102 protein-coding genes (2 of these 102 running past the window's edge) are annotated in these 115,343 nt (G+C 47.2%); 78 read left to right on the top strand and 24 right to left on the bottom strand.

The window, feature by feature from the left end; all coding sequences use genetic code 11:
- From MHB84_RS07200 to MHB84_RS07185, 4 genes are all read left to right on the top strand, one after another.
- Window positions 1-309: the final stretch of a methyl-accepting chemotaxis protein gene (locus tag MHB84_RS07200; RefSeq protein ID WP_256716857.1), read on the top strand. The gene continues 1,428 nt to the left of window position 1, outside the view; only the last 309 of its 1,737 coding nucleotides appear in the window; the start codon falls outside the window, past its left edge; it ends in the stop codon at window positions 307-309.
- Window positions 310-639: 330 nt separating this feature from the next.
- The gene (locus MHB84_RS07195) at window positions 640-3,588 is read left to right on the top strand and encodes a glycoside hydrolase family 9 protein (RefSeq protein WP_256716864.1); all 2,949 of its coding nucleotides are present in this window, start codon (window positions 640-642) and stop codon (window positions 3,586-3,588) included.
- Between the two features lie 119 nt (window positions 3,589-3,707).
- Window positions 3,708-6,983, top strand: coding sequence for a glycoside hydrolase family 48 protein (locus MHB84_RS07190; protein ID WP_076290194.1), 3,276 nt, complete (start codon window positions 3,708-3,710; stop codon window positions 6,981-6,983).
- A 425-nt stretch (window positions 6,984-7,408) separates the two neighbouring features.
- Window positions 7,409-8,188 carry a C40 family peptidase gene (locus tag MHB84_RS07185; RefSeq protein WP_076290193.1) on the top strand — a complete coding sequence of 260 codons (780 nt, stop codon included), beginning with the start codon at window positions 7,409-7,411 and terminating at the stop codon, window positions 8,186-8,188.
- Window positions 8,189-8,275: 87 nt separating this feature from the next.
- On the opposite strand, the gene MHB84_RS07180 is transcribed toward MHB84_RS07185, so the two are convergent.
- Window positions 8,276-9,184, bottom strand: a complete 909-nt coding sequence (locus MHB84_RS07180; RefSeq protein WP_083678974.1) for an ArsR family transcriptional regulator — start codon at window positions 9,182-9,184, stop codon at window positions 8,276-8,278.
- A 179-nt stretch (window positions 9,185-9,363) separates the two neighbouring features.
- Between MHB84_RS07180 and arfA the strand changes: the two genes are divergently transcribed.
- On the top strand, window positions 9,364-10,869 hold the full coding sequence (gene arfA, locus MHB84_RS07175; protein ID WP_076290192.1) for an arabinosylfuranosidase ArfA: 1,506 nt from the start codon (window positions 9,364-9,366) through the stop codon (window positions 10,867-10,869).
- A 203-nt stretch (window positions 10,870-11,072) separates the two neighbouring features.
- Here the strand turns inward: arfA and MHB84_RS07170 are convergent, their stop codons facing one another.
- Window positions 11,073-11,846 (bottom strand): MBL fold metallo-hydrolase, encoded by a 774-nt coding sequence (locus MHB84_RS07170; RefSeq protein ID WP_076290191.1) that lies wholly within the window; start codon window positions 11,844-11,846, stop codon window positions 11,073-11,075.
- A gap of 127 nt (window positions 11,847-11,973) precedes the next feature.
- Here MHB84_RS07170 and MHB84_RS07165 point away from each other — a divergent pair, with 127 nt between their 5' ends.
- Complete coding sequence (locus MHB84_RS07165) at window positions 11,974-12,405, top strand: Lrp/AsnC family transcriptional regulator (protein ID WP_076290190.1); 432 nt, start codon at window positions 11,974-11,976, stop codon at window positions 12,403-12,405.
- Between the two features lie 13 nt (window positions 12,406-12,418).
- On the opposite strand, the gene MHB84_RS07160 is transcribed toward MHB84_RS07165, so the two are convergent.
- The 3 genes from MHB84_RS07160 to MHB84_RS07150 form a co-directional block, all read right to left on the bottom strand.
- Window positions 12,419-12,934 (bottom strand): DUF5381 family protein, encoded by a 516-nt coding sequence (locus tag MHB84_RS07160; RefSeq protein ID WP_076290189.1) that lies wholly within the window; start codon window positions 12,932-12,934, stop codon window positions 12,419-12,421.
- A 103-nt stretch (window positions 12,935-13,037) separates the two neighbouring features.
- A complete protein-coding gene (locus MHB84_RS07155; protein ID WP_083679000.1) occupies window positions 13,038-14,783 on the bottom strand; it encodes an ABC transporter ATP-binding protein in 1,746 nt (581 codons plus the stop codon).
- 106 nt (window positions 14,784-14,889) lie between these two features.
- A complete protein-coding gene (locus tag MHB84_RS07150) occupies window positions 14,890-16,632 on the bottom strand; it encodes an ABC transporter ATP-binding protein (RefSeq protein ID WP_076290187.1) in 1,743 nt (580 codons plus the stop codon).
- A gap of 359 nt (window positions 16,633-16,991) precedes the next feature.
- Here MHB84_RS07150 and MHB84_RS07145 point away from each other — a divergent pair, with 359 nt between their 5' ends.
- The 8 genes from MHB84_RS07145 (at window position 16,992) to MHB84_RS07110 (ending at window position 28,706) form a co-directional block, all read left to right on the top strand.
- Window positions 16,992-17,915 carry an S-layer homology domain-containing protein gene (locus MHB84_RS07145; protein WP_076290186.1) on the top strand — a complete coding sequence of 308 codons (924 nt, stop codon included), beginning with the start codon at window positions 16,992-16,994 and terminating at the stop codon, window positions 17,913-17,915.
- Window positions 17,916-19,074: 1,159 nt separating this feature from the next.
- Window positions 19,075-20,046, top strand: coding sequence for an ABC transporter permease (locus tag MHB84_RS07140; RefSeq protein WP_076290185.1), 972 nt, complete (start codon window positions 19,075-19,077; stop codon window positions 20,044-20,046).
- Between the two features lie 16 nt (window positions 20,047-20,062).
- The gene (locus MHB84_RS07135; RefSeq protein WP_076290184.1) at window positions 20,063-20,971 is read left to right on the top strand and encodes a carbohydrate ABC transporter permease; all 909 of its coding nucleotides are present in this window, start codon (window positions 20,063-20,065) and stop codon (window positions 20,969-20,971) included.
- 41 nt (window positions 20,972-21,012) lie between these two features.
- Window positions 21,013-22,608 (top strand): extracellular solute-binding protein, encoded by a 1,596-nt coding sequence (locus MHB84_RS07130; RefSeq protein ID WP_076290183.1) that lies wholly within the window; start codon window positions 21,013-21,015, stop codon window positions 22,606-22,608.
- Between the two features lie 33 nt (window positions 22,609-22,641).
- The gene (locus MHB84_RS07125) at window positions 22,642-23,928 is read left to right on the top strand and encodes an alpha-L-fucosidase (protein WP_076290182.1); all 1,287 of its coding nucleotides are present in this window, start codon (window positions 22,642-22,644) and stop codon (window positions 23,926-23,928) included.
- Between the two features lie 61 nt (window positions 23,929-23,989).
- Window positions 23,990-25,012 (top strand): carbohydrate-binding family 9-like protein, encoded by a 1,023-nt coding sequence (locus tag MHB84_RS07120; protein WP_076290181.1) that lies wholly within the window; start codon window positions 23,990-23,992, stop codon window positions 25,010-25,012.
- A gap of 7 nt (window positions 25,013-25,019) precedes the next feature.
- Complete coding sequence (locus tag MHB84_RS07115; RefSeq protein ID WP_076290180.1) at window positions 25,020-27,653, top strand: transglutaminase domain-containing protein; 2,634 nt, start codon at window positions 25,020-25,022, stop codon at window positions 27,651-27,653.
- Between the two features lie 6 nt (window positions 27,654-27,659).
- Complete coding sequence (locus MHB84_RS07110) at window positions 27,660-28,706, top strand: glycoside hydrolase family 18 protein (RefSeq protein ID WP_076290179.1); 1,047 nt, start codon at window positions 27,660-27,662, stop codon at window positions 28,704-28,706.
- A gap of 113 nt (window positions 28,707-28,819) precedes the next feature.
- On the opposite strand, the gene MHB84_RS07105 is transcribed toward MHB84_RS07110, so the two are convergent.
- From MHB84_RS07105 to MHB84_RS07095, 3 genes are all read right to left on the bottom strand, one after another.
- Window positions 28,820-31,120 (bottom strand): helix-turn-helix domain-containing protein, encoded by a 2,301-nt coding sequence (locus MHB84_RS07105; protein WP_076290178.1) that lies wholly within the window; start codon window positions 31,118-31,120, stop codon window positions 28,820-28,822.
- Between the two features lie 337 nt (window positions 31,121-31,457).
- The gene (locus MHB84_RS07100) at window positions 31,458-32,975 is read right to left on the bottom strand and encodes a glycoside hydrolase family 43 protein (RefSeq protein ID WP_076290177.1); all 1,518 of its coding nucleotides are present in this window, start codon (window positions 32,973-32,975) and stop codon (window positions 31,458-31,460) included.
- Window positions 32,976-32,984: 9 nt separating this feature from the next.
- On the bottom strand, window positions 32,985-34,673 hold the full coding sequence (locus tag MHB84_RS07095) for an ABC transporter substrate-binding protein (RefSeq protein WP_076290176.1): 1,689 nt from the start codon (window positions 34,671-34,673) through the stop codon (window positions 32,985-32,987).
- Between the two features lie 186 nt (window positions 34,674-34,859).
- Between MHB84_RS07095 and MHB84_RS07090 the strand changes: the two genes are divergently transcribed.
- Both MHB84_RS07090 and MHB84_RS07085 read left to right on the top strand, forming a co-directional pair.
- Window positions 34,860-35,723: a helix-turn-helix domain-containing protein gene (locus tag MHB84_RS07090; RefSeq protein ID WP_076290175.1), complete on the top strand. Its 864-nt coding sequence runs from the start codon at window positions 34,860-34,862 to the stop codon at window positions 35,721-35,723.
- Between the two features lie 43 nt (window positions 35,724-35,766).
- Complete coding sequence (locus tag MHB84_RS07085; RefSeq protein WP_076290174.1) at window positions 35,767-36,126, top strand: winged helix-turn-helix transcriptional regulator; 360 nt, start codon at window positions 35,767-35,769, stop codon at window positions 36,124-36,126.
- A gap of 85 nt (window positions 36,127-36,211) precedes the next feature.
- Here the strand turns inward: MHB84_RS07085 and MHB84_RS07080 are convergent, their stop codons facing one another.
- Window positions 36,212-36,739, bottom strand: a complete 528-nt coding sequence (locus MHB84_RS07080; protein ID WP_179087183.1) for an NAD(P)H-dependent oxidoreductase — start codon at window positions 36,737-36,739, stop codon at window positions 36,212-36,214.
- Window positions 36,740-37,045: 306 nt separating this feature from the next.
- Window positions 37,046-37,963, bottom strand: coding sequence for an ArsR/SmtB family transcription factor (locus MHB84_RS07075; RefSeq protein ID WP_076290172.1), 918 nt, complete (start codon window positions 37,961-37,963; stop codon window positions 37,046-37,048).
- Window positions 37,964-38,314: 351 nt separating this feature from the next.
- Between MHB84_RS07075 and MHB84_RS07070 the strand changes: the two genes are divergently transcribed.
- The 9 genes from MHB84_RS07070 to MHB84_RS07030 all read left to right on the top strand — a co-directional run bounded on the left by MHB84_RS07070 (window position 38,315) and on the right by MHB84_RS07030 (window position 47,267).
- Complete coding sequence (locus MHB84_RS07070; RefSeq protein ID WP_179087193.1) at window positions 38,315-39,274, top strand: glycoside hydrolase family 43 protein; 960 nt, start codon at window positions 38,315-38,317, stop codon at window positions 39,272-39,274.
- A gap of 132 nt (window positions 39,275-39,406) precedes the next feature.
- Complete coding sequence (locus tag MHB84_RS07065; RefSeq protein WP_076290171.1) at window positions 39,407-40,747, top strand: ABC transporter substrate-binding protein; 1,341 nt, start codon at window positions 39,407-39,409, stop codon at window positions 40,745-40,747.
- A gap of 247 nt (window positions 40,748-40,994) precedes the next feature.
- Window positions 40,995-41,885 (top strand): carbohydrate ABC transporter permease, encoded by an 891-nt coding sequence (locus MHB84_RS07060; protein ID WP_062324023.1) that lies wholly within the window; start codon window positions 40,995-40,997, stop codon window positions 41,883-41,885.
- A 26-nt stretch (window positions 41,886-41,911) separates the two neighbouring features.
- The gene (locus MHB84_RS07055) at window positions 41,912-42,754 is read left to right on the top strand and encodes a carbohydrate ABC transporter permease (protein WP_076290170.1); all 843 of its coding nucleotides are present in this window, start codon (window positions 41,912-41,914) and stop codon (window positions 42,752-42,754) included.
- A gap of 56 nt (window positions 42,755-42,810) precedes the next feature.
- Complete coding sequence (locus MHB84_RS07050; RefSeq protein WP_076290441.1) at window positions 42,811-44,232, top strand: arabinan endo-1,5-alpha-L-arabinosidase; 1,422 nt, start codon at window positions 42,811-42,813, stop codon at window positions 44,230-44,232.
- Between the two features lie 124 nt (window positions 44,233-44,356).
- Window positions 44,357-44,614 (top strand): hypothetical protein, encoded by a 258-nt coding sequence (locus MHB84_RS07045; RefSeq protein ID WP_341143018.1) that lies wholly within the window; start codon window positions 44,357-44,359, stop codon window positions 44,612-44,614.
- Between the two features lie 37 nt (window positions 44,615-44,651).
- Window positions 44,652-44,894 (top strand): hypothetical protein, encoded by a 243-nt coding sequence (locus MHB84_RS07040; protein WP_341143017.1) that lies wholly within the window; start codon window positions 44,652-44,654, stop codon window positions 44,892-44,894.
- Between the two features lie 345 nt (window positions 44,895-45,239).
- Window positions 45,240-46,220, top strand: a complete 981-nt coding sequence (locus tag MHB84_RS07035) for a glycoside hydrolase family 43 protein (protein ID WP_076291434.1) — start codon at window positions 45,240-45,242, stop codon at window positions 46,218-46,220.
- 198 nt (window positions 46,221-46,418) lie between these two features.
- Window positions 46,419-47,267 (top strand): EcsC family protein, encoded by an 849-nt coding sequence (locus MHB84_RS07030; RefSeq protein WP_076291435.1) that lies wholly within the window; start codon window positions 46,419-46,421, stop codon window positions 47,265-47,267.
- Window positions 47,268-47,497: 230 nt separating this feature from the next.
- Here MHB84_RS07030 and MHB84_RS07025 read toward each other — a convergent pair whose 3' ends face one another.
- Entirely contained in the window at window positions 47,498-48,766 is a 1,269-nt protein-coding gene (locus MHB84_RS07025) for an MFS transporter (protein WP_076291564.1), read from the bottom strand.
- 217 nt (window positions 48,767-48,983) lie between these two features.
- Here MHB84_RS07025 and MHB84_RS07020 point away from each other — a divergent pair, with 217 nt between their 5' ends.
- The gene (locus tag MHB84_RS07020) at window positions 48,984-49,196 is read left to right on the top strand and encodes a hypothetical protein (protein WP_076291436.1); all 213 of its coding nucleotides are present in this window, start codon (window positions 48,984-48,986) and stop codon (window positions 49,194-49,196) included.
- 123 nt (window positions 49,197-49,319) lie between these two features.
- Here the strand turns inward: MHB84_RS07020 and queF are convergent, their stop codons facing one another.
- The 6 genes from queF to MHB84_RS06990 form a co-directional block, all read right to left on the bottom strand.
- Window positions 49,320-49,811, bottom strand: a complete 492-nt coding sequence (gene queF / locus MHB84_RS07015; RefSeq protein ID WP_076291437.1) for a preQ(1) synthase — start codon at window positions 49,809-49,811, stop codon at window positions 49,320-49,322.
- Between the two features lie 122 nt (window positions 49,812-49,933).
- Window positions 49,934-50,686, bottom strand: a complete 753-nt coding sequence (gene queE / locus MHB84_RS07010) for a 7-carboxy-7-deazaguanine synthase QueE (protein ID WP_076291438.1) — start codon at window positions 50,684-50,686, stop codon at window positions 49,934-49,936.
- Window positions 50,679-51,170, bottom strand: coding sequence for a 6-carboxytetrahydropterin synthase QueD (gene queD / locus MHB84_RS07005; protein ID WP_063564568.1), 492 nt, complete (start codon window positions 51,168-51,170; stop codon window positions 50,679-50,681). The genes queE and queD overlap by 8 nt, the downstream gene beginning before the upstream one ends.
- Window positions 51,167-51,856, bottom strand: coding sequence for a 7-cyano-7-deazaguanine synthase QueC (gene queC, locus MHB84_RS07000; protein ID WP_076291565.1), 690 nt, complete (start codon window positions 51,854-51,856; stop codon window positions 51,167-51,169). The genes queD and queC overlap by 4 nt, the downstream gene beginning before the upstream one ends.
- A gap of 361 nt (window positions 51,857-52,217) precedes the next feature.
- Entirely contained in the window at window positions 52,218-52,922 is a 705-nt protein-coding gene (locus MHB84_RS06995; RefSeq protein ID WP_063564567.1) for an AIM24 family protein, read from the bottom strand.
- Window positions 52,923-52,940: 18 nt separating this feature from the next.
- Complete coding sequence (locus MHB84_RS06990; protein ID WP_024632428.1) at window positions 52,941-53,396, bottom strand: hypothetical protein; 456 nt, start codon at window positions 53,394-53,396, stop codon at window positions 52,941-52,943.
- 340 nt (window positions 53,397-53,736) lie between these two features.
- On the opposite strand from MHB84_RS06990, the gene MHB84_RS06985 reads away from it, so the two are divergent.
- The 3 genes from MHB84_RS06985 to MHB84_RS06975 all read left to right on the top strand — a co-directional run bounded on the left by MHB84_RS06985 (window position 53,737) and on the right by MHB84_RS06975 (window position 55,944).
- A complete protein-coding gene (locus MHB84_RS06985; protein WP_175383635.1) occupies window positions 53,737-53,904 on the top strand; it encodes a hypothetical protein in 168 nt (55 codons plus the stop codon).
- A 207-nt stretch (window positions 53,905-54,111) separates the two neighbouring features.
- A complete protein-coding gene (locus tag MHB84_RS06980) occupies window positions 54,112-54,816 on the top strand; it encodes a hypothetical protein (RefSeq protein ID WP_076291439.1) in 705 nt (234 codons plus the stop codon).
- A gap of 162 nt (window positions 54,817-54,978) precedes the next feature.
- On the top strand, window positions 54,979-55,944 hold the full coding sequence (locus MHB84_RS06975) for a helix-turn-helix transcriptional regulator (protein WP_076291440.1): 966 nt from the start codon (window positions 54,979-54,981) through the stop codon (window positions 55,942-55,944).
- 55 nt (window positions 55,945-55,999) lie between these two features.
- Here the strand turns inward: MHB84_RS06975 and MHB84_RS06970 are convergent, their stop codons facing one another.
- Entirely contained in the window at window positions 56,000-56,671 is a 672-nt protein-coding gene (locus tag MHB84_RS06970) for a 3'-5' exonuclease (RefSeq protein ID WP_076291441.1), read from the bottom strand.
- Window positions 56,672-57,112: 441 nt separating this feature from the next.
- Between MHB84_RS06970 and MHB84_RS06965 the strand changes: the two genes are divergently transcribed.
- Together MHB84_RS06965 and MHB84_RS06960 are read left to right on the top strand one after the other, a co-directional pair.
- Window positions 57,113-59,059 carry an FAD-dependent oxidoreductase gene (locus MHB84_RS06965; protein WP_256716913.1) on the top strand — a complete coding sequence of 649 codons (1,947 nt, stop codon included), beginning with the start codon at window positions 57,113-57,115 and terminating at the stop codon, window positions 59,057-59,059.
- A gap of 415 nt (window positions 59,060-59,474) precedes the next feature.
- Window positions 59,475-61,244: a proline--tRNA ligase gene (locus MHB84_RS06960; RefSeq protein WP_076291442.1), complete on the top strand. Its 1,770-nt coding sequence runs from the start codon at window positions 59,475-59,477 to the stop codon at window positions 61,242-61,244.
- Between the two features lie 586 nt (window positions 61,245-61,830).
- On the opposite strand, the gene MHB84_RS06955 is transcribed toward MHB84_RS06960, so the two are convergent.
- From MHB84_RS06955 to MHB84_RS06945, 3 genes are all read right to left on the bottom strand, one after another.
- Complete coding sequence (locus MHB84_RS06955; RefSeq protein ID WP_076291443.1) at window positions 61,831-63,630, bottom strand: 5'-nucleotidase C-terminal domain-containing protein; 1,800 nt, start codon at window positions 63,628-63,630, stop codon at window positions 61,831-61,833.
- 191 nt (window positions 63,631-63,821) lie between these two features.
- Window positions 63,822-64,229, bottom strand: coding sequence for an ImmA/IrrE family metallo-endopeptidase (locus tag MHB84_RS06950; protein WP_062323893.1), 408 nt, complete (start codon window positions 64,227-64,229; stop codon window positions 63,822-63,824).
- A 42-nt stretch (window positions 64,230-64,271) separates the two neighbouring features.
- Window positions 64,272-64,718, bottom strand: a complete 447-nt coding sequence (locus MHB84_RS06945; protein WP_076291444.1) for a helix-turn-helix domain-containing protein — start codon at window positions 64,716-64,718, stop codon at window positions 64,272-64,274.
- A gap of 977 nt (window positions 64,719-65,695) precedes the next feature.
- On the opposite strand from MHB84_RS06945, the gene MHB84_RS06940 reads away from it, so the two are divergent.
- The 7 genes from MHB84_RS06940 (at window position 65,696) to MHB84_RS06910 (ending at window position 71,661) form a co-directional block, all read left to right on the top strand.
- Window positions 65,696-66,178, top strand: coding sequence for an ArpU family phage packaging/lysis transcriptional regulator (locus tag MHB84_RS06940; protein ID WP_064640192.1), 483 nt, complete (start codon window positions 65,696-65,698; stop codon window positions 66,176-66,178).
- 95 nt (window positions 66,179-66,273) lie between these two features.
- Window positions 66,274-67,944 (top strand): GAF domain-containing sensor histidine kinase, encoded by a 1,671-nt coding sequence (locus MHB84_RS06935; RefSeq protein WP_076291445.1) that lies wholly within the window; start codon window positions 66,274-66,276, stop codon window positions 67,942-67,944.
- Window positions 67,945-67,962: 18 nt separating this feature from the next.
- Window positions 67,963-68,685, top strand: coding sequence for a response regulator (locus MHB84_RS06930; RefSeq protein WP_076291446.1), 723 nt, complete (start codon window positions 67,963-67,965; stop codon window positions 68,683-68,685).
- 181 nt (window positions 68,686-68,866) lie between these two features.
- Window positions 68,867-69,442, top strand: coding sequence for an NADPH-dependent FMN reductase (locus tag MHB84_RS06925; protein WP_076291447.1), 576 nt, complete (start codon window positions 68,867-68,869; stop codon window positions 69,440-69,442).
- Window positions 69,443-69,460: 18 nt separating this feature from the next.
- Window positions 69,461-69,931 (top strand): VOC family protein, encoded by a 471-nt coding sequence (locus tag MHB84_RS06920; RefSeq protein WP_076291448.1) that lies wholly within the window; start codon window positions 69,461-69,463, stop codon window positions 69,929-69,931.
- Complete coding sequence (locus tag MHB84_RS06915) at window positions 69,928-70,563, top strand: VOC family protein (RefSeq protein ID WP_076291449.1); 636 nt, start codon at window positions 69,928-69,930, stop codon at window positions 70,561-70,563. The genes MHB84_RS06920 and MHB84_RS06915 overlap by 4 nt, the downstream gene beginning before the upstream one ends.
- 147 nt (window positions 70,564-70,710) lie before the next feature.
- Window positions 70,711-71,661: a hypothetical protein gene (locus MHB84_RS06910; RefSeq protein ID WP_445322100.1), complete on the top strand. Its 951-nt coding sequence runs from the start codon at window positions 70,711-70,713 to the stop codon at window positions 71,659-71,661.
- A 55-nt stretch (window positions 71,662-71,716) separates the two neighbouring features.
- Here the strand turns inward: MHB84_RS06910 and MHB84_RS06905 are convergent, their stop codons facing one another.
- Both MHB84_RS06905 and MHB84_RS06900 read right to left on the bottom strand, forming a co-directional pair.
- Window positions 71,717-72,199, bottom strand: a complete 483-nt coding sequence (locus MHB84_RS06905; RefSeq protein ID WP_076291450.1) for a hypothetical protein — start codon at window positions 72,197-72,199, stop codon at window positions 71,717-71,719.
- Between the two features lie 48 nt (window positions 72,200-72,247).
- Window positions 72,248-72,388: a hypothetical protein gene (locus MHB84_RS06900; RefSeq protein ID WP_310852156.1), complete on the bottom strand. Its 141-nt coding sequence runs from the start codon at window positions 72,386-72,388 to the stop codon at window positions 72,248-72,250.
- A gap of 391 nt (window positions 72,389-72,779) precedes the next feature.
- Between MHB84_RS06900 and MHB84_RS06895 the strand changes: the two genes are divergently transcribed.
- The 40 genes from MHB84_RS06895 (at window position 72,780) to MHB84_RS06700 (ending at window position 114,660) form a co-directional block, all read left to right on the top strand.
- Window positions 72,780-74,633 carry a DUF4127 family protein gene (locus MHB84_RS06895; protein WP_076291451.1) on the top strand — a complete coding sequence of 618 codons (1,854 nt, stop codon included), beginning with the start codon at window positions 72,780-72,782 and terminating at the stop codon, window positions 74,631-74,633.
- Window positions 74,634-75,016: 383 nt separating this feature from the next.
- Window positions 75,017-75,916, top strand: a complete 900-nt coding sequence (locus tag MHB84_RS06890; protein WP_341143016.1) for a hypothetical protein — start codon at window positions 75,017-75,019, stop codon at window positions 75,914-75,916.
- A gap of 180 nt (window positions 75,917-76,096) precedes the next feature.
- Complete coding sequence (locus MHB84_RS06885; RefSeq protein WP_083679086.1) at window positions 76,097-76,297, top strand: hypothetical protein; 201 nt, start codon at window positions 76,097-76,099, stop codon at window positions 76,295-76,297.
- Window positions 76,297-77,760, top strand: a complete 1,464-nt coding sequence (locus MHB84_RS06880) for a phage tail sheath family protein (RefSeq protein WP_076291453.1) — start codon at window positions 76,297-76,299, stop codon at window positions 77,758-77,760. The genes MHB84_RS06885 and MHB84_RS06880 overlap by 1 nt, the downstream gene beginning before the upstream one ends.
- A 94-nt stretch (window positions 77,761-77,854) precedes the next feature.
- Window positions 77,855-78,262 carry a phage tail tube protein gene (locus MHB84_RS06875; protein WP_076291454.1) on the top strand — a complete coding sequence of 136 codons (408 nt, stop codon included), beginning with the start codon at window positions 77,855-77,857 and terminating at the stop codon, window positions 78,260-78,262.
- A 158-nt stretch (window positions 78,263-78,420) separates the two neighbouring features.
- The gene (locus tag MHB84_RS06870; RefSeq protein WP_076291455.1) at window positions 78,421-79,662 is read left to right on the top strand and encodes a right-handed parallel beta-helix repeat-containing protein; all 1,242 of its coding nucleotides are present in this window, start codon (window positions 78,421-78,423) and stop codon (window positions 79,660-79,662) included.
- 95 nt (window positions 79,663-79,757) lie between these two features.
- Window positions 79,758-80,192, top strand: a complete 435-nt coding sequence (locus MHB84_RS06865) for a phage tail assembly chaperone (RefSeq protein WP_053783415.1) — start codon at window positions 79,758-79,760, stop codon at window positions 80,190-80,192.
- 14 nt (window positions 80,193-80,206) lie between these two features.
- Window positions 80,207-80,350: a hypothetical protein gene (locus MHB84_RS06860; RefSeq protein ID WP_162842432.1), complete on the top strand. Its 144-nt coding sequence runs from the start codon at window positions 80,207-80,209 to the stop codon at window positions 80,348-80,350.
- A 25-nt stretch (window positions 80,351-80,375) separates the two neighbouring features.
- Complete coding sequence (locus MHB84_RS06855) at window positions 80,376-82,142, top strand: hypothetical protein (RefSeq protein ID WP_076291456.1); 1,767 nt, start codon at window positions 80,376-80,378, stop codon at window positions 82,140-82,142.
- A gap of 54 nt (window positions 82,143-82,196) precedes the next feature.
- On the top strand, window positions 82,197-82,826 hold the full coding sequence (locus MHB84_RS06850; protein ID WP_076291569.1) for a LysM peptidoglycan-binding domain-containing protein: 630 nt from the start codon (window positions 82,197-82,199) through the stop codon (window positions 82,824-82,826).
- A complete protein-coding gene (locus tag MHB84_RS06845; protein WP_076291457.1) occupies window positions 82,823-83,809 on the top strand; it encodes an XkdQ/YqbQ family protein in 987 nt (328 codons plus the stop codon). Before MHB84_RS06850 ends, MHB84_RS06845 begins: the two co-directional genes overlap by 4 nt.
- Window positions 83,802-84,212 carry a hypothetical protein gene (locus MHB84_RS06840; RefSeq protein ID WP_076291458.1) on the top strand — a complete coding sequence of 137 codons (411 nt, stop codon included), beginning with the start codon at window positions 83,802-83,804 and terminating at the stop codon, window positions 84,210-84,212. Before MHB84_RS06845 ends, MHB84_RS06840 begins: the two co-directional genes overlap by 8 nt.
- Window positions 84,205-84,660, top strand: coding sequence for a DUF2634 domain-containing protein (locus tag MHB84_RS06835; RefSeq protein ID WP_076291459.1), 456 nt, complete (start codon window positions 84,205-84,207; stop codon window positions 84,658-84,660). Before MHB84_RS06840 ends, MHB84_RS06835 begins: the two co-directional genes overlap by 8 nt.
- A gap of 4 nt (window positions 84,661-84,664) precedes the next feature.
- Window positions 84,665-85,804, top strand: a complete 1,140-nt coding sequence (locus tag MHB84_RS06830) for a baseplate J/gp47 family protein (RefSeq protein WP_076291460.1) — start codon at window positions 84,665-84,667, stop codon at window positions 85,802-85,804.
- A 104-nt stretch (window positions 85,805-85,908) separates the two neighbouring features.
- Window positions 85,909-86,052: a hypothetical protein gene (locus MHB84_RS06825; protein WP_179087221.1), complete on the top strand. Its 144-nt coding sequence runs from the start codon at window positions 85,909-85,911 to the stop codon at window positions 86,050-86,052.
- Between the two features lie 72 nt (window positions 86,053-86,124).
- Window positions 86,125-86,715: a YmfQ family protein gene (locus tag MHB84_RS06820; RefSeq protein ID WP_076291462.1), complete on the top strand. Its 591-nt coding sequence runs from the start codon at window positions 86,125-86,127 to the stop codon at window positions 86,713-86,715.
- Entirely contained in the window at window positions 86,715-88,046 is a 1,332-nt protein-coding gene (locus MHB84_RS06815) for a tail fiber protein (RefSeq protein WP_076291463.1), read from the top strand. Before MHB84_RS06820 ends, MHB84_RS06815 begins: the two co-directional genes overlap by 1 nt.
- A gap of 159 nt (window positions 88,047-88,205) precedes the next feature.
- Entirely contained in the window at window positions 88,206-88,616 is a 411-nt protein-coding gene (locus MHB84_RS06810; protein WP_076291464.1) for a phage tail terminator family protein, read from the top strand.
- Between the two features lie 251 nt (window positions 88,617-88,867).
- A complete protein-coding gene (locus MHB84_RS06805; protein ID WP_076291465.1) occupies window positions 88,868-89,104 on the top strand; it encodes a hypothetical protein in 237 nt (78 codons plus the stop codon).
- Window positions 89,104-90,420, top strand: a complete 1,317-nt coding sequence (locus tag MHB84_RS06800) for a phage tail sheath family protein (RefSeq protein WP_076291466.1) — start codon at window positions 89,104-89,106, stop codon at window positions 90,418-90,420. Before MHB84_RS06805 ends, MHB84_RS06800 begins: the two co-directional genes overlap by 1 nt.
- A gap of 1 nt (window position 90,421) precedes the next feature.
- A complete protein-coding gene (locus MHB84_RS06795) occupies window positions 90,422-90,880 on the top strand; it encodes a phage tail tube protein (protein ID WP_076291467.1) in 459 nt (152 codons plus the stop codon).
- A gap of 171 nt (window positions 90,881-91,051) precedes the next feature.
- Window positions 91,052-91,474: a phage tail assembly chaperone gene (locus tag MHB84_RS06790; protein WP_036611390.1), complete on the top strand. Its 423-nt coding sequence runs from the start codon at window positions 91,052-91,054 to the stop codon at window positions 91,472-91,474.
- Window positions 91,475-91,675: 201 nt separating this feature from the next.
- Complete coding sequence (locus MHB84_RS06785; protein ID WP_076291468.1) at window positions 91,676-93,769, top strand: hypothetical protein; 2,094 nt, start codon at window positions 91,676-91,678, stop codon at window positions 93,767-93,769.
- Window positions 93,770-94,465: a LysM peptidoglycan-binding domain-containing protein gene (locus tag MHB84_RS06780; protein WP_076291469.1), complete on the top strand. Its 696-nt coding sequence runs from the start codon at window positions 93,770-93,772 to the stop codon at window positions 94,463-94,465.
- Window positions 94,466-94,478: 13 nt separating this feature from the next.
- Window positions 94,479-95,489 carry an XkdQ/YqbQ family protein gene (locus tag MHB84_RS06775; RefSeq protein ID WP_076291470.1) on the top strand — a complete coding sequence of 337 codons (1,011 nt, stop codon included), beginning with the start codon at window positions 94,479-94,481 and terminating at the stop codon, window positions 95,487-95,489.
- Between the two features lie 6 nt (window positions 95,490-95,495).
- The gene (locus MHB84_RS06770; RefSeq protein WP_175383663.1) at window positions 95,496-95,753 is read left to right on the top strand and encodes a DUF2577 family protein; all 258 of its coding nucleotides are present in this window, start codon (window positions 95,496-95,498) and stop codon (window positions 95,751-95,753) included.
- The gene (locus tag MHB84_RS06765) at window positions 95,750-96,163 is read left to right on the top strand and encodes a DUF2634 domain-containing protein (protein WP_076291471.1); all 414 of its coding nucleotides are present in this window, start codon (window positions 95,750-95,752) and stop codon (window positions 96,161-96,163) included. Before MHB84_RS06770 ends, MHB84_RS06765 begins: the two co-directional genes overlap by 4 nt.
- Window positions 96,156-97,214, top strand: coding sequence for a baseplate J/gp47 family protein (locus MHB84_RS06760; RefSeq protein ID WP_076291472.1), 1,059 nt, complete (start codon window positions 96,156-96,158; stop codon window positions 97,212-97,214). The genes MHB84_RS06765 and MHB84_RS06760 overlap by 8 nt, the downstream gene beginning before the upstream one ends.
- A complete protein-coding gene (locus MHB84_RS06755; protein WP_076291473.1) occupies window positions 97,211-97,756 on the top strand; it encodes a putative phage tail protein in 546 nt (181 codons plus the stop codon). Before MHB84_RS06760 ends, MHB84_RS06755 begins: the two co-directional genes overlap by 4 nt.
- Window positions 97,757-98,593 carry a tail fiber protein gene (locus MHB84_RS06750; protein ID WP_076291474.1) on the top strand — a complete coding sequence of 279 codons (837 nt, stop codon included), beginning with the start codon at window positions 97,757-97,759 and terminating at the stop codon, window positions 98,591-98,593.
- Window positions 98,594-98,805: 212 nt separating this feature from the next.
- On the top strand, window positions 98,806-99,303 hold the full coding sequence (locus MHB84_RS06745; RefSeq protein WP_076291475.1) for a phage holin family protein: 498 nt from the start codon (window positions 98,806-98,808) through the stop codon (window positions 99,301-99,303).
- Between the two features lie 443 nt (window positions 99,304-99,746).
- A complete protein-coding gene (locus MHB84_RS06740; protein WP_076291476.1) occupies window positions 99,747-100,685 on the top strand; it encodes a glycoside hydrolase family 25 protein in 939 nt (312 codons plus the stop codon).
- A gap of 818 nt (window positions 100,686-101,503) precedes the next feature.
- Window positions 101,504-103,156 carry an ABC transporter substrate-binding protein gene (locus tag MHB84_RS06735; protein WP_076291570.1) on the top strand — a complete coding sequence of 551 codons (1,653 nt, stop codon included), beginning with the start codon at window positions 101,504-101,506 and terminating at the stop codon, window positions 103,154-103,156.
- 155 nt (window positions 103,157-103,311) lie between these two features.
- Window positions 103,312-104,316, top strand: coding sequence for an ABC transporter permease (locus MHB84_RS06730; RefSeq protein ID WP_024632912.1), 1,005 nt, complete (start codon window positions 103,312-103,314; stop codon window positions 104,314-104,316).
- Between the two features lie 253 nt (window positions 104,317-104,569).
- A complete protein-coding gene (gene nikC, locus MHB84_RS06725; RefSeq protein ID WP_076291477.1) occupies window positions 104,570-105,469 on the top strand; it encodes a nickel transporter permease in 900 nt (299 codons plus the stop codon).
- Window positions 105,470-106,667: 1,198 nt separating this feature from the next.
- Complete coding sequence (htpG, locus tag MHB84_RS06720) at window positions 106,668-108,548, top strand: molecular chaperone HtpG (RefSeq protein ID WP_076291478.1); 1,881 nt, start codon at window positions 106,668-106,670, stop codon at window positions 108,546-108,548.
- 577 nt (window positions 108,549-109,125) lie between these two features.
- Entirely contained in the window at window positions 109,126-110,541 is a 1,416-nt protein-coding gene (locus MHB84_RS06715) for a deoxyguanosinetriphosphate triphosphohydrolase family protein (RefSeq protein WP_076291479.1), read from the top strand.
- A gap of 30 nt (window positions 110,542-110,571) precedes the next feature.
- On the top strand, window positions 110,572-111,567 hold the full coding sequence (locus MHB84_RS06710; protein ID WP_256716914.1) for an MsnO8 family LLM class oxidoreductase: 996 nt from the start codon (window positions 110,572-110,574) through the stop codon (window positions 111,565-111,567).
- 361 nt (window positions 111,568-111,928) lie between these two features.
- Window positions 111,929-113,641 carry a methyl-accepting chemotaxis protein gene (locus tag MHB84_RS06705; protein ID WP_076291480.1) on the top strand — a complete coding sequence of 571 codons (1,713 nt, stop codon included), beginning with the start codon at window positions 111,929-111,931 and terminating at the stop codon, window positions 113,639-113,641.
- A 44-nt stretch (window positions 113,642-113,685) separates the two neighbouring features.
- Window positions 113,686-114,660 (top strand): TRM11 family SAM-dependent methyltransferase, encoded by a 975-nt coding sequence (locus tag MHB84_RS06700; RefSeq protein ID WP_256716915.1) that lies wholly within the window; start codon window positions 113,686-113,688, stop codon window positions 114,658-114,660.
- A 136-nt stretch (window positions 114,661-114,796) separates the two neighbouring features.
- Here the strand turns inward: MHB84_RS06700 and MHB84_RS06695 are convergent, their stop codons facing one another.
- Window positions 114,797-115,343: the 3' portion of a D-2-hydroxyacid dehydrogenase gene (locus MHB84_RS06695; protein WP_076291482.1), read on the bottom strand. Its footprint extends 410 nt past the window's final position; only the last 547 of its 957 coding nucleotides appear in the window; its start codon lies off the right edge, out of view; the stop codon is at window positions 114,797-114,799.

Genomic DNA, 115,343 nt, shown 5'->3' with positions numbered 1-115,343 from the left:
GCCGGCATTGAGATTGTAACAGCGGCTGGACAAGCCTTCGAGCAGATTTCGGATGCAGTGAACAAGGTCGCTGGTGAAATCCAAGAAGTATCTGCAGGTTCGGAGGAAATGTCAGCAAGTACGAATGAAGTTGTAGGTTATGTGGATCAGATCTCTAACATCGCTGGAGAAGCAGCAGGTGGGGTGCATAATGTATCCGCAGCAACCCAGCAGCAGCTGGCTTCGATGGAAGAGATCGCTTCGTCCGCAGGTTCTTTGTCCAAAATGGCTGAAGAGTTGCAGGAGCAAATCAACAAATTCAGAGTGTAAACGATCCAAAAGTAGGGTGTTCAGACTGGATAGTACCATGGATCATCATGCAACCTGTAGCACGGGTTATTCAAAATATCAGGACTGTTTCTCATATTGCGTTCAAGCGATATGAGGGGCAGTCTTTTTTGTCATATCACTACCCAAACATGTCACAACAATGTTATTTCAGAAGTCACCAGCGCTGATATTGCAACTGGAGCAAAAGGATATAATGGTAATTAATGGTGGAAATACATGGAGTCACACCATAGAAAGGAGCGGGTCATTACATCAGTGTAATTGGAAAATTACGAGACGACTATTGCAAAAGGAGATGAATGGTTGAAGATGAAGGGAAGCTGGTGGAGACGAATCGCTATCCTCGCGTTATCGGTAGGACTACTGGCAGGAAGTACATCCATACAGGCATGGAGTGGTAAGGCAGATGCGGCTGCCGGGAATCATAACTATGCGGAGGCATTACAAAAGGCGGTTTATTTCTATGAAACACAGCGTTCAGGGAATTTGCCCGAAGACAATCGGGTGGAATGGCGTGGTGATTCCGGATTAAATGACGGAGCGGATGTTGGGGTTGATTTGACCGGAGGGTGGTACGATGCTGGAGATCATGTGAAATTTGGTCTGCCCATGGCCTATTCGGCTACGATGTTAGCTTGGTCTGTTATGGAATACCGTGAGGGATACGAGCAGGCAGGGCAACTGGAGCAGATTAAGGATAACTTGAGATGGGCTACAGACTATTTTGTGAAAGCGCATACGAAACCAAATGAATTATGGGGACAGGTTGGAGCAGGCAATACAGACCATGCCTGGTGGGGCCCTGCTGAAGTGATGCAGATGAACCGTCCTGCTTATAAGATCGATGCATCCTGTCCGGGAAGTGAACTTGCGGGAGAAACTGCAGCTGCACTCGCTTCTTCATCCATTGTGTTCCGTGACAGTGACCCGGCTTATGCCAACAAACTGCTTCAGCATGCGAAGGAACTTTACAGCTTCGCAGATACGTATCGAGGCAAATACTCGGATTGCATTACAGATGCTCAATCGTTCTACAATTCATGGACAGGTTACTATGATGAACTCGTCTGGGCAGCAACATGGTTATATATGGCGACAAATGATAGCGCTTACTTGTCCAAAGCGATTGCTACGGCGAATCTGTGGCAAGCGGATGGACAGAACGGGAACTGGGCCTATACATGGACCCAAGGCTGGGATGACAAACATTACGGAGCACAGATTCTGCTGGCCCGCATTACTTCGAGTCTGAACATGCCGGAAGCGACGCGGTTCATTCAATCCACGGAGCGCAATCTGGACTATTGGTCTGTAGGCACGAATGGACAAAGGATTAAGTATACACCGGGCGGGCTTGCCTGGCTTGATACATGGGGATCACTCCGGTATGCAGCGAATGCATCGTTTATTGCTTTTGTGTACTCCGACTGGGTCAGTGATCCGGTGAAGAAGGCGAGGTATCAGGACTTTGCCGTCTCTCAAATGAACTACATTCTGGGAGATAATCCTCGCCAAAGTAGTTATGTGGTCGGTTATGGTCAGAATCCGCCTAAGCACCCTCATCACCGGACCTCCCACAGTTCATGGACGAACAATGAAAATGTACCTTTAGAGCACCGTCACACGTTATACGGCGCGATGGTTGGGGGACCGGATGGAACGGATGCCTATACCGATTCCATTGGGGACTATGTCAGCAATGAGGTGGCAACCGATTACAATGCAGGCTTTACAGGCGCGTTAGCCAAAATGAATCTGTTATTCGGCCAGAATGATCAGCCCATCGCGAATTTTCCGGCTCCGGAAGTGAAGACAGATGAGTTCTTTGTCGAAGCTGCTGTGAAGGCATCCGGTTCCAATTACACGGAAATCAAGGCTCAACTGAACAATCGTTCAGCCTGGCCTGCGCGGATGGGGGATAAGTTGTCTTTTCGTTATTTCCTGGATCTGAGTGAAGTTTATGCTGCAGGATACACCGTTTCCGATGTCCATGTTACAACCGCATATGCCGAGGGGGCTACCGTATCCCAACCGGTTGTGTTTGATGCAGCGAAACGAATCTACGCTGTTACAGCGGACTTTACTGGAACCAAGATATATCCAGGCGGGGAAGGACATTATCGCAAAGAGGTACAGTTCCGCATTACCGGCCCGCAAGGCGCCTGGCATGCGAATAATGATCATTCATTCCAGGGCTTGGGTACAGGCAATGTGGCCACGAGTGTATATCTTCCAGTCTACGATGCGGGAATACGGATATACGGTCAGGAACCAGGTGTTACACCGGTCGTCACTCCTGTTGCACCTTCGGGAGTGCAGGTTGTGTCAGGGAATGCTCAGGTAATCCTGAACTGGGTAGCATCCCCTGGGGCAGAATCATACACCGTGAAGCGTGCCGAGGTGAATGGCGGTCCATATACTTCTGTAGCGACAGGTGTGCATGGATCGACATACACGAACACGGGGCTCACGAACGGGAAAACCTATTATTATGTAGTGACGGCTGTTAATTCAGCCGGGGAATCTCCCGGTTCTGCACAAGCCTCTGCCACGCCACAGGCTGGAACATCGCTGCCTGGTGCACTGACATTAAGCGGTACTTCAGGCAATGCACAGTCGATTCTGACCTGGACGGCAGCAACGGGAGCTTTGTCTTATAAGGTACAGCGCTCAGTTGTAGGTGGTGCTTATACCGATGTGGCAACTGGGTTGGCAGTATTGAATTATATCGATGTAACAGCGGTAAATGGAACGGCGTACAGTTATCGAATCGCCGCTGTGAATGCGAGCGGACAGACGTTGTCCAACATCGTGACGGTGACACCGAGTGCGCCTCCGGCCACGACGGGCACGCTTGAGGTGCAATATCGTAACGGAGGGTCAGGTGCTTCCGGCAATGCGGTGACTCCGCAGTTTAATCTAAAAAACACAGGCACTCAAGCGATTGATCTGAGTACGGTGAAGCTCCGATATTATTTTACCAAGGACGGTGCAGGCGATCTGACCTTCTGGTGTGATTATGCTCAGATCGGCACGGCCAATATTGAAGGCAAATTTGTCACGCTGACTCCGGCAAAGGGGACAGCGGATACGTATCTGGAGATCAGCTTCAAATCCGGGGCTGGCAGCCTGGCTGCTGGAGCGGAGACGGGCGTGATCCAGGGCGCTTTTCCAAGAACAATTGGAGCAATTTCGATCAGAGCAACGACTATTCCTATGATGCAACTAAGACGGCTTTTACCGCATGGAATCAGGTAACTGGGTTTCAGGGAGATACGAAAGTCTGGGGTATGGAGCCGTAACCTAAGGGAGTTCAACAGCAAGGGCAGACCCGCAGTAATTCTAATTGAATTTCACCATTCCAGGGAGGTAAGTACATGTTGAAATCAGCTGCTAAAAAAAGTTTGTCTGCCATGCTAGCAGGCACCGTTATGTTAACCGGGTACACCGGCTTGTGGGCGGGTCCCCAAACGGTTTATGCCGAAGAGCAGACCATTGATGCTCAGGCGGACGGAATAAACGAAGCTCGATTTTTGCAATTGTATGATCAACTGAAGGACCCGGCGAACGGTTATTTTTCTCCAGAGGGCATTCCGTATCACTCGATTGAAACGCTGATGAGCGAGGCACCGGATTATGGGCACATGACGACATCCGAGGCATACAGTTACTGGCTCTGGCTGGAAACAATGTACGGTCACTATACGGGTGATTGGTCCAAACTGGAAGCCGCTTGGGACAGCATGGAGAAATACATCATCCCAGTCAATGAAGGTGACGGCAAGGAAGAGCAGCCTACGATGAGTTATTACAATCCGAACAGCCCGGCCACCTATGCAGCGGAAAAACCTTATCCGGATCAATATCCTTCTGCCATTAATGGTCAATATGCTGCCGGAAAAGACCCACTTGATGCCGAGTTGAAAGCTTCCTACGGCAACAATCAGACATACCTGATGCATTGGCTGCTGGATGTGGATAATTGGTACGGCTATGGTAACCTGCTTAATCCGAATCATACGGCAGCTTATGTGAATACATTCCAGCGTGGGGAGCAGGAGTCTGTGTGGGAGGCCATCCCTCATCCATCCCAGGACAATAAAACGTTTGGCAAAACGGGCGAAGGTTTCATGAGCCTGTTCACCAAGGAGACCCAGGCGCCGGCAGCCCAGTGGCGTTATACCAACGCAACGGATGCTGATGCACGTGCGGTGCAGGTATTGTATTGGGCGAAGGAGATGGGCTATACCAATACAGCGTATCTGGACAAAGCGAAGAAGATGGGTGACTATCTGCGCTATGGGATGCACGACAAGTATTTCCAGAAGATCGGAAGTGCCAAGAACGGTACACCAACTGCCGGTACAGGCAAAGACTCTAATATGTATCTGATGGCGTGGTATACCTCATGGGGCGGCGGCCTTGGCGAGGGTGGGAACTGGGCTTGGCGGATTGGAGCCAGTCACACGCATCAGGCTTACCAGAATCCAGTGGCAGCGTATGCCTTATCTGATCCGGCAGGCGGCCTGATTCCAAAATCAACAACAGCCAAGGCAGATTGGAATGCATCGTTGAAGCGCCAACTGGAGTTCTACACTTGGTTGCAGTCTCACGAAGGGGCAATTGGCGGTGGTGCGACGAACAGTTTTGATGGCGCCTACAAAGCTTATCCTACTGGAACCAGTACGTTCTACGACATGGCTTATCAGGAAGCTCCAGTATATCGGGACCCGGACTCCAACACGTGGTTTGGTTTCCAGGCTTGGTCGTTGGAGCGTGTAGCTGAGATGTATTACATTCTTGCCGAGAGCGGGGACCTCAGCACTGAGAACTTCCAGATGGCCAAAAAAGTCATTACCAAGTGGATTGACTGGTCCAAGGATTATGTGTTTGTGGATGAACGTCCAGTTACAGATGCTGAAGGATATTATTTGAATGCGGCAGGTCAGCGTATTCTTGGTGGTACCAATGCACAGGTTGCAACTACACCTGCACCAGGCGAATTTTGGATACCAGGCAGCCAGGAATGGCAGGGGCAACCGGATAAATGGAATGGGTTCAGTTCCTTTACGAACAATCCTAATTTTCATGTGGTAACCAAAGATCCTGCTCAGGACACAGGCGTACTGGGGAGTTATATCAAAGCCCTGACGTTCTTTGCTGCAGGGACTCAAGCCGAAGGCGGCGTACTCAATACCAAAGGACAGGAAGCCAAAGATATGGCCGAGAAACTGCTGAATACAGCCTGGGATTACAATGATGGTGTGGGAATTGTCACCGAAGAAGTCCGTAAAGACTACTTCCGCTTCTTCGCCAAAGAGATCTACATTCCGGCGAACTGGACGGGAACCTTCGGGCAAGGGAACACGATACCGGGTACAGCTGGCGTACCTTCTGACCCCGCCAAAGGTGGTAATGGCGTATACATTGGTTACTCTGACCTGCGTCCGGCCATCAAGCAAGATCCGGCTTGGGCTTATCTGGATAATCTGTACAAAACGTCTTATAATCCAACAACGAAAAAATGGGAAAATGGCGCACCAACCTTTACGTATCACCGTTTCTGGTCACAGGTAGATATGGCTACCGCGTATGGAGAATATGATCGTCTCCTGGGTGAAGCCGGAAACCCAGGAATTCAGGTGCCGGGAGCTCCAGCTGGCCTGACAGCTGCAGCAGGCAGTGAACAGGTTGTTCTGAACTGGACAGCATCCACTGGTGCCGCTTCTTACACGGTAAAACGTGCAGAGGTAAACGGTGGCCCGTATACTTCCGTAGCAACGGGGGTTACTGGCTCGACCTTCACAGATACAGGACTGACCAATGGCAAAACGTACTATTATGTGGTGACCGCAGTGAATACGGCAGGTGAATCTGCACCTTCTGCTCAGGCCTCTGCAACACCGCAAGCGGGAACATCCATACCGGGAGTGTTAACCCTTACAGGAACGGCAGGCAATAATCAGGCTGTGCTAACATGGACCGCATCGACCGGGGCTGCAAGTTACAAGGTACAACGCTCGGTTGTAGGTGGAACCTACGCCGATCTGGCTACAGGTCTGACGGCACTGACATACACAGATGCCACGGCCGTGAACGGTACCGAATACAATTACCGAGTGGTGGCAGTGAATGCAAGCGGTCAGACCTTGTCCAATGTAGTGACGGTGACACCCACAGCGCCTCCTGTAACGACAGGTGCACTTGAAGTGCAATACCGCAATGGTGGTTCAGGGACGTCAGGCAATGCGGTGACCCCACAGTTCAATATCAAGAACACAGGCACGACAGCAGTGGATCTGAGCCAGGTGAAGGTGCGGTATTACTTTACAAAGGATAGTGCATCCGATCTGAGTTTCTGGTGTGATTACGCTCAGATTGGCAGCGCCAACGTTGAAGCACACTTTGTGACGGTAGATCCGGCTAAAGGGACAGCGGATACGTATCTGGAGATTGGTTTCAAATCCGGGGCAGGCAGTCTGGCTGCCGGAGCAGAGACGGGAATTATCCAGGGTCGCTTCTCGAAGAACAACTGGACGAATTTTGATCAGACCAATGACTATTCTTTCGATGCTTCCAAAACGTCCTTTAGCGCCTGGAATAAAGTGACCGCTTATATTGGCGGAGTTAATGCTTGGGGGATTGAGCCATAATCGATTTATATTGAGACACAGTAAAGTCGGGGAGAGATCTCCGGCTTTTTTGTGATGATTGTGGGATTACAGGTACTCATAATCGGGAAATGAACCATAGTAATGTTTACCAAATATAGAATTTAAATATTAAAATATAGGTCGTATGGCGCATGTCCTAAGTGATGCTCGGTTTAGGTCTCATTTCTGCTTAAAACGAAGCACAGCAAATAGTTACAATAATTTAACCTTTGAAAAAGAAGAGATTTGCGGCAGTTTTAGCCAACTCATATGAGAGGTATCCCTGATTCTTAGTGCTCAAGCCTGCCTGATCGAATACAGGACTTTGGACTGATGATCGTTATGGACAGCCCGTTTTACAATGGGGCAAGCCCGGCGAATGAGGCCAGGTTAAAATTCTGTAACATCAGGGGGAACACGACATCATGAACTGGAAAAGCAAGATCATTACTGCAAGTGTAACAGCAACGATGCTGATGGGAAGTCTGACAACAGGAGCATTAACGACACCTGCATCAGCAGCGGCAGTTGATAATTCAAAAGTTAAAGTCATCTGGGGCGTTAATTTGCGTACATCGCCATCTTCTTCCGCAAGCATTGTTCGTTTGGTGCCAAAAGGAGAGACTGTCACGGTAGTACAAAAATCCGGATCAGGCTGGTATAAAGTTACGGACTCCGGTAACCGGACAGGATACATATCATCTTCTTCAAAATATACACAAGCCGTGAAAGGCAACACGACAACAGGAAGTTCAGTTACAGGCAGTGCTTCTGTAGAGAAAGTCATAGCTGCTGGTATGAAATATTGGGGAACGCCTTATGAATTTGGGGCAAGTCGTAATAGTACGGCTACGTTCGATTGTTCAAGCTTTGTCCGCCAGGCATTTATTGATGCACTTGGAATCAAGCTTCCATCCGATTCGCGTAAACAAGGTGCTTATGTGAAAGCTAATGGTACCGTTCAGACCAATTGGAAAAATCTGAAGCGTGGTGACCTGATGTACTTTATGTCCTACAAAGGCAGCTCGGCTTCATCGTATTCTAGTGTGAACAAATCCACTGCTACGATTACCCACACGGGAATTTATCTGGGTGACGGCAAAATTCTGCACACTTATTCCAATGCTGGCGGCGGTGTAACGATTAGTGATATCTCCGGCAAACATTGGGAGTACCGTTTCCTGTTTGGTGGGAGTGCACTTTAAGTTCCAGCACGCTTATTAAATAATGAACATATATAGAACCTTCCATCTCTGCTTATACGGGGGATGGAAGGTTCTTTTTGTTGTTTATTAGTCCTGGTAGTACAGACGGAACAGAATATCCTGATCATAGTTGCCGAATCCTTGACCATACAACGTCAACCCGCCCACATGCTGCGCACCTTCCTCCACGGAGAGGCGTAATGTCCACTGATTGCGTTCCACGGGAATATCAGCAAGCGTAACTTCGGACATAAGCTGTCCATCAATAAATGTGCCCTCATGGGTAATACGCAGCACTTTGAGCATGCCGTATTGATTGACACTGTCGCTCCACCATTCCGGGGTGAACATGCCTCGTCCATTTCCGGAATCTCCAGGACTTGTCCATTCACCTAGTCGAATTCCGTTGAGCATGAAGGTAATATCCGAGGGCCAATTTGGGTTGACAGAAGGGGCCTCGGAACCTATTTCAAGTGACAATTCAATGGCACTGATCTGTTGACCTGACAAGATATAGTTTGGGATTTTGTATTCTACGAATCCGCGTCCAAACCAGAGAATATGGGCATGCATGCGTTCGGGATCCAGAAAATAGCGTGGATCATCATATTGTCCAATGACCTGATTGGATGTAGCCAGACCACAAGTTGGATACACATCAAAATGGGTATAATGCCCGACAGGGATTGCCACTTCATGAAGCTTGCGGGAAGCTCCCGTTTCCTGTGGCATAGAGATGCCAATCCAGTCGACTGCCAGGCTGTTCATTTTGTGCGTGCCGCCATCCTTGCGAATCATTTTAGACTGAATAATGCCCACATCCTGAAGCTTGCGAACATGCATTGTTACAATTGCGCTGCTCAGGCCGAGTGATGCGGCAATGTCCTTCACGTTCATAGGGGTCTCCGCGACAAGTCTGATAATCTGCAGACGCACTTCACTCGCGAGTGCTTCGTATAGGGGCAACCATTCTGCATCGGTATTTGCTCTAATCACATCTGTTCCTCCATTTTTGATTTATAGAATTAAGTTAAACATAAATCCAGTCAAAAGAATAACATTTTGCAAAATTCAGGTTGAAATTGGTGCCGTAATCGATTTTAATATAAATATGAACGTTGATCCATAGATTATCAATTAATTTTTATATTAATCTTAGGGAGCTGAACTTCACGATGGAAAAAGCAAAAATGACGGTAGACAAGGATTTCACAATTGGCGTAGTTGATAAACGTTTATACGGTTCATTTATTGAACATCTGGGACGTGCCGTATACGGTGGAATATATGAGCCGGGTCATCCTACAGCGAATGAAGCGGGATTCCGTGGAGATGTGCTGGAGATGGTTAAGGAGCTGCAGGTCCCGATTGTGCGGTATCCTGGCGGTAACTTTGTATCCGGTTACAATTGGGAGGATTCTGTTGGTCCTGTGTCTGAACGCAAACGCAGACTGGAACTCGCCTGGAGAACAATCGAGACCAATGAATTTGGGTTTAACGAATTTGTGGATTGGTCCAAACAGGCGAATTCGGAAGTGATGATGGCCGTCAATCTGGGAACACGGGGTGTAGACGAAGCCCGCAACATCGTGGAGTACAGCAATCATCCTGAAGGTTCCTACTATAGTGATTTACGTATTAAACATGGATACAAAGAGCCTCATGCCATCAAAACCTGGTGTCTTGGCAACGAAATGGACGGTCCGTGGCAGATTGGTCACAAAACAGCAGAAGAGTATGGACGGATTGCACTTGAAGCGGCAAAAGTGATGAAGTGGACAGATCCAACGATTGAGCTGGTTGCATGCGGAAGTTCATCCCTGGGTATGCCATCCTTCCCGGAATGGGAAGCAACGGTGCTGGATCATACGTATGATCATGTTGAATATCTGTCGCTCCATCAGTATTACGGTAATGCTGAGCAGGATACGCCGACATTCCTTGCGCGTTCCCTTGAGATGGATCGTTTTATTGATACGGTAAAAGCGACCTGCGATTATATCAAAGCGAAGAAGCGCAGCAAGAAGACGATGTTCCTGTCCTTTGATGAATGGAACGTTTGGTACCACTCTAATGAAAGTGACAAGAAGCTGGACCCGTGGCAGATTGCTCCGCCACAGTTGGAGGACGTATACAACCATGAAGATGCCCTGCTTGTGGGATGTATGCTGATCAGCATGCTGAAACATGCTGACCGAGTTAAGATGGCGTGTCTGGCGCAGCTCGTCAACGTGATCGCTCCAATCATGACCGATAATGGTGGTGCTGCATGGAGACAGACGATCTTCTATCCGTTCATGCATGCTTCCGTGTTTGGACGTGGAACAGCACTTGTACCGTTGATCCAGTCCCCGAAATATGACACCAAACAAATTACGGATGTTCCTTATCTGGAGGGCATTGCGGTGCATAACGAAGAGCAGGGTGAAGTAACTGTTTTCGCTGTAAACCGTCATCTGGAAGAATCACTTCCACTTGAAGTGGATCTGCGCAGCTTTGGGAAGTGCCGCTTGATTGAGCATATTGTGCTGGAAAGTGATGATCTAAAAGCAGCCAATACCGCAGCACAGCCGAATCGCGTTGCTCCGCATAATCGTGGTGATGCAGAAGTATCTGATACACTGATCACGGCAAGCCTGGCCAAAGCTTCGTGGAACGTAATTCGATTGAAAGTTCAATAATAGGTGAAATGAGTCGAGGAATCATTCAGGGTTACACTGAGCACTCCAGTGGTGGAGATAACTTGGGATCGTTGTGTTCCTCAACTATAAACGTAAATAAAAGCTGGATGCGAACAAATCACATCCAGCTTTTTCGTGTTTCTTGGCGAGAACTACTAGAGAAGACTCCATTTGTTAAAAATCACTCATCTCATCAATGAACTTTATTTTAACTCCGTATCCGGTCCGAACACAAAGCTCTCGCCATCGCGTGGAATAAGCACCTGTCCGTCCAATTGTTCGGATGCCAGATAACTGGCGAGGTCCACACGGGACATCATGCAATGGTTAATGGCATCCATATGCACAGCAATCACATGTGCATCCGGTGCATGGCCTTTCACGGCAGCGACGTCAGGCCCGTCCATCGTAATCGGATCTCCTTGCAGGAAGCGGGCACCGCCAGCATTCACCACAATCACCTCAGGTTGATATTGACGAATGGCTTCGGCTGGTTCTTCGCACCAGATGGTATCCCCGGCGATATAGGCGACAGGTTCTTCGTCAGCTTCCAATACAAAACCAGACACCTTGCCCATACGTTCGCCGATTTCTCCGGTTCCGTGTTGTCCTGAAGTGCGGGCAAAACGGACAGAATGATACTCGTGTTTCTCATCCACGGCGGTAACGTTAGTAAATCCGGCTCCATTGAACACGGCTTCATCTCCTGGCTGGCACAGAAGAGGTACATCCTTGCGGAGCTGCTTCGCTGCTGCTTCATCCCAGTGATCGGGGTGGGTATGCGTAACGATCACCAGATCCGGATTCATATAATCCGTTTCCGTCTCGGGTAAGGAGACTCTAGGATTGCGTAATTCATTGGGCGTGTTCGGGAAAGCAGGCATCACTTCTTTATCCATCAACATGGGATCAACCAGTATATTCAGACCCCCATATTCCAACCATAATGTAGCATTACGAATCAATTGAATTTTCATCGAACCTGCACTCCTTCGGGAATTAATGTTATTATCCTATATGTTATACAACCCGTTTATGGGCGTAAATAACACACTGAAAGAAAACAGACCACTTTAATTTCAAGTTGAAAGGATTGCAAAATAGATGAATGAGACGATTGATGATACAGATATACGCATACTGAAAAGCCTGATCCGGGACGCCAAACGCTCTCACAAAGAGATCGGCGAAGAGGTGCATCTGACCGGACAGGCTGTAGGTGCGAGAGTGCGTAAGCTGCATGATATGGGTGTGATTGAAGGTTATACGGTAAAATGGAACCCGGAACGCCTCGGCTTGGGCCTGCAGGCATTTGTAACGATTTTTCTGAATTCCGGCGACCGACATGCCGCCTTCCGTGAATTTATGGCTGCACGTGAAGACATCGTGGAGGTTCACCGTGTCAGCGGAGAGGGCTGTTATCTGATGATCGTACGGACAGGAACAATGGAGCAGCTTGGCAATTTGCTGGAAGCCATTTTGCCGTATGGAAATTATAGAATGAACCTGTCTGTTGGTATCGAAAAGTCGGAATGATGTGAGCTGGATTTCAGATGTCCTGTTGCTGTTTCTCTCGGAGCGTCTCCTGCAGAAGGACAACTGCTTGACTGAGCTCTTTTTTGGTTAGTAAATGATCGGTCTGGATATGACGCCGGGTGCCGTCTTTCAAATACAGGGCAATCATGGGGGAAGCAGAAAATATCCATTTGCTGAAGGCGGGAGAGCCAACCTCAATTTTACGAATCTCATTCCAGGGAATGGTCCGTTTAAGGGTATGAAGTCCTTCATCATTCCAGGATAATAACACAGGAGAACTCGCGATTGCGCGGGATAGAAACATAAAAAATAAAGGCCCGATAAACCACATGCCAAGAATGGCTGCGATGGAATAATACAACGTCTCGAGTTGTCCAGCATGATCGTCATAGATGATCCATAACAGGGTGAGACATAACAGCAAGAACAGAAGACATATTGCTCCTTTCCATATAGCCGTGAAACGGCGGTAGGCAATCTGTCGATGCTCAAGCTTCGACTCTGATGATTTGGATAATTCAGGTTTCATAAATACGCCTCCTTAACATCATTTCCCAGAAAATATACCAAACATGCCGCCTGCATCGCAGAGCGGCACGTTCAACGTTATTTAACCCATTTGGTTGGATGAGCTAGCCAGAAATAGCTGAATCATTACCAGCTTCACGCGCATGGGTGTAAAGATCAGCATAGACTCCTTCAGCATCGATCAACTTCTGGTGTGAGCCTTCCTCAACAATCTCACCATTCTCCATAACGAGAATCCGATCTGCATGCATGACTGTAGATAAACGATGCGCAATAACAACCGTTGTTCTTCCCTGAGAGACGGATTCCAGCGCCTGTTGTACCAATTGTTCGGTATGCGAATCCAGATTCGCGGTTGCTTCATCCAGGATAAGCACTCGGGGCTGAAAGACCACGATTCGGGCAAACGATATCAGTTGACGTTCTCCGGCGGACAGACCGCTTCCGCGTTCGGAAAGACGAGTATCATACCCTTGCGGCAGACGTGAAATCATGGCATGTGCTCCGACGAAACGGCAGGCCTGAATAGCCTGCTCTCTCGTAATATCCTCGCGGAACATTCGTACATTGTCAATGATGGAGCCTGAGAAGAGGAATGGTTCCTGCTGGATCAGACCAACGATCCGATGAAGATTGGCCTGTGGGAAATGGCGAATGTCTACTCCATCGATTTCAATGCTGCCCTGATTCACATCGTAAAAGCGATTGAGCAGGGAGATCAACGTACTTTTTCCAGCTCCTGTAGTGCCTACAATGCCGACCATTTCACCTGGATACAGATGCAGATTCATATGCTGAATCAGGGGGCGATCTGCTCGATAGCCGAACGAAACATCATTAAAATCAATCTGTCCCATCACGTTCCGTGGTTCAAGTGTGGAGGCAGTCCCGGGTTTGGGGTCAGCGACTTCCGGACGGGTACTCAGAATGTTCCAGATCCGATCCATGGATACGGTGGTTGATTGGAATGTGTTCCACTGCATGGTGATCTGGTTAATCGGCTGGAAGAACTGACGGATGTAACTGATAAACGCATAGAGCACGCCCACCTGCAATGATTCACCCAGCACGGCACGTCCTCCAAGCCAAACCATCATAACGAGCGCCGCATTGCCAAGGATATCAAACGTCCGGTTGAATATAACATTCGAACGAGCTTGTGTGATATTGGCCTTCAGGTGAAGTTGGTTCTGTTCCGTGAATCTTTTCTTCTGTTCTTCTTCCTGATGGAAGGCCTGGATCAAAAACATGCCGGACAGGTTCTCTGCCGTAAATGCAATCAAACGGGAGAGACGAGTTCGGGCATTCTGATAAGCCCTGCGTAGCTGGCTCCGAAATAATACAGCAACGATGGCGATCACAGGCAACACGATGAGAGAGTACCCTGCGAGTACCGGATCGAGCTGGAACATAAAGACGATAATGAGCACCAGCATCATGCCATCCCGGATGAGACTAAGCAGTACCTGGGTGAAGAAACTGCTGATCGTTTCCGTATCACTGGATACATTCGTCACCAGACTGCCGATATGGAAGCGATCAAAGAAAGACATTGACATTTTGGAGATATGCTTGAACAGGTCTTTACGAATGCGAGAGACGATGTTCTGACCGACATGTTGCAGCAGATTGTTTTGTACATAGGTAAAAATAAAGCTGATTACAGCCAGCCCCAAAAAGATAGCTGCCAACTGGACAAGAAAGCCTACACTAGTCTGACCAATTGCCAGATGATCATCGATCGCGATCTTCACCAGGTAAGGCTGAAGCAAATCGGCGGAGATGCCGAGCAGCGAACAGAAAAAAATACCTGCAAAGGCCCATTTATGGGGTTTGGCGTAGGACATCATCGCTTTGAAGGAAGTGCGCTTACTCTGGTCTGCGCCTGCATCGGACCCGGACCCATGCCCTGACGGTGCTTGTGATCCGGCATCTGAACGAACTTCAGCGTTACGGTCAGTCATGATGTAATCCCTCCTCCTGCAAACGATAGGTTGCAGCATATAACCCTTTTGCGGCCATCAGACCTGCATGTGTTCCCTGTTCAGCGATTCGGCCTTCATCCAGAACGATTATTTCGTCGGCATGACGGACCGCACTAATCCGGTGGGAGATAATCAGCGTTGTTTTTCCTTTGCCGATCTCACGAAGGCTGCGCAGAATGCCACTTTCAGTGACGGCATCCACAGCACTCATGCTGTCATCTAGAATGAGCACCTGCGCTTTTTTGATCAACCCCCGTGCCAGACTGGTGCGCTGACGCTGCCCACCAGACAACGTGAGTCCGCGCTCACCCAGCAGGGTATCGAACCGATCAGGGAACCGGATAATGTTCTCGTATATCATCGCTTGTCGTGCACTGTGCTCTACGGTGTCTAGCGGAACCTCACGGTCGCTAAAAGCGATGTTGTCCCGAATGGTTGTACTGAACAGGAATCCATCCTGCGGTACATAGGCAATACGGGATCGCAGACTTTCCAGCGACAGCTGCCGGATGTCGGTTCCGTTAATACGGATCGTGCCTTCAGGCGGCTCATATGTACGCAACAATAGCTTCACAAAGGTACTTTTACCAGAACCTGTTCTGCCCACAATGCCCACGGTTCGTCCTGCCTGGATATTCAGACTGATGTTTTTGAGCGCAGGGGATAAACTGCCGGGATAGGAAAAGGACAGATTCTCTATCGTAATGTCGTTCACGGCTTTGAGACTTGTCGCATTGGGAAGCTCGCGCACGTCAGGCACTTCCGTCAACAGATCATTTACCCGCTCCAGTGATGCTCCAGAACGCTGCATGGTATTGATCACATTACCGATTTGTTGAAGCGGTCCCATGATGATCCGCAAGTATAGCGTTAATGCAACAAAACTTCCGAGTGTAATGGAGTTCTGCATCGTCAAAATTCCGCCAACAAGCAGGGAGACAACCAATGAAATGGCACCCAGTAGCGGTAGCAAGGCCTGAAATAGAGAGGACAGACGAACAAGCCGCAGCTGTTTGCTTTTGATTGCATCTACTGTGAATCCAAAACGTTCACGGGCGCTGTCTTCAATGGCAAATGTTTTGGTTACACGAATACCACCCAGCTGTTCCTCTGCGGATTCCGTCATGGTAGCAAGAGCATCCTGCACATCACGAGAGCGCTTGCGAATTCGCGGACCGAAAAAAACGACCAGAAACGGAATGGCCAGCAAAGGCACAATACTGATCAGAATAAGTTTCATCGGGATTCCGCTGAGCAGCATCATCACGATGCAAGATAATAATAGAAATGTTGCATTGGTCATCATGGTGACGCCGTTGGAGATGGCTTCACGTACAGAGGTGACATCATTCATGACGTAACTGAGCAGTTTCCCATTTCCCTGTTTGGAAAAATAGTGCTCGCTAAGTTCGGAAAACTTGCCGAAAATGCGCTCACGTGTCATGAATTCGAAGCGGCGTCCAAGCTTCATGATCATGAATTGCCCGGTACCGAATAACAGATTATAAGCGATGGCTATAGCCAAAAGCGAAAGACTGTACTGGATGACCGTATTCATCTGAAGGGTGTTCTGCATGAGTTGATCCGTGAAGCTGCCCAGAATTCGGGGCAAGGACGCCTGACCCACATTGGAGGCAATAATCAGTAGTACAGCGAACAGATATACGGGCCAGTTGGCAATGACATAGCCTCGTAGTAATCCTTTCTTGGACATAAGATTTGTTCTCCTTTGTTCAGGGTAAAAGTTGGTTTGGAATCGGAGTCAAGAAAAGGGCCGACACCTGATAATAGCGCGTCGTGCCCTCTTACTTTATGCGATCCGGTTTGCTGTTTATCCGTCATTCGATAGAATTCTCTATTCTTATTTTTGCGCTAATCGGTAAGGATGTCAACGAAGCAAGCAAGCATAATGGAAAGAAAGCAGATCAGCGCCCGCAGAGTAAGGGATATATGCAGTATTTCCGTCATTTATTCACCAGATGTTGATTTTACTGAAACATTTCAGGAGAGTCTCCCGTCTGTAGGATTGAAGAGGTCAAAAAATGGGTTTACTAAATATGGAGGTGCCAAGAAATGAAACATAAAAAAGGATTGGCTGCAACGCTTGCGCTCTGCGTGTCTTTGACGGCAGGAGGTGCATCGGTACTTGCATTTTCGGATGTAAAAGATGAAGGACAAAAAACGATTGTGGACTCGTTACATGCCAAGGGTGTTGTTAATGGAGTAACGGCGGATCTATTTCGTCCAGATCTCGCATTGTCCGAGCCACAAGGTGTTCAACTGATCGTGAACGCTTTTGGTCTGAAGAATGAATACGCTGCCGCCTCGGCACAAAATAAAATTAGTCCAACGACCTGGTACGCCGATGCCGTTCAGGCTGCAACACAGAATGGTCTGTCCATTCCGGTGGAGTTGAATCCACAGGCCAAAATGACGCGTGAGCAGTTTGCTATTTTGCTCCTTGAAGGGATTAATACAACCGGAGAATATCCGGTGATCATGCTGTATAATGATATTAAGGACGAAAATAAAATCGGTAAGGACGCCAAATCTGCGGTCCAGAACCTGCTGAACATGGACATCATTGAACTGGATAAGGACGGAAACTTCCGTCCAGATCAGTCGCTTACCCGTATGGAGGCTGCAAGCATGATCTTCAATGCACTTGAATTCGTAGATAAGCACGGCAATGGCGGATCGACAGAACCGACTCCAACAAATCCAGGCGAAGGCCAACAAGGGATTGTGCCTACCGTGACATCAACCAAAGTGGATGACAAGAAGGTAAAAGTCAAACTGACCGCACAAATGCCTCATCCTGGTTATGGGTTGAAGATTGAAGATGTGAAACTGGAGAAGGATGGACGTGCCATTGTGCTGTATACCATTATCCAACCTGACCCGGACATGATGTATCCAATGGTGATTACCGATGTTACCGCAGAGACAGACATTCCAACAGGATACACTGCAGAAGCACAGCCTTCTGGAAAATAATCAAGCCTTACCAGCGTGCTTCGATCCTTGATCGGAGCGCGCTTTTTTTTTTGATTTCTTTCTGAAACCGACGATCGATATGAAGAATTTGCGTAGAGAGAGGGGCTGTCTTTCAGTCCGAATCTTGAGTAGTCCGACTGAAATGTAATAATTCTATTTATGCATGTTAAATTTTGTGACTCATAGGTGATTAGAAAAGTAGTATTTAGTTAATTTGTGTAATTTTATATGACATTAAAATTGTCATTTATAAGATGTAAATCAATATCTATATAGGTGATAAAGCTGCTTCGTGTTAACGGAGCGGCTTTTTTTTCTGGTCTGATCCAAAAATTATCATTCATTCCAGCTCTCCATGTCATGTGCAAAATCAACATATATGACTGAATATACCCAGTTTTTATCTACGTTTGTGTGCATTGTAGTCAAGGATAAAAACGACATATTTACCGAGCGGGGAAGAAACTCATAGAATAAAGCCAAGCCATAAGGGTGCTTGATGCAGGTGGTAAATATATGATAGATAATATTACATTTATGTGATTGAATTAAATCTATCCTTATTACTTTTTCTAAGCATCAGGAGAGAAGGAAGACAAATGCATAAGTAAAGGGGGAGAAACACAGTAGCAATGAAGAGGAACTTCTATTACATTCAAGATGTCGATGCGCAGAGCATGCTAAGACCTTGCGACCTGTATGACCGATGTGAATCCAGAATGCGACCTACACATATGGAATACCTCTTTCCTAAACATATGTGGGTTTTGACTTTAAGGTCTGTTTCTCAACTTTCATTCAGATCGGACATCTCTCAAGTTCATGCGAAGCTACTCCAAACGATAACTTCAAGAGGAAAATGAGTCAAATTCCACATGTTTTATGCCTCCAAAATGACAATGACAAGTTTAAACGAAAAGCGTAAACCCTTGTTTTAACAGTACTTTCCGTGTTTTTAACAGTGAAGATCGAAATAGCATATTTACGGATTCGGAAATGATCCATAAACTCAGTATGTAAGCGTTACCAAATTGCGAGGGAAACAAGGCCTCGCATGATAGAAATGTGGTCCGGGACTCATTCCTTACATTTGAACAGGAGTGTTTCGCTCTTCTTACAAAACGGACGGATTTTCATTTAGAAAAGGAGGAAACAACTGATGCAGCCAGAAGGGAAGTCCGCCTTGTCGCAAAACCTATCGGTGTACACGATTCCGAACAGCAAGAAAAATAAATTATGGAGAAGGATGATTCGAAACTGGGAGTTGTATCTGTTTATCGCGCCAGCATTTCTATACTTTCTGATTTTTCATTACGGGCCGATGTACGGCATACAAATCGCATTCAAAAACTTTATCCCGACGCTTGGTGTTACGGGAAGCCCGTGGGTTGGGTTCGATCATTTTATCCGCTTCTTTAATTCGTATTATTTCTGGGATTTGTTATGGAATACCCTCAGTATCAGCTTGTATGAGCTGGCTATAGGTTTTCCGCTGCCGATCATTCTGGCGTTAGCCTTCAATGAAGTAAAGGACTCCTTCTTCAAACGTACCGTACAGACGGTCACGTATGCACCACATTTTATTTCGGTCGTTGTCATGTCGGGTATGATCATTACCTTCTTATCGCCTTCGTCAGGCATGATTGTCAATTTGGTGGAGGCTCTTGGATTTCAGGCCCCTCAATTTCTGACGGACCCTGCGTGGTTCAAGACGGTGTACGTACTCTCAGGTGTCTGGCAGAGTGCAGGCTGGGGTACCATTATATACCTCGCAGCTCTCTCGGGTGTGGACCCGCAACTGCATGAAGCAGCTGTGGTGGACGGTGCGAGCCGGTTTAAACGGATTCTGCATATTAACATTCCAGCGATCATCCCTACGATCACCATTTTGTTAATTCTGAATATGGGCAGTATTCTGGGTGTCGGATTCGAGAAAATCTTGCTGCTGCAAAATCCGTTGAACATGGGTTCATCCGATGTCATCTCGACATTTGTCTATCGGTCCGGTCTGGTTGATGCGCAATACAGTTTCTCCACAGCTGTAGGATTGTTTAATTCGGTAGTTAATGCAATTCTGCTGATTACGGTGAACCAAATAGCACGTCGCACCAGTGAAAATAGTTTGTGGTAAAAGGAGGGGAAAACACATGTCAACCGCGGTTAAGGAAAGCAGAAGCGATAAAGTGTTCTTATGGTGCAACTACATCTATCTGACGATAGCGCTCGTCATTGTGCTTTACCCGCTGTTATACATCATTAGCGCCTCAATCAGTGATCCCAAATTTGTAAGCTCCGGTGAGATGTGGTTGCTACCTAAAGGAATTACGTTTGAAGGTTATGCCCGCGTATTTGAGAACACCAACATCTGGATTGGGTACAAAAATACGATCATCTATACTGTCTTAGGTACACTCGTCAACCTGATGGTTACTCTTCCAGCAGCCTACGCGCTCAGCCGCTCTGATTTTGCGGGACGTGGATTCTTCATGGCTATGTTTATGGTAACGATGTTCTTCAGCGGAGGGCTTGTCCCGAGCTACTTGCTGGTTAAAGATCTTGGTATGGTGAACAGCATTTGGGCACTTATTCTGCCGGGAGCTGCATCCATCTGGAATATTATCGTATGCCGTACGTTTTTCCAATCGACCATTCCCAAGGAGCTGCAGGAAGCGGCCCATATCGACGGGTGTACCAACACTCGGTTGTTCATTCGAATTGTGCTTCCGCTTTCCATGCCAATCATTGCCGTGATGGCGCTCTTCTACGGTGTCGGACACTGGAACAGCTATTTCAGTGCCATGATTTATTTAAATGATTCCTCGAAGTATCCACTGCAGCTCTTTCTGCGCCAAATCCTGGTACTTCAGGAGATGGCAGCACAGGGCGGGGGAGCTATCGATACCTCTTCAGCAACAGCGATGAATTCCAAAGCGGAAATTGCTGCGCTGGTCAAATATGCTGTCATTATTGTTTCAACTTTACCTGTGATTGCAATTTATCCATTTCTTCAGCGTTACTTTGTGCAGGGTGTTATGATCGGTTCCGTTAAGGGATGATCTTAAACCATAATCCACACTAAAAAAGGGGAGTTGTCGTCATGAAAAAGCTTCGCAAGGCTTCATCCATTGTACTCTGCCTTACCCTATCAGCAGCATTGCTTGCAGCTTGTGGTTCCAATGAAGATGGAGGTTCTGCGACTTCAAATGTCGAAGGGGTCAAAAAAGAAGGATTCCCGATTGTGGACAAACCACTTACGTTAAAGGTCATGTCCCAGGATGCAGGCGTAGCCGACTGGAACACGATGCCAGTCCTGCAAGAGATGGAGAAATTGTCAGGCATCAAGCTGGAGTACCAGCTTTCGCCGATCGACAGCTTTGAAACAAAGAAGAACCTGGTATTCGCAAGCGGCGACTTACCGGATATGTTCTATGCTGCGGATCTCAAGCCAGCTGAGCAGGTTACTTATGGAACTCAAGGCATTCTGATCCCACTGGAAAAATACATTGATGAGGGCTATGCCCCGAATATTAAGAAGATTCTCGACGAAAACCCGGATGTTCGCAAATCATTTACAACGCCTGACGGACATATGTATGCACTGCCATTTATCGATACGGCTGCCGTGTGGTACAGAGGCCCGATGTGGTATAACGGGGAATTCCTAAAAGCACTTAATGTAGAGGAACCTAAGACGACGGAAGAATTATATACGTACCTGAAGCGTGTTAAGGAAGAAGACCCTAACGGCAACGGACAACAAGATGAAATTCCGCTTACTTCTGTAAAACTGGACGATCTTCGTATGTACTTCTTCGGATTCTGGGGAATGTACAACGAAGGAATCTACGCGGATAAGGACGGAAAAGTTCACTATCCTTATCAAGAAGAAGGTTACAAAGGTTATCTGACGTTCATGAACCGCTTGTGGAAAGAAGATTTGCTGGATCATGAGACCTTCTCTCAAACAGGCGATCAGAAAAAAGCAAAAGGCGAAAGCAACAAGCTTGCGCTGTTCAATGACTACCATCCATACTTCACACTCGGCGGCGAGCCTAGCATGAAGCATCCGCTGATGACACCCGTGAAGAGTGAGATCGCAGACTCACCTGTATACGGTAAACACCCAGGCATATCGGCACGTGGTACCTTTGCTATTACGAGCAGCAACCCGTCCCCTGAGGCAACTATGCGTTGGATTGATTATATGTACAGCTATGATGGGGCGACCCTGTTCAATCAAGGTCCTGAAGGTCTGCTGTGGAAATTCAAAGACAAGGAAAATCTCGTAAAAGAGTGGCTGCCTGTTCCTGGCGGCGGGGATCGTGAGGAATATCGCGGTAAAATCACGCCGAACTATGGCATTTTGACACCGGGTATTAATGATCCGGATATCGCGAAAGGTCTTCGCACCGAATTTGATGAATGGCTTGACCAGCAGAATCAAGAGAAATTGGTGCCTATCGGAAAATCACCATTCCCCAACGTTTATTTAACAAATGAAGAGCAAAGCGAAGCGACCGCTTTATTATCTGATCTGGATACGTACGTCAAGCAGATGGAAGCGAAGTTCGTAACAGGCCAAGAGCCGCTTGAGAACTGGGATAAGTATATTGCACAGATCAAAAAAATGGGCAGCGACCGTATTGTTGAACTGTATCAAGGGGCATACGATCGTTGGAACACAGGCCAATAAGAACAAGGACTCCAGAAAGAGGTGTGAACAAGGATGCAGAAATGGTTTGAAGAGGCCAAGCTGGGAATATTCATCCACTATGGCATCTATGCTGTGGACGGGGTTTCGGAATCCTGGTCCTTCTATAATGGAAGGATCTCCTACGAAGAGTACATGAAGCAGCTGGACGGCTTTACGGCATCGAAGTTTAATGCACAGAAGTGGGCGGACTTAATTGAGAAATCCGGAGCCCGATACGCCGTGCTGACAACGAAGCATCATGACGGTGTTGCTCTGTGGGATACGCAGTATAGTGACCTCAATGTCGTTAAGCAGACACCAGCGAATCGGGATCTCGTGAGGGAATATGCGGAAGCAATTCGGGAGAAGGGCATACATCTGGGGATGTACTTTTCGCTGATTGATTGGTCGCACCCGGATTATCCTAGCGTGTTTGAAGGTGGAAAGGTACCGGAGGATCTCAGCAGTGTCAATCGGCATTCAAGCCCTGTGGATGGTGCTCAGGATCAGGAGAAATGGAAGAAATTCCTTGAGTTCAATAACCACCAGCTGCGGGAGATCATGACGAATTACGGAAAGGTGGATCTGCTGTGGTTCGATGGGGACTGGGAGCGAAGCGCCGAGCAGTGGAACCTGCCGGAGTTCAAGCATTACCTGCAATCTTTTAACCCGGATGTCATCATCAACTCCCGCCTTCAAGGTTATGGGGATTATAAAACGCCAGAGCAAGGCATCCCGATTACAAGACCGGAGGGACCATGGGAGTTCTGCACCACGATCAACACATCATGGGGCTATGTGCCAACAGACCATAAATACAAATCGTTAAATCAGATCATTCGGATGTTCTGTGATTGTATTTCGATGGGTGGCAACATGTTGCTGGATATCGGTCCGCGCGAGGATGGCACCATTGATAAGAGGCAGGAGGATATTCTGCTTGGACTGGGAGCTTGGATCCGAACCCATGAAGAGGCCGTCTTTGGAACGGGCGAAGGTATTATGCCTCGCTATTATCTGGGGGGAAGCACCGTATCCGAGGACAGAAAGACATTATATCTGTTTGTTTATGACGATCCAAAAGAGAATGTATGCATCAAGGGACTATGCAATAAGATCAAGAAGATTACTGTGCTGCACTCGGGCAAAGAACTTAACCATGAGATTCATGGGGGTGTGCCTTGGTTCAATATCCCGGGGACAACGTGGATCAAAATGACCCCGGAGGACACACATGAGAAGGTGACGGTTCTTAAGCTCGAATTCGACGAGGAACTGGAAATGTACGGTGGTTCAGGAGCCGTTGTTACCCATAACTAACATTACGGGAGGGCATGCACTTATAGATGCATGCCCTCCCTCATGAAGCGGAGAGAGCGATATGAACCAAAGTGGAGTACCTGAGCCGAAGATTGAGTATGCTCCCAAACATTATATATGCAAGCGTGCGCAGGAACCGCTGATGCTGGACGGCCGCGTAGATAAGGCATTCTGGGATGCAGCTCATTGGACAGATGATTTCGTTGATATCGAAGGGGATCTTCGTCCGAAACCAGCAAAACAGACTCGGGTAAAAATGCTGTGGGATGACGACTATTTCTACTTTGCTGCCGAACTGATTGAAGATCAGATATGGGCTACGTTGACCGAGCGGGACTCTGTTATTTTCTATGACAATGATTTTGAGATTTTTATCGATCCCGACGGGGATACCCATCAATATTATGAGTTCGAGATCAATGCGCTGAATACGGTGTGGGACCTGTTATTGGTGAAGCCATATCGGGATGGTGGACCTCCGGTCAACGGTTGGGATATCAGCGGTCTTAAGACGGCTGTACATATCGATGGGGAGCTGAACACACCTGGCGCCGATAACCGAAAATGGAGCGTCGAGGTCGCGATTCCGTGGACCAGCCTAAAGGAATGTGCAGAAGGCAACCGTCCTCCTGCACCGGGTGAGTTCTGGCGTGTCAACTTCTCACGGGTGGAATGGCAGACCGAGGTGCAGGATGGTGAGTACCGCAAGGTGGTGAATCCGGATACAGGCAAACCTTATCCGGAGGACAACTGGGTCTGGTCACCCATGGGTATTATCAACATGCATTATCCGGAGCTATGGGGATATGTCGTATTTTCGGATGACGGAATGGATCAGCCCTTTGAGCTGCCAGAAGACGAACGAATCAAATGGGAACTTCGCAGACTCTACTACCGTGAACACAATTATTTTGAAGCCCATGGTGAATTTACACAGGATGTGAAGTTACTTATGGGTGAGGAAACATTGATTTGCCAGCCTGTAATTGAAACGACCCGTAGCCTATTCCAGATTAGTACGCCTTCCTCGGACGGCACCACCTTAATCTGTATTCGGGAAGACGGAAAGCTGTGGAAGGAGTGAGCTAGCGATGACCAGCCAAACCTTAGTGTTCTCGATGGAGGCACAGTCCTTGGAGCGGATCGAGCAGAAATTCCAGGAGAAGTTAAACTTTGCGGATACCCGCAAAGATAAACTGTTTCATGTGTTTCAGCAGCCATTAACTGAAGAAGAGGCATGGGCTTTAAAATATGTGTATGCCTACATGCCGGTGAACGACCTAGCTGATTATGATGGGGAACTGTTCCTCAGTCATGTGCGTCGGGCACTGGACATTCGCAAGCGTGTGCCTTGGGGGGAACGCGTACCAGATCATCTGTTTCTGCATTTTGTGCTCCCCTATCGAATCAATACAGAGAATATTGAAGATTTCCGTGGCATTATCTTTGACGAGTTGGCCGACCGGACAGCGAAATTATCCATGGCGGATGCCATTCTGGAGACCAATTACTGGTGTCATGAAAAAGCGACTTATATTGGCAGCGATCTGCGAACGATATCGCCGCTGACGATGATTCGGAATGCCCGCGGCCGTTGTGGAGAAGAATCCACGCTGGCGGTAGCCGCTCTTCGTAGCATTGGCATACCTGCCCGTCAGGTCTACACACCACGCTGGGCTCACTGTGACAGCAATCATGCTTGGGTAGAAGCCTGGGCGGACGGCCAGTGGTATTACATTGGGGCATGCGAGCCGGAAGCCGGATTGAATCAAGGGTGGTTCAGTCCACCAGCCCGCAGGGCCATGCTGATTAATACGAGGATATTTGCCGACTATCCGGGACCGGAGGATATAACACTCTCCGAGAAGGGATATACGGAGATCAATTTACTGGAGAACTATGCGCCAGCGCATACCATCTGCGTGAAGGTGGTAAATGAGCAGGGAGCGCCCGTGCCTGAAGCGAGTGTCCGCTTTGAGCTATACAATAGTGCTGAGTTTTATCCCATTGCCGAAATCAAGACTGATGAGCAAGGAGAAGCTTCCTTTAAGACAGGCCATGGCGACCTAGTGATTCGTGCGGTTAGTGGTAGCAAGTGGGGTGAAATTCTATTCAAAGCTCAGGACGGTGCTCATGTTGAGCTTGTGTTGAAATCGTTAGAGCAGCCATCAGGGATCGTGGATTTTGATATGGTTCCTCCTCCGGAAGGGGAGGGAGAAGTAGTGGCTTCGTTACCAGAAGAGAAGATCCGGGATCACAACCGCCGCCTGGAGGAAGGTACGAAGATTCGGAGTGGATATGAGGATACATTCCTGAGTGAGGAAGATGCATTTGCATTGGCTCATACAACTGGACTGCCTCCGGAGCGCGTATGGGATATTCTACAGAAGGCACGGGGTAACAGCCGCGAAATCGCTGCTTTCCTAGAGGAACGTTCCGGTGAATTTGGAGAGTGGCCACTACAGTTGCTGGAGTCGATGAACGAAAAAGACTTGATTGATACTTTTCGGCCGACACTGGACGATCATCTTATAGGTGCACTTTCGCAGCGTGGACGATGGGCAGAAGAGACGTTTGTGAAGTACATCCTGTGCCCGAGGGTCTCTTATGAAATGGTGGTGCCTTATCGATCCGTATTCCAGAATGCTTATTCCGAGGAAGAAGCAGCGGCGTTCAGGGAAGATCCTTCGATGCTTGCATGCAATCTGGAACAGAGCTATTCGTATTATGAGGATCTCCCTAACCTGAAAGGCAAGGGAAACCCTGTAGGTACGTACAGCCTGATGAAGGGAGATCCACAGTCGCTCGATATACTATTTGTCGCTGTGTGCCGCAGTTTGGGCATTCCGGCCCGATTGCATCCGAGCGAGCAGAAACCGCAGTATCTTAGTGACAAAGGCTGGGAGGATGCGGTGTTCAGTCTCACCTCTTCGCGAAATCAGGAGAGCTCAAGCTGGGGAATGCTGCAACTTCTCAAGGATTCAGAGGCTCGGGAGGATGCGCCGTCAGCATCCTATGCGGAGAATTTCTCGTTGGCCCGTCTGGAGGATGGCGTGTACAAAACGCTGATTTATCCATATGGTCACACTGATATCTATAGCGATCCATTTGAGGTTGAACCGGGAGCTTATCGCTTAACGACTGGCATCCGTCTGAAAGATGGAACGGTAAGAGTCCGCTTCATTTACTGCATCGTTCGGGCTGGAGCCACCACGGAGGTAGTACTGACTTATCGCGAGACGGTGGTAGACATCCCTGTGCTTGGTAAACTGGCAACCGGCAATGAACTGACTCGTTTGGATGGTTCAGAGGTGGTGCTGAAGGACCTTCTGGGATCAGAGGGGGCCATTGCCGCGTGGATTGAACCAGAACGGGAACCGACCAAGCATCTGATTCGTGAGCTGTGTGAGCTGGCTGAGCCGTTGGATAAGCTGGGCGTGCCAATTGTGCTGGTGATCGGAGATACAGAATGGAACGCCTCCTTTGACTCTGGGGCTTATCCGAAGCTGCCGGTACGTACGATTTTTGTACGGGATTCAAGTTATGCGGCCTTGTCCGGTTTCATTTCGAAACCTGCCGCTCACGAAGCGGGCTATCCGCATCTGTTCGTGTTGGATAATCAGGATCAAATCCGATACTCGGCCTCAGGGTACAAGATTGGTACAGGCAAGGAAGCTCTGCAGATTGCTGCTGCGATATCTCAATCATTGAATGGATCGGAGTGAAAGCGGATGACGAAATATATTGCTGCTGGTTATGTCGTCGATTCTGTTCTTCCCGACATGACGGATGAGGATCTGTTGAAATTAACACATCTGAATGTAGCCTTTGGACATGTCAAGAATGATGAAATCTCCACCGAGCATTTAAAAAACGGAGAGGTTATCCGTAATATTAAGCGGGAGCATCCGAATCTAACGGTGCTGCTTTCCGTAGGCGGATGGAGCGCTGGTGGTTTCTCTGAAGCCGCCTCAACCCAGTCTGGAAGGGACAGTATGGCCGCATCAGCGGTTAGGGTGCTGGAGGAATACCCTTTTGACGGAATCGATCTGGACTGGGAGTATCCTTGTTACGGTGAAGCCGGTATCGCATCCAGTCCTGATGATAAACGGAATTTCACCTTACTTCTCAAAACGATCCGGGAAACGCTGGATGCCAAGGGCTCCGAGGATGGCCGTCATTATCTGCTCACCATTGCGGCAGGGGCTGATCAATACTACGTAGACGGTACAGAGATGGCTGAGGTGCAGCAGTACCTGGACTTTGTGCAGTTGATGACCTATGATATGCGCGGCGGTTTTCAGGTTCTGACCGGACATCATACGAATCTGTATACACCAACCGGTGATCTGTTCCGAATTAGTACAGATGCTTCCGTAAATGTGTTCGTCCGTGCCGGCGTTCCGAAGGAGAAGATCGTTATCGGCGCTGCGTTCTACTCCCGGATCTGGACTGAGGTTCCTGACCGAAACCATGGCCTTCACCAAATGGCCGGTAGCACAGGCGGCTACGGTCCGGCATTTGCCGAACTGGAAGCGAAGTACATCAACAAGAATGGTTATATCCGTTATTGGGATGAGGAAGCCTGTGCACCGTTTCTGTTTAATGGGTCGAGCTTAATATCTTATGATGATGAAGAATCGATTCAGTGCAAATGTGATTACGTGAAGGATCAGGGACTGGCCGGCATTATGTTCTGGGAATACGGCTGTGATCAGACTCATCGTCTGTTGGGTGCAATACATCAAGGGCTTCAAGATGTTCCGGTAGAGAAATAGAAGAAGAGAGTCGGTTGCGAAGGATCGGCTTGCCTATATGAGCCGAAAACATACAAAACCTCCCCTAACCAAAAGGTTGGGAGAGGTTTCTATTTATTTTACGAATCCATCCACTAACCAAGGCATTCCTCGTCATCGTCATCTGGGGAATCGGAGGAGTCGTTGGGACGGTGCATTTTGCGGTACTGCCCTGGGGTATAACCCGTCTCTTTCTTGAATTTACGGATGAAGTTCGGTGTGTCCAGATAACCGACGCGAGTGATGATATCTTTTAACGGGTCGGTCGTATGCAGCAGCAGTCGGATAACCTCATCCATTCGTTTCTGCCAGATATATTGGGTGAAGTTCATACCGATCTTCTCTTTGAATGAACGACTGAAATACGATGAAGAGATCGTGAATTTCGATGAAATCGTACCCAGGCTGAGGTCATAATCAGAGAAATTGGCATCAATATAAGCAACGATTTCATCCATCAGGGAGCTTTCTTCCGTCTCGCTCTTCGCCTCGACATGAGCACAGATCTCGGCGGCAAGTCCTGTCAGTTTTTTCTCCAAATCCTCCAATGAATCGTAGGAAGTGATTCTTGGAAGTTGATTAACCACGTGATGTATGCCAAGCTCCGAGGCCGTTTTCAGCATCGTATTCAGAATATCGAAGCAGATGCAGCGCAGCAGCGGTACAGATGGCATTTCGGATTTCAGGGTATTTAACGCGGTCGATACCATTTGAACCGCCACATCGTAACTGCCCTGTTTCAAGCTCTGAACTAGTTTCAGCAGCACATCCTTAGGGACCCAGAAGGAAGAATCCTCTTCACTAGAGCCGGAAAGGGCGTTGAAGAAGGTGCTGCTGCCTTGTCCGTGCAGCATGGACGCTTCCAGCGCGGTTGATGCCTCGATATAGGATTGGTTCAGCTGTAATGGAGAACTATAGCTGTTGCCAATCCCGATCGCGGGAGCAACTCCGACGTGCTCTGTCACCATCGATTGTAGTGATTCAACAATAGGCTCCATACGAGCATTCAAGCTGGATTCATGCCCGACTTCGGCATTGAATCCAACGATAAGGGCCACTTGGTCTGGCTGTGGAAGCTCCACGCCATAAGCATAAGCAGACAACTCCGGCAGTTCCATATCGTTGATCAGCTGCATGATAGTACGCTGTTCGGGATGATCTACGATGGGAAAAGCATGCATTTCCCATCCCAAGGTCATAACAAAATAATGGGATCGGTTAAAGCGTATACCGAGATTATCCGTAAACTCAGAGGGGAGCTCTCCGGTATGACCATGCTTCAGTAACATAAGCAGAATATGATTACGAGCGTAGGGCTCCTGAAGGTCCACACGCTGGCTGTAATCATGCAGCGTTTTCTTGATCCATTCCAGCTCGTTGCTGGTTGTGGAAGGTTCAGGATTATTCTTTAAACGGATAAACTCCATCAAGTCTGAAATCGGATGGTATTGTCTTCGGGCCAACAAAATGGCGAGAAAGGTGCCCATCACCACCATGAAGGAGAAAACAAGAACAACAAAGGTACGAATATGGACGATTCGGCTGAAAAATTGATTGCTTGGCATAGCGGTTACATAAGTCCAGCCCGCGTCTGATTTGACGGATACCACCGAATGCGGTTCTTGATTCAAGGAGAGGCTGTGTGTTCCCGGCTCAAGTTCAAACAGGGATTTGACTTCCTGTTCGGTAATGGTTTCCCCCTTATAATTAGCGGCCAGCACCTGCCCATAATTATCGAAAATATAAGTCATCCCATGGTAGTCGCTGAGAATGGAATCAATCAATCCGGTCAGATTGGACTCGTGAATCAGGTACATGACAGTGCCGTGAGCGGGCGTATTGTTAGGTGCAATCGGTACAAGGTAGGCCAGCATGGAATTGGGTACTTTGGTTCCTTGAACGACTTGTTCAGCTGGTCGTATCGTGGGAAACTGAACGTTATTCAAATCTCGGATCATATCCGTTTTGTTCCATGTATTAAATTTGTAGCGGCCCGTGAATACATCCAGGTTCTCAGAGCCCTGAGACGAGTAGATGCTATCATCTCCGCGGAAGAACAGAAATAGCTCATCGATAATGGAACTGGTGGCTTTGTATTTGACCAAGGCAGCAATTGATTCCCGGCTATAGTAGGGATGGTGAGTCCAATAGCGGGTCAGCTGCTCATCGTAGGCGATACGAAATGCGATGTCCTGCAATTCCTTCATGCGGTCATCAATGACCGTTTTGGCTTGGGTCAACTGATTGACATTAGTCTGTTCAATCTCTGAACGGAGCGTGTCCACAGCATTGTGATAAATAATAATAGTTAATATAACAAGAGGGATAAGGAAAATGGAGATATAGGATAGTGTGTACTTAAACAGAAGCTTGGACTTGAAGTGATTCCATTTCATATCTGCAACCTCCCGTTTTTCTTTAGAGCTGCAGCGATAGCGCTCTCATAAAGACAGTGAAGTATTACCATGATGCCGAGCTGCTGGGTGTTCCTACTAAAAATATTAGGAGAACTTCTCTAATAAATCAATGAATCTTTTTTAGGATTTAAGGGGGAGTCACGCAGAACGTTTATTGTGAGAATTGATGTTAATAACCATAGCAAAATCCCCTTCAAGTTCACTCCTTTCCTTATGTTACCACACAAGGCTTTTTAAAGAGTATCTACTTGAAGGGGATGATTTTAATAGAGGTTATTTCATAGTTTTTATTTAAATTTGATGGTCACACCATTATTTAATCCAAAGGTTCATAATCAAACCAATCGAACAGGCTGGGTGCACCTTCTCCTGATGGATTGTGGGCATACATGGCAATGATGATTCCTGTGAAGCCGCCCGCTACTTCAGTAGAGAGCAGATGGGTTTCGCCTAAGCCGAGGACAGTGCCAGTTGTTGAACCTTGCTGCACGGAGAATGTGAACATATCAAGTTGGGCCTGAATCTGTAATATCGCAGGTCCAGCTCCACAATCCCGAATTACTTCGGTTCTTAAAGTGCCAACCGTTCGTCGGAATATCATTTTTTTGTGACCGTCGACCCGTGTTATAGCCAGATCATAATGATATTTCTCATTCATATAGACAGTCAATCCCGCTTCGTCGCCATCATGCGTTGGATCAAAGTTCATTTTGGCTGCCAAGTTGCATAAGAAATGGCTCAAGCGACGACCAACAAAGGTGGGGTTTCCACCATCATTGAGAGATACGGAGTTTCCTCGCAGAACAAGATGGCTCGGGTGTTCGGTGAGTGACCAACTACCTGGAGCTGGATTCCGTAGGAAGACCCAGTCCAGGCCAAGTGTGGACACATTGAAATCATCCCGGATTTCCTTGCGGGGCCATTGGACTTCAGGCAGCTGTGGCCTAGTCATAACAGGCTCAATATGACCATGATGACCGATTATAGGCCATCCGTCACTCGTCCAGTTCACAGGTGCCAGGAATGTCTCGCGTCCCAAGTGATGCCGCATGGGGTAGGCTGCAGGACGGATTCCAAGGCATACCGCCCACCAGCTCCCGTCTTGTGCTTGCACCAGATCGGCATGCCCAGTGGCGTGAATACTGCTTTTCATGCTTCGGTTCGACAGAATCGGATTGTGAGGGCAGGTATCAAATGGCCCATATGGATCTGTGCTTCGTGCAATGGTTTCCATATGTCCGTATTCGGTTCCCCCTTCGGCGATCATCAGATAGTAGAGGCCATTTATTTTGTATAAGTGAGGGGCCTCAGGTGCGGCGCCGCCGGTTCCCCTCCAGATGAACTGGCTCTCTGTCAGCTTTTTACCCGTCAAGATGTCGATCTCACATTGATAGATTCCCTCACCTTCATCGCCATTACAGGCGGATTGAAAGTAAATACGACCATCATCGTCAAAGAATAGGGAGGGGTCTATGCCATCCTGGGCAACAAAAATAGGAACGGACCAGGGTCCTTCAGGTTTTCTGCTTCGTACATAGAAGTTGCCACCTCCACTTACATTGGTAGTTGTCATGTAGAACCAGCCATGATGGTAGCGTAGCGTCGGTGCATAAATACCTCCGGAACTGCCCGCTTTGGCGAGTGGAAGCTGTTCGGCAGAAGTGAGAACATGGCCGATCTGTCGCCAATTCACAAGATCTTTGCTATGAAAAAGGGGTACACCCGGGAAATATTCAAATGTGCTGGTTACGAGGTAATAATCTTCGTCTACCCGACAGATGCTGGGATCTGGATAGAAGCCCGGAATCACGGGATTGGTGTAGTTCGTCATCATGTAGTGCTCCTATTCATTCCAGAGTTTAACTCGGTCCTGGACGTATTTGGTGAATCCTTGTTCCATTTTTTCGACACCTGCATCAATTAGCTTCTGCTGATAGTTGTTCCAGATGGCATCGAATTCTTCCGGTTTGGCCATGACGGCCAGCGGAATCTGTTTCCATGTAATATCCTTCACCTTGTTAGCTATAATGTTGATTTCATCATCACTTGGCACAGAAATATTCCATACCGCTCCCCAAGGTTTTACCGGAAAATCCTTTTCGTTCGGAAACAGATCCATCCAGGTCGTTGCATCATAAGCTTGAAGGGTCTCTTTCTCTACATCCGTATAATTCTCAATAATCTGTTCCGGGAAGTTCTTGGTATAATAATTGCCAGTCGAGTCTTTCACGCCATCCCCATAATGACCACCCATATTGGTGTAAAGGCCTACGCCGGATTCTCTGGTAAAGGCGATATTGTCATTGATAATGCGCTGCTGCACATCTGCAGGTACAACTCGCTTACCGTCCTCCATCGTATATTGCTTACTTTCTACGCCCCAATAGTTAAGGATTTGGCCTTCCTCGGAAGCTAGGAAATCCAGAAATTTAATGGCTCGGACCGGATCTTCTGCGCTTTCGGTTATGCCTACTCCCCAGCCCGCCATGAAACCAGTGGACTGGTAGCGGTTATCCTTGTACTGGTCAGACAGCGTGACTGAATAATGTCCATAGGTTTGATCATTTTTTCCTGATGACTTGAGAGCTTTCTCTCCGTCGGAGTAGCCCCAGTCTGCATCAATCAGACCAATGACGCGACCAGAAGCGACTTTGGCCAGATATTGGTCGTTTTTCTGAACAAAAGATTCCTGATCAAGCAACCCGGTATTATACATATGGTTAAGCCATTGGAAATACTCTTTCTCACCTTCCGTGCGGAAATGGTAGGTTGCTTTATGCGATTCCGGATCAATGTAGTACTCTCCATCACCGGATTTACCAGTGGTCTCAGCTGCGGGGTTCGTCACGGTAATTTGCATATGCCAGTCATCAGCGTTTAATGTCATGCCGATATTTTTGTTACCGTTCTCATCGGTAGGGTGCTTCTCCAAATAGGATCGAATGACATTTTCATAATCTTGCAGTGTCTTGATCTGTGGATACCCGGCCTCCTGCACAGCACGATGCTGTAGCTCAAAACCTGCACCGGCCACGAAGTTGACTCCGTCTATGGCTGAGTAGGTAGGAATGACATAGATGGAAGGATCGTCGTTACTGTAGCGCAGACGTTTGATTTGGTCGCCGAAGAGTTTTTTGATGTTTGGGGCATGTTGATCGATCAGATCAGTAAGGTCCAGCATTGCCCCTGCATCAACCAATTTGTCCAAATCCCCCTTGGGACTGATCAGATCGGGGTAATCACCACTTGCTGCGATCAGTGCCAGTCTCTGTGCGGGGTCCGATACTGCGAATTCGGCATCCAGTGTGATACCTGTCTGCTTGGTAATTTCCTTGCCGACATCATCCTGCATCTTATTCCAGTTTGCGTTGGAATCTGCTCCAAAGAAAGTCAACGTCATCGGCGAAGAATCACTGACATTTCCTTCTTTGTTTTCTGAGCCTTCATTGTTACTACTGCACCCTGCAAGCATGCTTAATGAGAGTGTTAGTGCGACAGAGCATTCTGCAATCTTTCTCATCGAATGAACCATATTGACCCCCCTGATGTTATTCGTTATTTTCTTGAATCCGTTTACAAAAATCACTTAATCTGTGCTGTATTTGCATCGCTACATGAGGAATTATAGAGAACCAATGATCGGCAAACCTTGATTTTTCGGTCATGGAGTAGCATGATATAGACATTCATCCCAACATGAATCATGGAGGGCGAACTGTTGAGCAACGCCTATTTGAATTGGTTTACAGCTGATTTGGAATTTCCGTTCTATATTCAATATGGAGGACATGACGAAGACACCGAACTTCACAAGCATGTGGACTTTTCGGAACTTGTTATTGTCCTGAATGGCAATGCGACACATGTTGTTAATACGGAGGAGTTTTTTGTTAAGAAGGGCAATGTATTTGTGATTAATGGTTCCACTCCGCATGCCTACAGAGATCCTCATGATTTTCAGATATGCAACATTATGTTCAGACCAGAAATGCTTGCTTCCGCCGGACCGGATCTGAGAAAATTAAAGGGGTTTCAGGCTTTGTTTGTATTGGAGCCGTTTTATCGCAATATTCACTCCTATCCGAGTAAAATGTCCTTGCCTATTTCCAATCTGGAGTATGTAGAATCGCTGATCTCTGTCATGGTTGAGGAGTATAGAAGCAGGCAGCAAGGATATCAGACGATGCTGATCTCCCGTTTTACGGAGATGGTTGTTTATCTGTCGAGGCATTATGAGACACAGGAGAAGGGGATTGAGGGCACTAATCTGATGCATCTGGCGAATGCCATTTCCTATATCGAGGATCATTATCTGGAACCCCTGACTTTGGAAGAGATTGCAGGGAAGTCGAATGTGTCTATACGGCACCTAAATCGCATCTTTCGATCCTATTATCAGATGACGCCTATCTCGTATTTACAGAAGCTACGACTGGAGAAGGCATGTTATTTGTTAAAACAGGGGAACCTGTCCATTACCGAAATTTCTTATGAATGTGGGTTTAACGATAGCAATTATTTTACCCGGCAGTTCACAAAGGTGTATGGCGTGTCTCCCAAAACGTACAGGCAATCTCTATAACATGCCGCTGTGGTGTGATTGAACAAAAGAAGGAGGGGTGAGTGTGAGAGAAACCTGTGTTCCAACTGGCGTGGCACTAAAAGATACCGGCTTTGGATATACGCTTTCCCTGGTAAACGGTAAATATAAAATGGTTATTCTATATTGGCTGTCTGAAAACAAAGTAATGCGACATAATGAGCTGAAGCGAAGTATCGGTACTATTTCCTACAAAACATTGAGCGTCATGCTTAAGGAGTTAGAGGAACATGATCTGATTCTACGCAAAGAATATCCCCAAATTCCGCCCAAAGTTGAATATTCATTGTCGGAACGAGGAAAATCAATAATGCCACTGTTAGATATGATGTGTGACTGGGGAGAAGCCAATATGGTGTCTGCCCCGGGGTTAATGCAACGCTAACGGTCAGATTGTGAGATGAAAAAGCAAAAAGCAGTATCTTCCTGAATCGGAGATACTGCTTTTTTTGATTTGCTTGAAGTGAGTGTTACAGGTTATCCATGAAACGTAAGTAGTTTTGTACGTTTTGTTCTAAATCACTTGCCGCAGGCTCGTGTTCTGCCCCGTAGAAGGCAAAAAATGATCGATAATCCGCACCGCAGTAAAGGAAGGTCGTCTCCAAAGGAGATAACATTTGTTCAACGGTATAGCGATATTTGGCCTCTTGCGCGTAATCCTCTTCTTTGATTCCGGCAGATACGGCCAAGGCAACTTTGCGTTGTTGCAATTTGTCCCCCTTGGAGCCGTAAGCCCAGCCATACGTAAAAACTTCATCCAGCCATTGTTTAAGAAGAGGTGGGCTGCTGAACCAATAGAACGGAAATTGCAACACAAGATGGTCATGACTTTCAATGAGCTGCTGTTCTTGCTGCACATCAATATGTCCATCGGGGTAAACTTTATATAGTTCATGTACCGTATATTTTTCCGGATATTGTTGGAGTTCTTCTATCCACCGTTTGTTGATGACCGACGTTTCCAGGTTGGGATGTGCTACGATGACAAGTGTTTTCAAAATGAATTCTTCCTCTCTAAGCTATAATGTTTCTTGAGTATAAAGGGAGATTTCCAAAGATGTAAGTATGCACTTTTAGTTCAGGTACTTACCTTAAGGTAAGCACCATCCGTCGTTTTATATGTTCCATAGAGGCCTCCAAACAGTCATGGATATGGGATTTTGCAAAGAATTGCGGAAACATGGGTCCGTCTCGCAGAGCGTCTAGGCAGGTTTAGTAATCGAAATAAAAATAGCCGCCAGGCTTATGCTTGGCGGCAGTTTTTGATGTTTAAGTAATAACACGGTGTGTTCGTAATGGCGTCATTATTCTTCTTGCACATTATAGAGCACACGGGCAAGCAAGTTCTGGCCGTAATTGCCGAAATTTTTGCCAAAGATCGTCAATCCGCGTTTGTTCACTGGTCCGTCTGTTACAGCGATTCGAAAGTGGATATCGCTTTTGTAATCCAGGCCAATCTCGTCCAGAGTTACATCGGAGATACGGCATCCATCAATGTAGCTGCCCTCTTGGGTGATACGGATCAGCTTCAGCATCCCGTATTGATTCAGATGCGGCGGCCACCAATCCGGATTGAACGTACCCCGGGTATTGCCAAAATCTCCTGGGCTTGTCCAACAGCCAATCTCAATGCCGTTAACGTAGAAATAAATATCCGAAGGGTAGTTATCGCAAAAACCTGGTGCTTCCGAACCCAATTCCATGGACAACTGGATTTCGCTGAACGTCTGGTTAGGCTTAAGGTAGTTGGGAATTCGATATTCCAGATAACCTTCGGCCAGCCAAATCATCTCCGCATCAATACGGAGCGGATCAGCAAAGTAGCGCGGATCATCGAACTCACCGACAATGCTGTCTCGGGTAGCGAGACCACATGTAGGAGCTGCCTGATAATCGCTATAATGACCTACCTGAATTTCAACCTCGTATCGGTTATAAATCTCCTGTGAACGCAGGTCCACCATTAGTTTTTCCTCATTGAGATAACATATCTTCTGAATTCCATGTTTGCCAACCGCAGTATTGATCTCAATCAGGCCGCTTTCTTCCAATTTCTTAATATGCATTGTAATGGCGCCATTGCTGAGCCCCAGTTTGGTTGCGAGATCATTGAGGTTAAGACTCTGGTTCTTGGCAAGCAGTTCAATAATCTGGATCCGAATTTCTGAACTGAGTGCCTTGAAAATATTAACGCCAGACATCAGATCTTTAATATAAATCATAGGTGGTTTTCCTTTCCACGTTCTGAACAAAGCCCTGCTGATCCAGGCTTCTGCACATTTATATGGTTTGTTTTAGATAATTATAAATGATTCCCCGTTGGAAGGGAAGGGCGGAGTAAAGGAAGCCAAATCCCTTATATACATAGCATAAATGGGCGGGATATTCATAAATTGATGAATATTTACTTTAGAAAATAACTTGAATCATTTCATATATATTTGAAATATACCATTGAAATGTGATGTAACCGCTTTTATAATCCTAGTATACCTAAATTGATTTAATACTTCATGAACCAAATTAACTATTTGCTCAGGAGAGGTGGACTCGATTTGGAAAAGGTCAAAGGAATGACAGGATTCAGGAAGAAACGTTGGGCATTACCTGCACTACTTGTACTTGTGTTGCTATTGGCGGGTCAGTCCCGGGCATTCGCGGCATTTTGGAATCTGAGCGGAGATATTGCCGTGCACGATCCATCCATCATCAAAGAAGGAAACTCATGGTATACCTTCTCAACAGGTCCTGGCATTCAGGTACTGAAATCGGATAACGGGTCCTCATGGTATCGGGTTCCGCAGATTTTTCTGAGCAAGCCATCCTGGTGGGCCTCTGCTGTTCCGGGACAGAGCGGTCTGGATGTATGGGCACCTGACGTTGAGCAGTACAACGGAAAAGTGTGGCTGTATTATTCCATCTCTACTTTTGGCTCCAACAGATCTGCGATCGGGCTTGCGTCTGCAACCAGCATTGGGGCAGGTCAGTGGAAGGATGAGGGATTAGTACTTCAAACCACAACCGCCAACAATTATAACGCTATTGATCCGAATCTGGTCATCGATGCTTCAGGCAATCCATGGCTAGCTTTCGGTTCTTTCTGGAGCGGTCTGAAGATTGTGAAACTCGACAAAAACACAATGAAACCGACCGGAAGCATATCCTCCATTGCGGCGCGTCCGAATAATGGTGGTGCCATTGAAGCTCCAAGTATTGTGTATCGAAATGGCTATTATTACTTGTTTGCCTCCATTGATTCTTGCTGCCAGGGCGTAAATAGCACGTACAAAATGGTCTATGGACGTTCAACGAGTATTACAGGTCCGTTTGTGGACAAAAACGGTGTGAGCATGTTGAATGGCGGAGGAACTATATTGGACTCTGGGAACGTCAAGTGGAAGGGACCCGGTGGTCAGGATGTGTATAACGGTAATGTGATTGCGCGCCACGCCTATGATGCTGATGATAATGGCAATCCGAAATTGCTAATTAACGACCTGCTGTGGGATTCCAGCGGATGGCCAACCTACTAATTTATTTTAAATAAATATAAAATGTTTTAATAAAGTATTGACTAAAGTGATCTGGATTTGATAAATTTAACAACAGAAATCTTATTTTACTGAATTGAATACGGTTACAAATCCAGATCAGGAGGGGTTCAGATGGTAAAGAAAAAAAGATTGGTCACACTTATGCTTCTAATGCTGGTAAGTGCACTTGTGTTTGCGGGCTGCGGAGGAAGCAGCGGATCAAGCGGGGACAAGGAATTGACATTCATGTTCCGGGGGGGCACGGATGAACAGAAGGCATATCAAGCCGTTGTTAAAAAGTTTGAAGAAGAGCATCCAGGTGTCAAAGTCAAAATTATCGTAACAGCTGCGGATCAATACGCAACCAAATTGAGAGCTGCCATTACAGGCAACAGCTTGCCGGACGTATTTTATTTTAACCCTGGTGATATAAAAGCCTATGTAAACAGCAATGTGCTAATGAACCTGACACCTTACATTGAAAATAATGCAGACGTAGATCTGGATAACATCTGGAAATATGGTGTGGACCTGTACCGCTATGATGGCAAAATGGCAGGTCAGGGTGATCTCTACGGCATGCCGAAAGATCTGGGTCCGTTTGCACTCGGTTATAACAAGACATTATTTGAAAAAGAGGGCATCCCATTCCCTGATAAGGACAAGCCTTACACATGGGATGAATTCATCAAGGTCAACCAACAAGCAACCAAGGATACGAACGGAGACGGTAAACCGGACGTATTTGGTACAGGCTTCAACGTACAATGGGCGCTGCAGTCCTTTGTATGGAGCAATGGTGCAGACTGGTTGGATGATAGCAAAACAAAGGTAACCATTGATGATCCGAAATTCGCGGAAGCACTGCAATTCTTTGCGGATATGCAAAACAAATACAAAATCACGCCTTCCATTGAGGAAGCGCAAACATTGGATACGTACCAACGCTGGATGAAAGGGGAAATGGCTTTCTTCCCAGTAGGTCCGTGGGATATGAGTACATTTGAGAAATTGCCTTTCGAATATGATTTGCTACCTTTCCCAGCCGGCTCTACCGGAAAATCCGCAACGTGGATCGGTTCCCTGGGTATCGGTGTATCGGCCAAAACGAAACATCCGGAAGAAGCAGCTGCATTGGTTAATTACCTCACAGCTTCCAAAGAAGGCATGCAGCAGTTGGTTGATGCCAAAGTTCAAATTCCGAATCTGCTTGATATGGCAGACGAATGGGCCAAGGATACTTCAACGAAACCGGCCAACAAACAGGAATTTATTGATATCGTAGAAGATTACGGCCGCGCACTTCCAGGTAACTACACGTACAATGCGGAGTGGTATGACATGTTCTTCACCGACATTCAACCTGTTCTGGATGGCAAGATTACAGCCGCAGAATATGTGAAGCAACAGCAGCCAAAAATGCAAAAGCTGTTAGACAAAGCGGTAGAACAAGAGAAGAAATCTCAGAAATAAAACATTTATCAACATGCTGAAATAATGGGACTGAAAAGATTGAAGGGTAGGTTCTAGAGAGAAGCAGCCTACACCAAATGGATAGAGCAGTAGATTCCGTGTTCAAAAAAAGGCGGTGCCAGCAGCCTGCTATCACGCTGCTGGCATCATTTTGGATTCCATACGGGCATGTTGCATGAATTGATCAAGAATGCAGGCATCCATCGATTCATGCAACATGCTGATATTAGAAACAGGGGTGAGCGCAGTGATTACAAAATCTAGTTTGTATCGCAAAGAGAGGCTGTACGGATATTTGTTTATTTTGCCTCCGGTTCTTGGTTTGCTGATCTTTGTTTTGTTCCCTTTCCTTTATTCCTTGTACGGTTCGTTTACGGATTGGGATGGATTGGGACAAATGAACTTTATCGGTTTAGCCAATTTTAAGGATTTGCTCACAGATGATCTTTTTTACAAAGCGATGTTCAACACCTTTTATCTGATGCTGGGTATACCGATTGGTTTGTTGCTTGCGTTACTGCTGGCGATGGGTCTGAATCGTAAAATTCCCGGCACAACGACGTTCCGTGTAATCTATTATATTCCGGTCATTTCTTCCCTCGCAGCGGTGTCCATCATGTGGAACTGGGCGTACAACGGGGATTACGGATTAGTGAACCAATTCCTTGATCTATTCGGTATTGAAGGCCCTAACTGGCTCGCTAACAAAGACACAGTTAAACCAGCCCTGATTATTATGACGGTGTGGAAAGGCCTCGGTTACACGATGTTATTGTATCTGGCTGCATTGCAAAGTGTATCACGTACATATTACGAAGCGGCAGAGCTCGATGGAGCGAACGGGTTCCAGATCTTCCGCAACATCACCTGGCCAATGGTGAAGCCGGTTACCTTTTTCCTCGTCGTTACGAATATTATTGGTGGTTCCCAAATCTTCACCGAAATGAACATTATGACGCCTACGGGTGGTCCTGAATATTCTTCCGCATCTATTGTCTTCTACATCTGGCAGAAAGCATTCAGTAACCTGCAAATGGGTTATGCCTCTGCGATGGCCATGATTCTTGGTATTTTCATTTTTGTCATTACCTTGGTGCAATTCAAAATGAACGAAAAATCAGCCTATGATGGGGATTAATGGTCTAGGAAAGGAGTGAACCGGAGATGTCTTACAGTCAAAAGAGGAAATTAACGAACTCTATCATTTTTATCGTTTTGGCGCTTGGTGCGATTGCGATGATTGCACCACTGATCTGGATGTTATCCACTTCCGTGAAGGAGAAACAGGATGTGTTCGCACTTCCGCCTGTGTGGATACCTGAAGTGTTCCAATTCGGAAAGTATAAGGAAATCTGGGAAGCAGGTCCGCTTCTCAGCGGGATCAAAAACAGCTTGATCGTGGCGGTCAGTGTTACCGTTGTCGGGACGTTTACGTCCAGTATCGCTGCCTTTGCTTTTGCCAAATTGAGATTTCCGCATAAAAACAAACTGTTTCTAGCATTGCTCGCATCGATGATGATTCCGTATCCGACAGTCATGATTCCGCAATTCATCATGTTCTCGAAGCTCGGGTGGGTGGACACACTGTTACCGCTTATCGTTCCAGGATTATTTGGTAACGTCGTCATGATCTTCTTCCTTCGTCAATACCTGCTTAGTGTACCTGATGCCATTATTGAAGCAGCGAAAATTGATGGTAGCTCCTATTTCCGACTGTACTCGAGCATTACGTTCCCGCTCATTAAACCGGCGATTGCAGCTCAGCTGATTCTCTGGTTCATGGGCATCTGGAACGATTATCTGGCACCAATTATTTATTTGAATTCACCAGAGAAGCAGACCTTGCAGCTCGTTATAGCGAACTTTAATGCCACGTATGCGATTCAGACGGATTATCCGCTTATTATGGCAGCGTCCATTGTTGCTCTGTTGCCAGTATTGATCATCTTCCTGATCTTCCAGAAACAGATTATTGAATCGGTAGCGATCTCTGGAGTAAAAGGATGAATCAGCGGAGAACATTCCACGGGTGGACGAATTCAGGAAAAGGAGTTGTTGCTTCCATGTTGCTTATGCTGCTGGTTGGGGCTACAGGCTGTTCTGGAGATGGAGCAGGGGAATCAGTTTCCCCGCCAGTCTTTCCGGATGCTCCCCAAGATACTCAATTGTATGATACCTCCATTCTGGACGACGAATCCCGTTGGACGGTGAACAATGCGCATGATCCGGCCATTATCAAAACAGATCAGGGATATTACGTTTATTCCACAGACGTTCGTGTAGCAGGGGAAGCGAAACCTGGTGTCATGGTACGCAAATCGGATGATCTGATCAACTGGTCATGGGTAGGTCAAGCGTTGCCAGGCATCCCCAAGGAAGCCCTCGATTGGACAGGTGCAGTTAACCTGTGGGCACCGGATGTGATTCAGGTTGGTGATACCTACCGAATGTATTATTCGGCATCGACCTTTGGTAGTACGCGGTCGGCTATTGGTTTGCAGACATCCTCGTCCCCGGAGGGTCCTTGGAAAGATGTAGGGTTAGTTGTTAAAACATCCGAGAATGAAAAGGATAAGTTGAATGCCATTGATGCCAATCCAGTCTTGGATGCCGAAGGCAATTCATGGATGGTTTACGGTTCCTTTTTTGACGGGATATACATTGCACCTCTCGATCCGGAAACCGGAAAGTTCAAGGAAGAGGGCTATGGTACCCGCATTGCCGCCCGTGATCGTGCTACGGAAGAAGGTGCGGTGGAGGGTCCATATATTGTGTATAACCCGGAGTTCAAAAAGTATTATCTATTCGTCTCATATGATTCCTTATTCGAAGATTATAACGTGCGTGTAGCCCGTGCTGATTCCATTACAGGCCCCTACACGGATGTAAATGGCATGAACATGCTGGATACGGAGCATCTGCCGCAATATGAAGTGGGGACCAAAATTCTGGGTGGTTATCGTTTCACCGAAGGTGAGGGCTGGGTTGCACCTGGACATAACTCCGTCCTTAAGGATGGCGACGATTATTATATCGTGCATCATGCGAGAGGTGAGACCGATAAAAACTGGCCGTATCTGCATGTACGTAAAATGCTGTGGACCAAGGACGGCTGGCCTGTTGTGTCACCAGAACGTTATGCAGGTGAGTACGCACAGGACATTCCGAAGTCGATGATCGCCGGGGAGTGGGAAGGCTTGGCTGTTGACCCGTCGGTGGACGGACAGGTTCAGGCAGTGCCTTACACCTTGCAAGCCAACGGCAAATTGAAAAGCGAAAACGGTTCAGGCAAATGGACGTTTGACGGCAAACAAACACTGACGCTGGAGTGGAAAGAAAGCCCGTGGGGCGGAGCTTCCACAGAAGAGCTCAAGTTGCTCCCGTCCTGGGACTGGGAGCGAAGCCAGCCTGCACTTGTGGTTACTGGCCTGAGCGACCGCGGCATTGCCGTCTGGGGCAAGCAGATTAGCGCAGCGGAGAAGTAGAGAGCCGCAGATATGGCTCGAAGTTTGGAATTTGAGCTGGCCGAGAAAATACGGTCAGCCATGCATTTAGTGGGGAGAGTCGACTGAGCGAAGCGGTCGACCCCATAGAGACAGAGCCACACCGATGGCTCGGAGTTTGGATTTGGTTCAGCGAGCACGGATAGAGCGAAGCCGATGCTTTCAAGGTGCACAAGTAGCGAAGGGGGAGGAAGGAGCCGAAGAAGCGACTTTGGCATCCGATTTCAACCGCCAAGAGCGGTGGAAAAAAGAAATCGGAGGACAAGAGAGCGACAAGGCCCTCCGACCTCGGAGCGTCCGCGGTGCACCAAGGGCTGGCCAAGAAAATGCGGTCAGCCAACATTTAGTGGGGAGAGTCGACTGAGCGAAGCGGTCGACCCCATAGAGACAGAGCCACACCGATGGCTCGGAGTTTGGATTTGGTTCAGCGAGCACGGATAGAGCGAAGCCGATGCTTTCAAGGTGCACAAGTAGCGAAGGGGGAGGAAGGAGCCGCAGGAGCGACTTTGGCATCCGATTTCAACCGCCAAGAGCGGTGGAAAAAAGAAATCGGAGGACAAGAGAGCGACAAGGCCCTGCCACCCCCGGAGCGTCCGCGGTGCACCAAGGGCTGGCCAAGAAAATACGGCCAGTCAAGCATTTAGTGGGGAGAGTCGACTGAGCGAAGCGGTCGACCCCATAGATACAGAGCCACACCAATGGCTCGGAGTTTGGATTTGATTCAGCGAGCGCGGAAAGAGCGAAGCTGTTGCTTTTGAGGTGCACAAGCAGCAAAGGGGGAGGAAGGAGCCGCAGGAGCGACTTTGGCATCCGATTTCAACCGCCAAGAGCGGTGGGAAAAAGAAATCGGAGGACAAGAGAGCGACAAGGCCCTGCCACCCCCGGAGCGTCCGCGGTGCACCACCAAAATAGTCTTTGCACTTTATCCATCAGCTTTTACAAATCTTCACTCCGAGCCATACACACACATTTGAAAGGGGAGCATTCCCATGACTGATTCCATTACATTTACCAATCCCATCCTTGAGCAGCGTGCTGATCCGTGGGTGTACCGTCACACCGACGGGTACTATTATTTCTCAGCTTCGGTGCCAGCCTTTGACCGGATAGAGATTCGGCGTGCACAAACGCTGGAAGAGTTAAGAGAGGCTGAGCCGGTAACGGCATGGCGCAAACGTGATACAGGACCGATGAGTGCCAACATATGGGCACCAGAAATTCATTATATCGATGGAAAATGGTACATATTTTACGCAGCAGCTCATACCAGCGAGACGAATGAAGGCCTTTTCGACCACCGGATGTATGTGCTGGAGAATGATTCTCCGAATCCACTGGAAGGTGATTGGGTGGAGAAAGGACAGATTCATACGCGCTGGGAGACATTTGCATTGGATGCAACTACTTTTGAGCATAAGGGAATTCGTTATCTGGTCTGGGCACAGAAGGATCCGGACATTGTGGGTAACTCGAACCTGTACATTTCCGCAATGGAAAATCCGTGGACACTGCGTGGTGAACAGGTCATGATCGCTACACCAGAGTACGATTGGGAGATCATTGGCTTCAAGGTAAATGAAGGGGCAGCAGTGTTGCATCGCAATGGCCGGATTTTCATTGGCTACTCGGCAAGTGCGACCGACTATAATTATTGTATGGGTTTGCTTACTGCGGATGAAGATGCCGACTTGCTTGATCCAGCGACTTGGGTGAAATCGCCAAAACCAGTATTCCAAACGTGTGAAGCGAATGGTCAATATGGTCCGGGTCATAACAGCTTTACGGTATCACCGGACGGCAAAACGGATATTCTGATCTATCACGCACGAAACTACAAGGACATCGAGGGAGACCCTCTCTACGATCCAAATCGTCACGCCCGCGCGCAGGTCATTCACTGGAACGAAGATGGTACGCCTGACTTTGGAGTCCCTGTTCCAGATGGGAAGGCTGCGGCTGAAGCGAAATAATAATTATGCTAGAGTTTTATAGTAAGCCCTTAGTCAGCGAGCCATGCTGATTAGGGGCTTTTACTTATGTACACATTGAAAAGGGAGACATGAAGACATAAAGACGGATACGAGGGTCTGCATATTAGCAACCATCCCCTGACCTCTGCGTATGAGGAGTATACAATTCGCTATATACATAACATTAGGAGGCCATATATGGATTCGCGCGAGACATTGGACCGGGAGCTAGAACAGATTTTAAAATGGGAAAAAGGGCAGAAGGACTTGTTTATTTGGGACAAAATTGGTCGTTTGCCATTTGCCATGCTGGATAAAGTTATGCCCAAAGCGCTGAAACAGAAGATTGGAGACTCGCTGAACGAAGTCGGTCAGTATGTGCAGAATGGTGGGAAATTTCTCGTTCAGAAAAAGAAGGTGGCGGAGCTACTGCAAGAGGAAGCAATCAAATCCGGTTATTCCATGAAGGCCGATACCTCTTACGATGAACAGGATGGAGAGGCAAAGGATACGACGAAAATTCACAGTGTGGAAGGATTACCGCTTGAAGTGCTGGATCGCACTGCTAATAACATTACGGACAGCCGAACGAGGTTTGCTGCTGCACAAGGGGCCGCAACAGGAATCGGTGGCATTGTAACGATTGCGGCGGATATTCCGATGGTGATGGGGCTTTCCCTGAAGGTGCTGCAGGAGATGGCGTTATGCTACGGATATGATCCTGACGAACCTCAAGAGCGCATATTTATCGTCAAATGTCTGCAATTCTCCTCGGCCGATATTGTGGGCAAGAAAGCAATTATTGATGAACTCGCCGATTACGATAACCCGGACAAGCAGGTTGAGGTTATCTCTCAAATGCAGGGCTGGCGGGAGGTTTTTAATTCTTACAGCGAATCTTTTGGGTGGAAAAAGCTGTTCCAGCTCATTCCGATTGCCGGTATGGTATTCGGTTCGGTGAGCAATAAAAATACGATTCGTGATGTTGCCGAAGCAGGAAAAATGTTGTACAAAAAACGACTAATCCTTCAGCGCCTTTCACAATGATGTCCATCACCAAAATTGGCAATGGGATGACAGATACTTGGCTCTGATCCTACGCTAACAAAACAAAAACGGGATGAAGCCCTAAAGGTATAGGCTTCATCCCATTTGCATTTGCATATGCTGGCGTTAATTCCAGCTTGGTTAACGATCTGACGTTACTTTTCATTAGGCTGTCTTAACAGCGTACTTTTGTTTCATTGTATATTGGAGCTTAGATTATATAGGATCTGTTATTCTTCGCTACCGTTCTCTTCCGCCCAACGGTTCAACAGCTTATCCGATGGAAGCAGGAAGGTAAAGATACCGATCAGTGGCAGGAAGCTGCACACTTGCATAACTGGAGATACGCCGAACACGTCGATCCAGTTCCCCAGCACGAGTGCCCCCAGACCGCCCATACCAAATGCCAGACCAGTAATCAGGCCGGAGACGGTCCCGATTTTACCTGGAATCAGCATTTGTGCATACACAACGGTCACCGAGAAGCTGGACAACATGATGAACCCAATAATACTCAGCAACACGGCTGTCCAGAACAGATTCGCATAAGGCAGCAGCAGCGCCAGTGGAGCGGCTCCAGCCATTGACAGGAAGATCATGTTGCGTTTACCGAAGCGATCTGCCAGTGGACCACCAAAGAACGTACCAAGAGCCCCAGCCGCCAGGAACAGGAAGATATAGATCTGTGCGTCCTCTGTGGACAAGTTAAATGTATCCTTCAGGTTAAACGCATAGAAGCTGCCGATCGAAGCGACATACCACGAACGGACAAAGACGAGCAGAATCAAAATGGTTATGGCAGCAGCAATCTTTTTACGTAATGCTGGATTGGGAGCACGACGAGCTGCAGCTTGTCTGCGCAAATATCCTCCCGATTGCAGCATGCGTCCATACCAGCGAGCAATGTAGATTTGAACCGCGATTCCCGCAGCTGCAATGCCCGTGAATCCGATGGCACCGAACAACCCAAACGGGATGAAAATCCATCTGGTGAGCAATGGAGCCAAGGATTGACCGGCGTTACCACCCACCTGGAAGATTGACTGAGCGAGACCCCGACGAGGCCCTGCGGCCATATGGGATACCCGTGAACCCTCTGGATGGAAGGCCGCCGAACCGAGACCAACAAAGATGACAGAGATCAGGACAGCCATATAACTGTCGGCGAAGGCAAGCAATAACATACCGGTAAACGTAAAGCCCATACCGATGGGCAGAATGGATGGTGTCGGTTTTTTATCAGCAAACCAGCCTACAACAGGCTGCATGATGGAAGCAGTAAAGTTAATAGCAAACGAAATCCATCCGATCTGCGTATACGTGAGATGCATGGAGTCTTTCAGAATTGGAAAAATAGCTGGAATGACAGATTGGATTGAATCGTTGAACAAATGGACCAGACTGATGGCAATTAAGATCCGGTAAACGGTACCTTGAGCATCCAATCCGGGTGGAGCTTTCGAACGCGCAGCGGCGTCTTTGGATAATGAATTTTGCATGGACATGAACAGTTCTCCTTTGGTCGCGGTCACGAGGGATCAGCGCCTGATGATGTGATGTGCCTAAGCATATTGTTACATAATAGGACAGATTTGAAAGGCCGACAAGGGGAACAGGTGAAATTAACGATCTCTTTATAATGTAAACTATTGATATACTTTAAAGATTCTACTATTAAAGTTCTACTAAATCAGAAATGATAAAGGAATGATCCATATGAAATCTCTATCACCATATGTTCTCGCCAAACGTAATTTGGCAATGACCATTCTATTTATGGCAGTCATGACTTTTCTGACTATCTATGTTGCATCGACGGCTCTGTACTTTGCTATCGGATTTTTTGTGGTTGTTCAGTCTATTGGTGTTCTTATGTTGAGACACTATATCAAGAAAGTGAAAGAACTGAAGGAAGATCATAACCCTTGAATGCGAGTCCGATCCATACGATTATTTCAAACGCTCACGTTCCATAGCATACAAAAAAACAAAAGCCGAACTTCGGCTTTTGTTTGCTCTATGATTTTATTTTATAAAATGTATCTACCAAAATTAACGATTATCAATCGTCTCCGGGTACATATCATGATTCATCATGCGATGCTCAGCCATTTGCTCATACCTCGTACCCGGTTTGCCGTAGTTGGTGTACGGGTCGATGGAAATGCCGCCGCGCGGCGTGAATTTACCCCACACTTCGATGAAGCGTGGGTCCATCAGCTTGATCAGGTCGTTCATAATGATGTTCACACAATCCTCGTGGAAATCACCATGGTTGCGGAAGCTGAACAGGTACAGCTTAAGTGACTTGCTCTCCACCATTTTCACATCAGGGATGTAGCTGATATAGATCGTTGCAAAGTCCGGCTGACCCGTGATCGGGCACAGGCTGGTGAACTCCGGGCAGTTGAATTTGACAAAATAATCTCGGTACGGGTGTTTGTTATCGAAGTTCTCCAGAATTCCCGGATCATATTCAAACGTATATTTTACGCCCTGGTTGCCCAGCAACGTTAGATCTTGCATTTCATCAGGTTGTCTCATGAATTCGTAAACGCTCCTTATTTCCGGCGACGCACGAAGCTTACCGGTATATATGATAGGCCATTTTAGCCTCTGGTTGTTCCCAAAATTACATCATGCCGCCCATTCCACCCATATGCCCATCAGACGCCGCGCTTGTTGCCCCACACAAGGGTATGCAGCTGTGGCAGTACACGAACGTCGTTCAGATCATCGGAAGCACTGACTTGATCAATCAGCCACTCATAACGGGCAAGCAGCGAAGACGCCAGATCTGGGGTATCAGCAGAAGTGACATCCGGGTTCCCGGTCTGCAAAAATAAATCCGTGCCCGGATACCGTGCATGCACACGGCGGGCATAGTCCAAGTCTGTCTCATCGAAAATTACGATCTTCAGACTGTGACTTCGTTCCACCGGGCGAACAGCCAGTCGGTGGATCAGATCATCCAGCACAGCCCAGTCAGTGTTCATGCCTGAGCTGGGAGGCTTGGGCGAGACGGTGACTTCGTCAATGTCCGCCAACCAAGTCTGCCAACGGGAGCCCTGCGTTTCTACCGCGGTGCGGATGCCGTTTTTTCCAAGCAGCTTAACCAATCCCCCCAGCGAAGCGAGCAGGGCAGGGTTGCCGCCTGAGATGGTCACATGGGAGAAGCGCGAGCCGCCAACGCGGCGCAGCTCGTTCCACACGTCCTCCGGCGTAATCATCCGAATCAGATCCTTGCCACTGCCGTCCCAAGTAAAGGCCGAATCGCACCAGGAGCATCGATAATCGCAGCCCGCGGTGCGGACGAACATCGTTTTCTGCCCAATAACCATGCCTTCACCTTGAACCGTCGGGCCGAAGATTTCCATCACAGGAATACGAGCCTCTTTGCTCTGTTCCGCACTACTCATCGATCATCCACTCCCGTCTAGCCTCGGCGTAACTGGTTGGCGTCTCGTATAAGCGGACAAACTCTGTTCTACCACCCTCAGTCAGTGCGGCATACGGTTCGGTCTGCAAGGCATGTTCCATCTGCTCGAACAACCAGACGACCATATTTTCAGCTGTTGTGTTCATGAGGGGAAGGGTTTCGTTCAAATACTGATGATCGAGATACCCTTCAATTTGTGTTTTCCATATCTCCTTGATATGGCCAAAATCAACCGTAAGTCCGGTCTCACCCGGATAACCGCTAATGCCAAAAACGACTTTATACGTATGCCCGTGCAAATTTTTGCACTTGCCTTCATAACAATGCAGATGATGCGCAGCGTCAAACGTAAACTCCTTGCTGACAAGCACACGTTTGCGATGATAGCGAAGCTGTGCAGGGAGGATATCTTCTCCAATCCGCTGCAACCGTTCAACAATACGAAATGTTCCCGGTTCTCTCATCGTACGTCCGCTCCCGCAGTTCCAACAGTAGCTGAATTCGTGCGTTGCTCCAGATAGCGATCCAGTCCGGCTTTGCGCAGTTTGCAGGCAGGACATTCTCCGCAGCCATCGCCGATAATCCCGTTATAACAGGTCAGTGTGCGCTCCCGCACATAATCGAAGGCACCAAGCTCATACGCCATTTTCCATGTTTGGGCTTTGTCCAGCCACATCAGTGGGGTGTGAATGACAAACGGGTAGTCCATGGACAGATTCAGCGTTACATTCATCGATTTCACAAACGAATCCCGACAATCCGGGTAACCGCTGAAATCCGTTTCGCATACACCTGTAACGAGGTGACGAGCCCCTTTTTGCTTCGCCATAATGGCTGCAAAACTGAGGAACAGCAAATTCCGTCCATCGACGAACGTACTCGGCAGTTCGCCTTCCTCATGAGTAATCTCTACATCTGTACGGGTGAGTGCATTGGGCGCGAGTTGGTTTAACAAGCTCATATCCAGTACCGTTTGCTGCACACCCAGATCGCGAGCGATTTCTGCGGCGCATTCAATCTCCAGCTTGTGTCGCTGGCCGTAATCGAAGGTAACTACCTCAACCTCAGCAAATTGCTGTTTGGCCCAGAACAAACAAGTTGTACTGTCCTGACCGCCGCTGAATACAACGACTGCTTTTTCTTCGTTCAACATAAAAAAACCTCTCCATCTTCTTAAGATCAATCCATGCACATAGGCACAGAGTGTCGGAAGAACAGAGAAGTTCATGAACTGGCATCCACCAAAAAACACACCTTCTCGTAAGCTGCTTCAAAAATGCAGGCACGATCTAGTGTCCTTAGTTTTTTACGTACGTTGTTACCTAAAATGTACGCAAGACTTATTGACCTTATTAAAGGTCGAGTCTTATAGAGGGAGTTCGCGAACCTCTCCCATGCCATAGGCATGGATTTTCTTCTTCAATTGTCCGGTACAGTATATCACATTTCCAATACGGTGAGCATGCTTTCCATGAGAACCCATTTATAACCGAGCCTAACGTCATCTGGACTTATTTGATCAATACATTTCCAAAAGGAATGACTTCTTTCAGAATCCGCTTAAATAAGCCTTCATCGTTCATATCCTGTTCCAGCCTATGATTTTCACGACCAGCCTGAAAAAGTACAGAGCCATGTCCTGTCATCTTCCAATGATAGTTCATATGCTGGCTGGCAAGGTTGTTCCCGTATACGGTAAGTTCAAGCTGCGCGTTCTCAGGATAGGCGATAATACTGCCTGCATCCACGTACAGTGGTGCGGTAGGGTGCAGTTCCTGCTGGCAGACCTGACCTTGTGTCAGCAATCCAATTTTGCCTTTGCCCGAAAACTTCATTTTCACGGCATCCCGAGTGATGAGCATGTTTTTGATTTTTTGAATTTTGGTGTGCATCGTGACGCCGTCAGAGTAGAAGAAAAGATGGCGGAAGTCGTACAGCAGATCGCTGTTCTCACTCAGTTCAACTTCCTTCATGGTGAAGCCGGGAGGCAGGGCGGCCACAAATTGACAAGGACCGGTAATTTCGGATTTGATCAGCTTTTTTTTGCGATAGATACCCGAAATATTCATAAATTTATCATTGCGACTGCTGCTTGGGCCGCGAAAAGCGACAATTTGCTGGGGATGGAGAATATGCAGGCGGTCGTCCTGGATCAACGAGAACGTGACCACTTGTCCGGCTCCGCCAGCTTCGGCATTATTCAGGTGTATGTGCATGCGGTTGCTCCTGTTCTTTTATACTCGGCCTGAACGGCGACGCATTCCCCAGCGCATCACTCGAATCAGAATAAAGTATCCCAATATGAGTGAAACGGCTGTGATAATCATCGTTTGAATGCGTTTGGCAGTTGCCGTTTTTGCATCCTGATCATTTTGCAGCTTGCTCACCATGTCGGTCAGTTTTTCGTTTTGCGCCAGCAGCAACTCGTTCTGGGCCTTGAATGCTTCGACATTTGCCTGGGCTTGTCCCAATTGGGCAGAAGTCTGATTCAACTGCTCCAGCGTCTGTTTATAGCTTTCCTGCAAGGCGTTCACTTCTCCAGGAAGCTCAGAGACTCTTTCCCACCCACTATAAATATCGGAGAATATATTGGCATTTGCTGCACTGACTGTAGAAGTCAAAGAAACAGTAAACAATACACATGTGGTGAATAACACCCGAATGAAATAACCCTGAATGGGTTTTGGCATGAATGGCACCTTCTTTCGGTTACATAATCGTTTGCCGATTTCGTCGTCATTTGTTGAAATACGGCTCTTACATTATACGTCAAAACCAGGACAATGGGTTCAAGATGATGTAGTTTTAATTACCCTATATGAGAATAAATCAATACATGTGGACAGGTGTTTAATTTCTAGGCCCCCGGGGTAATAGAAGGACAGAGCAGCACTGCGGACGGTCTTGACATCATTCTTTTACTTCAGCTCCAGGTGCCTGCTATTCATATTAACGAAATTTGTAATTTAATGAGTGAAAACAATATATCCGATTTTTAAGAAGATCGTGAATACGAAGGGGTAGAAACGTATGTACACAACTAAACAAGCTGCAACAACCAAAACGATTATGATCACTGTAAATGGTGAGCCAATCGGGCGTGAATTGATTATCGACAGTATTACTTATGCTCCGATTACAGAACCTGATTCTATACAAAATTCACACAAAATGGGAATGAATACTACTACGATTTAAGTTAGGACTTGTCATATAAAAGTGGTCTAAAAGCTTGGCATACTGCCAAGCTTTTTCGTCGTTTATTGTCGTAATTACACGGATTTAGGGACGAGAAACTAATATTATGGAAAAATTTCCTGCGAACATATGTTCCGTGACAATATAGTGTCCATTTACCCTGATAACTTAGAAGATAATACATATAAATCGGGGGAGAGACTACCAGTGAACTCAGTCTTTGAAGTATCTTATTCGTGGAATAGAGAGGCCATACCGACAGGGGGAGCGGACCCCGTATATATGATGGTAGAGTGGCGTAATGGATCCCCTGCCAAAAGACTCAGGAAAATAGCACCCAAAATTGTGTCGCGAGACTTGGAGCTTTTGCTCAAACCGGAATTTGGAATTCAGCTTAAAGGCATCTACGGCTGTCGTTCCAAAGAAACGGATATCGGTTGGGTTCTAAGACTTGGAGATGTATATAAGGGAGAGAGTAAACAAATTTTACTCGAATTCGCTATGGGACCTCGTGTATCGGGGAAAAGTGCCGTATGTTCAGCTTATTGGAGTACGCGAAAATTGAAACAAAGCCAGAGAGTACTGCTGCGCAGAGAACAGTTGTACATTCAGTACACCAGTCATCTGGGCATGCTGCGCCAGCCGGTAGATCCCAAGGTAGAGAAGACAATCAAATTAAATGAAACCGTTCCTTTGATTAAACAAGCTTTGCGCGCTTATGAAAGAGGTCGTACACAAGAGGGCAGCGACATGCTGCGTCGTCACGCAGATGCTCTGTTAATTGAAGCGGCACGAAAACAGGATCTGGATTATTATGCGGAAGCCGAAATTGTGGAGAAACTTCGGCACCATTACGGGATTACTTTTAATTCCATCGTTCATAATCGCGGAAAAACGATGTTAGGTGAATAGGGATAAAGAACTAGGGAAGTTGGTACGGAAAGGAATGTTTCTACATAAATTTTTGAAGGTGAAGTCAAGGAATAAGTCGAATGTACTAAACAACATAATAATAAAAAAATGGATGGAGTTGTATCGAATTTATTGAAACAACATCGTGGAGGGTCCGGCAAAATGACAGACCGACTGATCCGATTAATGCGCATTATTACTCTTGTGCAGGCCAAGCCGGGTATTCTGGCCCGTGAGCTTGCCGAGCGGTGCGAGACAACGGAAAGGACGATATACCGCGACATGGAGGCCCTCAGTGCAATGCATATCCCCATCGCCAATATGGGACACGGGAGAGGATACATGTTTATCAGCCATTTTGCCATGTATCCGCTGAATTGGTCTGATGAAGAAGCTCAAGCCTTTATGCACCTGGCAGAAGTCATGGAGAATATTCGTCCGTTGCTGAAGCCTGCTTTTGAGAGCGCGTATGAGAAAGTGGTTGCTTCGAGTCAGAAAAACAAAACAGAGCGAGTGGAATGGTCTGAGCAAATTGGCGGGTTGTTCAAGGTGGGTACTTCTGCTTGGCAAAATGAAAGTACCGAACTTCTGAATCATTCACTGGTGACCTTGCTTCAGGCCGGAATTTCCCAGAACACTATTGAAGGAGAATATCTGTTTCAAGGTAAAAAGGGGATTGCACGAATGGACCCCTACTGTCTTATTCCTCGTGAATACCGATTTGATCTGTTGGCGTATTGTCACCTGTCAGAGAAACTGAGAATATTTCAAGTGAACCGTTTGTACAGGGTTCGGATTTTGCCACGCACGTTCCGCAAAGATGACTACCTTTTACAATCTCACTTCCGTACGCCACAGGAACTTAGCGGCAGTACGGAGTGGACTGCTTTCAAAATCAGATTCTCACCGCACGCTGTGGAGCGTGTCATGCAGGAGCAGTTTTTTGCACGCCCCATCTTGACGATTGAACCGGAAGGCACGTTGTTGTTTGAAGCCATATTGAGTGATGAAGAAGGGTTTCTAACGTGGTTGTCTCAATATGGACCCGATGCCGAAATTCTGGAACCCGAGAAATGCCGCCTCATGATGAAAGAACGTCTGGAACGTTGGAGGGAGATCTACAACTGAACTTCAATGCAGATCATGGCTGGTCTGCCTTTGTTCAACATGCAATCGTAGTCCATTATTCTTTGGTCTTGAACAGGTGTGCAAGGTTACCGAAAGGGGAATCTTTCTCGTCATCTTCTACACTACTGGAATAGACCACTTTGGATGTGATGCCCTCATCATCAGCGGCGCAATTGGTTTCCAGTTTGAACTGATCAAATTGATGTATGAATACTTTGGCTGTATTAATCGCATCATCCAAAGCGCGGTGCTGAGTGCCATCGAATTCAATACCACACAGTTCAAGAGCCTGAGCGAGTCCAAGCTGACGGAATTTTCCTTCCTTGCGTACTGTGCGTGACCATTGCTGTTGAATATCATTGTGGTTGGTGATCCAGGCTACATCGAGTTGATGAGTGCGACAATGAGAAATCAGTTTGGCGCGGTCATCCGGTCCCCAGGAGCACATGTAATAGGATTCAGTTCCCATCCAGGCAATAAATTGATTCAGTGCTTCCGGAAAAAGAGGGGCTGCGTCAATGTCTTTCTGCGTAATACCCGTAAACTGAATCGTATCGGCGGACAGCACCGATTTATTGGATGGACGAACATAAGTGTGGAACGTGTCCGATACGTACAGGCCGTTCTCACCTTCCGTTACTTTGACGGCACCAATATCTATAATTTCAGAAGAGTAACGTGTATTGCGACTTACCGTGAATTCAAGATCGTAAATAATATATGGCATAGGACAAACTCCTTTATCAATTAATACATGGTTTCTATTTCTCTATATTACAGGGAACGCACGGCCATGTCAGCCATCGCCCAGCAATTCATGGAGAGTGAGTAATAACAGTTGGGGAGTGTTGAAGTTTCTTTTTATATGAAGTGTATAGGTTTGATATGCCTTTACATTGCAAAAAGGGGTCTTTATAATGGATAAAGTTAGGATGCAGTCCAAGTTTTTGTTGTCATTGTTATGCAAAATCGTAGGATCTTAATCATGACATGAGGCCGATATAATCAACATTTCCTGACATGGTGCAAACCGTTGGGGAGTGTTTTTTTTATGGACATTTTTATGGTCAGAGAGGAGGGGATAATAGCATTTTGTTGGAAGAATATCAGAGTTAGTGCTACATTATAGTTTTATGAATTTACATTACATAGTGGAGGATTAATTATTTTGGTTAGCAAAAAAATGAAAGCAACAGCAATTACGGCGGCTGTATTTATTATTTTATTTAGTGCAGCTTATGCTGCCTTTTATATCTGGAACAAGAACTATAAATTCAATAATAATTATGTATGGCAGCCATTGGAGACTGTACAATCTAGCACAACGCTGTCCGATTCTTATAACGTTATTGTTGCTGGAACTGATCCGGAGGGAATTACGGCTGCGTTATCTGCTGCCCGCAATGGGATGCGGGTATTGTTGGTTGAAGCAAGAGATCGCAACATGATGGGTGGGTTGATGACCGAAGGGGGACTTAATACGTTAGATTTGAATTACTCTCCTGATCAGCCGCAATGGTTGAGCAGTCTTCGACAGCCTGATTTTCTGAATAAAGGGATTTTCCAGGAATGGTTTGACCAGATTGAGGGCAGTTCGTTTGATACCCATACAGCGGCTAACGTATTCTATCGAATGATTCATTCCGAACCTAACATTGACCTTCTGATGAATGTCAAACATTTGGAGCCCATTACTGAGTCTGCCTTGGAAGGGCGAACTACAATTATGGGGATGAACATCACTAAAGAAGACGGAACCATTATAAAAATTGCAACACGTGCAATCATTGACGCTACTCAGGATGCAGATATTGCAGCTGCGGCTGGTGTCCCATATTCCATAGGTAGACAGGACATTGGAGATGGCAAGTCCAAGATGGTCTCTACGCTTGTATTTAAGTTAAGTGGTGTTACAGATGAAGTATGGCAGAAGTTCAGGGAAAGAGAAGGTACGGGCGTGGATAAAATGAGTGCCTGGGGATACGGTGATGCGCGAAAATATGAATCGACCGATCCGCAACGTATCAAGATTCGTAGTCTGAACATTGGGAGACAAAACGATGATACCATCTTGATCAATACGATGCAGATCTTTGGAGTAGATCCGCTGAATCCGGCATCTGTGAAAGAAGGACTGGAAATAGGGCGGAAGGCAGCTCCTTTGATCGTTGATTTTTTGAAGAAAAATTACGAGGAGTTTGCAGGGCTTGAATATGCCGGAACGGCCAATGAGCTCTACGTGAGAGAATCACGTCACATCTATGGTGAGTATCGTCTGACACTTGCTGATGTTATGGAGAATCGAGATCATTGGGATGCAATTGGTTATGGTTCATACGATATCGATATTCAGAGCACGAGTGTGGGCAATCCCGGTACCATTATGCTGAGTCCAGTTCAATATGGTGTACCTTTCCGTTCGCTTGTCCCATTGAAAGTTGATGGTCTGTTAGTAGTAGGACGAGCAGCAAGTTTTGACACGATTCCACATGGAAGCGCAAGAGTCGTCCCTCTGGGGATGGCTACTGGAGAAGCTGCTGGAGCAGCGGTCAAATTGGCATATGTACATAAAGAGTCCTTCCGGGAACTCTCAGCTTCCGAGGAGCGTGCAACCGAATTGCGTAAGATGCTGGAGAAACAAGGCATGGATCTGTCGATGCATAATTTTGAGAAGCCCGAGTACATGGAGCATAAAGATTATAGGGGGTTACTTGCTGCCGCGAGTATGTACATGGCCTCAGGTAATTATAATAATGATGGTTGGGATCTGGATACGGGTATGAATCCGGAACGATACTTAAGTAAATTGAAAAGATTGCAAGCCATGTTTCCAAGCTTTTATACAGGCAGTGCAGATAAAGTTGTTGTGAGTATGAAGAATGCTTCCGCTTTACCTTTAACTCTGGATCAAGCCGCGTATATGATATGTTTGGCAATGGGAGCTACTGAAGCTGAAACTACACCTGAATTGGCACTCACTCAATTGCAAATGCAGAACTTCGTAAGCAAGGACACGCTTGCTGGTATAGCAAACAAAAACGAGCTTACAAATGGAGAGGCGTACATGCTCATCCGTGATGTGGTGGAATATTATTCGGGGGTAGTATTTGAGTGAATGGTTGACAATTTCTTGTAAATACACTATGGTGATCAAAATGATAACAGCGATCAACGAGGACATAATTACGTCAGCCAGCTTCTACAGAGAGGAAACCGCTTAGTGCAAGGTTTCTGTTGCTGTTTCGTTATTCCTACCTCGCGAGCTGCGGAGGAGAAGGCCCGAACGGCCTGTAACCTTCGCCGGATGGGCCCGTTATGCTCTGAAGGACTGCATGTTCACGTTTTGTATAGGTTGCAAACGGAGAACCGGTTTATGGTCAATGCCTTGATGATTTGATGGCAGAGTCGACCGGCAAAGTGCAGTTAAATAAGGGTGGTACCACGACACATTCGTCCCTTGACGGATGTGTTTTTTTGCTGTTTATAACCAGATTAACAATAATGAATAGAAGAATAAGGGGTGTGACAAGATGCGTCAAAGTGAAATGCTTGTTCCAACATTACGTGAAGCACCAGCAGAGGCAGATGCAGCAGGGCATCGCTGGTTATTGCGCTCGGGAATGATTCGCCAACTTGCAGCAGGGATATACAGTTACCTACCCTTGGGACGTCGTATCTTGCTGAATGTCGAACGAATCGTTCGGGAAGAAATGGACCGTGCAGGATGTCAGGAAGTATTGTTGCCAATCATGCAGCCTGCTGAGCTATGGGAAGAATCCGGAAGATATACACAGTATGGCCCTGAGTTGATGCGTCTGAAGGATCGCCATGCACGAGAATTCGCCCTGGGTCCTACCCATGAAGAAGTTGTGACTGCACTAGCTCGTGACGAGGTTAATTCCTATCGGAAGCTGCCGTTTACACTTTATCAGATTGGAACCAAATTCAGAGATGAACGTCGTCCAAGATTTGGATTGCTGCGGGGACGGGAGTTCATCATGAAGGATGCGTACTCTTTTGCTTCCGATTGGGAAGAGCTGGATCGCACCTATCAGTCCATGAATACAGCATATTCGCGCATTTTGGAGCGTTGTGGACTGGAATATATTCGAGTGGAAGCTGATGCGGGCACCATTGGTGGTCAGGGGGAGACCCACGAATTCATGGCACTTGCTGATGTTGGAGAAGATACGATCGTAACCTGCAAACACTGTGGATATGCCGCAAATCTGGAGAAGGCGGGGTATCAGACTTCTAAATCTTCTGTTAAGAATCCAGGAAAAGCGGAAGCTTCTGCTGACCTAAAAATGGTTGAAAAAGCTGATGGGAATACCGAGGGTGACACGTTGGTTCGTATCCAAACGCCAGGTGTACGTACGATCAATGAGTTAAGCGCCTTTGTGGGCAAGGATGCCAAGCACATGATCAAAACATTGCTTTATCAGGCCGATGGTCAACTGGTCGCTGCACTTGTTCGTGGGGATCATGAAGTGAATGATATTGCGCTGAAGCAGGTATTGGGTGTAGAGGAGCTGATTCTGGCTGATGAAACTGCCCTTGCAAATCATCCGAAATTAACTGTAGGTTTCCTGGGTCCCATTGGACTGGATCTGTCGATTGTAGTAGATGCGGATGTAGCTGCAATGGAACGTGCCATTACAGGAGCGAATGAAGTTGATGTACACTATTCGAATGTAGTTCCAGGTAAAGATTTTGCTTTGGACAAAGTAGATCGAATCCGTTTCGCTGCTGAAGGTGACGGCTGCCCAACCTGTGGAGAAGCGCTTGTATTCACAAAAGGAATAGAAGTGGGGCATATCTTCAAACTGGGAACCAAGTACAGTGACGCTATGGGAGCATCCTTCCTGGATCGCAATGGACGGCAGTGCGCACCTGTAATGGGTTGTTACGGTATCGGTGTGTCTCGTCTGATGGCCGCTATTGCTGAACAATATGCCGGAGAAGATGGTATCCGTTGGCCGTCAGCCATCGCACCTTATCATGTACATCTGATCCCAATGAGCTGGAAGGATGAACATCAACGCGAACTTTCGCTGGAACTGGAACAACAACTATTAGATGCCGGATACAGCGTACTAGTAGATGATCGTGATGAACGGCCAGGGGTGAAGTTCAAGGATTCGGAATTAATCGGTTTGCCTGTCCAGATTGTTATTGGCCGAGGTGCAGCAGAGGGACAGGTGGAATTTGGATCGCATGTTCTTGCAGCACGAGGTGAATCCAAACGAATCAGTCTGTCGGCACAAGAGGCTGTAAGTCAGGTGAAGGAACAGCTATAGTCCGGAATTAAAAACATATATCCTTATGAAACCGTGCTACGTGCCTCTATATAATAGAACGATGTATAATAGGTCCGGATATTATGCGGTAAGAGTTGTTTGTGGTTATGTAACGGATTAAAGCATTAAAAAGAGGGCTATAGTCATGTAAGAATGCAACACTATTTGCGTATTGTCATACCAAATAACTAGAATTTGAAAAACTGTATTCTGTATACAGTCGGTTTGTCCATAAGAGCTTCAAGCGTACCATGTCAGGAATCTATGCATGTGCAAATACGCAAATCATGGAACGAGAAATATAGCGTTTTGAATGTGAAATAACCGCATGAGAGTGGCAATTTGGGATATTTCTTCTATAGTCCATGGTAGAGGGCATGGGATGAAGAGATTTCTTAAAGTGGCTTTGGGGATTTATTTTTGCAGCAAAGCTATATTCATGAAAACATAGAGTGTACAACTCGGTAGGTTAACTACGGAGTGATGTAATAAGTAAAATAGAAAAGGGTGTCCATCAGCCGGTTATGGCTTGAGGGACACCCTTTTTTTTGAATCTTATTGTGCAAATATCTGCTCTTCTCAGAACTTAAGAGGCTGCAGGCAGTTTCAATTGCTGACCTGGATAAATCCAGTGTGGATTTTTGATCTTATTCAGCTTTTGCAGAGCTTGCCAAGTGGTACCGTATTGTTTGGAGATGGAATACAAGGAATCTCCGGATTTTACAACATGCACTTTGGCTGGAGCTGGTTTGCTTGGCGTCGGTTTCGACGGTGTTTCTGGTTTTGGTGTCTCTGGTTTCGGTGTAGTTGGAGCTGGTGTTTCCGTTACTGGAGCTTCCGGTTCAACCGCAGGAGCTTTTGCTTCCTTAATTCGACCATCTGTTTTGATATCTACAGCGCCCAGTTTTTGCATGTATTCGATCAACGCTTCATCCATAGCACCGTACATGCCGGACGTTGTGTATTTTGCAAACATCGTGTACTCATCACCGCCAACAGCAGTGAAATCATTCGTAGCCATGGTGTACGTTGCTTTTGGATCAAGGGCTTTATCTCCGATCATGACGGAGTGTACACGGCTGCCTTTTGCAGCGGAAGAATCAATGCTGAATGTCATTCCGGATACTTGTGGGAATCCGCCACTTGGTTCTGGATAAGATCCTACACCGTTTTCAAGGGCTGCGATTACATCGGAGCCTGTTACTTCAAGCGTTACAACCTGATTACCAAAAGGAAGGACAGTAATGATATCACCTTTAGTCACGATACCTTTTTCAATAGAAGAACGAATACCGCCACCGTTGGTGAGTGCGATATCGGCTTTGCTGACGTCACGGATGGCATCTGCCAGCAGGTCACCCAGGTTCGTTTCACCTGCGCGTACTTGTTCACGTTTGCCGTCCAGCAGAATCGCTGTATTGGCTACTTCTTCTTTCAGAATGGGTTCTTGTTCTTTCTGAATGGAGTTCACCAATGTGGCAACTTTCTCATTTGGTTTGATGTCTTTTGCTTCCGTTTCATCAATCAGTGTAGCTTGTTTTTTCGTTAGTTTGCCGCCGTCAACCCACAGGTCGATCACGCCTACAAAGTTTGTATATTCTCCAGCGCTGGCGATCAATGTTCCGTTATCGGATACAAGTCCATCTTGCAGAACCGTATGGCTATGACCGTCGATGAATACATCAATGCCTGGCACTTCTTTTACAACTTTGAAGCTAGTATCGGTGCTGGACGCGTCTTGTCCAAGGTGTCCCAATACAACAACAACATCTACTTTGCTGCGAATTTCGTTCACAAGAACTTTGGCTTCCGCAGTTGGGTCTGTAATATCAAGACCTTCCACATTTTTCGGATTTGTTTTGTACATCGTTTCCGGTGTAGTCAGTGCAATGATACCGATCTTCACGCCGTCTACTTCTTTAATGAGATAAGGCTCGAAGAGACGAGTTCCGTCTTTCTTTTTCACATTGGCACTGAGCATGGGGAAGTTCATCATATCCGCAAGTTCGATGAGGCGCTCGGAACCGTAGTTGAATTCGTGGTTACCCGGTACAATCGCCTGATAACCAATTTCGTTCATTACTTTGACAATGCTCTCACCGTTAACGAGTGTAGCAAAGGTTGTACCATGCACTGCATCTCCGGCATCCAGCAGAAGGGTATTTGGGTTTTCGCTACGGTATTTGTCCGCAATTCCAGCAACTTTGGCGAAACCCATCGCAGGTGAGGACTCAACTGCGCGTGCGTGCGTGTCATTCGTATGTAGAATAGTAATGTGCTTACCTGTGCCCGGAGTGGTATCCGTTGCAGCAGCGGCAATGCCTACACTGCCAAACAGCAAACAGAGCGTTAGCATAAGTGAAACATAAGTCTTCCAGATTTTCATATAAATCAGTAACCTCCCCAAAATAATAATCTACGTGAGCGTTTACACAACTCATGTTGTATTTTACCAGACTACTATTAGGAAATCTCGCTATTCACGTAAAAATAGGTAACCTGAAAGTGACATCTGATTTTCAAAGTGGAAGATTAAGAGAGAATTTCATTTCGAAGGAACGTATGTTCTTGAAAAGACTAAAAAAAATGCTGCACTTCACGTGGCAGTCCAGTACGCAAACAAAATTTCTCCAGTGATTCATCCGGCTCTGGCATCACCCCTGAAGTTAGAAGTTGTATGGCAAAACGATTGGCCTGTCTTTCCAGCTTGCCTGGGGCAAAATAGGAGTGTTCCTCCAGAAAGAAGCGGTTTATGCCTTTGTGCAATCGGTCATGTCCAAGTTCATGGGCACACACGAAACGCTGCCATTCCGGCGGTAAATCATTGTGAATGACGATAAATCTGCGACGGAGCTTTCGGAAATACAGTCCTTTGGTAGACTTGCCCAGATTGGTGAACCGGATCTGTATTCCAATGGCTCTGGCAATGCTGAAAGGGCAGTTGGTCCGGTGTTTTCGAATCAGCTTTGTTACAATGTCATCCATATCATCTCACCTGCTGCTTTAGTTTGTTCAGCTTGAAATGCTTCATGGGCGCTCGTCCGGATCGTTCGTTTTTTTGCGTTTGTTCATCTGTTTGGCTTCCCAGAACAGACCTGTCAGGACATCCTTGATTCGTTTCTTATCCTCATTATCCAGAGGGATGCCGTCAAACATCAGATCATCCTCGTCCTCGAGCATCTTTTTGAAGTCTCGACGGTCCTTGTAAGTTGCCCATTCTGGAGCGTCATGGAGCTGACTTTCTGTATTTCCGTTTTCCAGATATCCGGCCTGTTTCATCATATCCGCGTAGGGAACCGAGAGTGCATCGGAGATTTTGCGGATGGTAGCGGGCTTGGGAACTCCGCGAACCCCATTCTCAATGCGTGAAATTTGCGAGTTGCTGATTCCTGCTGCTTCGGCGAGCTGATTGATGCTGTATCCCTGTTGCTCGCGCAGTTGTTTCAGATAAGGACCAAAAGCGTGCTCCACAATTCATGCCACTCCTTTGATTCGTACAAGTGCTTGAATTATAAAGAAGACAGTTGGATGGGGGAGGTGTGCGTTTTATGCCCGTTCCGGATTCGGATCGTTCTTTTGATCGCTGTTATCCCCAGATTTCCTGTTTCCCTTTCTAAAAGGGAGAAATCCGGGGATAAAGGCGAACGCTTCGCTTCTTCAGAATCGATTCCGTCTCCTTCACTGCGTATGCGCGTGAGCATACTTCTAGCCCATCGTCCAAAGTGAAGTATCTTCTTTGTAAAAATCAAATGACTTATACGAGGATCTTTAATTATCTGTACTATATCGTATATATACCATTAGGTAAAGGGATATGAAACAATTATGCCAAAAGGTAAAGGAAATGAGAGCGCGGGTTTTATTTTATAGTTAAAACGACCCAAAATGAAGGTTTACGCCGATCCCCAGAAAGTGGTATCCTCAAATAGAAATACGAACAAAATACGAACAAAATGTAAAGTTGAGACAAGTTGGATGATGAGGAAAATGATTATTCTTGCTTCATAGCTGACTTTAATTGATTCCAAAAGGCAACAGAAAAAAGTTGAATAATGCCGTTACTATTTCAGAGAACTGGATAACTCTAATAAAAGGAGTATTTTGTATTCATCCAGAGAGCGATTCAAATCAGCAATAGGTAGATCGAAAAGCTTCTATTCGTCTATCTATTGTACCCGTAAGCGACTGGAACCGAATAATACAAAATACCAAAGATGAGATGAATGCGAGTTTAACTTTTATAGAATGAACTTTAAGTTACGCATACGAAGAGGACAGAAAAAGCTGGAGAAGCGTAGCGTTCGCATTTATCAACGGATTTTTACATTAGAAAATATAATCAAAAAAATCTGGGGATAACAGCGATCGTAAGATTTTTCTGTCATCAGAGTGGAACATGCGAAGCTAATAGACTTTCATTCTATAACGAATGTTAAAGGAGGAGAATGAATATGGAACTGATGCTGCCCGAATTGGACCGACGCAAAACACAGACTGCTGTTGAAGCCGCGCTGGAAAAATACCGGATTTATAAAACAATTGCTTTTGAAGAACGAGAGGTGATGGTGACGGCGAGTTACGCTGAGCGTTTCCATGGTGCAACGAATGTGACCGGAGATTCCACTGCCAGAACGGCAATCTATAATGTGGATGTGCAGCGAGCACGTCAGGCGTACTGCGATACGATTGATTTTGTGGTATCTCGACTGAGCGAGAAGGAACGTGTACTTGTCAGAGAACGTTATCTGAAGGATGACGATGTATTTGACTATAAAGTGTATAACCATGTGTTTGACCCGCCTGTCAGCAAAGATACGTATACGAAGATTCGGACACGTGCTTTCTATAAAATGGCGCTGGCTCTGTCAGATCGGGGTCTCATTAATATGGAGCCTTTATCTGCATCTCGTAAAGAGCGACAGAAGCTGGGCTAGAGGTGAAGCTAGAAGTTCATCCTTTTATATCCTTCGCTGATTGTATACAATAATTGAAAACAACACTAAGGATCAGTCAAAGGAGAGGAATCCGCATGACGGAACAAGCCGGAATGCAGGAGATGTACACACTGAAGACGATCGCGGAAACCCTCAACACATCCAACGACCTGAATCTGATGCTGGATACGGTACTCGGTAAATTGTTGGAACTGACGGGATTGACTACGGGCTGGGTGTTCCTGATCAATAATCAGGGAGAGTACTCCTGTATTGCTGATTACAGTCTGCCTCCTGCTCTGCTGCATCATGATAAGGAGCCGATGCGCTGTGGGTCTTGCTGGTGCGTGAATCGCTTCCGGGACGGGAGATTGGATAATGCCGTCAATATCATTAATTGCAAACGCCTGGAGGATGCCGTCGATCATCAATGGGGAGATACCCGTGACATCACCCATCATGCAACGGTTCCGCTCCGCTCGGGGGAGAAGATGCTGGGACTGCTGAATGTTGCGGCACCAGGAAAAGAGCATTTTAGTGATAGTGAGCTGGCGCTTTTGCAGGCTGTAGCTTATCAGCTAGGTAGTGCAATGGAGCGGATGCGATTATATAGCGCAGAGCAAAGGCGAGCGGATCTGTATGTCAGGCTGGGGGAGTTCAGCCGATCGCTGGGCGTGACGGTCAATGATTGCAACAGTGGAGACGATATGGCCAAGACGGTTGTAAAGCTGCTTGGACATCATTATGACTGGCCATTTGCCGCACTGTTATCCCAGAAGAATGGAAGCTTTATGGTACAGGCCGCTCATGCTCATGGCAAGTCCGAACTGATGACACTATCTGGGCTCTCTCCAGAGGTGGAGACTCGTATGCATCGTGTGATTGATTCTCATCGGGCTATGGTATTGTCGGCAACAGAAATTCGAGATATTTCTGCCATTTGTAATACCCGACTTCCTATGTCCGTTTTGGCTTCGGGCTTGGCTGCACCCATCCCATTAAGTTCTCCTGGCGAAACGGCAGTACTGGTGGTTGGATTGGGTTCGGCCAATGACTTCCTTCAGGCAGATCGTGAGGTTTTCGATGCACTCGCTGAACATATTACAGCCTCGTGGGAGAGTCTGAGACTGGTATACAAACGCCGGGAATTAACCCGACTGGAGGAACGAAACCGACTGGCTCGAGATTTGCATGATTCGGTGAACCAAATTTTGTTCTCCCTGTCCCTGACAGCCAAAGGGGCGGAGAGCATGTTATCCGGATCACAACAGCTGCATCCGGCTGCGGAAGCGATGAAGGATATACGTTCCTTGTCACAGGAAGCATTGAAGGAAATGCGTGCCTTGATTATGCAACTTCGTCCGGCGGGGTTGGAGTCTGGACTGCTCAGTGCCTTGCAGGAATATGGTACAGGACAGGGATTGCAGGTCGTTGTACATCGGACGGGTATGCGCTCCTTGCCTCAAAGTACCGAGGAAGGCTTATGGCGTATTGGACAGGAAGCGCTCAATAATGTACGTAAACATGCGGGAGTCCCTTCCGCTGAAATATCCCTCCAGCTAAGCGATCAGGAAGCGGTCTTAATCGTTACAGATCGTGGGAAAGGTGGAGCCAAAAGGCGTGAGGCCTTGCCTGTCAGTTCACTTGGTCTGTCCATCATGAGAGAACGGGCCCAATCGCTGGGCGGCAGACTTGAACTTGTGAGTTCATCCCGTAAGGGAACATCGGTAACGGTCGTCATTCCACTTCCGTCCGAATCTGTATAAAATCAGGGGGAAGAAGACATGCCGATTACGATTTTACTCGCGGACGATCATGCAATGGTGAGGCGTGGGTTGCACGTTTTTTTGTCCACACAGCCAGATATGGAAGTCGTCGGAGAAGCCTCGAACGGACAGGAAGCACTGGAACAAGCGGAACAGCTGCACCCGGATGTGGTATTAATGGATCTGCATATGCCAGTGCTTGATGGGATTGAGACGGCGAGAAGGCTTCGTGCGATCTTGCCTGGAATCCGTATCATCGTACTTACGTCCTTCTCGGATCAGGATCATGTGGTACCAGCCGTACGCGCTGGGGTGAAGGGATATTTGCTGAAAGATATTGAGCCAGAGGATCTTGCCGTTGCTATCCGTAATGTGCATGCAGGTCAGGTTGAGCTTCATCCTGCAGCAGCAGGACAATTAATGCATGTGCTGGCTTCATCTGAACTGTCGATGAATGAAGCGCATGTGCATGCAAATCCGCATACGTCTACTCGGCTTCCGGAGCAGGAGCGGGTTGGGCTGGGAAAAGAAACTTCTCATGGCCCGGACATGCTCACCCGTCGGGAACGAGAGGTTCTGGGGCTGATCGCACAAGGATTGAGTAATAAAGAGATCGCCATCAAACTAATCATTACCGAGAAAACGGTGAAAACCCATGTCAGTCATCTTTTGGACAAATTGGGACTGGCAGACCGCACGCAAGCTGCGCTTCATGCCGTAAGAAATGGTTGGGTCGTCTGATCCAGCTTCAATATTCTCAGACTAAAGTCGTAGAAACTCAACCCAAAGGTTGAGTTTTTTTGTGCTGCAAGTTAAGTCTATCTGCTGACGATTCCGAGGTAGAAGCAAGGTAAGATGAGAGTAGAGAAAGTTGAATCGAAGAGAAAGAATGTTTTTATAAAATCGAAGGAGAGTGACATAGATGAATATTATCATTTTGGCAGGCAGTAATCGGAAAAATGCAACCAGTACACGTTTAGGGGAATATGCCGTGGAGGTAATCAGCGGTCAGGGGCATGAAGCCAGCTTGTTCGACTTATATCAGACACCGCTCCCATTCTATGCACCGGATGAAAAACAGAATGAAGATCAGAATCTGTCTGACCTGAACACACGTATGCTTGCAGCAGATGCTATTATTTTGTCTACGCCAGAGTATCACGGTAGCATCAGCGGTGTGCTCAAAAATGCATTGGATCACCTGAGCCAGGCTCATTTCAGTGGTAAACCGGTATTGTCCATCAGCTCAGCAGGAGGTGCGGTGGGCGTAAGTTCGCTTTTGCAGCTGCAGGCAATTATTCGTAATTTGCACGGTATTAACGCGCAGGAGTGGATTTCCATTGGTGGTGCACAGCGCAGAAGATTTGAAGCAACGTTTGACGGATACGAAGAATTTGAAGGCAGTCAGGACATTGAGGATCGGATCAAACGCGTGATTGGTTCATTTTTGCACCTTGCCGAGACGTTAACTGCAGTACGGAAGCCGTCCGGGAGTTAAGAGAAAGAGGTTTTCATCATGATTAAAGGCATATTTGAGACTCATCTGAACGTAACGGATCTGGAGAGATCCCATCATTTTTATGAACAGATCATTGGATTGCAGCATGCTTATGGGCAGAAGGAACGTGGGAACTCCTTTTACTGGATTGGCGGTGAAGGCAACGCGATGCTCGGACTGTGGCAAAAGGACCCTTCCGAGGTGCAGCGACAGCATTTTGCTTTTCAGGTATCGTTGGAGGACATGAAGCAAGCTGTCACTTACCTGGAGGATAAAGGAATCAAGACGCATAACTTCTTGGATGATGATATTGGCGAGTTGTATGTATTTGGATGGATGCCAGCTGTGTCCGTGTATTTTACCGATCCGGATGGTCATTCCCTGGAATTCATATCGATGCTCCCGGATGAAGCGAAGCCGGAACTCGGCATGGTGCCATGGAGTGAGTGGGAGAAGATGCACGGTCGGGTGAAGGAGGACACAGCATGATTTTTGATGAGGTCAAATTATATACAGCACGATTGGAAGACATCAAGCACTTTTATATCAACACTCTGGGGTTGAACATGGCTGAAGAGTCCGAGCATTCCTTTACGCTACAGATTGGTTTAACGAAGATGATATTCATGCGAAGTGAAGCGGATCAGAATCCGTTTTACCACTTCGCCTGGATGATTCCAGCGAATCGTTTTCAGGAGGCCAAAGCATGGGCAGCGGCACGTATCCGTCTAAGCAGGCATGAAGGTGAGGATGAGACCTATTCAACCAATTGGAACTCGAATTCGCTCTATTTCGAAGATCCTGTCGGTAACATTCTGGAGCTGATTGCTCATCATACCGTTCATAACGAGAGTGATCGCCCTTTTTCGGAGAAGGATCTGCTGCAGGTGTGTGAGGTGGGACTTGTCACGGAAGATGTGCTTTCTGCGGTAGATGAACTTGAGCAGATGGGATTGAAACGATGGAGAACGATTAGCGATACATTTGCCCCTGTTGGGGATGTGAACGGTCTGTTTATTGTGGTGAAGAAGGAGCGAACCTGGTTCTTTTCCGATCAAAAAGCAAACATATATCCACTGGAAGTGTCCATTCGTGATGTTGGGAGACTTCGAATCGGCTAAAATGCGCAGAACAGCAGGTAAAACGGTCATATGTGCACCATTTGAATCATCTTATAGAAGTAAACGCTTTAAAAAGAGTGTTTTGCTAAAAAACTGTTGCTGGTCGTGTGTGTATCAGGATTCGCATCGATGAAGGGTGGTGGCATGTTGGATCGACGTTTGTTGGAAGAAGGGCTGGCTGTTATTGTGTCCAGTCGGGAGCGTACAGGAGATTTGTGGCACGCCCATTATGGGGCGGGAGCTATTGCGGCTTATTTTTGGGTGCGTGAAAATCGTCTCACTGCTCTTGCGGCGGGCAGTGTTACGGCTGAAGCGAAAGCCATGCTTCGCCAGCACGGGTTGAACGATGGCTTGAGCTCCCGGAATGGAGAGGTTTTGCCAAGGGAAGAGGCCGAAGCGCGTATTACAGCAGCGCTGGATCGAACCATCGGTGAGCTGCACTGGGTTGGTCATCAGGCCATCTATGGTGCCCTTAGTCTGAAAGCCATTCGTGAACTGGATGGTTGGGGCACAGAACATGACATGAATCAGATGGTTGAACTTATTGATTCTTTTGAACGAACCATTCCAGGTAGATCCTGGGTAAACACAACTGTGAAAGAAATTCGCAGCTTGAAGTTAAGTGAGGCAGACGGATTCCCTGATATAGAACGACCGGAACAATTGTCCCGGCTGATTCTGGATGAGCTTGGCGCATTTCGTACCATCTATCAGGCAGAAGCACATCATGATCTGATCGGCCACATGCTAACCTACGGGCACGCGCTTAATATATTATTTGAACTGGATTATCCTGCTTTGTTCCATAAAGGCATTCCGCCTTTTCTCAGGATGGTCAAGGCGCTGCGACTGAGCCGGGATGTGGATGTTGAACAGGAGATGCCAACGTTGCAATCTCCAGTTGACCGTCTGCCATTGATTCGTGCAGAACGCTCTGTTGCACTCCCACATGAACTGGAATACTGGCTCACCGACAGACGTTCCCGCGATTGGCATGGAGGTCATGTGTTCAAATTTCCATTCAGCTTCTACCATCATGCCACATACGGAAATTCGGTTCCGGAAAGCTGGGAAAACTTCCGCTATATTATCGCGTGAGCAAAATACTTTTAAGAGAGCACAGCCTGAGAAGGCTGTGTTTCTTTTTATCTTTTTAAAGGAGCCAAATTTCAAGGATAAACAGGATTATAATGACTCTGGATATCAGCATGAATGGTGATTTTCGTATGGGCTGACGCGCTGACCATATTCCCCAGGAACTCATAAGCGCAATACTGCCCCAGAACACCCACAAGGGAATGCCTTCGGGCGTAAATGGAAAGGACAGCGAGGGCAGACCTGTGTTGCCAGCCCCAAGAAGAACAGTGGTCATATAGACGAGCACAAGGTAAAGCAACTCAAATAGCAGGGTTTGTAGCCAGAAATAATAGATGTGGAGCACTCGAAGCAGAATGACTGTGACCAGGATAAACAGGATACCAACGGATGAGAATGTTGCAGCGGTCCATCCAATGAGTGATGAAGTTACAACATCTGTTTCCTGATAAAAGGTGTACATTGTCAGGGCATACATAACGGGGCCAGCCATATAACTGGTAACAGCGATCCACAGATAGAACCAGAGCTTTTTATTCATGATCGTATCCATCCTTTATGGTAAATAGGGTTAGAAAGGCCACTTATATCATATAAACAGCATCAGGAATGGATTTGTTGGGTTGTCCGGCAGAAGTCTCTGCAAGAAACCGACATTTAATCGCCATGATGGCAACAACAAATAGACGTAATCCATACGGATAACCGTCAGCGCGACCGATTTAAACATGTAAGATTGTATTATCGGATCAGTAGCAAGAGACATATCCCGATAAGCACATACGCTAATGTACAGACCGGCCAGGGGCCGGTTTTTTTATGCGGTGATTGCACACTTGCTCTGATCGGGTACTAAAGAAAGACTGAATATATCATTATAAGTTGAATTTAATTTTTACACCAAAACGGAGAGTGCAGAACCAATCTGAAGAAGCGAAGTTAAAAGCTTTCTGCAAGAAAGCTACTTCGTAAGCATACTCTCGCCTTTAGCACCGGATTTTACCCTTGAACTAAGGGATCAAAAAAATCTGGGGATAAGAGCGATCGAAAGATGGTACTGCAATCGCAGTGACAAGGTGTAACATCTCTAGTTCAACTTATCTAACAGGAGGTTTTAGGATATGAAAACAGTATTGTATGTTCCACTGGATGATCGTCCAGCGAATCTGGATGACGTCGTTGTACAAGGAAAAGCAGCCGGTATCCATATCATTACACCGCACCTGGGTGACATTCAAAATCGTCTGGATTCCGAAAAAACGGTAGAAGGCACCACATTGCTTGGAACGTCTACGCCTACGTACGGTAAACCGTCCAACATTCATGATTTCATTTTGAAAAATGCCGCCAAAGTGGATGGATTCATCATCTCTTCGGATATGCTGGCTTATGGTGGTCTGATTGGCAGTCGTCAGCTTCGTGAAGATGGAGGGGGCACATATCCTGATTATGATCAGGACACAACCCGTTTGCTCGATGTGATCAAAGCGATTAAAGGAAAATATCCACGCAAACCGGTGTTTGTGATGGATACCATTATGCGACTCGCCACCACCTCATTTGCAGATGGTCTCGCATTGGATGCCTACAACGAATCACGTGCACTGATGCAGCAGCCGCGCCAGTCTTTTACGGCATTCGAGGATATTGTGAACGGGTACAACCTTTCTCCAGAGTCTACGGAATATGGGGAAACGACGTATTTTAATAAAGAGCAGTACTACAACACCAGACAACATAAATTCAAAACGAATCTGTACATTCTGGATAAGCTTGCTCGCAAAGGATATATTGATTTCCTCGCCGTAGGCGTCGACGATGCCAATACGCAAGGCGTTCAGATTAACGAGATCAATTATGTGGAAGCACGAGTCAATGAATGGCTCGGTGGGACGGATGGACAAAATCCCGATCGGGCGATTATCCTTCCAGATGCGGATGGCCTGGGTCACGCTCTGGTGGCACGTATGGCTAACCAATTGCTGCGCGGTGGGACGAAGACGCGTTATGCAGTGAAGTATTTTGGCCCTCATGGTTCCACGATTATCAATACCTACGAATATATGAATGTGCACGAGAATGTGGTGCGTCATGTGGATATTGTTGGTGGTGTGGTTGTAGCGGATTCCGCTTATCCAGAATCTGATGTGGTAACGGATACAACTTCCGATGTGGAAAATGGAAATGAATTAACGAATGCTACATCTGTGAATGAAGCTTCTTCGTTTGATATGGCGTCTGAGTTGGATCGCATGACGAACCGTCATCCAGGCAAACCGGGTAAAAAACCGGTGCACATTGAGATTATTGCCATCACAGCGCTGGATCAGGTGCAGGCGGCAGTGGCGCAATTGACGAGTAATAGTGAGAAGGGGCTTCCTTCGGTGTTGATTGATTTTGTAGGAAAAGGTCCGGCCAACGTCGATGTAGCCGAAGCACTCCTGAACAGTCCGTATACGGGTCGGGTTCTGGGTTACAGTGCATGGAATACGCCGGGGAACAAAATCGGTATGGCTGTTGGTATGGGACAATCCCGTTATGCTTTGATTACAACAGAAACACATGCCCACGCGTTGCGAGATGCCATGAATGCACAGGGGTCATTGTTGTTCAAACGTTTCCTGAAAGATTACTACTATAAAGCAGTAGCAATTGCAGATATCCGCACGTATTCCAGAGCGCATTCGCTCTATACCAATGTGGTAACTCTAGCGGATCAGAATATGGTGTTGTTTAACTCAGAAGAAGATTATGCTCATTTGCAGACTTTACTCAGGGATCTGATGCAGACCCACACCACGGCACTGGCGAACAAAACCGCCTTTGCTCAAGGGAACGTAGCGATAAAGCAAATTTGTAATGGCGAAGCAGCTTATGCGGAGTATTGCAGTGCACTGCTGGAATATGCGAATCCCGATTTCATTTGGGGACGTGCGTTTGAGATCACGTTGAATCCGAAGGTTACGCTGAAATAGGGTGTTAATGGCATGAGCCACGCTGAGTCGTCTTTTTTCCACCCCGGATGCACCCTTAATTGCACCTAAGTCGTACGAATCACCATCCGCGCTAGGGATGAAAGGGTGTAAGATTGTATTATCGGATCAATAGCAAGGACACACACCGAAAGCACATACGCTAATGTACAGATCGGCCACAAGGGGCCGGTCTTTTTTGTTGCGGTGAATGGTGTCCAGCTTTGGCGCCGGTGGAGAACCGTTAGCACAGAGACGTACTGACGATGATTTCCTTTTTCCATTAGCAGATCGGTTAAAGGGGGGAGTTCGTTGCTGCCACATTGTCGCTGCACAATGCGGGCAGATCGAAACTTGCAGCTGAAGGGGGCGAAATAAATGTGTCTATGAGTAGTGACTTAAACAACACGGACAGCACAGGGCAAGTGAGTAACGTCATCAGACGAACGCTGAAGCAGAAGCTGGAGGCTCTTGTTCCGGCATGGAATGGCCGAGTAAAGGACATCCCTGCACCGGGAGAGGTGTTAGCCGGACCTTGTGCCGTGATTGCTTTTGCAGAAGAAGTACCGAAGTCTGCTTGGGCGGGGTATAGGAGGATCATCAAAATCTCTCCATACGCACGCCCCGAAGATGGAGGTGCTGAACAAGTAGAGACTTGGTCAGCAGCGCTGATGGAAGGACTACATCAGGTCAGGCTGGAGGATGAAGAGGGCGGGGCATTTACCTGTATTTATCTGGGTTCTTCGGATGGTGATCGTGTGGATGCCAGTTCTGGACTGGTTACGCGCAGCCTGCGGTTTGGGGTGTATGTTCCAGAAATGCTGGAATACGCTCAGGCTGAAACCACAGATTTGTGGATGGCTGCACTTCAGGGCTGGACACGAACTCAGCTCGGACAGGAGTGGTCCGTATATGGGGATGCCTGGCCTGGAGGTTATAAGGCCAAGTCCATACTGTGGCGATTGACGGGATGCAGCACAACCACCGCAGGGACTTCTGCGCTGGAGATTCGTAAGCAATGGATTGGGCATGTGCTGGCTGCGAATGTGGGAGATGTCCATCAAACGGTCACACATCTGGTTGAGCAACTGGCTGTGCAGACCCGGATTGCTTTGACGGATACAGACGGTACGCGATTTGTGACGGTGGATGAAGTTTCTGCCGACTTGCAGGCAGACGCCTATTTGAACGGGCAGATTCGTCTGACGTTGCAGCAGCGTATTCGCCGTCCGGGTACGGATGTGCCATTAATCCGTGAGATTCACCATAGCAAAGGGATAGAGTAAGCGCTAGTCGAGAGGGACTCTAGATGGGGTTCCAGATGAGAAATTCAATATCATACTTTAGCTTCAATTCATAGGTTCATAGTTTCGTAGGTTCAAAGGGACAAAAATTCATAGGTCAAAATTATGGTGCAAAGATCAGGTTCAACGAATTCAGTAGTCAAACAATGAGGTGAGATGGTCATGGCAAGCTCCGTGAAAAAAAATAAACAGGCTGCCCCGCAATACACGCGGGCCGAACTGATGAATCATGCCGAAGCCCTCTTTGCCGTTAAGGCAGAGGTGCTGTATGGTGCGCTGTACGAAGCAGCGCAAGAGACGTTTTCCATTGAGGAAGCGAAGGAACGCATCAACCAATTTATGAAAGCGAAGGTGAAGGGATAATGGCAGGCGGAACTTGGGAGCAAACGAATCGTCCGGTACTTCCGGGCTTATATATGAATTTTCAGGCGGCGGCGTCTTCGGCCATTCAGGCTGGTAATCGCGGAACGGTTGTTGTGCCGATCAAGGCCAACTGGGGTCCGGTGGGCACTTTTGTAGAAGTCGGCAGTGAAGCTGCAATTGAGCGTATTTTCTCGGCGCATGCCCTGGATAACGGGACGGCCTATACATCCTTGAAGCTCGCTCTGCTAGGAGGACCGAAAAAGCTGCTCGCTTATCGGGTAGCCGGAGAATCGGCGAAAGCAGCTACGCTTACGCTGAAAGACAGCAGTGATGCAGCCGTTCTGCAACTGGACGCCAAGTATCCGGGTGACCGAGGTAACGGGTTCTATGTCACCATTCAACCGGGTGTAATTGATAATACGAAGCATGAAGTGCGCTTGTTTGAAGGCAACCGGATGCTGTATGCACTGCTGACTGCGGATATTTCGGCAGCGTCGCTGGCGAAAGAGATCAACGCGGATGAAAGCAACATTTGGATTAACGCGCAGGCGATTGGCGAGGGTACAGGTGTTGTTGCAACCGTTGCGGGAGCGGCGTTCAAAGGTGGTGCAAGTGGCAACGATGGACTGACCAATGCGGAGTATATCGCCGTGCAGGGCGCGCTGGAAGGTGAGCAATTTGACGTTTTGGCACTGGATCATGCGGCGGATGCACCTTTGCTGGCGAGCTTTGCAGCTTGGGTGAAACGTGTGCGCAATGAGGGTAAACCCGTGATGGCTGTATTCGGTGGTACTACGGCAGACGATACCTCTGCGACTGCAGCACAGAAGGCGGCGGCACGTTCACTCACATTGAATCATGAGGGTGTAATCAATGTTGGTACGGGTGTGCGCTTGGGAGATGCATTCTACAGCTCGGCGGAAACGTCTGCTTATGTCGCGGGTCTGATTGCCGGACAACGTCTGAATGAATCCACCACATACGCACCTTCTCCGTTCGATGACGTGACGCGTCGCTGGACTCGTGCAGAACAGGAGCAGGCGGTACAGAATGGCGTATTTATTTTCTTCCATGATGGACGTCAGGTGAAGGCGCTTCGCGGAGTAAATACACTCGTGACCCCTGCTGCAGGACAGAATAATGCCTGGAAAAAAATCCGTTCCATTCGTGTGATGGATGCAATTAATACGGATTTGCAGCGCTCTGCTGAAGATACGTATATCGGCAAAGTGAACAATACGGAAGAGGGCCGTCAGGCGCTAATCGGTGCGATGAAAGCCTATTTGGCGCTGCTCGCACAGAGCAATGTCATTGAAGCTGAGGGGTACGATGTCGTTCTTGACCCGGCGTATTATGGTGCTGCACCCATTCTCAAGCCAGAGGCGGATCAGGTATTCCTGCAATGGAATGTGAAGCTGACGGATGTAATGGAGCAGTTGTTTGGAACGTTTTACGTGCAATAAGGTTTGTGTAGAAGAGAATGGTGTTTTAAAAGAAACTACTGTTCGTTGAACGGATGGTATATACGATATTTTCTAATCTCAAGGAGGAATTGTCATGTTGGATGCGTCAAGAGTCATTCTCGGTACCCATGGTCAGCTGCATATCGATGGTGTGTGGCAGACGAATATTAATAAGCTGGAGGCCAGCGTTGAAATTGAGAAGCGTGAGCTGAATCTGGTCGGCAACGATTGGAAAGTGCACAAGAATGGGGCGAAAAAAGGAACAGGTACGATGACGGGTTACAAAGTCACTTCGGATATGATCCAGCGCGGCTTCACCAAGTTCCAGATTATCTCGAAGCTGGACGACCCTGAATCCTACGGACATGAGAGTGTCTTGCTGAAAGGCTGCATGGTGGATAAAATCCAACTTGCCAACTGGACAGCGGGCGAGGAAGTGCCGGAGGAAACAAGTTTTACATTTGAAGGATTTGAATTGTTGAACCCGATTGTAGCGAACTAAAATTTATCAGAGCCAGCTTCTGCAAACATCGTAGTAGAAACATTTATTTTCATGTGATATCTAGTTTCTGTGTTATAGGCCCGAAAAAAAACCTTTTTCTCAACAGTGCATACTACATCATGGGAATATAAATCTTTATTACTGAGGAGACGATTGATATGTTATCCATTAAAGATTTTGAAAGTTTGGTACCTGATAAAAGTTTGCCTGTTTCCCAATGGGACTGGACCAAGGCATTTGATAAGCTGATGCAAAGTAACGAGATAAATGTAATGATTCCTTCGGGCACATATCTGCTTAAATACACACTTAAGATTACTAAGCCGAAGAATATTTATGGGAATGAAGCAATTTTAATGCTTGAAGCTCCTTTGCAAATTGAAGGCTCCAATATCAATCTCAACGATCTTAAGTTTAGGAGTGAAAAGCAAGTTCGGGCCATTCATCTGCATAATATTATGAATGTAAGTGTTCATCATTGTGACTTTGAAAATATCATGGAAACGGCTATTTATTTTGAGAACGAAAGTCATCAAAATGTTAGTATCACAGACTGCAATTTCGAAAATATAGGTAGAAACATTACCAATATTGTTGTTCAGGGTAATGCCGTTTATGTTCAAAATGCTGCTACAGTATTTATCGAGAATTGTGAAATGCATGATATTTGGGGGCAATCCGCCATTACGGTACGAAGTTCAAGTGATATCAAGATCACCAATTGTATCATTGAGGATACTGCTTATCGTGGAATTCAAACGTATGGTTCCGATTCGGGCTCGGCAGCAGATTCTGTGCGTAACATGGAGATTACGGAATGTGAAATCAGAAGAACAGGGGAGTTAAACCAGACCCTACAAGGTGATGCTACAAATGGGATTTTTGTTCGTAATCCGCAGGGGACTGCCGCTGACGTTAAAATTTCCAACTGCACTATTGAATATTGCGGAGAGAACTTCATTGAAGGGAACTTTCACGCATTCAACAATACGATGAAATATTCTGGTTATTATCCTCATTTCACGACGCCTTCGAAAGAGGGATTGTTTCCTCAGACTAACTCGGTAATTGAAGGAAACTCTATTCATTACTCATATTTAGAAGCGATCAAATTATTTTTCAGCCGTAACAATATTGTGATCAATAACAATACAATTCATGATTGGGATATGACAACCGCATCCAAATCTTCCTATTTACCAGCGATCACGATGCAAACGAAGTTATCTTCGGATGTAATGAATAATATTACAATTCAAAATAATACGATTACTGGTCCGGCAAGGAAATTGATGAATGGAAATACGATTAAAGGAGAACAAGAAGTAATCAAAAAGATTCCGTCCCCTGGAACTTTTGGTACGATTACTTATTCCAATAATCAGATTATTCTTGAATAATGATGTGTGTTTGTAGAATTATTATTGAGCAGCCCTAGCCAGGGCTGCTTTTATTTTAAATTGAAACTATGTAGCTAAGAAGGAGATCACAACCAATGAGTATGAATGAGAATATGTCTGAAGAACAAATTTTGGATCAGTTGTTTGAAGCAGCAGAACGTTTGCCGGAAGAGAATGTACGCATTCAACGTTTGGATCTGTTGCTGACCCTGCGTGGATTGACGTCCTCCAAAGTGGATCAGATTCGCGAACGCTGTACGATTCGAAAAACAGTCAAAGGCCGCACCGAGGAAAAGGTGGATACCGAAACGTTTAACGCGCTGCTGATTTCCGAAGCTACGGTGAAAATGAATGTACGCGGACTCGAACTGTCCGGTTGGGGAGACAACCGCATCACGGGTCGCATGAAGCTGTCCGGTGGGGAACAAGCGGTTCGCCGCATGTTACTCGCGGGTGAGCTGGATGCCGTTGGCGACAAGGTACTTGAGCTTTCCGGCTTCGGTGTGGAGATTGAAGACCTAAAAAACTGATTCACTCCGGCGGGATGACTACGTTCTTATATCACATGTGGGTTCGTCATCATCTACGGCCCGGAGAATTCTGGTCTTTACCACGCGGGGAGCGCTCGCTGTTGATTGCTTTCTCGGAAGAGGAAATGGCAGCGATCACCTCGCAAATGAATCGATGATTAGATCGGACAGGGGGTGAAAGAAATGGCAGAAATGATTGTGGGCTTGTCCAAATCAAACGCGGAAATGCGAACGACGATCCGGTATCTGGATCAGATCCAGCGTTCTACCGAACGTCTGGGCAGGGTTCGATATCAGAGTCTGATCAAGGTGAACAATGAGCTGAGAACAACCGGGCGCAGGCTGGAGAGCATTTATAGCACGGCTGTGCGATTGAGTAGGTTGCGGATTACACCTAAGATTGGATTGGATGACCAACTTAGTCCGGCACTTGACCGTGCACTACTGAAACTGAACAGCTTCAGGAACCAGGTAGTTAAGGCTTCGGGGACTGTGTCAGTGGAGGTTCGGCAGAAGGTTGAAGTGGCGATGGGGAAAATGAACCCGGCGAGTGGGCCTTCTATGTCAGTTGTGATTGGGAGTCATAATACAACGATTAATAATGCAGCTAAAGAAGAGGATAAAAAGTGGTATGAACACCTTTATGAATTTACGGACTTTGTAAACAATATTACAGATATTGGTGAAAAAGCAAAAAAAACGTTCGGTAGAAAGTCTAAAAAGGATAAGGCTTCTAATCCCAGTAAGAGTACAGAAGTGGCGGAAGGTAAGATAGGCAAGAATCAAACTCGAAACAGTTCAAGAACAGGTAGTGACACATCAAGCAAACCGCCTGTCCGGAAAGTATCTGGTGGACGAGGGGGAGGAAGGTTTGCTTCCAGAGCAGCTACACCAACTCCTGCACCAACGCCGAGTATGTCCCAAATTGATACAGACACATCTGAGCGTGCCTTTCAGGAAGCTAAAAAAATGGACAGAAACCGAAGAATTGGTGGCGGTAAAAAGTCAAATTTGGTATCAGGCTTGATGTCTAGTTCACCCATGGCGATGTCCAATCTCTTCTCGGGAGATGGCATGTTGGGTAAATTGGGCGGCGGCCTTGCCAAAGGTGCTGGAAAACTGGTTCGTCCAATCAGCATGCTCGCTGATGTGGCCAACATCGCAAGCGCACCGCCGGAAGAGAGGGGCCGAGCGGTTGGTTCCATGATTGGGGGCACAGCAGGAGCGGCGATTGGTAGTGCAATCGGTAGCGTCATTTCACCTGTCATTGGCACGTATATAGGCGGCGCAATCGGCGGTTGGGCTGGCAGTGCAGCAGGCGGCTGGATTGGGGACAAATCCAAGGATATTGGAAAATTTATGTCCAACGCTACCGAGGGTGTGGGTAACGCATTGTCGGGTGCAGCGGATTACATCTCTGAGAAAACGAAAAACATCACCGATGGCATATCCAGTTTCTTCGGTTTTGGCTCGAAGAAGGAGGACAAGACCTTATCCGCAGCAACGGTGGCTTCAACGTCGCAAGTAGCAACAGGTCCGCAGATGCCACCTGCCTATATTCCACCGGCACTGACAATGACGGGTCCAGCAGCATATATGAACAATAAGGTCGGCCAGTCTACATCTGCTGGTTTTATGGGAACAAGCGTGATGCAGTCCCAAGCCATGGGTCTAGGTAACGGAGCGCAAACTGCTGGAAATGCCAATGGCAGATCGTCCACGATGACGGTACAAATATCCGAAGACCAGATGAGCAGTCTGTCCGGTTACCTGAAGGATTTTAAAACCGAGACGACCAATCAGATCTCCGTAAACGTACCACAAGGAGCTGTGCAGGTGACTGTCCGGGAGAACGCCATCGACTACGATGCCATCTCACATCAGGTTGGAATGAGATTTGCAGGCGAAGTGCGCCGTGCGATGGAGAATCGCAAAACCATTATGGCCTAAGCAGAAAGGAGGCCTGTCATGACTGTATTTGAAGATAACGTGGAAGGTATCAAAATGGAATTTACCCTGATCGATGGGAAAACGAAGTTTCAATTTCCGGTGAAACCGGAAGAACTGACGATCTCCCGATCCAAGGGATACGAAACGATTAATATGCTGGAGTATGGCGAGTTTGATTTTGCTCAGGGAGAGAAGGTGAAGGAGATCACCTTCTCTTCTTTTTTTCCAAAAGAATATGATGCGTCCTATTGCATGTACGAGCCTTTGCCTGATCCGCGTGTAGCGATGAATATGCTAAATACGTTTCTTGTATCGAAAAAGCCGCTGCGCTTCATCATTACCAACACGGGGGTGAACGTGCCGGTGTATCTGATCTCGCACAATACGACCTTTCGGGGCGGTGAGAGCGGGGATATTTACTTTGACATTACGCTGCGAACGTGGCGGGATTCCAAAGTGGAGAAGGTTGGCGCTGCTACATCTGCGAGCAAGTCTGGTTCCCGTACTGATCTGAAAACGAGCAGCAAGACCTACACCGTCAAATCTGGCGATTCCCTGTCCAAAATAGCAAAGCTTGAGATGGGCAGCAGTTCCAAATGGAACGAGATTTATAAGCTCAATGTGAAGACCATCGGCAGTGATCCGAACCGGATCAAGCCCGGACAAAAGCTGGTGATGCCATGACCTACAAGGTCATTGTGGACGACAAATATGACATCACCAAATTGGTGGAGACGATTACGCTGAAGGACTCGCTCGACCAGATTGCGTATCAGGCCAACATCCGGTTGACGGTGTCTGCTTCTTCGGGTCTGCCTGCGATCTCACCGGGTATGGCGGTGCGGATCAGCGGGATTCCTTTTGGTGAAAAATCAATGGTTCACTTGCTGCATCCTGCGGTCATCTGGGAAGTGGAAAGCTCCAACAGCGGTACCAAGCGACTGTCCCTGACCGTCTACGACCGGATGATTTATCTGGAAAAATCAGAGGATGAGTTCCTTCTGCCGAAAGACCAGACTGCCACGCAACGACTGAAAACGTACGCTAAGGAATGGAAAATTCCCTACACCGCGCTGCCGGATACCAAAACGAAGCTGAGCAAAGCGGTATATCGGTCGCAGACGATTTTTTCGATGATGTTTGCCGATCTGAAGGAAACGGTGAAGTCCGGTGGTGATATGTATCATCCGCGGATGACGCCGGGTGGGTTGCAGTTGTTCAAGGTAGGCAGTAATGCGAAGGTGCACGAGCTGGATCGGCTGATCGATCTGACTCAGATGCGTACGCTCGAAGGCGCGGTTACGAAAGTTAAAGTGATGGCTGCCTCAGAGTCCAGCAGTGGCAAAGAGGTTCCTTCCAAAGTGCTCGCGATTGAGCAGGATGGTGTAGCCGAACTGGGCACACTGCAAAAGCTGATCGAGGACGATCAGGTGAAAACGGCGACGGCCGCCAAGAAGCTGGCGAAAAGCCGTCTGACGGGCATTCAGGAGACCTTTACCGTATCTGCACCAGATGTGAATACGATTCGTGCTGGGGACGCGGTGCTACTCAAAGGGTTAAAACTGATTGTCATGTCGGTTAGCCGTGATCTGTCCGCTGGGCCTGGAACAATGACGTTGGAGCTGGGCACGGTCGATATGGTGAAAAGGAGGGTTTATCTTGAATAAAGAAGATCCGTACGGGCATTTTGCCGAGGTCATGCGCGGTGCGATGAGCACACAAACCCGTCAGGCTGTGAGTGGCATGGGCGCGGTGCTGGGTACGATGACCTCGTCCGGCGTGAAGCTGGATGATTTCAAGCACGAAGTGCAGGACTATCTCGTGGCCGAGCTGCCGGGCACGCTTGGACTGCCGGAGCGCGAGGCTGCTGGCGCGATTTCCGGTATACCTGACGTGGCAAACGGCGGAACGACGGGAACGGGAAGGTTTCTTTTGCAAAAAGAGGAAGTGGAAGAAGCGGTGTGGTCTCTTGGTAAAGGATTGAAAGCTGGAGACCGTGTGCTGGCGATGCGGGTGAATGGCGGTAACGACATTGTGGTGCTGTGTAAGGTGGTGAGTGCGCATGCCTAGTTTGTTCCCGGAAACGGGTTTGGTATGGGGAGATGAGGAAGATCTGTCGGGGGCGGCTTCGGAAGAGGTGAGGTTTGGACGGAGCTGGCGATTCGATTACGATGCGGGGGATTTTGTGCTGACCCCAAGTGGCAAAGTCGCTGCGGCGAGTGGGAATGAAGCTTGGGTGCAATGGTGCATCAAGGCGGTAAAAACGCCAAGGTACAGACATGTGATCTACTCCCGAAACTATGGTTCGGAGCTGGAGGAGTTAGTTGGTCAGGGGGACAGCCGGGGAGTGATCGAAAGTGAGATAACCCGGATGGTTACAGAGACACTGCTCGCTGATCCACGCACGGATTCGGTAGACCAGTTTACGTTCGATTGGAATCGGGAGCAGTGCATGTTCTCGTGTCGTGTGGCGAGTGTACAGGAAGAGATGTTTATTTTGGAAAGTGTGGTGATCTGACGGGATGGCTGAGATTCCGCGTTATTTGGAGGACCAGACGGAGGAACAGATTATGCAGCGTATGCTGGATCGTCTGCCCGCGGATCTGGATAAGTCGGAAGGTTCGTTCCTGTGGGATGCGGAGGCTCCGGTTGCGTTTATGCTGTCTGAGGCGGCGCTCTGGGCGCAGGAACTGCTGCGGCGCGGCTTTGCGAGTACTGCGGCGAGCAGTGATCCGAATTTTCGTTCGGAAGAGCTGGATCTGCGGGCGGGAGAGCATGGTCTTACGAGACGGGCTGCGGTAGTCGCACAAGGTACGGTTCAATTCGTGGGTAGGCCGGGCAAGGTGATTCCTGTGGGGACGGTTGTGGCTACTTTGGCAGATGAAATCTCCGGTGAGGCTTCACTCGAATATGAAACCGTTGGTCGTGTGGAGCTGGGAGAAGATGGTCTGGGGAGTGTTGGCGTGCGAGCGCTTGTTGCCGGAAAAGAAAGCAATGTGCCTGCGGGCACCGTGACCGTGCTGTCTACACCAGTGAGTGGCGTTACCTCTGTAACTAATGTTGAGGTGATTAAGGGCGGTGCGGATATCGAGGCAGATACGGCGCTGCTGGAACGCTTTTATGCCAAAGTCCGTAATCAAGGGACAAGCGGCAACAAATCGCAATATGTGCAATGGGCCAGTGAAGTGCCAGGTGTTGGTGCAACGCGGGTGATTCCGTTATGGCAGGGGCCAGGCACGGTGGGACTGTATTTGCTGGATACGGACAAACGTGCGGCGGGAAGCGATCTGGTGGCGGCTGTGCAGAAGTACGTGGACCCAACGCAGGATGGAGAGGGTGAAGGCGTTGCACCAGCTGGCCCCGTGGTGACTGTCATGCCGGCAGAGGAAGTGCCGATGAACATTCAGGTGAAGCTGACGCTGGCAAGTGATGCGACACTCGCTGATGTGCGGGCATTGATTGAGCGCGGGGTGACTGCGTATTTGAAGCAGTTGGCTTTTGCCGATCCACTTGTGCGCTATACCCGAATTGCAGCGATCCTACTCGACATTCCGCCGATTATCGACTATTCGGAGCTGACCGTGAACGGTGTAAGCGACCAGAATATTGAGATGAAAGCGAGTCAGGTGGCGGTGCTGGGGACGGTGGATGTGCATGAGTAGTGTTAGGCAGATGATGAGGTGTAACGTGCGGAAGGAAGATGAGGAAGCTTTCCGGAAATGTAGTGGAGAAGGCCGTTTAGGAAGTAAGGAAGCCGTTCAACGGGATGTGTCATGTAAATGTTCTACTCGGTCGGGATACGCTGCTTGGACTAATTCTCCTGCTGCTGTTGAGCCGGTTGTGCCGGTTCTGGAAGATTCTCAAGGTGAGCAACGAGACGAGTCTGAGGTTCGCTTATGGCGAGAAGTAAGTCACTTAGGAGAGGAAGACACGTGGAGTGAGCGAGTTCACGCGAATGTGAAAGGAAAGGAGGATGCTGGTCATGAGTGCTCCTTCTACTGTAGATGCTGGACTGACGAGTGAGAAAGGGCAGGAGCTGTTCTCGTATTTGCCGAGCTATTATGAGACTTCTCGTGTGATGCAGGCGGATATGCAGTCCAAAGGAACCGAGATGGACCTGCTGTATCAGGCGTTGGATGAAACATTGGATCAGTTCTTTGTCCGCACGGCGACGTGGGGCCTGGATTTCTGGGAGCAGGAGCTTGGTATTGAGACGGATCATCTCAAACCTGTGGAACAGCGGCGTGCCGTGGTGGAATCCAAGCTGCGGGGTGCCGGGAAATTTTCGGGCAGGCTGGTTGCGAATGTAGCTGGGGCATATGCCGGGGGAAAAGTGGATGTAACTTTTCAGCCGGAAGCGTGGAGTTTTACGGTGAGCTTTGTGGATACGATGGGCATCCCGCCTAATATCGACGATCTCAAACGGGCGATTGAAGAACTGAAACCGGCTCACATGGCCGTGGAATATGAGTACCGTTATCTGGTCTGGGACGATCTGGACAAGAAGCGGAAAACATGGGATGAACTGGACGCTGTGTCCTTGACATGGAATGAACTGGAGGTGTGGGCGTAATGCCACAAGAAACAGATCGACTGAAGCTGCCTCTCCCCTTGGGGAATGAGAACGTAACCCGGGAGAGTATTAACGGAATTTTTGAAAAGATTGATGCAGGCGTTGCGACGAAGACGGATCTGGATACGCTTCGTGAAGCAGTGAGCAAGATGGATATTCCCGATGCGTCTTTGACGCAGAAAGGGAAGGTACAGTTGTCTAGTAAGATCGATGGTACATCTGAAGTGGTGGCGGCAACGGAGAAGGCAGTTAGTGATGCGAGAGTGGCGGCTATTAATGTAGCTACTACAGATGCGACAACAAAAGCTAATGCGGCGGTAGCGCCCATTATCAGCTTGGATTCGTCTAATCTTGTTCAAAATTCGTCCGCAAATTTAGGGCTTTATGGGTGGACTGACTACGGGTCAGTTCCATGGTCAGTGACCGTTGGTACTAACTTTAGAACGCTGAAGTATTTTCAAGTGACAGGAGCTGTGGCGGCTAACGCTTATGCAGTTCTTGATTCCAACGCAACCAATGTCATCGCTGGGACATACAACTTACAAGCAATGTTTTATACATTAGGCATGACAACGGGAGTTTTGCTTATTGAAGTTAAAAATGCCAGTGATGATGTGACAATCAATTCGCTTGTGGCCGAGTCTAATTCCAATTGGCATCGGAAGTCGAAAACAATAACTATTCCTTCCGGTGTGACATCCGTAAAAATACGTATGGTCGTAGCGGGCGGAGCATCCGGGGTATCTGGGAGTGTTAAAGCTATTTCAAGGATTAAGTTTTCAGCAGGCGCAGCAGATGTACCATACACTGCCGAAGCTGACGATCTTGCGCTTTTTCAATATGGCGTTGATGCTAAAAATGGTATTGTGGGTGCCATTAACGCCAAGGGTGGAAGTGCATCCACAAGTGATACATGGCCTGTTTTAGTTTCGAAAATATCGTCATTGAGGTCTGAGATAATTGCTTCAGATGATTTTACTTTTGTATCAAACAATAGTAGGTTGACTACCTCTTCTCGTACTCCAGCTCAGGTCATGAGCGCGATAGTATATTTTGGAGGGACATATCGTATAAGATTCTCCTTAGCAACTTACGAAAATTTCGTAACAGGTTTTGCACAAATATATGTCAATGGTACTGCAAGAGGAGCAGTTCGAACCGCCGGTACATCAACGATGAGCTTTGTAGAAGATATCACTGTTAACCCCAATGATGATATACAATTGCGCTTATGGACGACACAACCAACTGGACAGAGTACTTTCGCATATGTCTACAATGTGGAGATCCGCACACAAACATTAGTGGCTGCAAGATTTAACAATGCTTAGGATCGCTGAATTTACTTGCAGTACAAATTCAATATAATCCTCCTGTTGAACGTTACTGATTAGTTGAGGCGACAAAAATAAGCTGGATGGCAATCAAGTCGGTCTTTTACTGCTTGGAAAGTTATTGACTCTGCAATGAAAATAAAAAGGAGGTGAACCATGACAACAAACCAACTAACCACTGTGATCGCTGACGCTCTGATACAGCATTTCCCTAGCATCCCGATCCACCCGACTCCAGACAGTAGAGGCATTGCTTTCCGCCTATTATCCGCCCAACTCACCCGGGAACGCAGCGATCGCTTCGTGCAATCTCATGCTTTTGAGATCCGCTGGCTCGAACCTAACGATATCCCGGCGACCTTGCCGGACGAGCTCTTCGAAGCGCTGGAAACCATCCACGTAGAGGGTACCCCCTATCGAGCAACGGAGCTGCGCTGGGAGACGGAGTATGATACACCTAGAATGCTGGTGTACTACACCATGCGAACTACCAAAGTGTCGGAGTCTGCCACTCCTATGCAACAACTGGAACAGCGACCCACCGCACTTAAAGCCGAGAAAGAATAACTATATAAATTGAACTAAACATTTACACGAAAACGGAGAGGAAAGAAATAACCTGAAGAAGCGGAGCTGAAAGCTTTCTGAAAGAAAGCTGCATCGTAAGCATAAGCTGCGCCTTTATCCCCGGGTTTCCCCTTTGAATAAGGGAATCAAAAAATCTGGGGATAACAGAGATCGGAAGGTTGTTCTGTCGTCGGAGTGGCAAATGTAAATATTCTTCAGTTGAATTTAAATAATCAAATGAGGGGATCTACATGAAAAGAATGGGAGGCGTATTGGCGATGTTTACGAAGAAAGAACCGGAGAATAAGAAACCAGAAACTGAGCGGGTAACCAACCAGAAATACAGCAAATCACAGTTCGCCGAATCCCGGCAACTCAGCCGAATCGAGAAAGACATTTTGGCAGCGGTGCTGTTGGAACAAGAAACGTACACAATGGAAGAAGCACAGGAACATATCCAACAATTTATGAATGGGGAGGCACAATAATGGCTGGAGGAACATGGACGACTCAAAACAAGGTACGCCCGGGAGTATATATGAATTTTGCATCAGAGGGCTCATTGCCGGGTACGGTAGGGGAGCGGGGAACGGTGGCTTTGGCACTTCCATTGTCATGGGGACAAGCTGGCACAATTCTGACGATACAAGCAGGTGAAGATGTACAAGCCCAATTGGGCTATGACTGGACAGCACCACAATTGCTGTTGATCCGAGAGGCATTGAAACGGGCGCAGACCTTGCTTCTTTACCGACTCAATGCAGGGACCAAGGCTAAGGCAAACTTGGACAAACTGACAGTGACAGCCCAACACGGCGGTGTGCGTGGTAATGACCTGGCTGTTGTAATCTCAGCGAATATCAATGACCCGGAACAATTGGATGTCTCCACTTTGCTTGCGGGTAAAGAAGTAGACAAACAAACCGCGTCTACCATCGAAGCTCTGGAATCCAACGCATACGTTACATTTACTGGTGAAGGGGCACTCACAGCTACAGCTTCACTTCCACTAACAGGTGGATTGGATGGCACAGCAACGAACCAGGAGCATTCCGATTTCCTCACCAAGCTAGAGGTGCTAGATTTTAACACGGTCGGTCTGGTCTCAGATGATGCCACACTCAAGTCAGTCTACACAGCCTACATCAAGCGCTTGCGTGATACCGAGGGCAAGAAGGTGCAACTGGTTCTGTCCGATTATCCGGCTGCAGATCATGAAGGCATTATCAGTGTCAAAAATGGCGTTGTGCTCGCAGACGGTACCGTTCTTACCCCGAAACAAACCGTAGCGTGGACTGCCGGTGCAACAGCGGGTGCTAACCTGAATGAATCCCTGACGTTCCGTGCGTATGATGATGCCGTGGATGTATACGGACGATTGACACATACCGAGACGGAAGCGGCATTGCGTAATGGCGAATTTGTTTTTACGGCGAGCAGCAACCGCGCAGTGGTTGAGCAGGATGTGAATACGTTCCGTTCCATTACACCGGATAAGGCACGTCATTTTGCCAAAAACCGTGTTGTTCGTGTACTTGATGGTATCGCTAACGATATGAAACGGATTTTCGAGTCCTATTACATCGGCAAAGTGAACAACAACGAAGATGGGCGCAGCCTGTTCCGTTCCCAATGTGTTACCTACCTGAAGCAGCTTCAGGATATTGGGGCGATTCAAAATTTTGATTCCAAAACAGATATCACTGTTGCTCCGGGCAATGAAAACGACAGCATTCTGATCGAGATTCAGGTCCAACCTGTGGATTCCGTTGAAAAAGTATATATGAAAGTGAAGGTGGTTTAAGATGGCATTTTTGAAAGCAAGCGACACAATCTCCGGCCAGGAAGGCCGCGCATACGCAACGATTAACGGACAGACGGAAGAAATGTTCTATGTGAAGACGCTGGAAGCAACGGTGGAGAAACAAAAAGCAGAGGTCAAAACATTGGGTCGCCGCGGCGTACAGCACAAAGCAACCGGTTGGTCTGGCTCGGGTTCCATGACAATCTTTTATACCACTTCCCGTTTCCGCGAGCTGATGCTCCAGTACATGCAGAATGGTGTGGACACGTACTTCGACATTGAGGTGACCAACGAAGATCCTTCCTCTACGATTGGCAAACAGACCGTGACCCTCAAAGGCGTCAATCTCGACAGTGTAATCATGGCATCTCTGGATACCGAGGCTGTGGCATTGGAGGAAGAAGTGAGCTTTACCTTTGAAGATGTCGATATGCCTGTATCGTTCAATCTGCCGAAGTAATGTAACGTAGAAAGCATAATGATTGAGATTTATAAAGAGTTTAACTTAGCAGCGGGTTTGTAAAAGAAACCTGTTCAACTTGCCTGTGTTACGGGCTATTTGGCGTGTCAAAATTTCTGCTCTTCGCCGCTTTTTGCGGCGGGGAGCCTAACTTTAGAGGAGGAACAATACATGAGTGGATTGAGTATGTTTTTTGCCCAAAATGCAGCAACCGATACAACGGAGGAGTTTATCGTTTCCCCCCGATTCAAAGATGAGAAAGGCGAGCCCGTTGCCTGGAAACTGCGCAGCATGACCGAGGACGAAAACCAGGAATGCCGCAAGGCAGCTACCCGCAAAATTAAGGGCAAGAACGGTGTCTACACACCCGACATCGATGCGAATGATTATATGGCTCGCCTGATGAGTGCAAGTGTAGTTTACCCCGATTTGAAAAACGCAGAACTCCAGCGGTCATATGGCGTGATGGGGGCGGAATCGCTTTTGCGGAAAATGCTGTTGCCTGGGGAATTTGCTTCGCTCGGTGAACAGGTTCAGAAGCTGAACGGCTTCAATCAGGACATGAACGAACTGGTGGATGACGTAAAAAACTAATTAAAGAGGGCGATTCAGAAGCCAATCTGGCTTATTACGCTCTCCATGAATTAAACATTTTGCCGCATGAGCTAATGGCATTCTCCATGCGAGAACGAGCCGCTATCTATGCTATGATCTCCATCCGGGTGGAGGAAGAGAAGAAAGAGCGGTCCAAGAGCCGCGCCCGGAAGAAATAAAAAGGAAAGGAGGGAGAAATAGATGTCCGATACAAGTATCGATGTAATTAATCCTCCGTCCATTAATATCCTGATCAATAATCTAAATCTGGTTCAAGTAAGAACAACCGAGATCCTTAATAATTTCAACCAGATTAACCGGATTAATCTGAACCAATTCAACCAGACGAATATATCCAACCATTTTAATGAAGTAAATCAACAACTAAATGTAACGATTAATCTGATGGAAAAGTTGGAGGATACGGCTGATGATACAAGCAATGCTTTGGGTGATAATCTGAGCAAACTCTCCAAGTGGGTTCAAATGGTAAAGTCCGCTGGAAGTGTCGTGTTAAAAGCGGCTGCTGAACAAGAAGACTTCAAATATCGTTACATGGTTGCCGCTGAAGACCCTGTTCTCGGGGAGGGTATCTATAATAAGTTTAGAGATCAAGCCTCCAAGAGCGGCCAAGACGTCAATAATTCGCTTAAGTCTTCTCTAGGCTTCTTACCGTTGGCACAGAATACAGGGCAGGTAGATCAGTTAAATGAAATGACTCAACGATTGAGTATGTTGTCTCCGGATAATAAGAGTCTGTCAGATGCATCCAAGGCTATTGTTAGTGCCATGAATGGAAAAAATACTGATTTGGCGAGTCAATTTAACATCCCGGAAAGTGCATTGACCGGGGCTGGATTGGGTGAATTTATACAGACTAAAGACCTTGACGGTTTTATACAAGGTTTGCAGACGGTTCTTGAAATGCAAGGTTACACACAAGAAGCCTTTAATACGATGCTGGATTCTCCATTGCAAAAATGGACGGCTCTCGTCAATCAGTTCAATGGAATACTGTCTGAAATCGGGACAAGAGCGTTGGAAGTTTTATCTCCAGTGCTTGACCGGTTAAACGAGGCGATAAGCTCAGGGCAGTTCAGTGCTTTTATTGAATGGATTGGTGGAGCATTTGCAATTATTGCTCAAGTTGTAGCTTTTATTGTGGAAGAATTCATTAATTTTGCTACAGCTGTACAGGAAAACTGGGCTATCATCGGACCTATATTAACTGCCATTGCTTTAGTGCTACTAGCCAATATCATTATTACGCTCGGAGTTGTAATTGCTCAGGTTTATTCACTGGCAGCGGCATGGTTGGTAGCTAACTGGCCTATCTTGCTTGTAATTGGTGCCATTGCAGGACTCATCTTTATTTTGCAATTATGTGGCGTTACAGCTGGGGATATGGTGGGAGCGATTATAGGTTACTTTTATATGGTTTACGAGCATATGAAATCAATTTTTGCATCCATTCTGAATTATTTCATGTCTTGGGCCGAATTTGTCATTAATGTATTCAGAGATCCAGCCTATGCATTCCAAAAGTTGTTTGTTGATATGGGACTCATTGTACTCCAAATTCTGTTCAACATTACAAAGGGAATTGAGGATTTCGCAGGTGGTTTCAAAGATCAAATCAACTGGATGATCGGAGGTATAAATAAATTAATACCCTATCTTAATAAGATTTTCGGGACCAATTGGGGCGGTATTAAACTAGTGGATGATGCTAACATTCATTCAATGAGCGGTAAGATACAGGGTTTAATGAGTGACCTTGAAGCGAGTGCTCCTGAGAGCCAGAAGGACGTTGTTAGCCTGTGGAGAATGGACGCTTCTGCGGACTATAAGGATGCATTTGATATGGGATTTGACAAGGGGCACGATTTGATGGATACCACCAAAGACCTATTCCCCAACGGCTCTGATAAATTACCCGGAAACTTCGGCGGTTCAACTCCCAAAACCCCTTCCGTACCATCGATGCCAACTGCACCTGCTCCCAACGTTGTTCCCAACAACAATATGAGTAACATCAACAAAATTAATAATATTGGACAGGTGGACAAGATCGGTGACGTGGACGGCACAGTGGATGTGACGAGCGAGGATCTGAAATTGATGCGTGAGCTTGCCGAGATGCAGGCGATTCAACGATTTGTCAGTCTGACGCCAACTGTTCAGGTCACCACGGGTGATATCAACAGCGGACATGATGTGGACAGCATCATCAGCAAAATCACCGATGGACTGAACAGTCAGATCGTCTCCAGTGCTCAGGGGGTGTATGGATAAGTGGAATATTATATTCAACTGAGTTTCAATAACCGCTCTGAATACATGTTTTTTCCGGTGACACCAGAGAGCATTGAGTTTTCGGACGCAGGGGATGGCAGTACGTTTAACGTGACAGCTTTGGGTGAGATTAACGTGATTAAGTCGCCGAAGCTGCGTGAAGTCAGTTTCAGCGGGATTTTTCCAGCAGACTACAGTCCGTATCATCTGAATTTTGATGCAAGTCATCTGGCAGTACAGAAGCAATTTTACCGTGATCCGTATGAATATGTGAAAAAGATCATCCGCTGGATGCAGACGGGCAGACCCGTCAGGCTGTTCTTTTCCAGTGCAAGGTACACCATTAATATGGCTGTTTCCATTGAGAACTTCGACTGGAAGGAGACAGCGGGTACGGTGGGCGATATCCAGTATGATATCAAGCTGAAGCAGTTCATTTTTTATGCCGCCAAAAAAGTAGTGCCACTCAAGGACAGCAAAGATACGGCTGCTTCGAAAACAAAAACCAAAGCCTCCCGGCCCAATGAAAAAATTCAGGCTAAGACCGTCACACTCAAGGCTGGAGACTCCTTGTGGTCTGTAGCCAAAGCCCATCTGGGAGATGGATCTCGCTGGAAAGAAGTGCAAAAGCTGAATAGCATCCAAGATGCTCAACTGAAGAAGCTGCCGATTGGACTAGTGATCAAGCTTCCGTGAAAGGAGAGGGAATATGCAAGAGCAGATCAGGCTGGATGATAAGCTGGCAAACATGAAGGAACGGTTATTGCTGGATGACAAGCAGGGCAACATCTGGGACATTAGCGAAATTGCTGGCGACATTACGTACAAAACCTCCCGCATCGGCAAACCTTCCTCTCTGGAATTCACGTTGATCAAGGGCAGTCTGTACCAGAATAAGAAATTCACCTATGAGAATGGATATGTCGTGAAATATATCAGCAACGAGGTAGACATATTTTACGGCTATATCTTCTCGGTGGATAGCAGCAAGGACGAAAGTGTCAAAATCAAAGCCTACGACCAGACTCGATATCTAACCGCCAATCAGACGTACAGGTTCGTTAACGCAACGGCTACGGATGTGATCAAACGAATTGCTACCGACTTTCAGTTGAAGGTGGGCGAGCTGATCCAGCCGAAACATGTTATTCCGCGTATGTTGTTTGATAACAAGAAGCTGATCGACATGATCTGTGAGGCTTTGGACAGAACACTGATCTATGGTGGCAAAAACTACATTTTCTACGATGATTTCGGCAAGCTTGTGCTTCGGGATGTGGAAGAGATGCCATACGGATTTGTCATTGGGGATAACAGTCTGCTCACGGATTACAGCTATACGAGGTCGATTGACGACCAGACGTATAACAAGATCAAGCTGTACCGGGATAACAAGGATACGGGAAAAAGAGAAACGTTTGTTCATCAGGATTCAGGCAGCATCCGTCAATGGGGGCTGCTTTTTTTATACCAAAAAGCGGATGACGGCATGAATGAAGGGCAGATTGATGCCATGCTCAAGACCCTGATGACCCTCCGTAACCGCGAGACGCAGACGTTGAAGGTGGATGCGCTTGGTGATTTCAAGGTGAGGGCAGGCAGTTTTGTCAACATTCAGATCAATGAACTCAAGATTAATCAATATTTTCTGGTAGACGAATGTACGCATAAGGTACGGAGCGGCGTGCATACGATGTCGCTGGATTTGAAGGTGGTGTAACGATAAATGATGCTGGACGTGATTAAAAAAGCGGCGGTGGCCGCTGTAGATGCCAAGTCTCCCGTTCAGGTAATGTACGGAAGCGTGACAAACACACAACCTCTGGAGATCACTGTTGAACAACGGCTGGCATTGGCTGAACCTTTTCTGGTACTGCCGGAATCCGTAGTGAACAAAGCTTGGACCGTGGGTGACCATGTCTTGTTGTTACGTGTTCAAGGTGGAGACAGCTTTGTCGTGCTGGATCGGCTGGTGAATCCATGATTCCACAGGGTGCGCAGATTAGTGCAGAAGATCAGGAAGAAGCTGCTGTGCTTCCAAGTCTGACGTATGTATTTCTAGCTTCGGGACAACGAATTGGAAGGCTGCAACTGGATGGAAAAGATGCGGTAAAACAGGCGGTGTATAAAGCGTTGTCTACACGCCGCTACGAGCATCTAATCTATTCCTCGGATTACGGCATGGAATGGTCCTGGGAAGGAATGGAAGGGAGATCCATGGTTGAATCGGAACTGGAACGCTGGATTCGCGAAGCATTGCTTCCGGATGATCGTATATCGGATGTAACGGAGTTCGATTTTGTCCACGAGGCCGATGGGGTAAGGGTTTCTTTTACCGTGGAAACGGATTTTGGCAGCTTCAGGGAAGAGACGGAGGTGAACATGGATGTATGAAGAGCAGACGTTTGAAGTTATTTTAAACCGAATGCTGGACAGGGTACCGGATGGTGTGGATAAACGTGAAGGCAGTATAATCTATGATGCGCTTGCGCCTGCGGCTGTGGAAATGGCTCAGATGTATATCGAGCTGGATGTGAACGCCAACCTGAAGTTTGCGGATACAGCATCTGGAGAGTATCTGGATCGCGCGGTGGCTTGGTCTGGCATTAGTCGAAAAGCGGCCACGAAGGCACGTTGGGTTGGAAGTTTTCGGGATAACGAAGGTAAGCCTGTTGAGGTTCCTTTGGATAGTCGTTTTTCCACTGGGGATCGGGTGTATGTTGTTGTGGAGCGCATCGCGGCAGGACGATATGTGTTGGAATGTGAAGTCGCGGGAGCGGAAGGTAATGAATATACGGGGGCACTGCTGCCCATCGATTATATTGCTGGCCTGACGACAGCTGAATTGACACAATTGCTGGTTCCTGGCGAAGACGAGGAAACGGACCAAGCCTTATATGACCGATATCAGGACAAAGTTTCCCGTCCGGTTACGAGTGCCAACAAATATCAGTATGAGTTATGGGCACGGGAAAACTCCGGTGTGGGTAAAGCGAAGGCTTTTCCACTGTGGAATGGTCCGGGTACAGTCAAAGTGGCATTGCTGAATAATGAAATGAAAACACCTGCTGAGGCGGTCATTAAGGCGGTGCAGGAATATATCGACCCAACTCAGGATGGAATGGGCGAAGGTGCAGCTCCAATCGGACCTGTGGTCACGGTGGTGGGAGCGGAAGAAATACCCATCGATGTCGAGGTACAGGTTACGCTTGCTTCTGGTTCAACGTATGAGGGCGTGAAGACACTGATTGAAACGGGAGTTACGGCGTATCTGAAAGAACTGGCCTTTGCCGATCCGTTGGTTCGTTGGACACGTATTGCCAATGTCATTCTGGATATACCGCCTGTGATCGATTATAGCGATCTGCTGGTGAATGGTGGTATGTCCAATCTGGAGATCGCCCCCGGCGCAGTAGCCGTTCTTGGGACGGTGAAGGTGACATGAGTAAAGCGGACGTATTAATGACTCTTTTGCCCCCGTTGTATGAAAATGTGCTGGAGATGCAGCTTCTTACAGAGACCGAAGGTGTAGAGCTGGACAAGCTTACGGTGGGTTTGGAAAGTGTGCTGGACCAATTCTACCCGGAGTCTGCGACCTGGGCATTGGAACGTTATGAGCGGGATTTACAGATTCCGACGAATCAAGCGAAGCCAGACGACCAGCGGAGATCCGTAATTATTTCCAAAATGCGCGGCAGCGGCAAAGTCTCTGGCTCCATGCTCAAGAACGTGGCGCAGGCCTACGAAAGCGGCGGGATTGAAGTATCCGTTTCGCCTGAGGAGTACTTGATCCGAATTCGCTTCATCGACACATGGGGCTTGCCGCCCAATCTGGACGACCTGAAGGCAGCGATTGAGGATATTAAACCGGCACATATGACCGTGGAGTACCGTCTACGGTATTTGACGATTTCGGAGGTTGAAAGCATGACGCTGGATGAGATTGAACAGACTCGGCAGGATAAATTTGCAGGAGGTGGAGCTTAAATGAATGAACCGAAAACACCGAATTTGGGATTGAACAAGATTGACCGTTCCTCGCCATCGAAGACCTATTTTGATCTGGATAAGTATTTGGATCAGAACTGGGAGAAGGTTGATGAGAGTGTGGCGACTAAGGAAGATTTAGAGAAGCTTCGTGAAGCGGTGAGTGAGATAGATGTTCCCGATGCGTCTTTGACGCAGAAGGGTAAGGTTCAATTGTCAAATGCAATTGATAGCAACTCGGAAGATATGGCTGCTACGCCGAAAGCAGTGAAGATTGCAGTTAATGAAGCTATATCGGCAAAGCAGCTTGGAGTTGAGCAAAAAGCGAATGTGGTTGCCGCGCTTAACTCCATTGGTGTATTGGCATCCACATCGGACTCCTGGGCTCAGTTGATAAAGAAAATATCTGATATAAAAAAAGAAGTTATCCCGTCTCCTGGAGAAATTTTAATTTTTTCTGCAACAACCTCATATAACATGAACATATCTTCTAGTACTACTCCTACGAAATCGCTGACATACCGAATTGGTAGATCAGGAAAATACAGAATTAGATTTACGCTTGCGGCTGGTGGGAATGGCAGTTCGGTTGTCATGCGCTGTCAGTGTAGGATTTACAAAAATGGTCTTCCTTATGGTGTGCTTAGAACTACAAGCGAATTTTATCCTGGAACAACTTTCACAGAGGATTTAACTTTTGATGCTGGTGATCATTTAGAATTTTGGACAGCCTCTCCTGATGGCGGGTCATACCGATGGCCTTATTCAGTTGGAATGCCGTCTATCTACGCGAATGTCAACCCATATATCATTCCTGAAGTTGTATTTGTACCCTAGATTCAATTTAAAATAAGTTTATTTTTTGAGATAGATATTCAGATCATCTATAAGTTTAAGGTGGCACGCTTTAGAAGAATTTATCACTACAGTTATGGATAAAGATTATATTTCTATTAACCAATAATCCAAGGACTGAGCAAGGACGAATTGTCCTAAGTACAGTGACTATTATTAGCAATAAAATATAAAAAGCCAAAGGAGGTGAAACCATGGAAAGATGGGACACTCTATGGAAATGGCTCCTCGCCCTAATAACCAGCTCAGCAACCTACTTCTTCGGAGGCTGGTCAGGCGTGCTCGGTGTCTTACTAGTTTTCGTAATCCTCGATTTCCTGACAGGCATCGCAGCGGCAGGGATGACTGGCAAGCTGGAGAGCAATGTCGGCATGTTCGGCATCGCCCGAAAGGTATTTATATTTGCAATGGTATCGGTGGCTCATCTGGTGGACGGTGTTCTGGGAGATGGACATTTGTTCAGGGATGCGGTCGCCTTTTTTTATATCGCGAATGAGTTATTGTCCATTATTGAAAATGGGGGCAAGCTGGGCGCACCAATTCCGCCTGCGATCCGGCAGGCTATTGAAGTGCTCAAGGGCAAGGGAGGAACCGGGGAACTCCCCGGTAACTATACTCCTGATTCCAAAGAATCTTTTGTAAAGTCAAATCATGAGGACGCTGATCAACAGATCAGAGATGAAACGAAATAAGGAAGATGCATTCATTCAAATGTGTCCTGTAATAAGAGGGAGTAACTATTCGAATAAATAGTCTGATCCATTGGCTACAAGTAGTGAAGGAGACGGAATCGATTCTGAAGAAGCGATAGCGGTCGCCTTTGTCTCCGAATTTCAAACCTTTAAGAAAATAAATCAAGAAAAATTTGGAGACAACAGCGATCGGAAGAACGATTCGTATCTGGAACGGTCACGTACCGACTCGGTAACTTTTCCTTAGTGAGTTAATGGATACCTAGTAGTCTACCAACAGACGACATAGAATATGAATCCCTTATATAGCCATATGGGACATACCTACTAGCCATCCAAACTTACCTTTCACCAACAATCAGGACACGCACACAAGCAACCCCTGACCCCCAAGCATTAAATATATACAAACGGCAATTTGCCGCATAAAGGGTGTGAGAAACATGCAAACGAGAAGCTCGGGCAACACACAGGGCATTGATGTCTCCCGTTATCAGGGTACGATCGATTGGGACAAAGTGAAGGCTAGCGGCATGACATTTGTGTTCATCAAGGCGACCGAAGGGCAGACGTATACGGATCCGAATTTCCAAAAAAACGTAACCGGGGCACTGGCGGCAGGCATGCTGGTGGGGACATACCACTTCTTCCGCGCAACATCCACCGATGGTGCCAAGGCTGAAGCTGCGCATTATGCCAATACACTTAACAAAGTTGTTGGCGCGAAGGCGCTACAACTTCCACCCGTCATGGACTACGAGAATAATCCGGGTAACCTGAGCAAAGCACAGATCAACACGGTAGCTAAGGCTTTTTTAACGGAATTGCAACGTCTCACGGGTGTGAAACCGATCATATACACGGGCAATTCATTTGCCGGGAATTTTGATACATCACTCAGCTCATACGATCTATGGATCGCACGTTACAGCAACACCCGTGTACCAGATGACCAGCCTGCCTGGAAACGTTGGACGTTCTGGCAGTATACGGACTCGGGCAAGGTGAACGGGATCAGCGGCAATGTGGATATGAACGAGTTCCAAGGATCGGCAGCGGAATTGAAAACAAGATATGCAACAGCAACACCAAAGCCGCCAGAGCCATCCGAACCAACCAATCCCACGAATCCAACCGAACCACCGAAAGGGGGCGAACCGATGACAGCCGAAGAGAAAGCAGCGTTTGATGCCCTGAAATCCCAGGTCGATAAACTGCAGGCACGCCAGCAGATGGAAGTTCCAGTCTGGGCAAAAGCGGCCGTGGACGCAGCACTGGCATATGACACCAAAAATCCGTTGTTCAGCATCGATAGTGGGGCGAGTTATGATTTTTACCGTTTTATCACGGTCATGTACCGCAGAGGTTTATTCAAAAAATAAGCTGATCTAATTTATAATATACGTTGGACCCGGTTTTAAAAGAGGGAACACAACAAGGGACACACGACGCTTTTTGTCGAATGGTGTTCCTTTTTTGTGTTTTATGTAAATGATATTAACATATATAATAAAGTTGAAGACTTATGTCCGTAAATCTCTTGTCTAATTGATGAATGTGATGTAAAGTAAGTTACACGAAATCGATTTTCACCACTGTTAATTTACACAATCCTCCTCATCATGACAAGACTTTAACATGAAAAGTTATTGTAATGTCTCCCTGTTGTAAAATCCAACATCTCTAGATCAATTTCACAACGTATTGAAACAATCCAATCCAACCTGCTTGAGAAACCACTAAAATGTTCTGTTTACCAGCTTTCTGTTACAGAAAATTACCATCATTAGACTTTGCCAATTACACTTCAGCCATGACGTTTAACTCCAAGTCAAACCTTAAGCCAAACTCCATACTAAACAATACCACCGTTCTCTCTAAATTAGCCTTTTAAGCCGCCACCAAGTCGAGACCATTCTACTGTTGCTTATTGACCTAAGTTCAATTATTAAGTAACAACGACAGGCAGTTATATCTGGTCACAACATTCGAAAAATCTAACAAAATGTGTACCGTTACATCCGTTTTTACATTTCATATATACTCCTCAGCTTATCTAAACATCCATCACAGGTATCAAAGGCATCTAAAGCCTTTCATATGATACAAAGCACCAAACCGATCGATTGTAATCATTGAAGTTTTTTCACGCCAGTATCACACACATTATGAGACAGGGAAGGGTGTTGTACGTATGCGAATGAGAAAAAAGTGGTTATCCGGGGTCATGGCAATGGCCATGAGTACAGTGTTGATTCTTTCGGGCTGCTCCAGCGCCAGTAATGAGGGTACAGGCAATTCACCCGCTCCGGCGGAAGGTAGCGAGCCTCCGGCAGAAGTGGCAGCACAAGATACGATGATAATGGGACGCGGCGGAGATTCGGTGGCGCTGGACCCGGCAATCGTAACAGATGGGGAGTCGCTGAAGATTGGACATCAGGTATTCGACTCATTGCTGGACTACAAGGAAGGTGGAACCGAGGTTGTTCCGGGACTGGCTGAGAGCTGGGAGATTTCGGCGGATGGACTCAAGTATGACTTCAAGCTGAAGTCCGGTGTGAAATTCCACGATGGTACTGACTTCAACGCAGAGGCTGTGGTGTTTAACTTCAACCGTTGGAGTGATCCGGCCAGTGAATATAAATTTGAGGGAGATTCCTTCGACTATTATGACTCTATGTTTGGTCCAGAAGACGGACGTGTGATTAAGGAAGTAAAGGCGATTGACGAGACAACGGTCGAGTTCACCCTGAACCAGCCACAAGCGCCTTTCCTGCAAAACATTGCGATGACGCCATTTGGCATTGCAAGTCCAACCGCGATTCAGGAGAAAAAGGAAAATTTCAAGAGCGAGCCAGTAGGCACAGGCCCATTTGTATTCAAAGAGTGGAAGCGGAACGACTCCATCACCCTGGAGAAGAATCCGAATTATTGGAAAGAGGGACTGCCGAAGCTAAACAAAGTGATTGTACGTTCCATTCCGGATAACACGGCTCGCTTCAATGCGCTGCAAAACGGCGAGATTGATATTATGGAGGATCTGAACCCAGATGATCTGTCCATTCTTGAGGGAAATAGCGAACTGCAAAAAATCGAGCGTCCGCCATTTAACGTGTCATACATTGGCTTCAACTTTAAGAAAAAACCGTTTGATAACGTGAAAGTAAGACAAGCGCTCAACCACGCGGTGAACAAACAAGGCATTATTGATGCTTTCTTTGCCGGACAAGCACAGCCAGCGGTAAACCCGATGCCGCCAACGCTTTGGGGGTATAACGACAGTATTGAGGACTATGCATATGATCTGGAAAAAGCAAAAGCATTACTTGCCGAAGCTGGCTATCCTGACGGATTGCCTGACCCAGTAACATTCTATGCCATGCCGGTATCCCGGCCTTATATGCCTGACGGCAAGAAGGTGGCCGAAGCGATCCAGGCCGATTTTGAGAAAATCGGGGTGACCGTCAACATCGAATCACCGGAGTGGGCGACGTACTTGGATGATGCCAAAGCCGGGGAGAAAGACGATATTTACATGCTTGGCTGGACCGGTGATAACGGTGACCCGGATAACTTCCTGTACACGCTGCTCGATAAGGATGCAATCCCGGGCAACAACCGCAGCTTCTACGTAAACGAAGAATTGCATACGTTGCTGACGAGTGCGCAGAAAGAAACGGATCAGGACAAACGTGCGGAACTGTACAAGCAAGCGCAGGTGATTATTAAGGAAGATGCTCCATGGATTCCACTTGTGCACACCACTCCTATTTTGGCTGGTAAAGCGAACCTGAAAGATTTCGTACCGTCCCCATTGGGCACGGAATCCTATGCCAATGCCTACTTTGAATAACTTATATATGAGATGAACTTAGTTTAAATAGGAACCATTAGTTTAAAAGCGCTGGCGTATACGCAATGCTTGGCAGAACCCACATCAGGATGTAACGATCTAAAGCATGCATGTCTGCCAGCGCTTTTTATACGTTAAAGGCAGGTGAATGAGGAGTGAACAGTTACATCGTCAAACGTGTACTCGTGTTACTGCCCGTGCTGCTGGGCATGACCCTGATCGTCTTTTCCATTATCCACGCCATTCCGGGTGATCCGGCCGAGACCATACTCGGGCAAAAGGCAACCGAACAATCCAAGCAAGCTCTGCGTGACCAGCTCGGACTGGACAAACCCTGGTTTCAACAATATTTTGCTTATCTGGGCGATTTGTTTAAGGGAGATCTGGGCACATCCATCCGCACCAAGGTTCCCATTGCCCAGGAAATTGTGCCCTATCTGACAGCGACCCTTGAATTAACGATGGCGAGTATGCTGTTTGCGATCATTATCGGCGTGAATGCAGGAATTGTCAGTGCGTGGAAACATAACTCGTGGTTCGATTACTGCTGTATGGTCATAGCATTGGTGGGTGTATCGATGCCAATCTTCTGGCTTGGGTTGATGGAACAGTGGCTGTTTGCGAACAAATTGCACTGGCTACCATCCATCGGCAGAATGAATGCGCGTGATCCCATTGAAGCCATTACGGGCTTATATGTACTGGATACAATGATTGCCGGACGCTGGGATCAGCTGTGGACGGTTACGAAACATTTGCTGCTGCCAAGTATCGCGCTTGGGACAATTCCGATGGCTGTTATTGCCCGGATGACGCGTTCCAGTATGCTTGAAGTGATGAGTTCGGATTATATCCGTACTGCGAAGGCGAAAGGACTCGGCCCGTTTTTCGTCGTATATGGACATGCGTTGAAAAATGCGTTTATTCCCGTGCTCACCGTCATCGGCATACAGACCGGATCTTTGCTGGGTGGAGCCGTACTGACTGAAACGATCTTTGCTTGGCCCGGTGTCGGTCGCTATATATATGAAGCAATTAGTTCGCGGGACTATCCGGTGATCCAGAGCGGCATTCTAATTGTGGCCTTTTTTTTCGTAGTAATCAACCTGATTGTGGACTTGCTGTACGCCGTATTCGATCCGCGGATTAGTTATAAATAGGAAATTCATCATTTGGGTTGATGAATGGAACTTAATATAAGATCTTTAAAAAATTACACGACACGAAGAGTGCAGAACCAATCTGTAGAAGCGAAGTGTTCGCATTTATCACCGGATTTCCACCTTTAAATAGGTGGATCAATAAAATCTGGGGATAACAGCGATCGGAAGATGGTGCTGCAATCGTAGTGCTTGGGTGTAATAGAACTCGTTGATCTTGTATTTCATTCATATCCAAGAAGGGAGACGCCGCATGGCCAAATTATCGACCAATACCGGAGCATCCGTTGACGCCGCGTCGGCACCTGCATCAGGTCCATGGCGGGAAGCCTGGAGAACGTTTCGGAAAAATCGGCTTGCGCTAGCAGGCTTGATTATTATCGTTTTTTTCATCCTGTTGGCCTTTGCTGCCCCGTACATTGCCCCGTATGATTACAAAGAGCAGGTACTCACAGATCGTCTGCAAGCCCCTTCGGCAGAGCATTGGTTCGGTACCGATGATCTCGGGCGTGACGTATTCTCCAGAGTGCTGCATGGAGCGCGAATTTCATTGTGGGTTGGTTTCTTTTCTGTTATAGGCTCTATTATTGCGGGGGCTTTGCTTGGTCTGATTGCCGGATATTATGGAAAATGGGCAGACATGCTCATCTCACGTTTGTTCGATATCTTGCTTGCTTTCCCCGCTATTCTGTTGGCAATCGCCATTGTGGCGATTCTCGGTCCGTCTTTGCAAAATGCACTGCTCGCGATAGCGATCGTGAACATCCCGACCTACGGACGACTGGTACGTTCAAGGGTACTTAGCTTGAGACAGGAGGAATTCATTACGTCAGCGCGTACGCTGGGGGCTGGCAATATGCGAATTCTGTTCCGGCACATCTTGCCTAATAGTCTCACCCCGCTCATCGTACAAGGCACACTGGGGATTGGAACAGCAATTATTGAAGCGGCTGCACTTGGATTCCTAGGCATGGGGGCGCAACCACCTGACCCGGAGTGGGGCAAAATGTTGTCGGATTCCCGCCAGTTTCTGCAAAAAGCGCCGTGGACGCTTATTTTCCCCGGACTTTCTATCATGTTCACCGTGCTCGGTTTCAACTTGCTCGGGGACGGCCTGCGCGACACCCTTGATCCAAAGATGGCCAAAAAATAGAGGTTTGCAACTCCAACTGTAACTGTAACCCTTTCTCTGTAACTCTAACTTTTACGGTAACGCCGCTTAACGCCAACGCTAACCGTAAGTGTAACTTGTAGCTGTAACGCTAACTTCTGCTCCAATCTAACGAACCTAGGAAGCCTTATTCTGCGATTTCCTGCCAATTTGCCAGTCTAACGAATTTCACACACGCTATTTTGCGAAAAACCTGCGGAAAGTCTCGAAAGGTCGGCTAAAGGTGAGAAATAGCGTCTCTACGATTCGTTAGATAATGAAATCATCCTAAAGGGACCAATTAACGTCTGCAAGGTTCGATAGCGTGTGAATTTCTACTGTCACCCATCAAAGACAGTCAACCAGCTCGCTAGTTACTACACAGCAAGGTGGATGCCCGTTCGAAATACATTAGATGGGAATGCTGTGATAACAGCTACTATTCCTACATTATAATCTATCTCCAAGCCGGTTCGAACTTTGGTTTGAGGCGGCTTTTGTGTTGCATGATGTATTGAGCTAAAATGGTTAGAGATGAGCAGAACATGAAGTGTTATTCGATGATTTTGTTAAAATAACCGCTATCGTATTGACACCCAATTTTCCCATATGTTATATAAAAGGAAAGGGTTTAGCACTCCAATCATCAGAGTGCTAATAAATGATATTTTTACTACACGACTACATATGGAATGATTGTGTTTTTGAATATGGTTTTAATTAACCTTGAATAGGACATGAGAGTGAAATGAGCCAGAAAAAGCCTGGCACGCGAAAGAATGATCAATAGATTTTCAATTGATTAAAAATCTCAATGTTTAAAATCAATTGGTGAATGGTGCGGCAATAGTGAAGGGGACGAAATCGATTCTGTAGAAGCGAAGCGTTCGCCTAAAAGCTTTCTGAAGGAAAGCTGCTACGGAAGCATACGCTATCCCCTAATTTCTCCCTTGTTAAAAGGAGATCAAGGAAATTAGGGGATAACAGCGATCGAAAGAACGATTCGTAACCGGAACGGCTAGACCGCACAAAATCATGCGCTTATTTTAAATGAGGAATAGAGTGAATCAAAAAAATCTAGGTATCAAAGCGATTGAAGGCTTTTCTAGTAACGTAACATTCTGCATGTGAGGATTCAAAGGTTTACTTTCTATATTTAACCCAATCATTCTATCCCCAATTTGAAAGGAGACACCCATTCATGGCTAAAAAAGAATTCCAGGCTGAATCCAAACGCTTGCTAGATATGATGATCAACTCCATTTACACCCAAAGAGAAATCTTTTTGAGAGAACTGATCTCCAACTCCAGTGACGCCATTGACAAAATATATTACAAAGCACTGACGGACGACACACTCGTCTTTAACAAAGAGGACTACTACATCAAGCTCACCATCGACAAAGAGAACCGTACGCTTACGCTCACTGATACAGGAATCGGGATGACCCAGGAAGAGCTGGAGAACAATCTGGGGGTTATCGCGAAGAGCGGCTCACTGGCGTTCAAGAAAGAGAATGAAGCCAAAGACGGCCACAACATCATCGGACAATTCGGGGTTGGTTTCTACTCCGCATTTATGGTGGCGGACAAGCTGACGGTAACGAGTAAAACGCTGGGCAGCGATGAAGCATGGAAATGGGAATCCGAAGGCGCGGATGGGTACACGATCTCTCCAGCCGAGAAAGATTCCGTGGGTACAGAAATCGTCCTGACGATCAAACAAAATACCGAAGAAGATTCGTATGACGAATTTTTGGAAGAGTACCGCCTGAGATCCATCATCAAGAAATACTCTGACTTCATTCGCTACCCGATCAAGATGGATGTGACAGGTCAGCGTGCAAAAGAGGGTACAGAGAACGAATTCGAAGAGTACAAAGAAGAGCAAACCGTGAACAGCATGGTACCGATCTGGCGTAAAAATAAAAGCGAACTGACCGAAGAAGACTACAACAATTTCTATATGGAAAAACGCTACGGTTTTGACAAACCGCTCAAACATTTGCACATCAGCGCGGATGGCGCAGTGGTATACAATGCAATCCTGTTTATCCCGGAGAACACACCATTTGATTATTATACAAAAGAGTATGAAAAAGGCTTGGAACTGTACTCTAACGGTGTATTGATCATGGACAAATGCGGTGATTTGCTGCCAGATTACTTCGGATTTGTAAAAGGTATGGTCGATTCCGAAGATCTGTCCCTGAACATCTCCCGTGAAATGCTGCAACACGACCGTCAGCTCAGTCTGATTGCGAAGAACATCAAGAACAAGATCAAGAGCCAACTGCAAAGCCTGCTCAAAGACGAGCGTGAGAATTACGAGAAGTTCTATCAAGCGTTTGGCCGTCAGTTGAAGTATGGCGTATACAGCGACTATGGCGTGAACAAAGACACCCTACAGGATCTGCTCTTGTTCTCTTCTTCCAAAGAGAAGAAGCTGGTTAGCCTGGACGAGTACGTTTCCAGAATGCCGGAAGATCAGAAGTACATCTACTACGCATCCGGTGAATCCATTGAACGGATTGAGAAGCTGCCACAGATCGAGGGTGTACTAGACAAAGGTTATGAAGTCTTGTATTTCACCGACGACATCGATGAGTTTGCAATCAAGATGATCACGAATTATAAAGAGAAAGAATTCAAATCTATCTCCAGTGGTGACCTGGGCATCGAGGACAGTGCAGACAAAGAAGAAACAGACGCACAGGACAACGACAACAAAGAGTTGTTCGAAGCGATGCAAGCACAGCTTGGCGGCAAAGTAAAAGCTGTTAAAGCTTCAAAACGCCTGAAAAGCCATCCGGTATGTTTGTCTACTGAAGGTGAGCTGACGATTGAGATGGAGAAAATCCTGAAGGCTATGCCGAACAGTGAAAATGTACAGGCAGATAAAGTGCTGGAGATCAACGTAAATCACGATGTCTTCAAATCCTTGAAAGACGCATTCGCACAGGATAAAGAAAAACTAAGCCTTTACACAAGCTTGCTGTATCATCAAGCATTGCTGATCGAAGGACTGCCAATTCAAGACCCGGTAGAGTTCACCAACGATATCTGCAAAGTTATGGTCTAAACTACCTTCTTCACCCGACAGGGCATTTGCCCTGTCGGTTTTTTTATTTTTATCTCCTTACCCATACAGCGGAGGGGACTGGGAAGACAGACTATCATTGAAGTAATGAATGAACAATTTAATGGTATTCTTTAGCCTCTCAAAGTCTTGTTTGAAGTCCCCCTTTATAGGGGATGTAATGTCATTTTAGATTGGGTGTGAATCAAACAGCGAAAGTAGTGAAGGGGACGGAATCGATTCTGAAGAAGCGAAGCGTTCGCCTTTATTCCCGAATTTCTCCCTTTCTAAAGGGAATCAAGGAAATTTGGGAATAACAGCGATCAAAAGAACGATCCGTAACCGGAACGGCCACGCAAACTGTATAAGGCACTTTTTTCGTCATAAGTTACTTTCAATATTAATCATTATCATTTAGGTGCACGGATGATAGTCTGGCGGGGTATAATAAGAGAAGACGACTGTGCATCACAAGTTGATGTGAGAAGAGATGACAATCGCAGACAGGTTTTGCTTTTCGAAACTGCAGAATATGTGTATAATCACTCAAAATAGAGACAGTCGGCTAGGAGTGATCAACATGCAATGGAACGATCTGAGAGAACATAGACAATACCCTGAACTAACGAAACTGGATGGGGCTCGTGCAGCCTATGAGCGCGACTATTCCAGACTGATACATTCACCGACCTTTCGTCGGTTGCAAGGCAAATCGCAGGTGTTTGGTGCAGGAACGGGCGATTATTATCGCACACGATTGACCCACTCCCTGGAGGTGGCGCAAATTGCACGAGAAGCGGCAAGAAGCTTGCTGCGTCGTTACCCGGAGGTGGAGTTGAACCAGGCGGATAACCCCGGACTGATTATTGATTCAGAAGTGGTGGAGTGTGCCGCGATTGCGCATGACTTCGGTCACCCGCCTTTTGGGCATAAAGGGGAAGAAGTGCTGGATGGCATCCTCGATGATCTCATTAACACAGAGGCCAAGAAAATCATGAAGAAAAATCGCGGGGCCAAATCACCTCAACCGGAACCGGAAATTCGTGCAGAGCTCAAGCGGAAGTATGAGCACTTTGAAGGCAACGCGCATAACTTCCGTCTCATTATGTATTTAGAAAAACGGGAAGATATCGATGGGCTGAACCTGTCGGATGCAGTGCTGCTGGGCATTAACAAGTACCCGTATCCTGGCACGGAGAGCAAGAAAGGCATGTATTATCATGAATGGCAGTATATCCGCGAGATTCGCGATCGATGGAACATTCCTGCTGGCAAAAAAACGCTTGAAGCGCAGCTGATGGACCTCTGCGACGATATTGCGTATTCCGCACATGATCTGGAAGATGGCATCAAAGCAGGTAAAATCGAAGTACACGAGCATTTCCTGCAAGATCCGCATATCAATCGACTGATTGTGGATAAGATTACGACACTGGAGGATCTGTTCTGGAACGGATGGACAAGGGAAGCGATTGGCAAAAAAGTTGAAGAAGTCCTCGCTTCGTTCCTGCGCATCTGGAATGAAAAGATGCCGTTCTGCGAGCATGATTACTCACGTACCCGCCGTGAGGTCAAGGCTTACTGGGTCAGCCTTTTTGTCGCTAGCCTGGGGGTTATTGATAACGGAGACTGGAAAAAGGTGACGTTTGTCCGTGAAGGCGCCGAGGATCTCGATATGCTGCGTACGGTAAGTGTGCTTAAGAGCTTTGCCTGGGTGACCATGATTCGTGACCTGCGTGTGCAGAGGTTGCAAAAGCGCAGTGAATGGATGATTAAGCGTCTGTGGGATGCTTTTCTTGACCCGGAAACGTCCAAATCCATTATTCCGTCCGATTGGCTGCAACGTTATGAGAAGGATCAGGCGAAGGCGAATCCGATCTGGACTTGGGAGCACATGGTGATTGATTATATAGCCGGGATGACGGATGCTTTTGCCGAGAAAATATACAATGAACTATACGGTCTCAAGGTGGGTTCCATCTACGATCTAGATTAGAGATAAGCATGACGAAGGGAGATGAGACGCTTGGGTGCGAACATCAGTGGAAAATACAATCTGGGCGTACTTGACCTTGTTCCAAGGTTGAACGGCGCCACAGCAGAACAGGCGCTACAACAATCCGTTACACTTGCGCAGCATGCTGAAGCCTGGGGCTATTCAAGGTACTGGACGTCGGAGCACCATGACATGGACGAACTTGCATCAGCATCACCGGAAGTGTTGCTTGCCCATATTGGCGCGCGAACGAACACGATCCAGCTTGGCTCCGGTGCCGTACTGTTACCACATTATAGCCCGCTTAAGGTAGCGGAGTCGTTCCGACTGTTGGCGGCGCTCTACCCGGGGCGCATTGAGTTAGGCTTGGGACGTGCTCCTGGGGGCGGTCCCCATGCAACGATGGCCTTGAGTGGCAATTACTTGCAGCATGTGTCCAAGTTGCCTGAATCGCTCGCGGCACTAACCGAACTACTGGAAGATCGATACACTTATGAGGAACATCCAGTGACGGCCCGTCCGATTCCGGAGCTTCCATTATCCTTATGGATGTTGGGTACCAACGTGAAGAGTGCTGAGTTTGCCGCTCGCTTCGGTATGGGATATGTATTCGGACAATTCATGAGTGATGCGGATGGTACGGAAGCTGTGCGGCGTTATCGGGAGGGTTTTATCCCCAGCGCCAATAGGAAAGAGCCGGAGGTTATGGTTGCTGTAAGTGTGCTGTGTGCGGAGACGCAGGAAGAGGCATTGTCCTGGAGTAGCGAAATGGCGGAGAGACGCAGATCTGTTGGAAAAGAAATTTCAACGCAGTCTGACCATGTCAGCACAAGTACCGGCACCAATGACATGACCGATGCCAATGAGAATGAGGTACAACGGCATTATGCCGGTACACCTGAACAAGTCTCGAAACAGTTGCAGCAGGTGTGCCAAAGGCTGAATACGGATCGGCTGCTTGTAGTGACAACTGGACCGGATTACGAGAGAAGGTTGGCCTCCTACAAGTTGCTGGTGAACGCATAAGGGGGCGGCTGCTAGCCGTTATGATACAAAGAATGGCGGATTCCATTCCGCCATCTGCATGGATTTAAATCGTAAGAGCTGCAGATCGGATATTTGCCGTATGCTGCAGCTCTTTTTTGCTTCATTTAAGTCTGAATTTTACATCATTCGATTCCGTTCAACAGATGATGTGAAATAATCACAAGATTTTACAAAATAAAGCATGACTAAAATAAAAGAATGTTATAATACTTTACGTCTCTTTTCCTATGGATATAATATAGAAAAGAGTAATTTGCAAGATGCCAAAAGAAGGGTAAAACAACGACAAAAGCACCTAAAATACGGAAGTGGCCGAAGATGGGCACAAGGGGGAAATCATATGTTCAGCAGATTCAAGATCAAGAGTATCGGTCTGCGTATCAGCATCGCGTTCTATCTATTAATCCTCTGTTTAATTCTTCTTAGTGTCACGATTGTTACACAAATGAACTCGATGGAAAAAAATACGAATATGATCACCAATAACTGGATGCCCTCCATCCAGCAGATTAACCGATTGAATTATACAACAGAACATATTTTGTCATTAAGCTATCGTCACTTTGATGCACAGGCAGGGGCCAAAGCGGACCTTGCTGAAGAGCGCACCAAATACATTCGCGAAACGGCCCAGGCTATTAAAATATATGATCAGCAGGAGAAGACAGCTGAAGAAAAAGAGCAGTGGGAAGCATTAAAGAGCAAGTGGGAAGCTTACCTCAAGATTAACACGCAATCCATCAAGCTGAGTGATGAAGGTCAGGAACAACTGGCTAAGGAAGTATCCGAAAAAGGGGCCGCCTCCTTCGATGCCATGCAAGTCCATCTGGACTATCTGGTGGATTACAATCAGCAGCAGTCCGATCTCTCTGCGGCTCAGACGATCAGATCCGTCCAAGATGGCCGAATCATTATCGTCATTGGTGTTCTTGTGATGATTATCATTACAGCAATTGCGATCCCAATTATCCGTTCACAAGTCGTTAAACCACTGCTTCGGGTGATCAGTGCCGTGAAACTGATTGCGGAAGGTCAATTGAATGTCCAGGACATACATACCAAACATGAAGACGAAGTTGGTGTTCTTGCCAAAGCCGTGAATGACATGAAAGGTAATCTGACGTCCATGGTATTGAATGTTAGACGAATTGCTGAAGCCGTCAACCGCCAAAGTAGTGAATTGGCTATTTCCTCTGAAGAGGTTAAGATCGGCAGTCGCCAAATTGCCATAACGATGGAAGAGTCCGCAAAAGCGGCAGAGAGTCAGGCAGAAACGGCTGTTGAATCCGCCCGTACCGTCGAGGGGCTGAACGCAAATATTCAGCAACATTCGGAACAGGGGAATCAGCTTCGTCTGATGTCAGACCTGATTTTGAAACAAGGACAGACCGGCCGCGAGTCCATGGAGCAATCCGTGAACCAAATGCTACAGATTGCTGGCGCAGTTTCCTCTTCCATGAACAAGATGGAACAGCTAGACCGTAAAAACGAAGATATATCGCAGTTGGTTCAAGTCATTCATGACATTGCGCGCCAGACCAACCTGCTCGCATTGAATGCTTCCATTGAAGCTGCCCGGGCAGGAGAGAGTGGACGCGGATTTGCAGTTGTTGCAGCAGAAGTGCGGAAGTTGTCCGAAGCCGTTCGAACTTCTGTGGAAGAGATTACCGTCATCACGGAGGACATCCAGAAGGATTCTCAGGGCGTTGTTGAGGAATTACGAACAGGTGTACTGGAAACAGAACGTGGGCAGCAGCAAGTACGTAATTCCGGCAATCTGTTCCGTACCATTAGTGAGTCGGTAGAGGGTATGGTTCAAGTCATTGGTACAATGACGGATGGTCTGGAAGGTATGCAGGAAGCGAGCGGACGGATGAATGATTTCAGTCAACAAATTTCGGCAGTATCCGAGGAATCCGCGGCAAGTGTAGAGGAAGTGTCAGCTTCAGCCGAAGAACAGGTGAGTTCAATGGAAACGATTAGCGGCAATATTCAAACCCTGAAAGATCTGTCCGAAGATCTGCTTTCTTCCATTGAAAAATTAAAAATATAAAACCTCTTCTTATAATAGAAGAAACATGAAGGACGGCTACCATATTGAGCTCTACAAACAGCAAAGATTCAGTTGTCGGAAGTTACGTATATACCTTCGCTTGCCATGAGAATGAACGTGCCCTATGTGAATTGGAATTGGAAACGATGCTCGTTCCTGGGACAGATATTGGTTCAGGAGATCACGCCTATGTACGCTCCAATATTTGCATTCCACCAGGTAGAAGTCCATTTGTCCGGGGCAGACTGGATGTGATGGCCGAAGCGGATACAGTAGCAGGTCTGAAACCTGCTGCTTCACAAGTCGCCTTGTCATCTCGTGAAACGTTCAAGGTTGTCTGCTTGAAAGAGGGCGATGACATGCCGGATTATGCGCATTCTCGTTTGCTGGAAAAAGAGCTGGGCATGTGCATTAAAGGCAAAGCTATGATGAAACAGCCTGACGTGACTTTTGGACTAATGCATGTGAATGGAAAATGGCTCTTCGGTCAATGGACAGAAGCCGATCGCTCGTGGCAAACCCATCATCAGAAGCCGCAAAATTACTCCACGGGCCTTGGTGTTACGTTAGCCAGAGCGTTAGTCAATATTGCTATTCCGCAAGTGGAGGGGCATCAGTTGCTCGATCCATGCTGCGGAATGGGAACCGTTGTAATTGAGGCATTGTCGATGGGAATTGAGGTCAAGGGAAATGATTTGAACCCTTTGGCGGTACAGGGTGCACGCATTAATGTTCCTCATTATGGGTATGATCCAACCAGAATTACCCTCGGGGATATGAATGATCTGGAAGGTTTCTACGATGCAGCCATTCTGGACATGCCATATAATCTCTGTTCTGTTCTTCCGGATGAGGAACAACTTGCCATGTTGACGAGTTTGAAGAGACTTGCAGGACGGGCAGTGATCGTTTCCACCGAATGGGTGGAGGGGCACATTCTGGATGCCGGATGGAACATTGATCAGTATCGAACGGTGAGCAAAGGCACGTTTATACGTCACATTTGGCTATGCACTTAGAACGGCTGCGCTGAAAATAACAGAAAAAACCTCCATACCGGAAAAAATCCATTTTCCGGTATGGAGGTTTTTGATTTTCGTAGGGAAACTACCTTACATGAATTTGTACAATTTCACCTAGGACCATCTAGAATTTTTAGTATTTATGACTATAATTCACCAGATTGAGCGGAAGGGTTTTTCCGGCGATATATGCTTCCAAATTTTGAACAAAAATATCAAGTGCCCGCTCGGTGTATTGCTCTGTACTGCCTGCAATATGCGGAGTAATCAAGACGTTATCCTTACCCCATAGTGGATGATCTGCGGGGAGCGGTTCCTCCTCGAATACATCAAGTGCAGCAAAGGCAACCTGTCCACTGTCCAGTGCACCCAGCAGAGCCTCCGTATTTACGCTTGGGCCACGTCCCACGTTGACGAAACAGGAACCGGATTTGAAATGCTCAAATGCAGACTGATTATAGATATGATGCGTTTCATCTGTGAGTGGCAAAATATTGATGACGTAATCGCCTTGCCCCAGTGCTTCGTGTAAGCCGGACATATTGTACATTTGGTCTACATTTGGAACGTCTTTTCCGGAGCGACGAACCCCAATGACGTTCATGCCTAGTGCTTTGAGAATACGTGCGGTTTCTGTTCCGATCTCTCCAACGCCGACGATAACCGCTGTTTTGCCATGC

Source organism: Paenibacillus sp. FSL F4-0087 (assembly GCF_038020215.1).
In the GTDB taxonomy this organism is placed as follows: Bacteria; Bacillota; Bacilli; order Paenibacillales; family Paenibacillaceae; genus Paenibacillus; species Paenibacillus taichungensis.
This window is presented reverse-complemented; position numbering and strand designations above follow the sequence as displayed.

Bases quoted from the DNA above. Each gene is read 5' to 3' on its own strand.
- MHB84_RS06940 (WP_064640192.1), top strand. From the start codon at position 65,696: ATGGAACTGATGCTGCCCGAATTGGACCGACGCAAAACACAGACTGCT.
- MHB84_RS06825 (WP_179087221.1), top strand. From the start codon at position 85,909: ATGTGTCATGTAAATGTTCTACTCGGTCGGGATACGCTGCTTGGACTA.
- MHB84_RS06810 (WP_076291464.1), top strand. From the start codon at position 88,206: ATGACAACAAACCAACTAACCACTGTGATCGCTGACGCTCTGATACAG.
- MHB84_RS07115 (WP_076290180.1), top strand. From the start codon at position 25,020: ATGACCAGCCAAACCTTAGTGTTCTCGATGGAGGCACAGTCCTTGGAG.
- MHB84_RS06915 (WP_076291449.1), top strand. From the start codon at position 69,928: ATGATTTTTGATGAGGTCAAATTATATACAGCACGATTGGAAGACATC.
- MHB84_RS06880 (WP_076291453.1), top strand. From the start codon at position 76,297: ATGGCAGGCGGAACTTGGGAGCAAACGAATCGTCCGGTACTTCCGGGC.
- MHB84_RS07190 (WP_076290194.1), top strand. From the start codon at position 3,708: ATGTTGAAATCAGCTGCTAAAAAAAGTTTGTCTGCCATGCTAGCAGGC.
- htpG (WP_076291478.1), top strand. From the start codon at position 106,668: ATGGCTAAAAAAGAATTCCAGGCTGAATCCAAACGCTTGCTAGATATG.
- MHB84_RS06770 (WP_175383663.1), top strand. From the start codon at position 95,496: ATGATGCTGGACGTGATTAAAAAAGCGGCGGTGGCCGCTGTAGATGCC.
- MHB84_RS06960 (WP_076291442.1), top strand. From the start codon at position 59,475: ATGCGTCAAAGTGAAATGCTTGTTCCAACATTACGTGAAGCACCAGCA.
- MHB84_RS06895 (WP_076291451.1), top strand. From the start codon at position 72,780: ATGAAAACAGTATTGTATGTTCCACTGGATGATCGTCCAGCGAATCTG.
- MHB84_RS06925 (WP_076291447.1), top strand. From the start codon at position 68,867: ATGAATATTATCATTTTGGCAGGCAGTAATCGGAAAAATGCAACCAGT.
- MHB84_RS06845 (WP_076291457.1), top strand. From the start codon at position 82,823: ATGACCTACAAGGTCATTGTGGACGACAAATATGACATCACCAAATTG.
- MHB84_RS07165 (WP_076290190.1), top strand. From the start codon at position 11,974: ATGAATGAGACGATTGATGATACAGATATACGCATACTGAAAAGCCTG.
- MHB84_RS06855 (WP_076291456.1), top strand. From the start codon at position 80,376: ATGGCAGAAATGATTGTGGGCTTGTCCAAATCAAACGCGGAAATGCGA.
- MHB84_RS07140 (WP_076290185.1), top strand. From the start codon at position 19,075: ATGCAGCCAGAAGGGAAGTCCGCCTTGTCGCAAAACCTATCGGTGTAC.
- MHB84_RS06790 (WP_036611390.1), top strand. From the start codon at position 91,052: ATGAGTGGATTGAGTATGTTTTTTGCCCAAAATGCAGCAACCGATACA.
- MHB84_RS06765 (WP_076291471.1), top strand. From the start codon at position 95,750: ATGATTCCACAGGGTGCGCAGATTAGTGCAGAAGATCAGGAAGAAGCT.
- MHB84_RS07150 (WP_076290187.1), bottom strand. From the start codon at position 16,632: ATGTCCAAGAAAGGATTACTACGAGGCTATGTCATTGCCAACTGGCCC.
- queE (WP_076291438.1), bottom strand. From the start codon at position 50,686: ATGAGTAGTGCGGAACAGAGCAAAGAGGCTCGTATTCCTGTGATGGAA.
- MHB84_RS07135 (WP_076290184.1), top strand. From the start codon at position 20,063: ATGTCAACCGCGGTTAAGGAAAGCAGAAGCGATAAAGTGTTCTTATGG.
- MHB84_RS06860 (WP_162842432.1), top strand. From the start codon at position 80,207: ATGACTACGTTCTTATATCACATGTGGGTTCGTCATCATCTACGGCCC.
- MHB84_RS06740 (WP_076291476.1), top strand. From the start codon at position 99,747: ATGCAAACGAGAAGCTCGGGCAACACACAGGGCATTGATGTCTCCCGT.
- MHB84_RS06900 (WP_310852156.1), bottom strand. From the start codon at position 72,388: ATGTTTAAATCGGTCGCGCTGACGGTTATCCGTATGGATTACGTCTAT.
- MHB84_RS07070 (WP_179087193.1), top strand. From the start codon at position 38,315: ATGACAGGATTCAGGAAGAAACGTTGGGCATTACCTGCACTACTTGTA.
- MHB84_RS07095 (WP_076290176.1), bottom strand. From the start codon at position 34,673: ATGGTTCATTCGATGAGAAAGATTGCAGAATGCTCTGTCGCACTAACA.
- MHB84_RS06785 (WP_076291468.1), top strand. From the start codon at position 91,676: ATGTCCGATACAAGTATCGATGTAATTAATCCTCCGTCCATTAATATC.
- MHB84_RS06735 (WP_076291570.1), top strand. From the start codon at position 101,504: ATGAGAAAAAAGTGGTTATCCGGGGTCATGGCAATGGCCATGAGTACA.
- queF (WP_076291437.1), bottom strand. From the start codon at position 49,811: ATGAGACAACCTGATGAAATGCAAGATCTAACGTTGCTGGGCAACCAG.
- MHB84_RS06930 (WP_076291446.1), top strand. From the start codon at position 67,963: ATGCCGATTACGATTTTACTCGCGGACGATCATGCAATGGTGAGGCGT.
- MHB84_RS06905 (WP_076291450.1), bottom strand. From the start codon at position 72,199: ATGAATAAAAAGCTCTGGTTCTATCTGTGGATCGCTGTTACCAGTTAT.
- MHB84_RS06715 (WP_076291479.1), top strand. From the start codon at position 109,126: ATGCAATGGAACGATCTGAGAGAACATAGACAATACCCTGAACTAACG.
- MHB84_RS07075 (WP_076290172.1), bottom strand. From the start codon at position 37,963: ATGATTTATATTAAAGATCTGATGTCTGGCGTTAATATTTTCAAGGCA.
- MHB84_RS06920 (WP_076291448.1), top strand. From the start codon at position 69,461: ATGATTAAAGGCATATTTGAGACTCATCTGAACGTAACGGATCTGGAG.
- nikC (WP_076291477.1), top strand. From the start codon at position 104,570: ATGGCCAAATTATCGACCAATACCGGAGCATCCGTTGACGCCGCGTCG.
- MHB84_RS06870 (WP_076291455.1), top strand. From the start codon at position 78,421: ATGTTATCCATTAAAGATTTTGAAAGTTTGGTACCTGATAAAAGTTTG.
- MHB84_RS06800 (WP_076291466.1), top strand. From the start codon at position 89,104: ATGGCTGGAGGAACATGGACGACTCAAAACAAGGTACGCCCGGGAGTA.
- MHB84_RS07160 (WP_076290189.1), bottom strand. From the start codon at position 12,934: ATGAAACCTGAATTATCCAAATCATCAGAGTCGAAGCTTGAGCATCGA.
- MHB84_RS07020 (WP_076291436.1), top strand. From the start codon at position 48,984: ATGAAATCTCTATCACCATATGTTCTCGCCAAACGTAATTTGGCAATG.
- MHB84_RS06950 (WP_062323893.1), bottom strand. From the start codon at position 64,229: ATGGATGACATTGTAACAAAGCTGATTCGAAAACACCGGACCAACTGC.
- MHB84_RS07110 (WP_076290179.1), top strand. From the start codon at position 27,660: ATGACGAAATATATTGCTGCTGGTTATGTCGTCGATTCTGTTCTTCCC.
- MHB84_RS06985 (WP_175383635.1), top strand. From the start codon at position 53,737: ATGTACACAACTAAACAAGCTGCAACAACCAAAACGATTATGATCACT.
- MHB84_RS06815 (WP_076291463.1), top strand. From the start codon at position 86,715: ATGCCACAAGAAACAGATCGACTGAAGCTGCCTCTCCCCTTGGGGAAT.
- MHB84_RS07025 (WP_076291564.1), bottom strand. From the start codon at position 48,766: ATGCAAAATTCATTATCCAAAGACGCCGCTGCGCGTTCGAAAGCTCCA.
- MHB84_RS06875 (WP_076291454.1), top strand. From the start codon at position 77,855: ATGTTGGATGCGTCAAGAGTCATTCTCGGTACCCATGGTCAGCTGCAT.
- MHB84_RS06975 (WP_076291440.1), top strand. From the start codon at position 54,979: ATGACAGACCGACTGATCCGATTAATGCGCATTATTACTCTTGTGCAG.
- MHB84_RS07130 (WP_076290183.1), top strand. From the start codon at position 21,013: ATGAAAAAGCTTCGCAAGGCTTCATCCATTGTACTCTGCCTTACCCTA.
- MHB84_RS06970 (WP_076291441.1), bottom strand. From the start codon at position 56,671: ATGCCATATATTATTTACGATCTTGAATTCACGGTAAGTCGCAATACA.
- MHB84_RS06795 (WP_076291467.1), top strand. From the start codon at position 90,422: ATGGCATTTTTGAAAGCAAGCGACACAATCTCCGGCCAGGAAGGCCGC.
- MHB84_RS07145 (WP_076290186.1), top strand. From the start codon at position 16,992: ATGAAACATAAAAAAGGATTGGCTGCAACGCTTGCGCTCTGCGTGTCT.
- MHB84_RS06935 (WP_076291445.1), top strand. From the start codon at position 66,274: ATGACGGAACAAGCCGGAATGCAGGAGATGTACACACTGAAGACGATC.
- MHB84_RS07185 (WP_076290193.1), top strand. From the start codon at position 7,409: ATGAACTGGAAAAGCAAGATCATTACTGCAAGTGTAACAGCAACGATG.
- MHB84_RS06835 (WP_076291459.1), top strand. From the start codon at position 84,205: ATGCCTAGTTTGTTCCCGGAAACGGGTTTGGTATGGGGAGATGAGGAA.
- MHB84_RS07050 (WP_076290441.1), top strand. From the start codon at position 42,811: ATGTTGCTTATGCTGCTGGTTGGGGCTACAGGCTGTTCTGGAGATGGA.
- MHB84_RS06705 (WP_076291480.1), top strand. From the start codon at position 111,929: ATGTTCAGCAGATTCAAGATCAAGAGTATCGGTCTGCGTATCAGCATC.
- MHB84_RS06805 (WP_076291465.1), top strand. From the start codon at position 88,868: ATGAAAAGAATGGGAGGCGTATTGGCGATGTTTACGAAGAAAGAACCG.
- MHB84_RS07125 (WP_076290182.1), top strand. From the start codon at position 22,642: ATGCAGAAATGGTTTGAAGAGGCCAAGCTGGGAATATTCATCCACTAT.
- MHB84_RS06775 (WP_076291470.1), top strand. From the start codon at position 94,479: ATGCAAGAGCAGATCAGGCTGGATGATAAGCTGGCAAACATGAAGGAA.
- MHB84_RS07120 (WP_076290181.1), top strand. From the start codon at position 23,990: ATGAACCAAAGTGGAGTACCTGAGCCGAAGATTGAGTATGCTCCCAAA.
- MHB84_RS06750 (WP_076291474.1), top strand. From the start codon at position 97,757: ATGAATGAACCGAAAACACCGAATTTGGGATTGAACAAGATTGACCGT.
- MHB84_RS07065 (WP_076290171.1), top strand. From the start codon at position 39,407: ATGGTAAAGAAAAAAAGATTGGTCACACTTATGCTTCTAATGCTGGTA.
- MHB84_RS07155 (WP_083679000.1), bottom strand. From the start codon at position 14,783: ATGATGTCCTACGCCAAACCCCATAAATGGGCCTTTGCAGGTATTTTT.
- MHB84_RS06820 (WP_076291462.1), top strand. From the start codon at position 86,125: ATGAGTGCTCCTTCTACTGTAGATGCTGGACTGACGAGTGAGAAAGGG.
- MHB84_RS06830 (WP_076291460.1), top strand. From the start codon at position 84,665: ATGGCTGAGATTCCGCGTTATTTGGAGGACCAGACGGAGGAACAGATT.
- MHB84_RS06745 (WP_076291475.1), top strand. From the start codon at position 98,806: ATGGAAAGATGGGACACTCTATGGAAATGGCTCCTCGCCCTAATAACC.
- MHB84_RS06755 (WP_076291473.1), top strand. From the start codon at position 97,211: ATGAGTAAAGCGGACGTATTAATGACTCTTTTGCCCCCGTTGTATGAA.
- MHB84_RS06865 (WP_053783415.1), top strand. From the start codon at position 79,758: ATGAGTATGAATGAGAATATGTCTGAAGAACAAATTTTGGATCAGTTG.
- MHB84_RS07035 (WP_076291434.1), top strand. From the start codon at position 45,240: ATGACTGATTCCATTACATTTACCAATCCCATCCTTGAGCAGCGTGCT.
- MHB84_RS07195 (WP_256716864.1), top strand. From the start codon at position 640: ATGAAGGGAAGCTGGTGGAGACGAATCGCTATCCTCGCGTTATCGGTA.
- MHB84_RS06890 (WP_341143016.1), top strand. From the start codon at position 75,017: ATGAGTAGTGACTTAAACAACACGGACAGCACAGGGCAAGTGAGTAAC.
- MHB84_RS07055 (WP_076290170.1), top strand. From the start codon at position 41,912: ATGTCTTACAGTCAAAAGAGGAAATTAACGAACTCTATCATTTTTATC.
- MHB84_RS07100 (WP_076290177.1), bottom strand. From the start codon at position 32,975: ATGATGACGAACTACACCAATCCCGTGATTCCGGGCTTCTATCCAGAT.
- MHB84_RS06995 (WP_063564567.1), bottom strand. From the start codon at position 52,922: ATGCACATACACCTGAATAATGCCGAAGCTGGCGGAGCCGGACAAGTG.
- MHB84_RS06955 (WP_076291443.1), bottom strand. From the start codon at position 63,630: ATGAAAATCTGGAAGACTTATGTTTCACTTATGCTAACGCTCTGTTTG.
- MHB84_RS07030 (WP_076291435.1), top strand. From the start codon at position 46,419: ATGGATTCGCGCGAGACATTGGACCGGGAGCTAGAACAGATTTTAAAA.
- MHB84_RS07040 (WP_341143017.1), top strand. From the start codon at position 44,652: ATGGCTCGGAGTTTGGATTTGGTTCAGCGAGCACGGATAGAGCGAAGC.
- arfA (WP_076290192.1), top strand. From the start codon at position 9,364: ATGGAAAAAGCAAAAATGACGGTAGACAAGGATTTCACAATTGGCGTA.
- MHB84_RS06850 (WP_076291569.1), top strand. From the start codon at position 82,197: ATGGAATTTACCCTGATCGATGGGAAAACGAAGTTTCAATTTCCGGTG.
- MHB84_RS07045 (WP_341143018.1), top strand. From the start codon at position 44,357: ATGGCTCGGAGTTTGGATTTGGTTCAGCGAGCACGGATAGAGCGAAGC.
- MHB84_RS06990 (WP_024632428.1), bottom strand. From the start codon at position 53,396: ATGCCAAAACCCATTCAGGGTTATTTCATTCGGGTGTTATTCACCACA.
- MHB84_RS06760 (WP_076291472.1), top strand. From the start codon at position 96,156: ATGTATGAAGAGCAGACGTTTGAAGTTATTTTAAACCGAATGCTGGAC.
- MHB84_RS06885 (WP_083679086.1), top strand. From the start codon at position 76,097: ATGGCAAGCTCCGTGAAAAAAAATAAACAGGCTGCCCCGCAATACACG.
- MHB84_RS07170 (WP_076290191.1), bottom strand. From the start codon at position 11,846: ATGAAAATTCAATTGATTCGTAATGCTACATTATGGTTGGAATATGGG.
- queD (WP_063564568.1), bottom strand. From the start codon at position 51,170: ATGAGAGAACCGGGAACATTTCGTATTGTTGAACGGTTGCAGCGGATT.
- MHB84_RS07105 (WP_076290178.1), bottom strand. From the start codon at position 31,120: ATGAAATGGAATCACTTCAAGTCCAAGCTTCTGTTTAAGTACACACTA.